Source organism: Streptacidiphilus sp. MAP12-20, assembly GCF_041262525.1.
Classification (GTDB): domain Bacteria; phylum Actinomycetota; class Actinomycetes; order Streptomycetales; family Streptomycetaceae; genus Streptacidiphilus.
Genome location: NZ_JBGCCK010000022.1, coordinates 1 through 115,343 on the forward strand (window position 1 = coordinate 1; position 115,343 = coordinate 115,343).

Genomic DNA, 115,343 nt, shown 5'->3' on the forward strand with positions numbered 1-115,343 from the left:
ACATCGAGGCGTCCATAGAACAATTGTGACACCCAAACAGCCCCACGCCAAGCCCAAACCATCACCCACAAGAGTGAAAAACCCCAGCTCAGACCGCAGTTGATGCGCAGGCATCGATCACATCAACCACCCGCCCCCTGCTCCGCCGCCGCTCCAAAGCCGCCGACAACACGGCCAGCCCCAGCGCCGAACCGGCCATCACGGCACCCACCACGTTCGGTGCCGTGTACCCGAAGCCGGCCGAGATAGCGAGGCCACCGAGCCACGCCGACAGCGCGTTGCCGAGATTGAAGGCGCCAATGTTCACCGCGGACGCCGGCGTGGGAGCCAGGTCACGGCGCCCTCGCTGTAGCCGGCAACGTGCGTCATCATCGGTGCGACATACGTGACGGCGGCGAAGACCCCTCCGAAGCCCAGCACCGTCATAGCCATCGCCAGGAGCACTTGGCCGCTCCGGAACGCGGCGAGCTCGTGACGGAGGCGTAAGCCTGCCGGTCGCGGGAGTTCCGGCACGAGCCGCGCGATACGGACTAAGCCGACCACCCCAGCACCGCCACCCCAGCCGCGACGCATCAGGACGTGGCAGCCAGCGACCCGGCCTCCCACGCGAAGCCGTCCGGGTCGGTGAAAGGCCCGGCAGTGCCGCCGATCCCGAGCCGGTGCGAGCCGGTGCCCTCGGGGGAGACGCCCGCGTCCTTGGCGAGAGCGCGGTGCCTGTAGAGCGCCAGCTTCACAGGACCGGACCCGGCAGCGAACTCGACATAGACGCGGCCGAAGCTCTTCGCAACGGCGAGGCCTTGGCCGACGTAGAACCGCTTGCTGGCGGCCACGTCCGCGACTCCCAGGAGAAGCACCATGTCGTCGATCTTCCGGGTGGCCGGGCCGGAGTCCTTCTTCGCTGAGGTCGCGACCTTCCAGATCGCGCCGTCCGGGGCTTGCACGACACCGCCGTAGCCCCAAAGCGACTTCCCGGCGGGCTTCAGCGGCGTGGCGCCGGCGTCGACAGCTGCGTCGATGAGGGCGTTGACGTCGGCCGGCTGGGACACCGTGAGCGCCAGCGTGAACCCACGAAAGCCGGTCGTGGGTTCCTCCGAGGCCCGCAGGCGTAGCCGCGCGTCCAAGCCGAAGGCGGCGGTGTAGAAGCGGTCGGCGGCCGTGGGGTCGGCGACGTCGAGGGTGACGAATTCAATGGATGCCATGGTCATCACGCTAGGCGGGGCACGAGACCGACGCTTCTCGAATCCTGATCGATCCGCCGTCCGCACGCGCCTCGCGCGCAACAGAGCCGGCCCGGTGGGACGCATTCGCTCCCCACCGAACCGGCTCACGCCGTCGCCACTCGAACGCCCCCGAGCTGTCGCCCCTCAGCCCTTGACGCAGACCACCTGCTTCAGCTGCGCCACGACCTCGACCAGGTCGGTCTGCTGGGCCATGACCTTCTCGATCGGCTTGTACGCGCCCGGGATCTCGTCCACGACGCCGGAGTCCTTACGGCACTCGACACCCCGTGTCTGCTCCTCCAGGTCCCGGACGCCGAAGCGCTTCTTCGCCGCCGTGCGCGACATCTTCCGTCCTGCACCGTGCGAGGCCGAGTTGAACGCCGCGTCGTTGCCCAGGCCCCGCACGATGTACGAACCGGTGCCCATCGAACCCGGGATGATCCCGAAGTCCCCCGAGCCGGCGCGGATCGCGCCCTTACGGGTGACCAGCAGCTCCTCGCCGTCGTAGGTCTCCTCCGCCACATAGTTGTGGTGGCAACTGATCACGTCGTCGAAGGTGACCTTCGCCTTGGCGAATTCGCGCCGGACGACGTCCTGGAACAGCGCCATCATCACCGCGCGGTTCCGCTTCGCGTACTCCTGCGCCCAGAACAGGTCGGACCGGTAGGCCTCCATCTGCGGGGTCGCCGAGATGAAGACTGCCAGGTCGCGGTCGACCAGGCCCTGGTTGTGCGGGAGGGAGCGGGCGACGCCCATGTGGTGCTCGGCGAGCTCCTTGCCGATGTTGCGCGAGCCGGAATGCAGCATCAGCCATACCGACCCGGACTTGTCCAGGCAGACCTCGACGAAGTGGTTGCCCGAGCCGAGCGAGCCCATCTGCTGCAGGGCGCGCTCGCGGCGCGCCCTGACCGCCGGCGTCAGCCCGTCGAAGCGGGACCAGAAGTCGTCCCAGCCGCTCGTGGCGAAGCCGTGGATGCGGCTCGGATCGACCGGGTCGCTGTGCATGCCCCGGCCCACCGGAATGACCTGTTCGATCCGCGAGCGCAGTCGGCCCAGGTTGTCCGGCAGGTCGCGGGCGGTCAGCGAGGTCTTGACCGCGCTCATGCCGCAGCCGATGTCGACTCCGACCGCCGCCGGGCAGACGGCCCCCTTCATGGCGATCACGGAGCCGACCGTCGCGCCCTTGCCCAGGTGGACGTCGGGCATCACGGCCAGGCCGTGGATCCACGGGAGTGAGGAGATGTTGCGCAGCTGCTGCAGCGCCTGGCCCTCGACCGTGGCCGGGTCGGTCCACATGCGGATGGGCACGTTGATGCCCGGAATCTCGGTGTACGACATGGAAATGTTCTCCTGGAATCAGGCTACAAGCATGGAAGCGGCAGGTCACGGGCCGGAACAGCGCAGGCGCACGGCGCAGGATCGCGCGGGCGCGGGCCGTCAGGCCTGAAAGCCGCAGGCGGTGGAGGGGCGTCGCCGCAGGGAGGCGACAGCGCTGATGAAGCGCCTGCTTCGCAACTCGACCCGCATGGGACTGCCTCCTCTCCACCACCTCGGGGACCGGCCTGTCACGCCCGGTCGCTGTGCCTATGTAGCCATGCCGGGCACCGCCCCCGCAACGGAAATATCGGGATCACGCAGCGGGCCCCGTCGGAAAAGGGCGAGGCCCCCGCTCGCGAACCGCGCGAGCGGGGGCCTCCAGGAGAACTACTGACGGTGCTTCAGTGCACGATCACCGGGACCGCGTTGGCGTCGGCGTCCGAGCCGGCACCGCCCGTGGCCAGGTCGGAACCGGGACGGCCCGCGTTGACCAGGACGAACACGAGCGCCGAGGCGACGAGCATGATGCCCACGGCCCACCAGATCGCGACGTCGTAGCCGTGCACCGCCGCGAGCGCGTTCGGCGTGCCCTTCGGCAGGCTGTGCGCGGTCAGCCAGCCGGCCGTCGCACTCGCCGCGATCGTGTTGAGCAGCGCGGTACCGATCGAACCGCCGACCTGCTGCGAGGTGTTGATCATCGCCGAGGCCACACCCGCGTCCTGCGGCTGGACGCCGTAGGTCGACAGGCTCATGGCCGGCATGAACGAGGTGCCCATGCCCAGCCCGAGCAGGAACTCGGCCGGCAGGATCAGCGTCCAGTAGTTGCTGTCGACGTGCATCTGAGTGAGCATCAGCATGCCCAGGGACGCGACGAGCAGGCCGGGGCCCATCAGCCAGCGCGCCGGTACGCGGGTCATCAGCCGGGTGCCGATCTGGGTCGAGCCGGTGATCATGCCGACGACCATGGGCAGGAAGGCGACACCGGTCATGACCGGGGAGTACTGCTTGATCCCCTGCAGGTAGTAGGTCATGAACAGGAAGAGGCCGAACATGCCGATGATGGCCAGGCCGAGACCGAGGTAGGCGCCGCCGCGGTTGCGGTCGAGGACCACTCGGAGCGGCAGCAGCGGGGCGCTGACGCGCGACTCGACGAAGACGAACAGCGCCAGCAGCACCGCCGAGGCGACGAACAGGCCGATGGTGACGCTGGAGCCCCACCCGGACTCCTCCGCCTTGGTGAAGCCGTAGACCAGGGCGACCAGGCCGGACGTGGCCAGCAGCACGCCGGGGATGTCGAGGCGGTTGCGGTTGCGCTCGCTCTCGCGCTCGTGGACGAAGACCAGCGAACCGGCCACCGCCACCACCGCGAAGATGATGTTGACGTAGAGAGCCCAGCGCCAGTTGGCGTACTGGGTCAGCGCGCCGCCCAGCAGCAGACCGACCGCACCGCCGGCGCCGGCGATGGCGCCGAAGATGCCGAAGGCCGTCGCGCGCTCCTTGGCCTCGGTGAAGGTGACCGCGAGCAGCGACAGGGCCGCGGGGGCCAGCAGCGCGCCGAAGACGCCCTGGAGGGCGCGAGCGCCGAGCAGCATCCCGGAGTTGACCGCGGCGCCGCCGAGCGCGGAGGCGAGCGCGAAGCCGATCAGACCGACGATGAAGGTCTTGCGGCGCCCCCACAGGTCCGAAATTCGACCGCCGAACAGGAGCAGCCCACCGAAGGCCAGGCTGTAAGCGGTGATCACCCACTGGCGGTTGGCGTCCGAGATGTGCAGGTCGTGCTGCGCGTGCGGCAGCGCGATGTTCACGACGGTCGCGTCGAGAACCACCATCAGCTGGGCTATCGCGATGAAGATGAGCGCCTTCCAGCGCTGCGGGTCGGGCTGTGACTCCTGAAGCTGAGCCCTTTGAGGCTGAGCCTTCTGAAGATCGGGCGTGTCCGAAACGGATTCAGGCATGACGGTATCCCCGTACGTGTGCGGCAGGACGTGCGAACTCTGACGGTGTGGCGAAAAGCTATGGGAGCTAAGAGAATTGATGCGCGAAACCATTCGGTGTGGGTTTCAGCGGCGCGTCGGCGTCATTGCCGGGTCTCGCGTCGCGATGCCGCGAGGATGCATTCGCGGCGGACGTCCTCCAGCGTCGGCGGACCGCCCGGCAGCGGCGTGCGGGCGGGTGCCCGCAGACCGTCGAGCAGCAGTTGCAGGTGCCGGTGGACGAAGGGCTGAAGGCTGTCGTAGCCGGCGCCCGGGAAGGGGCGGACGAGCTGGGCGACTGCCATCATGATGTCGTCGCTGCCCACGTCGGTGCGCAGGCTGCCGGCGGCCTTCGCGCCGTCGATCATGGATTGGACGACGGCATCCAGTCGTTCACGGGTCGCGAAGATCTCGGGCTCGTCCAGATCCGCCCACTCCGAAAGCATCGGGCACAACGCGCCGATCTTCCAGTTGACGGAGTCCCGCACGAGCCGACTCAGAGCCTCGAACGGATCCGCCTCCTCCGCGAGTGCCTGCGTGGCCACGCCAATGGCGCGTTCCATGACCGCGAGCACCACGCCGCGCACCAGCGCGCGGCGGTCCGGGAAGTGACGGTAGACGGTGGCGTTGCCGACACCGGCACGGCGGGCGATCTCGTCGAGCGGCACGTCCGCGCCGTGCTCGATGAAGGCGTCCTGGGCCGCGTCGAGGATGCGGGCCCGGTTGCGCGCCGCGTCGGCCCGCTGACGGAGGCCCGCGACGGTGGACTTGTCGTTGACGGTTGCCTGGATCACGAGCACTCCTTTCGGGTCGAGCTTCTGCTTCCAGTGCAAAACGGGGATGCGATCCCCGCTTTCGATTCAATCAAGCAAACGGGGAGAGAGTCCCCAGAAATGCCCGAAGTCGATGTGACCTACGTCACACTTTCCTCGGCAGCGGGCTGTCCTCCGCGGCCCCCGCTCTTTTACTCCGGCGCATGCGGCTGGCCGCTGCGCCTCCGGCAGAGACCGGCACGTCCGACGAAACCCGGGCGAAGGCGCAGCCGAAGCAGCGGGGCGGCGCCCTCGCCTCAGGGGGATACGCGTGGCATACCCCGCTGCCGCGAGTGCTGCTGCCGACGGCGGCCGCGTCCGGGATGGTCTGCTCGCTCGGCCGCGCCCTGCGGACGCTCGCCGAGCGGGCCCGGCACCTCGAGGGCGGTGGCTACGGGGCGCTGATGACGGCCTTCGGGGTCGGCGGGCTTCCCGGCGCGCTGCTCGCAGCGGGGGCGTCCGTGGTGCTCACGGCCTTGGCTCCGGCGGCCGTGCTCGCCTTCGTCGCGATGGCGCCGACCGGCCTGGCCTCGATCTGGTTCATCGCCTGGGCTGTGGTCCATGGCGTTGCCCGGCTCGGTGCCGCTCACCGGCTTCCGGTGGCGGCCGTGCTTGAGCACGTCGCCGCGTGGGCGGGCCTCTCCCTCTCCGGCGTCTGCCTTGCGCCGACTGCGCTGCTGAGCTGGCGAGTGCTGCAGGACACCAGCGCGGGCGCCTGCGTTCGCGCCTGCGCCCGCGCCCGCGAATGCCGAGGCAATCACGGACGCGGACACCGGCTCGAACACCGAAGCCCCAGCCACCACGCCGTCGGCCGAAGCCGCGGCGAGGTGACGCTCGCTCACCCCTCGGTCAGGACGACACCACGGTGACGTCGCCGAGCCCCAGGTCCTTCAGAGGACCGGCGATTGACGCCGCGTCACCGACAAGGACGGCGAGCAGCCGCTCCGGCGGGAACGCGGCCACCACGGCGGCGGTCGCCTCGGCCGTCGTCGTCTCGGCGAGCCGGCGGTAGACGTCTGCCTGGTAGTTGTCCGGCAGTTCCTGCTCGACCTGGTCCGCCAGCGTCGCGCACACCGCCGAGGCGGTCTCGTAGCGCAGCGGAGCCACCCCGACGAGGTTCTGCACGGCGATGTCGCGCTCCTCGTCGGTGAGGCCCTCGGCGGCGAGGGTGCGCAGGATCTGCCAGGTGTCGGCGAGCGCCGGGGCGGTGGACTCGGTGTCCACCGAGCCGGAGATCGCCAGCAGCGCACGGCCCTGACCGTCCGCACCGGAGCGCAGCGGCTGGGCGAAGGCCCGCACGCCGTAGGTGTAGCCCTTCTCCTCGCGCAGCACCCGGTCGAGCCGGGAGGTCAGCGTGCCGCCCAGGCAGTAGGTGCCGAGGATCTGCGCGGCCCAGCTGTCGTCGTGGCGGTCCGGACCGATCCGGCCGATCAGCAGCTGCGTCTGCACCGAGCCGGGCCGGTCGACGACGATCACCCGGCCGGTGTCGTCGCCGCGCACCGGAGCCGCGGTGACGTGCTCGCCCGACGTGCCCGTCCACTGGCCCACGGTGGCGGCGAGAACCGCGTCGAGGTCCTTGCCCGAGCTCCCGACGGCCGAGAAGTCGCCGACCACCACGAGCGTCGCGGTCGCCGGACGGACATGCGCTGCGTAGAACGAAGAAACGGCCTCCCGATCGATCGCACTGACCGTTTCGGCGGTGCCCGATCGCGGACGCGAAAGCCGGTCGCTCGCCTCGAAGAGCTCGCCGTAGAAGGCGATGGCCGCACGTCGGGCCGGGTTGGCCTGCTCGTGCACGATCTCGTCGAGCCGGTTCGCGACCAGTCGCTCGATCTCGTGCCCGGGGAAGGCCGGGATCCTGACCGCGTCCGCGAGCAGCGAGAGGCCGCGCTCCAGACGCGAGGCGGGGACCTCCAGCGAGACCCGCAGCACGGTGTGGTCCGCGTGTGCGTCCAGCGTCGCGCCCGCCCGCTCCAGTTCGGCGGCGAACTCCTCCGCCGTCAGCGACTCGGTGCCCTCGGAGAGGGCGCGCGCGAGGATGCTCGAGACGCCCTCCTGGGCGAGCGGCTCCGCCGCCAGCGGTACGTCCAGGATCAGTTCGGCGGCGACCAGCGCCTGACCGGGGCGGTCGCAGCGCAGCACGGTCAGCCCGTTGGGCAGGGTGCTCCGGGTGGGTGCGGGGAAGTTCCACGGCGTCGGCTGCCCGGCCTCGGGGCGCGGGTGGAAGGTCATGGTGGAGGCGATGGTCATGCCTGCACCTCCTCGTCTTCAGCAGCGGCGTCGACCGTGGCTTCACCAGCGGCGGACTCGTCTTCGGCGCCCTCGTCCCCGGCGCCCTCAGCGGCTCCGGCCACGACGGGCTCGTACGTCAGCACCGCGCGGTTGTCCGGCGTCAGGAACTTCTGCGCGACGGCCTGGACCTCCGCGGCGGTCACGTCCAGCACCCGCGGCAGTGCCTCGTTGAGCAGCTTCGGGTCGCCGAACAGGACGGCGTAGCGGCACAGTTCGTCCGCTCGGCCACCCACCGTGTCCAGCCGGTCCAGCCACTCCCGCTCGATCTGCGCCTGCGCGCGCTCGAGCTCCCCCGTCGTCGGCCCCTCGGCCGCGAAGCGGGCCAGCTCGTCATCGATCGCGGCCTCGACCGCCTCGGCCGTCGCCTCGCCGGAGGTCTTCGCGTCGAGCCAGCCGAGCGAGGGCGCGCCGGACAGTCGCAGCAGGCCGAAGCCGGCCGTGACGGCGAGCCGGTCGTGGCGGACCAGGCGGTTGTAGAGGCGGCTGGACTCGCCCGAGCCGAGCACGGTCAGCGCGAGATCGGCGGCGTCCGCGTCGCGGGTGCCGTCCTGCGGCAGCAGGTAGGCCTGCATGACGGCGCGCGAGGGAACCTCGGCGACGACGTGCTCACGCAGCGGCTCACCGCTGCGGGCCACGACGCTGCCGTCGCGCGGCGGGCGCTTGCCGTCATGGGCGGGGATGGAGCCGAAGTACTTCTCCACCCAGGCCAGCGTCTGCTCGGGGTCGATGTCGCCGACCACCGAGAGGACCGCGTTGTTGGGCGCGTAGTAGGTGCGGAAGAAGTCCTGCGCGTCGCCCAGCGTGGCCGCGTCCAGATCGGCCATCGAGCCGATCGGGGTGTGGTGGTAGGGGTGGCCGTCGGGGAAGGCCATCGCGATGAGCCGCTCGAAGGCCGTGCCGTACGGGACGTTGTCGTACCGCTGGCGGCGCTCGTTCTTCACCACCGCGCGCTGATTGTCGAGGCTGTCCTGGTCGAGCGCGGCGAGCAGGCTGCCCATCCGGTCGGCCTCCAGCCAGAGCGCGAGCTCCACCTGGTGGGCGGGCATGGTCTCGAAGTAGTTGGTGCGCTCGAAGCTGGTGGTCCCGTTGAGCGAGCCGCCCGCGCCCTGGACCAGCTCGAAGTGGCCGTTGCCGGGCACCTGCGCCGAGCCCTGGAACATCAGGTGCTCGAAGAGGTGCGCCAAGCCGGTGCGGCCCGCAACCTCGTGGCGGGAACCGACGTCGTACCAGAGGCAGACGGCGGCGACCGGCGTCAGGTGATCCTCGGAGAGCACCACCCGCAGGCCGTTGGCCAGGGTGTGCTCGCTGATGGTGAAGCCTTGGGCCATCCGCGCGTTCCTTCCGGTCTGCTGCTTGTGATCGCTGTGAAGCGTCGCAGTGAATCGTCGCAGTGAATCTCGGGAAAAGCCCATTGTGCTGCACCCGGGAGGACGCGGTGGCCGGGTTTGTCAGCAGCCTGGTCCAGAATGGTCCCGACCGTGCCAGCCCATGACGCCTCCCCGGAGCTCTCCGAGGGGTGCGCATGCCGTCCAAGGGAGCGCCGCCGCGATGGCCCGCCGCAGTTCGCAGACCCCTCCGCCCGAGGAGTTCGAGGAGCGCATCCTCGACATCGACGTGGTGGACGAGATGCAGGGCTCCTTTCTGGAGTACGCCTACTCGGTCATCTACTCCCGGGCGCTTCCCGACGCCAGGGACGGGCTCAAGCCCGTGCACCGCCGAGTCCTCTACCAGGCCAACGAGATGGGCCTGCGTCCCGAGCGCAGCCACGTCAAGAGCGCCCGCGTCGTCGGCGAGGTGATGGGCCGGCTGCACCCGCACGGTGACACGGCCATCTACGACACGATGGTGCGCATGGCCCAGCCGTTCTCGATGCGGCTGCCGCTGATCGACGGCCACGGCAACTTCGGCTCGCTCGGCAACGACGACCCGCCCGCCGCCATGCGGTACACCGAGGCCCGGCTGACCGCCGGCGCGATGGCGATGGTCGAGTCGATCGACGAGGACACGGTCGACTTCTCGCCGAACTACGACGGCAGCGAGCAGGAACCGCAGGTACTGCCCGCGGCCTTCCCGAACCTGCTGGTCAACGGCACCACCGGGATCGCGGTCGGCATGGCGACGAACATGCCGCCGCACAACCTGGCCGAGGTGGTCGCCGCAGCGCGCCATCTGATCAGGCATCCGAACGCCGACCTGGACGCGCTGATGCGCTTCATTCCGGGTCCGGACCTGCCGACCGGCGGCCTCGTGGTCGGCCTCGGCGGGATCAGGGACGCGTACGAGACGGGCCGCGGCACGTTCAAGATCCGCGCCAAGGTCACCGTCGAGGACGTCACGCCGCGCCGCAAGGGCCTGGTCGTCACCGAGCTGCCGTTCACGGTCGGCCCGGAGAAGGTCATCTCCAAGATCAAGGACCTGGTCGGCGCCAAGAAGATCCAGGGCATCGCCGACGTCAAGGACCTGACGGACCGTGCGCACGGCCTGCGCCTGGTCATCGAGGTCAAGAACGGCTTCGTTCCCGAGGCTCTGCTGGAGCAGCTCTACAAGCTGACGCCGATGGAGGAGACCTTCGGCATCAACAACGTCGCCCTGGTCGACGGCCAGCCGCTGACGCTGGGGCTGAAGGAACTGCTGGAGGTCTACGTCGACCACCGCTTCGAGGTGGTGCGCCGACGCAGCGACTTCCGCCGCCGCAAGCGGCAGGACCGGCTGCACCTGGTCGAGGGTCTGCTGATCGCGCTGATCGACATCGACGAGGTCATCGCGATCATTCGATCGAGCGACAACGCCGCGCAGGCCAAGGAGCGACTGATCGAGCGCTTCTCGCTCTCCGAGACGCAGACCGCGTACATCCTGGACACCCCGCTGCGCCGGCTCACCCGCTTCGACCGGGTCGAGCTGGAGGCCGAGCAGGACAAGCTGCACGCCGAGATCGCCGAGCTGACCGAGATCCTGGAGTCGGACACCGTCCTGCGCAAGGTCGTCTCCGACGAACTCGCCGCCGTGTCCAAGAAGTTCGGCACCGAGCGGCGCACGGTGCTGCTGGAGGCGGGCGCGGTCGCCGCCGTCGCCGTCCCGCTCGAGGTCGCGGACGACCCGTGCCGGGTCATGCTCTCCTCGACGGGCCTGCTGGCCCGCACGGCGGACCTCGGCCCGGACTCCGGCTCCGACGCGGCGGCCGGGGCGGACACCGCCGGTCCCGACGACGGGGGCAAGCGGGCCCGCCACGACGTGATCGTCTCGGCGGTGCCGGCCACCGCGCGCGGCCACATCGGCGTGGTGACGAGCATCGGCCGGGTGCTGCGACTCCCGGTGATCGACCTGCCGCAGCTGCCGCCGAGCGCCCACGCACCCGCGTTGGCGGGCGGGGCGAAGATCGCCGAGTTCCTCAAGCTCGACGCGGGCGAGACCGCGCTGGCGCTGACCACACTCGACGAGTCCTCGCCCGGCCTCGCGATCGGCACCGAGCAGGGCGTGGTCAAGCGGGTCGTCCCCGACTGGCCGGAGAACAAGGAAGAGTTCGAGGTGATCGCGCTCAAGGACGGCGACAAGGTCGTCGGCGCGATCGAACTGCGCACCGGCGAGGAGGACTTGGTCTTCATCACCGACGACGCCCAACTGCTGCGCTACCCGGCGGGCCAGGTCCGCCCGCAGGGCCGCCCGGCGGCGGGCATGGCGGGCGTGAAGCTCGTCGACGGGGCTCGCGTGATCTCGTTCACGGCCGTCGATCCGGCGCAGGACGCGCTGGTGGTCACGGTCGCGGGCGCGACCGACGCCCTGGACGGGCTGGGCCAGGGGACGGCCAAGGCCACGCCGTTCGAGCAGTACCCGCGCAAGGGGCGCGCCACGGGCGGCGTGCGCTGCCAGCGCTTCCTCAAGGGTGAGGACCGCCTGGTCTTCGCCTGGGCCGGCCCGACGCCCGCCCGCGCGGCGACGTCCAACGGCTCCCCGGCGGAGCTGCCGGGCCGCGACCCACGTCGTGACGGGTCCGGGGTCCCGCTGGCCACGGAGATCGCGGCGGTGGCCGGGCCGGCATAGGCGCGGGGGCTGGGCGGAGAGCGCTGAAGGCTGAGCGCTGAGCGCGGCCGGTCCGGACGCTCGCAGAGGACGCCGCAGGGCGCGGGGGAAACCCCGCGCCCTGCGGCGTCCTCGCGTGCGCGCTGCACGCTGCGCGGCGCTCGCTAGGCGGAGCCGTCAGCCGGCCAGCGGGTTCGGCAGCGGCGTGTAGGTGGAGTCGCCGCCGTCCGCGTCGAGCCAGCGCAGGAGCAGGTTGGTCTTCGCCGGAATGTGCGGGACCGAGATCACGTCACGGTAGTCGGCCAGGATCTGACGTGCCGCCGGCCACAGCTCCGGCATCAGCTCGGCGTGGCGCGCACCGATCGCCCCGGCGATCTCCAGCAGGTTGTTGACCACCAGGCAGTACAGCAGCCGGTCCCGGCCCTTCTCGGCGCTGACGCCCGGGGTCGGCAGGTCCGGACCGAAGCGCGCCAACAGCGCCGCGTGCCGGTCCGTCGTCAGCTTCACTCCCTCGTGGTCGCGGAAGATTACCTGTCCGGGCCGGCCCTGCTCGTCGACGGCGACCAGGACGTTCTGCAGATGACACTCCAGCACCACGCCGTGGTCGCGCAGCGCGTCCAGCGCGGGCGGGGCGAGGAGTTCGACGTACCGGCACCACCAGGTGAAGGCCTGGTCCGCGGTGAGTGCGTCCAGCGGATTGCCGGCGAAGCCCTCGCTCACACCGGCGGCGAGCAGGGGCGTGAGACCGGGCCGCACGCGCCCGGCGAAGCCCTCGCGCTGGAGCACCGCGTACGCCTCCCAGCTCTCCTGGCCGTGGCCGGCGAGCGTGCGGTAACCCTGGTCGGCGAAGACGAGGGAGGCGATCGGGAGCGACTCGAGCACCTCGTCGACCGGTTGGAGCCAGCGCAGGTCGCGGAGCCAGAGTCGGCGGATGTCGTTGGTGATCCGGACGTCCAGGCTGAACTTGAGCGCGAGGTCCGCGTCCGGGAGGTAGACGGTGCGCAGCGAGGAGGTCGCCCAGGCCTGCTCCTCCGTCTCCCCGAGGATCATGATCCGGCCGTCCGCGAGGGCCGCCGCCAGATCGCGCGCCGGGCCCGCGCTCCGGCCGGGGTTCGCGTTCGGGTTCATGCTCCCGCTCACGCCGGGGTTCGCGTTCGGGTTCACGCCGAGCAGCGCGAGCTGCCACGGGTGCGCCGGCAGGACCCGGTAGCCGGGGGGTGCGGCGTTGCCCCAGAGCGCATCGATCGCGCCGGTCGAGCCCTCGCCGCCGAGCAGGTCCTCCCGGACGCCGAGCAGCGTGAGCGGATAGTGCGCGCCGGCCTCGGCCGCGTACGGCAGCCAACTGTCGGGCACGCCCCCACCGCGCGTCTTGGCTGCCGGGTGGTAGCGGTGTCCGGCCAGCAGCGCCTGCTCGGAGCGGAGGTAGAGGTCGTCGACCGGCTTCTCGTCCCGCGCGGCGGCCGCCTGCCTCGCGGCGAGCAGGGCGGCGACGACGTCCCTGCTGTCCCGGATCTCCGCACCGAGGGTGGGGTTGTCGACGCCGGTGCGCGCGCGGGCCTCCTCCTCGGCCAGGGCGACCAGGGTGTCGAAGCCGTCGGCGCCCTCGATCACGGTGCCGTCGAGGGCCAGCGGCGGCTGCGGCCAGCGCCCAGGGGCGACGGTGAGGGTGCGGCCGGTGCCGACGAGCCGGTAGCCGGGCGCGTCGCCGTGGCGGGGCTCGGTCAGCTCCCTGACCAGGCAGTTGAGCAGCGCGGTCGCCGCCGTGGCCTCCTCCGGCCGCCAGCCGGACCAGCCCGACCCGAGCTCGACGGCCCGCACCTCGGCTGCCGGGTTTGCCCTCTCGTCCATGCCTGCCTCCGCACCGCGCACTGCCCGGGGACGGTTTGTCCCCGTGAATCCGACAGACGATGATCTGTCCAGACGCATCCTCTCCCAATCCGGGGTACCTCACCTTCATGCGCGCCACGGACCCGACACTCCCGCCATCCGCCCGACCCGCCGAGCTCGCCTTCGCAGCCGAACTGCACCGCGTGCGCCCCGCGCTGGACGCCGCCTTCGCCGCCGAGCTGCCGGGGGCGCGCGCCGCCGTGCTGGCGCGACTGTGGCGGGCGCTGCTGCTGGAACCGCTGCCGCTCGACCCGGCGGATCGCGCGCGGCTCACCGGGCCTGAGCGCCGCGCCTACGACATCGACGCGGCCCCGCCCGGCTACACGGTCAGCCTGGGCGCCACCGGGTTCACTCATCCCGCCGCACTGCTGGAGGCGCTGCGGCTGCCGGGCTCGGCCGCGCTGCTCGCGGAGATCGAGCACAGCGTCGTCTCGCTCGCTCTGTCGCGGGCGGGGGCGCAGGCAGTGGGTTCGGCGGCCCCGTTGGACACCCTGGAGGACGCCGAGCGCTCGGTCGTCGACGGCCATCCGTACCACCCCTGCTGCCGCAGCCGCCCCGGCTTCTCCGTCGCCGACCAGCTCGCCTTCGCACCCGAGCACGGCGCGGACGTCGAACTGGAACTGGTGCCCGTGCCACGGGAGCGGGCGCTGCTGGTGGGCGACTGGCCGGAACATCTGTGGGCATCCGGCGCGTGCCGCGGGCGCAGCGCGGATACCGTCCTGCTGCCGGTGCACCCGTGGCAGGCCCGCGAGGTGCTACCCGCGCTCGGGCTCGCGCCGGGCGGGGAGCGGCTGACGGCCGCGCCGCTGATGTCCGTGCGCACGCTCGCCCCACGTGGCGGCGGCCTCCACCTGAAGACCTCACTGTCGCTCCGGATGACCTCCGCCGTTCGGGACATCTCCGGCGCCTCGGTCCGCAACGCGATGGCCGTCTCCGGGCTGCTGGAAGGCGTCGTCGCGCGGCTGGACGGCAGCCTGACGGTGACCAGGAACCTCGCGGCAGGCGCCGCCCTGGTCGGCGGCGAGCCCAGCCCGGACCTCGCGGTGATCGTGCGAGAGTCCCCCGGCGCGCGTCTGGCCGTCGGCGAGCGCGTGGTTCCGCTGGCGGCGCTGGCCGCGCACCCGGTCAAGACCGCGGACCCGGCGGTCTGGCTCGCCGACTTCGCCCGGCTGGCCTGGCCCCCGCTGCTGCGTTTGCTGGACTGGGGTGTCGCATTGGAGGCGCACGGTCAGAACCTGCTGGTAGTCATGGACGAGGCCGACCGGCCCGTCCGCCTCGTCTACCGGGACCTGGCGGACATCCGGGTGAGTCCACGGCGGCTGGCACGCGCCGGAATCGCGCATCCGCCGATCGGCGGGCATGTCGTAGACGACGATCCCCTCGTGCTGCGACGCAAACTGTTCGGTTCGCTCGTCGGGAGCAGCTTCGGCGGGCTGGTCTCGGGCTTCGGCGGCGGCGACCGCGCGGAGGAGGCCCGGCTGTGGGGCGCGGTGGCCGCCGAGGCGCGGCGCGCGGCGCGCGTGCTGCTGCGCGACCAGGGCGACAGGCGGGCGCTGCTGTCGGAGCCGCTCCCGGCGAAGGCGCTCACGCTGATGCGCCTCGACGGTCTCGCGGACCGCCCGCGCGGCGACCAGTGGACGGCGGTGGACAACCCGCTCGCCCACTCGCTCGCCCACTCGCTCGCCACACCCGATAGTCACAGTTGAGGCTGGTAAGGCTAACCTTGCCTCCGTGAGCATCTGTACGACCGTGTCACGGGAGTTGACGGAGCCCCTGGCGGGCACCGCGCCCCGGGCTGCCGCCTGGTTGTTGATCGAGCAGGCCGGCCCCTGGGGGCCGCGGGCGCTCACGGAGAGCCACTTCGACCCCGAACTCGGTCGCGCGCTGCAGCGGCAGGTCCGCGGCACTGGCGTGGAGATCGCCCTCATCCGGCGCCCCGGCAAGCACGCCGACCGCCCGCCGACGGGCGAGCGCAGCGTCTACCTCGCTCACACCGCGCCGTCAGCGGCTGCCGGCGGCGGCTGGGTGCGCGAGGCGCAGCTGGCCGACCCGAGCGACCTGCTCGACCTGGACTTCGCGGCGATAGGCGCCGGCACGCAACCGGGATTCGGCACGCCGTACAGCGGCGACCCGCTGGCGCTGGTCTGCACGAACGGTCGCCGTGACCGTTGCTGCGCGCTGCTCGGCCGTCCGCTCGCCGCCGACCTGGCCGCGGCGGGCCACGCCCAGGTGTGGGAGGTCACCCACCTCGGCGGTCACCGCTTCTCCCCCACGATGTTGGTGCTGCCCTACGGCTACGCCTACGGCCGCCTCTCGGCCCACACCGCCAAGGAGGTGCTGGAGGCCACCCGGGCCGGGCTGATCATGCCGGAGTGGTGCCGCGGCCGGACCTTCTGGGACCGCCCGGGGCAGGCCGCCGAACTGGCGGTCCGCCGGAGCTACGCGGTCGAGGGCGTCGACGAACTGGTGATCGAGCAGGTCGCCGACACCACTCGGCATCCCGAGGACCAGCCGGACGGCTGGACGGTTCGGGTCGCCCACCTCGACGGCCGCGCCTGGCAGGCGCGGGTACGCCGCACGGCCGCGGACCCCGCGCGCCCGGAAAGCTGCCTCAAGGCCCCGACCCACCCCGACCGCTTCGACGTGATCACCCTGGAACCGCTGCACGGGGCGCTGGCCACCCGCGGCAACCTGCGGGCGTAGCCCGGACCCGGCGCCCAGGCCGGGCGGACGTCGCGGGCGGACGGCTCGGCTGGGCGACCAGCGGCGCGAGCCCGCCAGAAGCCCAAGCCGGGCAGACGGCTCAGCCCGGGCAGAGGCCCAGACCGGACGAATGCCTCGGCCCAGGCAGAAGCCCAGGCAAGGCGGCCCGCCCGGGCGAGCAGGCGGCGCGAGCCCCTCGGAAGCCCCAGCCGGGCAGACGGATCGCCCCAGACAGAGGCCCGGGCCGGCAAGCGGCCCAGGCCCGTCGGGAGCTCAGACGGGACGCAAGTCAAAGCTGGAGCGCTCTGCCCAGGTCGGATCGGATCCGGTCGGGTCGGGTCACGCGCCTGCCGGTCAGATCAGGCCGTCGACCGGTAACGGTGTTCCGGGCGGCCGGTCGTGCCGTAGCGCAGCTCCAGCCGGGCCAGGCCCTCGCGGACCAGGTAGGAGAGATAGCGCTGCGCCGTCGCCCGGGACACCCCCGTCAGCTCGGCGACCTCCGTCGCAGAAAGATCCCGCTTCGCGGTCCTGACCGCGTCCCGCACCAGCGCCAGCGTCGGCGCCGAGTGGCCCTTGGCCGGTACGGACGGCAGCGGCGCCGACCGACCCGCGCTGAACAGGGCGTCGACATCGGCCTGGTCGGTCTCCCCGCCGTGGCCGAGGGCCTCCATGCGTTCCCGTAGGTCCGCGTACGCGCCGAGCCGCTGTTCGAGCCCGGCGAAGCCGAACGGCTTGACCAGGTAGCCGACCGCGCCGAGCTGCATGGCTTCGCGTACCGAACTGACGTCACGGGCAGCCGTGATCATGATCGCGTCCGGACGGAACGCGGTCGGGGCGTCAGCCGCGCCGAAGACATCCGGTGCACCAATGGTGTCCGCCGCGCCGGACGCGTGCGCGCCGGTGGCGAGCTGGCGCAGCACGTCGAGCCCCGTGCCGTCGGGCAGGTAGACGTCCAGCAGCAGCAGGTCGGGGCGGAGCGCCCGGACTCCTTCGAGAGCCGCCGCGACCGTCGCCACCTGTCCGACGACCTCGAAGCCGGGCACCTTGGCGACGTAGGCGGCGTGAATGCCGCTCACCCGGAAGTCGTCGTCCACGACCAGGGTTCTGATCACCAGCGCGTCCCTCCTCCGTCGAGTACCAGTACCGGCGGCGCCGCGGTGAAGACCGCGCCGAGCGGGGCCGGGTCGGAGTCCGGCAGCGGGAGCCGGACCGTGAACACCGCGCCGGGGCCGCTGCCGACCACGATGTCGCCGCCGTGCCGGGTGACCAGGCGGTGCACCATGGCCAGGCCGAGCCCGCGCCGCGCCGTGCCGCGATCGGGCCTGGTGGAGTACCCGTCCTCGAAAATGTGCGCCAGGGCCTCGTCCGGCACCCCAGGACCAGTGTCCGTCACCCTGACCGTGATCGACTCGGCGGACTCCACGATCAGCAGCGTGACCTGTGCCGCCCGGCTCCCGGAGGCCGCGTCCACCGCATTGTCGAGCAGGTTGCCGACGACCGTGAGGAGTCGGCGCAAATGGCCCGGTTCGGTGCCGAGCTTGGAGGACGGGTCCAGGGTGAGCTGCACGCCGCGTTCGGCCGCGACCGTGCACTTCGCCACGATCAGGCCGACCATCAGCGAGTTCCCGATCCGCTCGCGAACCTCCTCGGCGCGCGATCGGTCCGCCGAGGCCAGCTCGACCGCGTAGTCCAGCGCCTCCTGCTGCTCGCCGAGCTCCAGCAGGCCGGCGAGGGTGTGCATGCGGTTGGCGAACTCGTGCTGCTGGGCGCGGAGCGCGTCGGTCAGGCCGCGCACCGAGTCGAGCTCGCGCAGCATGCCCACGATCTCGGTGCGGTCCCTGACGGTCACCACCGCGCCGAGCGCCCGCCCGTGCAGAACGACCGGCATCCGGTTGACCGCGAGGCAGTGGCTGTCGGTGAGGACGTGGATCTCGTCCGGCCCGAGCTCGCCCGCCAGAGCGCGGCGCAGCCGGCCCTCGGGAAGCAGGTCCTCCAGGCGCGAGCCCAGCGCCGTGCCGAGGCCGAGCAGGCGCCTGGCCTCGTCGTTGACGACGCTGACCTTCCCTCCCGGGTCGAAGGCCAGCACGCCCTCGCGAATGCCGTGCAGCATGGCCTCGCGGTCCTGCAGCAGCCCGGCGATCTCCTCCAGCTCCAGGCCGAAGGTGGTGCGCTTGAGCCGGCGGGCCAGCACGTACGAGGCGAGCACGCCCACGCCGAGGGCGGCGCCGATGTACAGAGCGAAGACGCGGAGCTCGCCGAGCAGCTGCCGCAGGACTTGGCTCTCGTTGATGCCGACGGAGACCTCGCCGATGATGTTCCCGACGGAGTCCTTGAGCGGGATCCGGGCGTTCGCGGAGCGCCCGGTGGCACCGTTGTCGATACCGACGTGCGTCAGGCCGTCGAGTGCGACGACGTCTTCTTCGATCGCGGCGCCGATCAGCTGCGGCTGCGGGTGCGAGTGGCGGACCTTGTTCCGGTCGATGACCACGACGTAGGTGGCGTTCCCCGCATTCATGATCCGCGTTGCCACGGTCTGCACGATGCTGTTGGGCCCCATCCCTGGGTCGCCGGCCTGCATGGCGGCGACGATCTGCGGATCCGTGGCCGCGATCTCGGCGATGGAGCGGGCCCGCTCCTCGTTGACCTTGTCGTACTCGTCACGTTGCGCGAACGCGAGCAGCACGAAGCCGATCACGCTCGTCACCGCGAGGATCAGCAGCTGACTGGCAAGGATCCGAGTGGAGAGCTTGCGGCGCGAGAACAAATCGGCCTCCACCGGGTGCACTGGGGCGAAAGCCCCGTTGCCACGCCCGCGTCTCGGCGATTGTGCCTGGTGAGACCGGCTTTGCCTACCCCTGTCACCGTGCGCAGAACGAGCAGAACTCTGAGTAATGCGGGAAAAGCCGAAGGGACTCACTCTTCCGCCACGCGAGGGCTAGGCTGGAAACGAGCCCCCGGGCGCGCCTCCCCCGTCGCGCCCGGGGGTTCTCGCGTCGCTACACGGCGCCCGCTCCGGTGAGGGAGCGGACCTCCAGCTCGGCGTAGGCGTCGGGCTCCGCGCGCTCGCGCGAGGTGACGGTCCCGAGCCAGCCGCAGAGGAAGCCGCAGGGCACGGAGACCAGTCCCGGGTTCTGCAGCGGGAACCAGTCGAAGTGTGCGTCGGGGAAGACCGCGGCCGCGTTCCCTGAAACGACGGGCGAGAAGATCACCAGCACCAGCGCCGGAATCAGTCCGCCCCAGATCGCCCAGGTGGCGCCACGCGTGGTGAACCGGCGCCAGAAGAGGTTGAACAGCAGCGCCGGCAGATTGGCCGAGGCCGCCACGGCGAAGGCGATGCCGACGAGCAGCGCGACGTTCAGCTTCTGCGCGTACAGGCTGAGCACGATCGCGATCGCGCCGATCACCACGGCCGCGATTCGGGCGACGACGACCTCCTGATGTTCGGTCGGCGGCTCCTCGTCGGGGTGGCGGAAGGCGCGCGCCCACAGGTCGTGGGCGAAGGAGGTCGAGGAGGCCATGGTCAGTCCGGCCACGACAGCCAGGATGGTGGCGAAGGCGACGGCGGAGGTCAGCGCGAAGAGAATCGTTCCGCCGAGCGAGTCGGCCAGCTGCGGCACGGCGGTGTTACCTGCGGCGTTCGCGGCGCGGAGCGCGGGCGCGCCGATGACGGCGGCGGCACCGAGGCCGAGCACGATCGTCATCAGGTAGAAGCAGCCCACCAGCCCGATCGCCCACATCGCGGAGCGCCGCGCCGCGCGCGCCGTGGGGACGGTGTAGAAGCGGGCCAGGATGTGCGGCAGACCGCCGGTGCCGAGCACCAGCGCGAGGCCGAGGCTGACGAAGTCCAGCTGGTCGGTGAGCGTATGACCGAAACGCAGACCGGGGACATAGTAGGCGTCCCCCTGACCGCTCCCCCTCGCGGCGGCGCGCATGAGGGAGCCGAGGTCGCCGTGGAAGCGCAGCAGCACCAGCACGGTCAGCAGCGCCGTACCCCCGAGCAGCAGCACACACTTGACGATCTGGATCCAGGTGGTGGCCTTCATCCCGCCGATCGTCACGTAGATCACCATCAGCACTCCGACGCCCACGATCGACCATGCTCGGGCAGCGGACGAGTGCAGGTGGAGCAGGAGCGAGACCAGGGTGCCCGCCCCGACCATCTGCCCGAGCAGGTAGAAGAGTGACACGACGATAGAGGAGACGCCCGCCGCGGCACGGACCGGGCGCTGGCGCATCCGCAGGGAGAGCACGTCGGCGAGCGTGTAGCGGCCGCAGTTGCGGACGAGCTCGGCCACCAGCATCAGCACGACCAGCCAGGCCACAAGGAAGCCGATGGTGTAGAGCAGGCCGTCGTAGCCGTAGAGCGCGATCAAGCCGGTGACACCCAGGAAGGAAGCGGCGGACATGTAGTCGCCGCTGATGGCGAAACCGTTCTGCAGGGGACTGAACCCACGCCCGCCGGCGTAGAAGTCCTCGGCGGCGTGACCGCGCCGTCCCGCCCAGAAGGTGATGCCGAGCGTCACCAGGACGACGAGCACGAAGAGGCCTGCGGCCATGGTCAATCCCCCCTCGGGAAGCATGCGCTGAGGCCCGGCATGAGCGACGGCGGGAGCCCCGGTGTGGGCGATGGCGGCATCACCGGAGTCGGTCCTGGGTCTCCCAGCGCAGGCCGAGCGCGGCACGGTCGCGATGGTCGCGGGCATGACGGGCGTAGAGCCAGGTGAGCAGGAAGGTGCTGGCGAACTGGAGCAGGCCCAGCAGCCAGGCGGTGTTGAAAGGGCCGGCGATCGGACGCGCCATCAGCTGCGGTGCGGCAACCGCCAGGACGACGTAGAGCAGATACCAGAGCAGGAACGCGGCGGTGGCCGGGAAGACGAAACGGCGGTACCTGGTGCGGATCTCCCGGAACTCGGGGCTGTCGTGGACGGCGCGGTAGATCTCGGCCGGATCGGGAGCGGAATCAGTCGGACCGGCGGGCACATCCGAAACGGGATCGGCAACTGGACGGGGCGCAGCCATGGGTTCGGGCACAGCCCCGAACTCAGCCTCTGCGACCTCTTGCCGCTGCTTCTGCCGGCCCTGCTTCTCGCGGGCGGCGGGGGGCGCAGACCACCAGTCGAAGGATTCCGTGGCTGCTGTCTGCTCTTGATCGGTCAGTTCTTGTGGACTCACGCCACAAGAATGAGGAGCGCGGCGGAGCGGCGTGGTCCGGTGTACGGACGTTCACTCCATTAGGTGATGGAGGCCGTGTTTGTACGCGTAGCCGACGGCTTGAGCCCGGTCCCTCACGCCCGTCTTCGCAAAGAGATTGTTGATGTGCGTCTTCACGGTGGCCATGCTGACGAAGAGTCGGGCGGCGATCTCGGCGTTGGAGAGCCCTGCGGCGATCAGGCCCAGCACCTCGGCCTCGCGCCCGGTCAGCCCGTCGGGCAGCGACGCGAGCGCAGCCGATGGCGCCGTCGACGGCGCGGCGGCGGCGGACTGCCCGGTGACTGAGGCGTCCGGATCCGTCACGGAGAGGCGTTCCAGCAGACGCGCCTGCACCTGCGGGGAGAGCCCGGCCGCGCCGGAGCGCACATCCTTGATCGCGCGGGCGATCTCCTCGCTTCCGGCGTCCTTCGTCAGGTAGCCGCGCGCGCCTGCCTGCAGGGCCGGGAAGAGGGAGTCGTCATCGGCGTAGGTGGTGAGGACGATCACCGCCGTGCCCGGGTGTTCCGTGCGGATCCGGCGGGTGGCCTCCACCCCGTCGCAGCGCGGCATCCGCAGATCCATCAGCACGACCTCAGGGCTGTGCTGTGCGACGAGGGCAACCGCCTCCTCGCCGTCGGCCGCCGCGGCCACGACCTCGATTCCGGGCAGCAGACCCAGCAACATGACGATGCCCTCGCGCACCACCTGCTGGTCGTCCGCGACCACGACCCTGACCGGCTGGCTCTCCATCTGACTCATCGTAATCGGCCCGTCGGCCGGACGCGGGTCAACAAGGGACGCGCAGCAGAACCCGGAAGCCGCCCTGCGTCGAACCGTCCTTCGTCGGACCGTCCTTCGTCGAACCGGGCTGCATTGGACCGGCCTCCAGCGATCCGCCGAGCAGTTCGGCCCGTTCCCGCATGCCGAGCAGACCCAAGCCGCTCCCGGAGTCGGCGAGCTCCGCCGCCAGCTCTCCCACGCTCGCTCCGCCCTGGTTCACGACCTCCAACTCCACCGTATCGGCGAGGTACGACAACCGGACCGTGCAGCGGGCGCCTGGCGCGTGCTTGCGGACGTTGGTCAGCGCCTCCTGGGCCGTGCGCCGGACGGCGACCCCTGCCTCGGCCGTCAGCGGACGCGGCGTCCCGACCACCTCCAGCCGCACCGACTGCTCCTCCGTGAGCTTTGCCAGGAACTCCCCCACCGGCACAAGCTCGCCCCGCAGCGCGGAGAGCGCGGCACGCGTCTCGGCCAGGCCGTCCTTGGCCATTCCCCGCGCGGCAACGATCCGCTCGCGTACCGCGTCGCGCTCGGCGCCGGCGTCGAGCATCAGCCGGGCCGCCTCCAGATGCACGAGCTGCGCGGAGAGGCTGTGCGCCAGCACGTCGTGAATCTCGCGAGCGATCCTGGCCCGTTCGGCGAGGGCGGCGGACTCCGCCTCGGCGGTGCGCAGCGCGCGCTCCTGGACGAGCGCCCGTTGGGTCTGCGCCCGCGCCTCCCAGTCGAGTCGGGTGACGTAGCCGAGGATGCCGAGGCCGAGCACGGTCACCAGATTCTGCCAGTGGCTGATGCTGGACGGGCTGACGAGCAGAAAGACCGTCGCGCTGATGATGGTGACCGGTGCCGCGACCACCAGCGGCAGTCGCTGGACCGATCTGATCGCGATGCAGCACATGAGCACCAGCCCGACCACCGGCGCGTGGTTCAGCGAGGCGAGGACTGCCTGGCCGTAGACGAGGGCCAGCCAGGCGAGGCTGCGCGGCAGGTCCATCCGGGGTCCGGAGCGCACGAAGGCCCAGAAGCAGAGCAGTCCAAGCGCCGTGATCAGCAGGACGACCGCGATCTGGGCGGCCGTCAGGTGCTGTCCGGCGAAGGTGTACCAGAGGGCGGCGCCGAAACCGCCCACCCGGGTCACGTTGCCGACCCAGCGGCGGCCGGGGACGAGGCCCTCCCGGGAGAGTGCCTCCTGGGAGGGCCAGTCGGTCCAGCTTTCCACGTCGGGGTATCCGTCTCTGCTGCTGCTCGCTCGGGGTGTGTCTGGTTCTCGGGGTTCTTCCAGCTCTCGGAATCTGCCCAGCTCTCGTGATTCTGCCCGGCGCTCGGGTTCTGCCCGGCGCTCGGGTTCTGCCCGGCGCTCGGCTCACAGCGCGCGGGCAGGGCTACCGTACGCCGGACCGAACTCGCGGGCCCTCCACGTCACCACCGCGCCGCGGACCAGCAGCAGGGCGGCGAGCGAGAGCAGCAGGCCGGCCTGGCCCTGCGCGACACCGAGCGCTGCCGCGGCAGCGTAGAGGGCGATCCGGACGATCACCATGCCGATCCAGGCGAAGAAGCTGGCCCTGGTTCCCTTGGACCAGATCGTGCCGTCCGCGTCCTGCCAGATTCGGGTGGTGAAGCCCCAGGCCGCGCCGAGACCGATCTCCAGCACGACCCCGACGATCAGGAAGACCGCCGAGAGGGCCTGGTGCTTGGTGTCGAGGATGTGCGGGTCGCGCAGCGCCATGAACGCGAGCACGGCCGGGATCACCAGCAGCCGACGCGGGTTGTTGCCGAACTGCCGGGCTCCGAACTGGCGGACCAGCACGTAGGCAACCACCGCGATGATCACTACTGCGTTCGCAACGGCGGGCATCTGAATCTTCTCCTGCTTCGGCTTCTCCGACTGTCCGCGGGGGTTCCCGCCGACACCACCGAAACTACGGATCCGCTGCCCGCCGGGCCTCGGAGCAGGGATGGAGAAGGGGGTGGAGAGGCGGTCGTCCCCACCTCTCCACCCCCGGGTGGACGAACTCCGCTACGCGTCGATGCGCGAGCGGTCGAGCAGCGCGGCGGAGTCCACGATGAACTCCTTGCGCGGCGCGACGTCGTTGCCCATGAGCAGGTCGAAGGTCCGCTCGGCCGCCTCCAGGTTGCCCAGGTTGATCCGGCGGACGATCCGGTGGCGCGGGTCCATCGTGGTCTCGGCCAGCTGGTCGGCGTCCATCTCGCCCAGACCCTTGTAGCGCTGGATCGGCTCCTTCCAGCGCTGCCCCTTGCGCTGGAGTTCGAGCAGCGTGTTGCGCAGCTCGTTGTCGGAGTAGGTGTAGACGTACTTGTCCTGGCCCTTGCGCGGGTTGGTCAGCTCGATCCGGTGCAGCGGCGGCACGGCCGCGAAGACTCGGCCGGCCTCGACCATGGGCCGCATGTAGCGCTGAAAGAGCGTCAGCAGCAGCGTGCGGATGTGGGAGCCGTCGACGTCGGCGTCCGCCATCATGATCACGCGGCCATAGCGGGCCTGGTCGATGTCGAAGGTGCGTCCCGAGCCGGCCCCTATGACCTGGATGATCGCGGCGCACTCGGCGTTCTTCAGCATGTCCGAGACGGACGCCTTCTGGACGTTCAGGATCTTGCCGCGAATCGGCAGCAGCGCCTGGAACTCCGAGTTGCGTGCGACCTTGGCCGTACCGAGGGCCGAGTCTCCCTCGACGATGAACAGCTCGCTGCGCTCCACGTCGTCGCTGCGGCAGTCGGCGAGCTTGGCGGGGAGGGACGAGGTCTCCAGCGCGGTCTTCCGGCGCTGCGCGTCCTTGTGCTGGCGGGCCGCCACGCGGGTGCGGGCGGCGGAGACGATCTTGTCCATCACCGTGCGGGCCTGCGCCTTGGCGTCCCGCTTGGAGGAGGTCAGGAACTCCTTGAGCTCCTTGGCCACGACGGCGGCCACGATCCGCTGGGCCGCGGAGGTGCCGAGCACCTCCTTGGTCTGGCCCTCGAACTGCGGCTCGGCCAGCCGGACGGTGATCACGGCGGTCAGACCTTCGAGCGCGTCGTCCTTGGTGATGTCGTCCTCGGCGACGCGCAGCAGCTTCGCGCTGCGCAGCGCCTCGTTGACCGTCTTGGTGAGCGACTTCTCGAAGCCGCTGACGTGGGTGCCGCCCTTGGGCGTGGCGATGATGTTGACGAAGGAGCGCGCCGTGGTGTCGTAGCCGGTGCCCCAGCGCAGCGCGATGTCGACGCCGAGCTCACGGACGACCTCGGTCGGGGTCATGTGGCCGAGCTCGTCCAGAACCGGGACGGTCTCCTTGAAGGTGCCCTGGCCGGTGAGGCGCAGGATGTCACAGACCGGCTTGTCCGGGGCCAGGAACTCGCAGAACTCGGCGATACCGCCGTCGAAGCGGAAGACCTGCTCGTCGACGGGAGCGCCGTCGACGGCGCGGTCGTCGCGGACGACGATCGTCAGGCCGGGCACCAGGAAGGCGGTCTGCCGGGCGCGGTTGTGCAGGTTCTCCAGCGAGAGCTTGGCGTCCTTGAGGAAGATCTGGCGGTCGGCCCAGTAGCGGACCCGGGTGCCGGTCTTGCCGCGCGGCGCCTTCTTCGTCTTGGTCATGCCGTTCGCGGGAGCGAAGTCGGCATCGGGTCCTTCGCCCTTGAACAGGCCGGGCGTGCCGCGCCGGAAGCTCATCGCGTGGGTGTGGCCGCTGCGGTCGACCTCGACGTCGAGGCGGGCGGAAAGGGCGTTGACCACGGAGGCGCCGACGCCGTGCAGGCCGCCGGAGGCGGCGTAGGAGCCGCCGCCGAACTTTCCGCCGGCGTGCAGCTTGGTCATGACGACCTCGACACCGGAGAGGCCGGTCTTGGGCTCGACGTCGACCGGGATGCCACGGCCGTTGTCGCGGACCTCGACCGAGCCGTCAGCGTGCAGCAGCACGTCGATGTGGTCGCAGAAGCCGGCGAGGGCCTCGTCGACGGCGTTGTCGATGATCTCCCAGAGGCAGTGCATCAGGCCCCGGCTGTCGGTGGAGCCGATGTACATGCCCGGGCGCTTGCGCACCGCTTCCAAGCCCTCAAGGACGAGGAGGTGCCGCGCGGTGTAGTTGGACCCGTCCTTCGGGGCGCTGGCGGGCACGGTCGGTTCGGCGGTCACGCGCGTGATGCTCCTCTGCTTCTCTTGCTTCTCTTCGTGCTTCTTTGCTTTTTCGACTTCTGCTTGCTGCGAACAAGAGCCCCTTCCCTGGCTTCCAGCCGGGGGGCCAAGGCACCATGGCAGGAATGCTGCCGGGATGCAGGCTACCGGTGCGTGGGCTGGGGCTATTGCTTCAACCAGGTTGTGGCTTATGCTACGCGCACCTCGCACGGACGTTCGATAACACGTTCGAGTGAAGCAAAGGTCACCTACGGCGGCAGGCATGAACCGTTCGCGCTCCGGGCACGTCCTCCACTACGACACCGCACCACTGAACACCGCACCGAAGACAGCATCGACACCAAGACCGCCGTCTCCATCCCGCCGAAGCCCCGGAACCACCGCTCAAAAACAAAACCTGAGCGGGAACGAAAACAGCCTGGTTGGATGTTGACCCTGGTAAGACAGCTCGTCGAGCTAGAGAAGAGGCGACGTGACTACTAACGTTCTCACCCCCGCAGCCGCGCTGACCGCGGCCGACCGTTGCGACCGCTGCGGTGCCCAGGCGTACCTCCGCGTCGTGCTCGCGTCCGGTGGAGAGCTGCTCTTCTGCGCTCACCACGGCCGCAAGTTCGAGCCTGAGCTCAAGAAGATCGCCGCCGAGATACAGGACGAGAGCGGTCGCCTCACGGCCACCACCTCGGCTCCGGCCGAGTCGGACGAGCGCTGAGCGCTGAGCCCTTGGGCGACGCCAGTGCGCTGGTGAACACGACGAGCTGAACAGAGCTGTCAGAGGCAGTGGGCGGTGGACCAACAGGTCCGCCGCCCACTGCTGTGTCATCTGTCCGCCGTGTCGTCTATCTCACACGGAGCTCAGAGCTGGCTCCGCACCGCGTCGGCCATCGCCGCGAGGCGGGTGTAGACGCCCGGGTGGCCGGGCTCGGCGCAGCCGGTCCCCCACGAGACGATGCCGACGAGCTCGCCGCCCACCACCAGCGGACCACCGCTGTCCCCCTGACACGCATCACGTCCGCCCAGGGTCTGCCGACCAGCGCAGACCATCGCGCGCGGGTCGAAGGTTCCGTCCGGGCCCGCGTGGTAGTCGGCCGCGCAGGTGGAGTCGGCGATCACCGGCAGTTGGACCTGGTGCAGCGTGGCCGGATAGGACCCGTTGCCGTGCAGGTCCCCCCAGCCGAGCACGGTGGCGTTGGTTCCGGCGGCGTACGGCGCGGTCGCGCCCTGTGCCACCATCGGCAGCACCCTGTCCGGATCCTGCGGCGCCGCGAGCGTGAGGACCGCCACGTCCCACATGTTGGTGGACATGTCGTAGTCCGGGTCGACCCAGGTCGAGACGACGGGGACCTCCTGGCCCGCCGCACCGGTGAGGTCCGTACGGCCGACGACCACCTTGAGATCGGGGCGGTCCACGCGCTGAAGCGTGGACTCGTCGTAGAGGCAGTGCGCGGCGGTCACGACCTTGGTCGGACTGATCAGAGTGCCACCGCAGAACTGGCCGGAGCGGGCGCCCCCGTAGACGGCACGGCTGGCGACGGCGACCATCCACGGATCGTCCGCCGTACTCGCCCGCACGCCCCCCACGATCGCTGACGCGGGCGTCGCGGGCGCGGCCAGGGCCGTGGGCAGTGCCGCAAGCAGGACGAGCAGCGCACGCCTACGCCTGGGTGACCTCGAACGTGCTCCCACCGTGATCCTTCCGCCGCGCACACTCCTGTCGCGCCACAGCGTAGGGATCCGGATACGCAACGTGCCCACCCGCCACGCGAGGTGGCAGATGGGCACATGTGCGCGAGGGGTGACGCCCCGGCCTGAGCCGGGGCGTCGGACCGGTCAGTCCAGGTAGTCGCGGAGCACCTGAGAACGCGACGGGTGCCGCAGCTTCGACATGGTCTTGGACTCGATCTGACGGATGCGCTCACGGGTGACCCCGTAGACCTTGCCGATCTCGTCCAGCGTCTTCGGCTGACCGTCAGTCAGACCGAAGCGCATGGAGACCACGCCGGCCTCGCGCTCGCTCAGGGTGTCCAGCACCGAGTGGAGCTGCTCCTGGAGCAGAGTGAAGGAGACCGCGTCGGCGGGAACAACCGCCTCGGAGTCCTCGATCAGGTCACCGAACTCGCTGTCGCCGTCCTCACCGAGGGGGGTGTGCAGCGAGATGGGCTCGCGCCCGTACTTCTGGACCTCGACGACCTTCTCGGGCGTCATGTCCAGCTCCTTGGCCAGCTCCTCCGGGGTGGGCTCACGGCCCAGGTCCTGGAGCATCTGACGCTGGACGCGGGCCAGCTTGTTGATGACCTCGACCATGTGCACCGGGATGCGGATGGTGCGGGCCTGGTCCGCCATGGCGCGGGTGATCGCCTGACGGATCCACCAGGTGGCGTAGGTCGAGAACTTGTAGCCCTTGGTGTAGTCGAACTTCTCGACCGCACGGATCAGGCCGAGGTTGCCCTCCTGGATCAGGTCCAGGAAGAGCATGCCGCGACCGGTGTAGCGCTTGGCCAGCGAGACCACGAGGCGGAGGTTGGCCTCCAGCAGGTGGTTCTTGGCGCGGCGGCCGTCCTCGGCGATGATCTCCAGCTCGCGCTGCAGGCGGGGGGCCAGCTTGTCCTCGGCCGCCAGCTTGTCCTCGGCGAAGAGGCCGGCCTCGATCCGCTTGGCGAGTTCGACCTCCTGCTCCGCGTTGAGCAGCGGGACCTTACCGATCTGCTTGAGGTAGTCCTTGACCGGGTCGGCCGTGGCGCCGGCCACCGCGACCTGCTGCGCGGGAGCGTCGTCCTCGTCCTCGTCGGAGAGGACGAAGCCCTCCGACTCCTCCTCGCCCTCGGCGGGCTCGCCCTCGGCGGGGGCGGCGGCAGCCGTCTCCTCGAGCTGCTCGTCGTCGCCGGTCGCCTCCTCGCCCTCTCCCTTGCCGGGAGCGGCCTTGGCGGCGGTCTTCTTCGCAGCGGTCTTCTTGGCAGGAGCCGCCTTCTTCGCGACGACCTTCTTGGCCGCCGTCTTCTTCGCAGCCTCCGTGCCGACGGCCTCGTCGGCCTCGATCGCGGTAGCCGCGACGACGGGCTCGGAGACCGACATGGACACCGGGGCCGCAACGGCGGCACGCGGAACAGCGGTACGGGTCGTGCTCGCGGCAGCCGCAGGGCGCGGAGCGACGGACTTGGTCGCCGTCGTCTTCGTGACAGTGCTCTTCGCCGCGACGCTCTTCCGTGGGCGCTTGGGGGCGGACGACTCCGCCGCGCTCACCATCAGCGTCACACCCTCCTCATCGAGGACCTGGTTGAGGCTGCGCATGACGTTCTTCCACTTGGTGACCGGGATCTGGTCCACCTCGAAGGCATGCCGCACGTCATCGCCGGCGATCTGCCCCTGTGCCTTACCCCGCTCAATGAGCGCCATCAGAGCGGCGGACTCGGAGATCTCAGGTGGGAGGGAACGGGATGTGCTGGCCGACACGAACAACCTCTCGGACGTGAGTGGACAGAAGGCCGGCCGCGGGGGCGGCCCTCTGGAAACTGCAAAGCTGTGGAACTGGCGGATCGGATCGGATCAGTCACCGCCCTCGTACACATCGCTCGGCGCGGCAAAGTGTTACGCCCCACTTACGTGGTGCAGGTCACAATGCCCGGCTGGTTGCCGTTGTGGAGGTGTACCCCGTTCAACGATGCCAGATGGGCCGTCATTCCGAGTGTCGCCTGAATCGCTCAGCGGCTGCACCGTTCAGACGGGGCGCAGACCGGTGCAGACCGGTGCAGACCGGTTCCGAGGACGGACAGGCAGCAGAGACAGGGAAGGCCGCCACCCTCGGGATCACGATGGGTGGCGGCCGGGCGGAGGTCCTGCGGGGCGTTCAGTGCTCGCGGGGGCCGGGGACGAGCGGGTCGACCTCCGGGTGGACGGTGAGCAGCGCACGCATCGCGGACTCGGCCGCCGTGCCGTCCCCGGTCGCGAGCGCGTCCACCAACCGGACGTGCAGCCCGACCGAGGGCTCGGACGGACGATCGCAGGCGGTGATCGGCCCGCCGGAGACGTGCAGCGCCGAACCGACGATCCCGGCGAGGTGCTCCAGCATCTTGTTGCCGGCCATCTCCATCAGCACCGCGTGGAACTCGACGTCCGCGCGGCCGTAGGTGAGGGCGTCGCCCTGCGCCGCGGCGTGGCCCATGATCTCGGTCATGTCATGCAGGCGCTGCTGGACCTCGTCCCGCCCGTGGCCTGCGGCGAGGCGGGCGGCGAGCGGCTCGATCGCCCAGCGCAGCTCGAACAGCTCGCGGCGCTGGTCCTCGCGCTGCGGGCCGAAGGCGCGCCACTCGATGATGTCCGGGTCGAGCAGGTTCCAGTCGGAGACCGGGCGGACCCTGGTCCCGACGTTCGGGCGGGCACTGACCAGACCCTTGGCCTCCAGCACGCGCAGCGACTCGCGCACGACTGTGCGGGAGACCTCGAAACGCTGCCCGATCTCCTCGGGGACGAGCGGACGGTCGGCGCCGAGGTCGCCGGAGACGATCATCTGGCCGAGCTGCTGGACCAACTGTCCGTGCAGACCGCGGCCGCGACTGCCGGCGGCGCGGCGGCCGGGCCGGCCGAGGTCGGGGTCGGTCTCCCAGTGCAGCGCGGGGCCGGACCCGGTATGAGGGGCGCCGTGGGACGCGGCGTGGGGAGCGGCGACGGAGAAGCGGTCCAGCTGAGTGGACGTCATCTGGGCGGGGGGCATCGTGGGGTGCGCAACGGTACTCACGTCTCCTTTGTCGGCGATGCGACGCGTGCGCTTGAGGAATTTCGTGAAAAGCACACGAAAGGGTGATCGCCCATCACTACACAATTGACGCCATATCGGCAGTTATTGCCCAGCGCCGCTGATTCTCGCTCCGACCGTCAGAGCGCACTGCGACGCGGGAGCAATAGCAGGTACGCGAGCAGCAGGACCGCCACCGGCGCCGCGACCGCGGCCGCCAGCCCCGCTTCGGACACGGCCGTCCCGCTGCGGAGGCCGGAGAGAGCCCCGTAGAGCCAGGCATGGCTCCCGTCGACCGGGAAGAGCTCGTGCCAGCGAAGCGCGCGCAGCCCGCCCGATTCCAGGGCGCTGCGATCGAGCAGGGCCCCAGCCACCGGCTCGGCGAGGATCGGCACAGTGATCAGCACCAGCACACCGGCGGCCGCGCTGCGTAGCAGCGCCGCGCCGAGCAGCCCGATCCAGCTCCCCGCGACCACCAGCGCGAGATAGCCCCCGAGCGCGACGGGCAGCTGTCCGTGCCGCGCGGCCGCCTCGAGTGGGGCGGCCGCGGACCGGTCCCCGAAGTGCAGCAGCAGGGCGTCGACTGCGAGGGTGGCGGCGCCCAGCAGGGCCGCGAAGAGCCCGACGACGACCAGCTTGGCCAGTAGCAGCCCGAGCCTGCGACGGAGCGGTCGCAGCAGCGCCCGGGGCGCCGGGTACCGGAACTCGTGTCCCGCGGAGAGCGCACCGATCACACCGGCCCCGAGGGCCGCCACCGGCAGCGGCAGGAGCGGGAGACCTGCCGTGAGGACCTGGACAGGGTCGACCGGTGCCCCGACGGCAGCGAAGGCGGGCTGGCGCAGCGTCAGCTCAGCCACAGCGGCGCTCGCCGGGATCACCAGGGCGGGAACCAGCCAGGTGGAGCGCACGCCGGTGAGACGCCGCCGCTCATAGGTCAGTGCGTGCACGGGGTCGCTCACTCTCGTCTCGGCGCTTCTCGTCAGCTGCCCGGCCGGTCGTTCTTGCAGCCTGTTCTGGCCGGCAGCTCTGATCAACGGTCTTCCGTCAGCTGGTCTTCTCGGCCGATTCGTCGCGGAACAGCGGTCCGCTGACCTGGGTGTCACGACGAAGGGACCCGACCGATGCCGACGGCGCCTTGGGCCCGGCAGGTACGGCCGGCCCGCCCGACACGACCATCTGGGTCGTGACGGTCTCGCCGGCGCCCAGCGTGATCGTGGCTCGGACGAGCGGTGGATCGCCCGGCCCGGCGGCGGACGCAGCGTTCGATCCGGCGGTCGATCCGGCGGTCGATCCAGCCGTCGGTTCGGCGGAGATCCCGACGGGAGCCGGCACGGACGGCTGGGCCGGAAGGGGAGCGTGTTCGACCACGTGGTCGGCGAGTTCGTGGAGCAGGATGCCGTGGCGGAACGCCAACTCGCCGATCTCGGTCCGGGCCATGCCCTCGACGGAGATGACGTTGCCGCCCTCGCGGCGGACCGTGGCGCCTGCCTCCGCCAGCACGTCGCCGAGCCTGGCCACCTGGGGCCCGCGCACGGAGACCTCGTCGCGCAGCCGGGTGCGTCGGAACTCCTCGACGGACTGGTCGGCGACCAGCCGGCCGAGCTCCAACGTGACCACCCGGTCGGCGAGCACGGCCGCCTCCTGCGGGCTGCGGAGAGTGACCAGAACCGCCCCGCCGCCGGCAGCGAAGGCGCGCAGGAAGGCGTGGAACCACTCCACGTTCTTGGGCGAGAGTCCTTCGGTGGGCTCGTCGAGGACCAGGGTGCAAGGATCACCGAGGAGTGCCTGGGCAAGCTGCAAGCGCCTGGTCATCCCGGGCGAGTAGGTACGCAACCGGTGTTCGGCAGCCGGGCCGAGGCGGGTCTGCTCGAGCAGTTGGTCCGCACGACGGGCCGAGACCCCGGCCGCGGCAGCCATCATCCGCAGATGCGCGCGGGCCCGGCGGCCCGGATGTCCGGCGGGCCGCTCGGCCTCGCCGAGGACTACGCCCACTTCGCGCTCCGGGCGCGACAGCCGCCGGTACGGACGGCCGTGGAACAGAGCCGCGCCCTGGCCGGGCTCGATGCCGAGGGCCAGCCGCAACGCGGTGCTGCGCCCGGATCCCTCGGGGCCGAGCAGCGCGGTGACCTGACCGGGCCGGGCGTCGAAGGAGAGGTCCAGCAGCGCCGTCTCGCTGCTCCGCCGGTAACTCTTGGTCAGCCCGATGGCCTGGAACGGCTGGTAGGACTCCTGGGGCCGCCGGGCCGGGGCCTCGGTGCGATCCTCGGCCTGGTTCTGAGTCGGCCTCTGGACTTGGACGGCCTGGGTCTGGACAGTCTGAGCCACGGTCGGGCACCTCCGCGCTGGTCACCCCCAACGCCAGCACGATAGACCGACATGGTTACTTTGCGTGGGATTGACCGGTACGGCGCGTAGGAGTCGGCGCCGAGCCCGGCCGGGATCAAGCCTCCGGGCGCAGCATCGGCGGGTTGAGTACGGTGGCTCCCCCGGCACGGAAGAGCTGGGCCGGCCGGCCGCCCTGGCGGGTGGTGGTGCCGCCCGCCGGCACCAGGAACCCCGGCGTACCGGTCACCTTGCGGTGGAAGTTGCGGGGATCCAGCTGGACCCCCCAGACCGATTCGTAGACCCGGCGAAGCTCGCCGACGGTGAACTCCTCCGGGCAGAAGGCCGTGGCCAGCGCGGAGTACTCGATCTTCGATCGGGCCCGCTCCACGCCTTCCCCCAAGATCGCGCTGTGGTCGAAGGCGAGCAGCAGGCCGTCGTCGCCCTTGCCGCGGCCGAGCAGTTCCTCGACCGGGGCCCACCGGGCGCTGCGCACGTCGCCGCCGGGGCGCGGAGTGGGCAGGTCGGGCGCCAAGGCCAGATAAGCCACGCTGACCACCCGGAGCCGCGGGTCGCGCTGCGGGTCTCCGTAGGTGGCGAGCTGCTCCAGGTGGGCGCCGACGCCGGGGCCCTGGCCGGGAGCGCCGTGTGTGCGCAGCCCGGTCTCCTCGGCGAGCTCTCGGGCCGCCGCCTCCACCAGCCCCTCGTCGGGGCGCACGAAGCCGCCGGGCAGTGCCCAGAAGCCCTGGAAGGGAGGCTCCCCACGGCGCACCATCAGCGCGCACAGGGCATGGTCGCGCACGGTCAGGACCACCAGGTCAACGGTGACCGCGAAAGGGGGAAAGGCCGACGGATCGTAACGCGACATGCGCGCATCATAGTCGTCTCTATGACGATAAACAGTGGCGCATCAGTCGGCCGATCGGCCCAGACAGCGGGGAAGCGGGCCACGCCTGCGGCGTCGGGCCCCCCGTTGCCGGGCCGTGCGCTCGGCCCGCAGCGTGGCGCAGAGTGAGTCCGGCACCGCTCCGCAGTTGATGGCCTCGTAGAGCAGGCCGGCGAAGGTATAGCCGGGATCGACGGCCAGGGCGCGGCCGAGGGCGACCCTGGCGGTGACCGTGTCGCCCGTCACCCAGGCGGTCCAGCCGAGCAGGGACAGCGGGGCGGCGGCGTGTTCGGCGAACGGCCCGACACAGCGTCGGGCGAGGTAGCGCCAGAGTCGGGCGGCGTGCGCGACGTCGGGAGGGTCGAGCCATTCGGCGGCGCGGTCGCGGGCCAGGCGGTCCTGCAGGCCGAGGACGATCCGGGCGGCGTCGTGGTCGTCGAGTTCGTCGTCGTGGCGGCCGAAGCGGGAGACGGCCGCGTCGACGAGGGCGGCAGTGGCCTCGCGCAGGCGTTCCCGGCCGCCGTCGCGGCCGAGCTCGGCGGCGACGGCGGGCATCTCCCGCTCGAAGGCGTGGAGCAGCGGGACGGCCGACTCCGAGGGCAGGGGCTCCAGCTCCCGGTGGAGCTCGCGAAGGCTGCCGCGGACGTGGATACCGGCGAAGGCCGCCGCCGCGGCCACCGGCGAGGTGCTGCCGGGCGCCCGGACGAGCGCCCCCTCCGCGGGGCAGCAGTCCGGATCCGAGCAGCTGTAGGAGTACCAGCGGCCGTCCGAGAGGCACAGCGACTCATGGACGGGCACGCCCGCGGCGACGAACCGCTCGGCCAGCAGCAACGCGAGCGGGCGCAGCCGGTCGGCCACTGCCCGAGGGCTGCCGCCGGGCTCCGGATCCTGACAGAAGTACAGGATGACCGCGTCCGGGGACCGGTCCCGCTGCTCGGACAGGGCGAGCAGGAAGCTGACCACCTCCTCAGCCGCGGCGGGCCAGGCCGCCGACGCGGGGATGTCGACCCGGACCGACCCGCCCTGGCGGCGGCGCGGGCCCTGCAGGCCCAGCGCGACCACGCTGTCGCTCGGATAGAAGCCGAGCAGGTAGGGCAGCGCTTCGGCCATGTCTGCCGGGGTCTTCATCCGGACGACCGGGCGCTCGAAGGGGGAGAACGTCGGGGAGGACGGTGTGGTGCTGTGCTCGTTCATGGGGCGAGAGTGCCGCCGCGCGTCAAGCCGCGCGAACACGAAGTGCCGTTCCTGTGGACAACCCCGCCGTGTGGAAAACTCGCTCACCCGATCGAGTGAGCAGGCGTCCGAAGAATCGTTTCTCCACAGGCTCGGCGAGGCGGGTTGGCGCTTTGTCGGTGCGGCCGACTATCAATGACGACATGGACGAGACCCAGATCCCGGACCGCGCCGCCGTGCGCGAGCAGGCCGACGCCGTGCTTCGGCTCCTCGCCGGCGGCGACGCCCGCCTGCGAGAGGACCAGTGGCTCGCCATCGAGGCGCTGGTGGTCGACAAGCGACGGGCGCTGGTCGTGCAGCGCACGGGCTGGGGCAAGTCCGCCGTCTACTTCGTCGCCACCGCCCTGCTGCGGGCCTCCGGCGCGGGGCCGACGGTGATCGTGTCGCCGCTGCTCGCCCTCATGCGCAACCAGGTCGAGTCCGCCGCCCGCGCGGGCATCGCCGCACGCACCATCAACTCCTCCAACACCGAGGAGTGGGAGTCGATCCAGGCGGAGGTCGCCGCCGGTCGGGTCGATGTCCTGCTGGTCAGCCCGGAGCGGCTGAACAACCCGGATTTCCGGGACGAGGTGCTGCCCCGCCTGGCCGCGGCCACGGGCCTGCTGGTCGTCGACGAGGCCCACTGCATCTCCGACTGGGGCCATGACTTCCGCCCCGACTACCGCCGCCTGCGCACGATGCTGGCGGAGCTCCCGGCGGGAGTCCCGGTGCTCGCCACGACGGCCACCGCCAACGCCCGCGTCACCGCCGACGTCGCCGAGCAGCTCGGCACCCACGCAGTGGTCGGCCCGGGCAACGGGGCAGACACCGGTCGGGGCCAAGCACTCGTGCTCCGCGGCCCCCTCGACCGGGAGAGCCTGACTCTGGGCGTGCTCCAGCTGGGCGATCCCGCCCACCGCTTGGCCTGGCTCGCGGACCGGCTGGACGAGCTCCCCGGGTCCGGCATCATCTACACACTCACGGTCGCGGCGGCCGACGAGGTCGCTTCCTTCCTTCGGCTGTGCGGCCACGCCGTCGCCTCATACTCCGGACGCACAGAGGACGCCGAGCGACAGGCGGCCGAGGCCGATCTGCTCGCCAACCGGGTCAAGGCCCTGGTCGCCACGTCCGCCCTGGGCATGGGCTTCGACAAGCCCGACCTCGGCTTCGTGGTCCACCTCGGTTCGCCCAACTCCCCCATCGCCTACTACCAGCAGGTGGGCCGGGCCGGGCGCGGGATCAAGCACGCCGAGGTGCTGCTGCTCCCCGGTGCGGAGGACGCCGCGATCTGGCGCTACTTCGCCTCCCTCGCCTTCCCCGGCGAGGAACAGGTCCGTGCCACGCTCGGGGCGCTCGCGGGGCACACCACGCCTGACGGTGTCGCCCTGCCGCTCTCCACCCCCGCCCTGGAGGCCCGGGTCGACCTGCGGCGCAACCGCCTGGAGACGATGCTCAAGGTCCTCGACGTCGACGGTGCGGTGCGTCGGGTCCGAGGCGGCTGGGTGGCCACCGGGCAGCCCTGGGCCTATGAGGCCGACCGCTACGCCCGGGTCGCGGAGGCCAGGGCCGGCGAGCAGCAGGCCATGCTCGACTACGCCGCCGCCGGCTCCTGCCGGATGGAGTTCCTCCGGCGGCAGTTGGACGACGTCGAGGCGACGCGCTGCGGCCGCTGCGACAACTGCACCGGCACCCGCCTCCCGATCGAGGTCTCGGCGGAGACACTGGCCGCGGCGCGGGCCGCACTCGGTCGGCCCGGCGTCGAGGTCGAACCCCGGCGGATGTGGCCGACGGGTATGCAGGCCGTCGGCGTCGAGCTCAAGGGGCGCATCCCGGCAGGCGAGCAGGCAGCCACCGGCCGGGCCCTGGGCCGGCTCTCCGACATCGGCTGGGGCACGCGGCTGCGCCCCCTGCTCGCCCCCGACGCCCCAGACGCGCAGGTCCCGCCCCAGGTGCTGGACGCCGTCGTCACTCTGCTGGCCGATTGGTCGCGAGGGCCCTCCTCCTGGGAGCAGCGCCCCGTCGCCGTCGTCTCGATCGCTTCCCGGACCAGGCCCGAACTGGTCGGCAGTCTGGCCGAGGGCATCGCCAGGATCGGTCGGCTGCCGCTCCTCGGTCAGGTCGACTACGTCCCGGGGGCGGATCGTGTGCGTGGCGGGCGGGGCAACAGCGCCCAGCGGCTCAGGCAGCTCCACGGCACGCTGACGGTTCCCGGGGAGCTCGCCGCCGCCCTCGCGGAGCTCGGCGGCGGCCCGGTCCTGCTGGTGGACGACTATGCCGACAGCGGCTGGACGCTCGCGGTCGCCGCGAGGCTGCTGCGTCGGGCGGGTGCGTCCGGGGTGCTGCCCCTCGTTCTGGCCCAGTCCGCCTGAGGTCGACTCAAGGCGTCGTCCGGCTCTGCTGGGCCGGTCGGCGCAGTCGCCCGGCCGAACGGACCAGCACGAACAGCCCGCTGGGGGGACTTATCTGTCGGAATGCCAGAAGCGGGGACACTTCCGGCGGGATCACCGTTGCCGCAAGGTGCGCGGGACGTGAGAATTGGCAGGTATCCCGGCCGGACGACGTCCGTGGCTGGTGTGCGAGGTGCCCGCGCGCGGGCACGGGGAAGGAGGATCTTGAGCATCAGCCATCCCGCCGAGCTGCCCCCGGGCTCGTACTCCTCGGCAGTCCCGCGTTCGCTCGACCCGGCCGACTGGGTCGCTGCCGGGCTCCCGGCCATGCCCGACCCCCGGTCCGTGGTCGACGAGCTCCACCGGATCCACCTGCCGCAGCCCGGGGCCACCGTGCTGGGTGTGCTCACGGCCGAGGGGCGGGTCGTCGCCGGTGCCTCGTTCGCGGTGCCGGATCGGATCAGCGACGGATGGCACCTGCGGAACATCCTTCTGGCCCATCTGCGCCACACCGTTCCGCACGGCCTCCGGCGCCGTTCGCCGCTGCACAGCTCGGTGCTGCTCCAGTGCCGTCACGAGCCGGCCGGATGGACGGACCAGGACGGTGCGTGGATGTGGGCCTTGCGTGACGCCTCCGTTCTGCACGGACTGCGGTGTGGCGCCTACATCACCATGACCGACGGCGGCTGGCTGGTGCTCGGGGGCAGTCGGCGTGGGCGCAGCCCGCACGCGGGCTCCTGGGCCCAGCGGATCGTCACCACCGTCAGCGAACTACCCAGCCGGGAGACCCTCTCGGTGCCGACTCCCACGGTCGAGGCGATCCGCCCTCGGGCGGCACTTCTGCCCGCCGAGGCGGTCCCCCGCGCGGCGGTCCACTGACGGGCGGAAGTCCACCGAAGGGCCATCCAGAGCCAAGCCGACAACCACCGGCGCACTGCCTGCACGGATCCAACCAACCGCACAGCAGGCAGTCGTCGAAGCCGCCCTAACCCTGCCGAGGTCCTGGCAGCGGAGTGTCGCCGCAGACGATCAGCAAGGATGTGGCGCGCCCCAGGGCCGCGGCGAGAGCGTCCTGGACGGCACCCGTACCGCCGCCGTTCACGGCCAGCACGACGACCTCGCGGCGCACCGGGCGGCACTCGCCGACGGTCGCGTAGAAGACGTCGTCGGCGGCGTCCAGCTGAGCCCAGTAGCGCTCGGCGCCGAACGACTGCTCGTGCAGCTGCCACGGGTGGGCGGCGTCGGTGGTGAGCACCAGGATCTGGCCCGGCGCACGCCCGGCGTCCAGCAGCAGGTCGACGGCCTCGTCGGCGCGCTCGAGCGCGGCCTCGGGGGCGACTGCGAGCAACTGGAGCTCGGGAAGCGTCGGCTCAGCCGCGGTTCGGCGCGGCGCTGGGCCGGGCTTCGGTACGCGGGCCGGCCCGGCGGGAGGGCCGGGTACAGGGCGCCGCGCCGGGGGTCCCGGCCGGGGCACGGGACGCGGGGCGGCTGCCACGCTAGAGGGTGATGACACTGAATTCGCGGCGGTGCGGGCTGCCGGGTCCGTCTCGTCGGTGGATGGAACGCCCTGGCCCGAGTCGGTCTTGTGGATCTCCAGCTCCTCGGCACGATTTCTGGCGGCGCACCGGACGGCGTCGCACAGCGCAGCAGAGCTTACTCGGTGCCTGTGAGCAGCCGATAGGGGGCTCGTCCGATGACGTGCCCGAAGGTCGAACGGTCATCCACGGCTCGCCCCGAAGCCGCCCCGTCGTTGCCGTACGGTCACCTGCCGACCCCATTCAGGCGGCGCTGCCGGGCGATTGAGGAGGCATCAGTTCGCGGACCGTCAGAAGCCGAGAGCGAGCTGCTCCCCCGGGTCCGCCGACGTCTCGCGGTAGGTCCGCAGGTGCCGCCACTCCGGCAGCTCGTCCAGATAGGCCCACGAGAGCCGGTGCTGCTCCGTCGGGCCGAGCCGCTCCAGTGCGGCGCGGTGCACGGGCGACGGATAGCCGGCGTTGTCGACAAAACCGAAGTCCGGGTACGCCTCGCCCAGGTCCGCCATCATCGCGTCCCGACGGACCTTGGCGAGCACCGAGGCGGCCGCGACGGCGATGCAGGACTGGTCGCCCTTGATCACGGTGCGGACCCGCCACGGGCCGCCGAGGTAGTTGTGCTTGCCGTCCAGGATCACGGCGTCGGGCTGCTCGGGCAGTGCCTCGAGAGCACGGACCGCGGCCAGCCGGAGCGCGGCCGTCATACCCAGCTCGTCGCACTCACGCGGCGAGGCGTGGCCGAGGGCGTGGGCGTGGACCCAGTCCGCCAGCACGGGTTCCAACTCCTCGCGCCGACGCTGGGTGAGCAGCTTCGAATCGGTGAGGCCCGCGGGCGCCTTGCGCAGACCGGTGATCGCGGCGCAGACCGTGACCGGCCCCGCCCAGGCGCCACGCCCGACCTCGTCCACGCCTGCGACCAACGTCGCACCGGCCCGTCGCAGCGAGCGTTCGACGGAGTGGGAGGGCGGTTCAACGGCCATGCCTCCAGCCTAGGGCCTGCGCGGGAGCCGGAATCCCGCGCCTTGGATCCGCCGTGGATCCGCCGTCGGTCCGAGGCTGATGCACTGGTGCGGGAGCCGCCGGGGCGCGTCCACGGCGCGGCCCCGGCGCGGCCCCGGGCGCTCAAGCTCTGAGTACCGGCAGCAGCACCTCGTCGACCAGGGCGACTGCCTCCTGCTCGGTGAAACGACCCTGCCCGGTCTTGGCGCGGTACATCATCATCGCCGGCACCAGGTCCAGCACCATCGGCGTTGCCGCCTCCGCGCGGACCTCTCCGCGCGCCGCGGCCGTGCCCACCACGTCGAGCAGCAGAAGGTGGGCGGGCTCGAGAATGCGCTGGTGCACCAGCCCGATGAAGGCCGCCGCCCGCTCGTGGTCCAGCTCGCTGATCACCGCACGGGCCGCGCAGCCCGGCCGTGAGGTCATCGCTGTGCGCAGCCGCTCGAGGACCGCCAACAGGTCCTCCCGCAGACTGCCTGTGTCCGGCGGCTCACCAGCCGGGGGCAGGCTGGTCCGCAGTACGTCGAGGACCAGCTCCTCCTTGGAACCCCAGCGTCGGTAGAGGCTGGCCTTCCCGGTCTGGGCTGCCGTCGCGACCGCCTCCATGCTGAGCCGGGCATAGCCGGAGGCGACCAGCTGCTCCAGGGTCGCGTCGAAGATCGCTTGCTCCAGCGCCCGTCCACGGCGCCGAACCACCACTCGGTGCACTGTCCTGTGCATACCGTCACCATTCCCGGAAGCGTCTGCCCTGCGACCGCCGGTGGAGGCTTGTGTGCCCGTTTGTCCGGGTCTACCGTCGAGACTAGTGAACGCTGCCGTTCACTCCAAGTCCCAGCCACTCCGGCGATCCACCCCCAGGGGGAGCCGTGGCAACTTCGAAGACCCTCACCCGCAGCGCTCCGGCGCAGGCCAAGCGCGGCCAGCATCCGGGGATCTCCCTGGCGGTCATCGCCACTACGCAGCTGATGGTCGTACTGGACATCACCATCGTCAACATCGCCCTACCGCACATCTCCACGGCCTTGAGGTTCACCCCCACCAGCCTGTCCTGGGTGCTGAACGCCTACACCCTGACCTTCGGCGGCCTACTGCTGCTCGGCGGGCGGATCGGCGACATCCTGGGTCGACGCCCGACCTTGATGACCGGCGTGCTGATCTTCAGCCTGGCCTCCTTGCTCGGCGGTCTGGCCACGGCCTCCTGGATGTTGCTCGCCTCTCGGGCGCTGCAGGGCATCGGAGGCGCCATCGCCTCACCGACGGCCTTCGCGCTGATCGCGACGAACTTCAAGGAGGGCCCCGAACGCAACCGCGCCTTCGGCGTCTACGCAGCCGTGGCCGGCGCGGGCGGCGCCATCGGGCTGCTGCTCGGCGGCATGCTGACCTCCTGGCTCTCCTGGCGCTGGGTGTTCTTCGTCAACGTGCCCATCGGCCTGGCGCTGGCCGCGCTGGCCCCGCTCTACATCAATGACTCCGAACGCCATCCGGGTCGCTTCGACCTGCCCGGCGCGCTGAGCGCGACCCTGGGCATGGTCAGCCTGGTCTACGGCTTCATCCGGGCAGCCGACAAGGGCTGGAGCGACACGTGGACCCTGGTCTCCTTCGCGGTGGCCGTGGTCCTGCTGGTGTCCTTCCTGATGATCGAGTCGCGGACCCCGCAGCCGATCACGCCGCTGCGGCTGTTCCGGGACCGGAACCGTTGGGGCGGCTACGTGATGATGCTCTGCCTGGCCGCAGCCATGTTCGGGATCTTCTTCTTCATGACGCAATTCATCCAGAACATTCTCGGCTTCAGTCCTATCCGGGCCGGTCTGGGATTCCTGCCGATGAGCGCCTCCATCATCGTGGCCGCGCAGATCGCCGCGCGCCTGCAGACCAAGTTCGGGGCGCGGCCGTTCATGGTCCTGGGCACGGTACTGGTCACGCTCGGCGCGTTCTGGATCACCCAACTGGACGTCCACAGCACCTACGCCGGCGGCGTGCTCGGGCCGACCATGACCTTCGGCTACGGGATGGGCTGCATCTTCGTGCCGGTCATGCTGACGTCGGTCTCCGGCGTCGCACCGCAGGAGGCGGGCGCGGCCACGGGCCTGCTCAACACCACCCAACAGGTCGGCGGCTCGCTCGGCCTGGCGATCCTGGTGACCGTCTTCGCCACCGCCCAGCGCAACCAGCTCAAAGCGGGGGCCGGACACGCCAATCCCAACCAGGCCTTCGTCCACGGCATGACCTCCGCCTTCGAAGTGGCGATCGCTTTCACCCTGCTGGCCTTCCTGATGGCCGTGTTCGTGGTGCGACCACAGGCGCGGGGGCACGCGCCGATGACACCCCAGGACAAAACCGTTCACAATCGCTAAAGGGTTGGCCATAGAAGCTCGTGCTGGTGCTTCATCGGTGACGTCGTTCAGGCTGAGGACATGGACAACGCGCTCCCCTTCGGTCGGATCCTGGCCGCGATGATCACTCCCTTCCGCTCGGACGGCAGCCTCGACCCGGACGGCGCACAGCGACTCGCCGCCCACCTGGTCGACCAGGGCTGCGACGGCGTGGTGCTCAGCGGCACCACCGGTGAGTCGCCGACGACCACGGACACCGAGAAGGAGGCGCTGCTGCGCACCGTCGTGGAGGCGGTCGGCGGTCGTGCCACCGTCGTCGCCGGCGTCGGCACCAGCGACACCGCGCATTCGGCGGCCCTCGCCCGGACGGCGGAGCGTGCGGGAGCGGACGGGATTCTGGTAGTGACCCCGTACTACAGCAAGCCCCAGCAGGAGGGTGTGCGTCGGCATCTGCGCGCTGTCGCGGACGCCGTCTCCCTCCCCGTCATGCTCTACGACATCCCCGGCCGCACCGGCACCCGGCTCGCGCCCGAGACCCTACGGGCCCTGGCCGAGCACCCGCGCATCGTCGCCGTGAAGGACGTCAGCTACGACCTGGCCGGGGCCGCCCGCACCATCGCCGACACTGGACTGCACTACTACTGCGGCGCGGACGAGATCAACCTCCCGCTCGCCGCGATCGGCGCGGTCGGCGTCGTCAGCACCGTCGCCAACGTGGCGCCGCACCAGACACGGGCCGTGCTGGACGCCTACGCGAGCGGTAGGAACGCGGAGGCCGCGCGTCTGCACCAGCGACTGCTGCCGCTGGTACAGACGATGATGGACGAGGTCCCCGGGACGGTCACCGCGAAGGCCCTGCTGCGCGACGCCGGCCTGCCCGCCGGGCCGGTCCGGCTGCCGCTCGTGGAAGCGGACGGGCCGCTGCTGGAGCGACTGCTCAAGGCACGTCAGGAGGCGTGCGGCTCGCCGTAGTCGGCGAGGCAGGGGGCGGTCTTGGTGGCGGTGAACTCCACCACGTCGTAGCGGGCGACGCCGCCCTTGGAGAAGGGGTCGTCCGCGAGGAGCGCGTCCAGTGCGGCCCGGTCGAGGCCGCCCGCCAGGACGATCCCGCCGGTGCGCGGCACCTTGGCGCCCGAGGCAAGCAGCACGCCTGCCGCGTACTGCGTGTCGAGCCAGGCGCGGTGTTCCCCGATCAGGGCGTCCACCTGCTCGATGGGGGCGGTGTAGGAGAGGGTGACGACGAACACGGAGGCTCCTTGCCTGCTGCTGATCAGGTCCAGCGGTCGAACGGACGATCAAGCGTATAGCGGCCGTCCGGACCGAGCAGCAGAGTCCTGGTCTCCCCGTTGTCCGGATTGGAGAGCGACTCGAACTCGTCCACGCTCCAGTGGAACCAGCGCATGCAGAACAGCCGCATCGTCAGCCCGTGGCAGACCAGCAGCACGTTGGGCGGGTAGTCGGGCCGTAGGAAGTTGCGGTGCAGCGTCTCGAAGAACGCCCCGGCCCGGTCGTAGACGTCGGCGCCGGACTCGCCCTGGGTGAACCGGTAGTAGAAGTGCCCGTAGCCGTCCCGCAGCTTGCGCTGTTGCCGGATGTCCTCGACGTCCTGGAGATTGCCCCAGTCCTGCTCCCGCAGCCGGGGCTCCTCCATCACGCGTATCCGGGCGGGCTCCAGCCCGAGCAGGCTCAGGGTCTGCCAGGTCCGGGTGTACGGGGAGACGTAGACCTGGATCCGCTCCACGCCGAAGAGCGCGCGCAGTTCGGCACCGGCCGCCCGCGCCTGCTCGCGCCCTCGGGAGGTCAGCGTCAGGGCGTGGTCGGGAATGCGCTCGTAGATCGACTCATCGACATTCCCCTCCGACTCACCGTGCCGGATCAGGACAATTCGCCTCGGACGCGCCATAACGGCCACAGTAGCCCAGCGCGACGGCTGCGGCCCGGGGTCTCACCGCAGGTCTCAGCGCGGGGCGCTGTACCACCGCCACCCGCTGACCCGCTCCCGCCCCGGCAGCTCGCCGCGTCCGGTGGCCCAGAGCAGGGCCTGCCACGGATCGGAGTCCGTCGGAGCCTCGGGGAAGAGCCGGTACAGCACCCGCACGCAGAGCGCGCCGGGCGGCGTCCAGGACAGACCGAGCCCCCGGGCGACGTCGTCGAGGTGCACGAGCGTCTCGGCCAGTCCCATCGCGGCCGAACCCTCGGCGTCGGCGGTCCCGAATCCATGGAAGGCGCGCGCCTCGGGAGCGGCGGTCCTGACCATCGCCACCAGCAGCGCGCCACAGGATTCCAGCACCTGCAGCAGCCCCTCCACGCCTGAGTCCCGCTGGGCGAAGATCGTGCACGACGGCTTGCCCTCCGCCGAGCGGCTGAGCACGAAGGGCACAAAGTTCGCCGCCGGCGGCGTCTGCGGCCCGAGCTGGGCGGCGTAGGCGAAGAGGTCGTCCGCGAGGTGCTCGACCGTCTCCCAGCAGTCCCAGCTGAGCGGACCGGCCAGGCGGCTCCAGTCGGCGGCGAGGGCTGCGGGCTGCCTCAGCAGCTCCGCCGCGAGGCGGACCCCGAGCGCGAGGTCGTCGGCGGTGACTGGCCCGGGAACGAGATGATGATCATCAGACATGGGCGAAGCGTACGTCGTCGCCATGGGCCAAGTCTGCGTCGCCCAGTGCGCGCCTCCCGGTGGGCGGCTGTGCAACGCAACGGCGTCCATCCGTCCGCGAACGCCGCGAGGGCGCCGACCGGAGTCGGCGCCCTCACAGGTCGAACGATCAGCGCTCAGCGCTGGTGGCTCAGCTGCAGCCGCTGGTCGAGCCGCAGCCCTCGCAGAGGTAGCAGCTGCCGGCACGGCGCATCTTGGTGCCGCAGGAGAAGCAGAGCGGGGCGTCGGAGTTGATGCCCTGCTGGATCTCCAGCAGCTCCGTCGAGTTGTGCGGAGCGACGGCGGCCGGAGCGACGGCGGCCGGAGCGACGGCGGCCGGGGTGGTCTGGATGACGACCGGGGCCGGAGCGGCGGTGGCGCGGGGCGCGGACTGGGCCAGGCCCTCGACGTCCACGTCCTCCTCGTCGGTCGGCTCGTAGGAGCCGGTCTCCAGGTGGCGCTGACGCTCCTCGACGGAGTGGATGCCGAGCGCCGAGCGGGTCTCGAAGGGCAGGAAGTCCAGGGCCAGGCGGCGGAAGATGTAGTCGACGATCGACTGCGCCATCCGCACGTCCGGGTCGTCGGTCAGACCGGCCGGCTCGAAGCGCATGTTCGTGAACTTCGAGACGTAGGTCTCCAGCGGCACGCCGTACTGCATGCCGACCGAGACGGCGATGGAGAAGGCGTCCATCATGCCCGCCAGGGTCGAGCCCTGCTTGGACATCTTCAGGAAGACCTCACCCAGACCGTCGTCCGGGTAGGAGTTGGCGGTCATGTAGCCCTCGGCGCCGCCCACCGTGAACGAGGTGGTGATGCCGGGACGCCCCTTGGGCAGACGCTTCCGGACCGGGCGGTACTCGACGACCTTCTCGGTCGCGGAGACCGGGGCGGCGGCAGCCGGGGCAACGGCCTCCGGCTTCGGCTCCTTCGTCTTCGCCGAGAGCGGCTGGCCGACCTTGCAGTTGTCGCGGTAGATGGCCAGCGCCTTCACGCCGAGCTTCCAGGCCTCGAAGTAGATCTCCTCGACCTCTTCGACCGTCGCGCTCTCCGGCATGTTGACCGTCTTGGAAATGGCACCCGAGATCCAGGGCTGGATCGCGGACATCATCCGGACGTGACCCATCGCGGAGATGGAGCGCTCGCCCATCGCACAGTCGAACACCTCGTAGTGCTCGGGCTTGAGACCCGGGGCGTCCACGACGTTGCCGTGCTCGGCGATGTAGGCGACGACCGCCTCGACCTGCTCCTCCTGGTAGCCCAGGCGACGCAGCGCACGCGGCACCGTGCCGTTGACGATCTGCATCGAGCCGCCGCCGACGAGCTTCTTGAACTTGACGAGCGCCAGGTCGGGCTCGACACCGGTGGTGTCGCAGTCCATCATCAGGCCGATGGTGCCGGTCGGGGCCAGCACGGAGGCCTGCGCGTTGCGGAAGCCGTTCTTGGCGCCCAGACGGACGACGTCCTGCCAGGCCTCGGTGGCGGCGGCCCAGACCGGGGTGTCCAGGTCGTCGATGCGCGTCGCGACGTCGTTGGCGTCGGCGTGCTGACGCATGACGCGCTGGTGCGGCTCGGCGTTGCGGGCGTAACCGTCGTACGGGCCGACGATGGCGGCGAGTTCGGCGGAGCGCTTGTACGCCGTACCGGTCATGAGCGAGGTGATGGCACCGGCCAGCGCGCGCCCGCCCGTGGAGTCGTAGGCGTGGCCGGTGGCCATCAGCAGGGCGCCGAGGTTGGCGTAGCCGATGCCGAGCTGGCGGAAGGCGCGGGTGGTCTCGCCGATCTTCTGCGTCGGGAAGTCCGCGAAGCAGATGGAGATGTCCATCGCGGTGATGACCAGCTCGACGACCTTGGCGAAGTTCACGGCGTCGAAGGAGTCGTCGTCGCGCAGGAACTTCATCAGGTTCAGCGAAGCCAGGTTGCAGCTGGAGTTGTCCAGGTGCATGTACTCCGAGCAGGGGTTGGACGCGTTGATGCGGCCGGACTCGGGGCTGGTGTGCCAGTGGTTGATCGTCGAGTCGTACTGGATGCCCGGGTCGGCGCAGGCCCACGCGGCCTCGGCCATCTTCCGGAACAGGCCCTTGGCGTCGACGGTCTCGATGACCTCGCCGGTCATCCGGGCGCGCAGACCGAACTGCTCGCCCTTCTCGACGGCCTCCATGAACTCGTCCGAGACGCGCACCGAGTTGTTGGCGTTCTGGTACTGGACGGACGTGATGTCGTCGCCGCCCAGGTCCATGTCGAAGCCCGCGTCACGCAGCGCGCGGATCTTCTCCTCCTCCTTCACCTTGGTCTCGATGAAGGCCTCGACGTCCGGGTGGTCCACGTCGAGCACGACCATCTTGGCCGCGCGGCGGGTCGCACCGCCGGACTTGATCGTTCCTGCCGAGGCGTCCGCGCCACGCATGAAGGAGACCGGTCCCGAGGCGTTGCCGCCGGAGGAGAGCAGCTCCTTGGAGGAGCGGATCCGGGAGAGGTTCAGGCCGGCGCCGGAGCCGCCCTTGAAGATCATGCCCTCTTCCTTGTACCAGTCGAGGATCGACTCCATGGAGTCGTCGACGGCCAGGATGAAGCAGGCGCTGACCTGCTGGGGCTGGGAGGTGCCGACGTTGAACCAGACCGGCGAGTTGAACGAGAAGACCTGGTGGAGGAGGGCGTAGGTCAGCTCGTGGTCGAAGACCTCGGCGTCGGCGGGCGAGGCGAAGTAGCCGTGCTTCTCGCCGGCGGCGCGGTAGGTCGAAACCACGCGGTCGATGATCTGCTTCAGGCTCCACTCGCGCTGCGGGGTGCCGACCGCGCCGCGGAAGTACTTGCTGGTGACGATGTTGACCGCGTTGACCGACCAGAAGTCGGGGAACTCGACGCCGCGCTGCTCGAAGTTGATCGAGCCGTCACGCCAGTTCGTCATGACGACGTCACGACGCTCCCAGGCCACCTCGTCGTAGGGATGGACGCCCGGGGTGGTGTAGATGCGCTCGATACGCAGTCCCGCGCCCGCCTTGGCGCCGGCCGCTGCGGTCTTGCCGCCCTTGGCCGCGCCGTTCTTGCCGGTACGGGAGCCGCTGGTCGTATCTGTCATTGCCGCCTCCTCCTGGGCAAACGCCCTGAGCGCCCCGCGTCTTCCCGGGGTCGCCTGCTGGTTCGTGTGATGCTGCTGTGCTGCGCGCGCACGGCTCCGAAGTGCCGAGGGTTATCGGAGCACGGGCGCGGGGGGCCGGTCGTCGCGGAGCTCCGCGATCGCGGCCTCGAAGTCCTCGAGTGAGTCGTAAGCCCGGTAGACCGAGGCGAATCGCAGGTAGGCCACCAGGTCCAGGTCCTTGAGCGGGCCCAGTATGGCCAGACCGACATCGTGGGTGGACAGCTCGGCCGCTCCCGTGGAGCGGACGGCCTCCTCGACCCGCTGGCCCAGCAGCGCGAGGGCGTCCTCCGTGACGGGTCGGCCCTGACAGGCCTTCCGCACTCCGGTGATCACCTTGTCGCGGCTGAAGGGCTCGGTGACCCCGCTGCGCTTCACCACCATCAAGGCGGCGGTCTCCACCGTCGTGAAGCGGCGGTTGCAGTCGGGGCACTGGCGCCTGCGGCGGATCGAGCTGCCGTCGTCGGTCGTGCGCGAGTCGACGACTCGGCTGTCCGCGTGGCGGCAGAAGGGGCAGTGCACGTCCCGCTCCCCTCCTGATTCAGGTCTCTGCTCGGTCCGGAGCAGCCGTCAGTCTAGGCGATCCCGCGGACGGCGAAGACCACCGGGACCACAACTTGTGGGCTGCGGGGACCAATGTAACCACTAGATCTGGTGCGGCGCGCACCATTCAAGCACCGCGTGTCGTGTCCCTCGGATCACGCTTCGCGATCGGCGCAGGTCAGTCGGGAGGAGCCACGGGGAAGCCTCACCCGCTTGGCCGCAGGAGGCCGGCGAGCCCCTGCGCAGGGGTAGCCGCGAGTCGTTTCGCCCGCGCCCCGCGATGATCCGTGAGAGGATTCGACTCGAACAAGCGATCGCACGGCGGGGTGGAAATACACCCGAAACCTTGATCAGTTCAGGGTTTCCGGCAATAATTCACTCGAACGTGTGTTTGGCGCAACCTTTCGATAGGACCTACCGTTGGCCTATTCAAGGGAGAACGTCCGTAGGTTGAGAGGGGCCGCCGTGACCATCGCCGATAGCAGCACCGTCCCGGTGCAGGAACGCTCCCAGTTCGCCAGTCAGGAAGAAACGCGAAACCGAACCTCCGGCCTCGTTCCGGACCAGGCTAGCGGGCCTTCCGCCACGCACTCCTCGGGACACTCCTTGGATATTCAAGAAAGCCCCGCGCGCTCGCTCCCAGGACGCCCGCCGGGCATCCGCACGGACGAGGCCGGGCTCACCGAACGGCAGCGCCGCGTCATCGAGGTCATCCGCGATTCCGTCCAGCGCCGCGGCTACCCGCCCAGCATGCGGGAGATCGGCCAGGCCGTCGGCCTGTCCAGCACCTCCTCGGTCGCCCACCAGCTGATGGCCCTGGAGCGCAAGGGCTTTCTCCGTCGCGACCCGCACCGTCCGCGCGCGTACGAGGTGCGCGGTATGGAGGTCGCCCGCCCGGTCCCCGACGCCAACGGCGGCCGCCCCGCCACGTCCTACGTTCCGCTCGTCGGTCGGATCGCCGCCGGTGGACCGATCCTCGCCGAGCAGTCGGTGGAGGACGTCTTCCCACTGCCGCGCCAACTCGTGGGCGACGGCGAACTGTTCGTCCTCAAGGTCAGCGGTGACTCGATGATCGAGGCCGCGATCATGGACGGCGACTGGGTCACCGTGCGCCGTCAGCCCGTCGCCGAGAACGGCGACATCGTCGCCGCGATGATCGACGGCGAGGCCACGGTCAAGCGCCTCAAGCGCGAGGACGGACATATCTGGCTCATGCCGCACAATTCGGCCTACGAGCCGATTCCGGGCGACAGCGCCACGATTCTCGGCAAGGTCGTCGCGGTACTGCGCCGTCTCTAGTCGGCAGCCTTGGACGGGGCGCGCGAGGCATTGCCTCGCGCGCCCCGATCGCTTTCAGCGCTTGCGCACCGGCACCGCGGCCGCGTTGATCGCCGCGAGCGATCGGCGCACCTGATTGCGGTCTGTCGTGTACCAGAAGTCGGGCATGGAAGAGCGGAAGAATCCGCCGTAACGCGCCGTGGCCAGACGCGAGTCGAGCACCGCGACGACCCCGCGGTCCTCCGCGGAACGGATCAGCCGGCCGGCGCCCTGGGCCATCAGCAGGGCGGCGTGCGTGGCCGCCACGGCCATGAAGCCGTTGCCGCCGTGCTCCTCCACCGCCTTCTGCCGAGCGCTCATCAGCGGGTCGTCGGGCCGGGGAAACGGAATCCTGTCCATCACCACCAGCTGACAGGCCGACCCGGGGACGTCCACGCCCTGCCAGAGCGAGAGCGTGCCGAAGAGGCAGCTCTCCGCATCCGCTGAGAAGTTCTTGATCAACTCGCCCAGGGTGTCCTCGCCCTGGAGCAGGATCTCCCCCGGCACCTTCTCCCGCAACGCCTCCGCCGCGTGCTGCGCCGCACGCATGGAGGAGAAGAGGCCCAGCGTCCGGCCGCCCGCGGCCTGGATCAGCTCGGCCAGCTCGGCCAGCATCTCCGGACGGTCCGGGTCGCGTCCCGGCGGGGGCAGGTGGCGCGCTACGTAGAGGATGCCCTGCTTCGGGTAGTCGAAGGGAGAGCCGACGTCCAGGCCGCGCCAGACCGGCGCGGGCGCCGCGCCGTCCAGGGCCTCCCCCACGTCGTCGCGGCCGGTCGAGGAGAGACCGAGCGAGGCGGCGACGCCGGTGAAGTCCCCGCCGAGCTTGAGCGTGGCCGAGGTGAGCACCACCGAGCGCTCGGTGTAGAGGCTCTCCCGCAGCAGGCCGGAGACGCTGAGCGGGGCGACCCGCAGCGAGGCGGGCGCGGCCAGGAAGCGGTCATTGCGGTCGATCCAGACGACGTCGTAGACGGACCCCTCCAGCAGCCGGTCCGTCGTGTCGTGGATTGTCTCGAGAGAGGCCATCGCCTGCTTGCGGACGGCGTCCTCGTCCGTCAGTCCCTTGTCGCGGACCTCGCCGAGCGAGGTGATGACCTCGCGGGAGGCCTCGCGGATCGCAGCGACGGCGTAGTGGACATTCTCCGGCAGCTCCTCGACACGGCCGGCGTCGGCGAGCTCCATCAAGCCGTGGAAGTTCTCGGCGGCGGCCTGGAGCTTGTCCACGGCCTTCTCGTTGGCGAGTTTGGCGGCGCGCTTGACCGCCCGGTTCACCCCCGTGGTCGTCAGCTCCGCGGTGGCGATGCCGGTGACCCGGGCGACGAGCTCGTGCGCCTCGTCGACGATGAGCAGGCCGTGCTCGGGCAGCACCGGCGCGCCTTCGAGCGAGTCGATCGCCAACAGGGCGTGGTTCGTCACGACGACGTCCGCCAGCTTGGCGCGCTCACGCGCTGCCTCGGCGAAGCACTCGCCGCCGTAGGGGCACTTGGTGGACCCCAGGCACTCCCGCGAGCTGACCGAGAGCTGCGCCCAGGCCTTGTCGGAAACGCCGGGTGACAGATCGTCGCGGTCGCCCGTCTCGGTCTCGTCGGCCCAGTCGCGCAGCCGCATGATGTCCTTGCCCAGCTTGCTGCTGGGACCGCCGAGCGCCTCGGCCGGATCGAAGAGGCCGTCCTCCTCGTCGCTCGGCGCGCCCTCGTGGACGCGGTGCAGACAGAGGTAGTTGGACCGCCCCTTGAGCATGGCGAACAGCGGCCGTCGGCGCAGCAGCGGATGCAGGGCATCGACTGTGCGCGGCAGATCGCGCTCGACGAGCTGACGTTGGAGCGCGAGCGTCGCCGTGGCGACGACGACCCTGTCCCCGTGCGCGAGAGCGGGGACCAGGTAGGCGAGCGACTTTCCGGTGCCCGTGCCGGCCTGGACGAGGAGCTGTTCGTTGTTGTCGACCGCTCCGGCGACCGCCTCGGCCATGGCGATCTGCCCCGGCCGTTCGACGCCGCCCACCGCCGTCACCGCGGCGTGCAGCAGCTCGCGGATGCGCGATGGGTCTGCCTCGCCGCTCGGCGCTGCCGGCTCGGAGGGGGTGCTGGATTCGGCCGCGGCGGGCTCAAGGATGTCGTCACTCATGGCACCTCCACCCTAGAGGGCGCCACCGACAATTCTGGGCCCTGCGGTCACGGCCAGCGAAGGATCCACCAGCACGGGTTCCTCTTCCCTTGCCGCGCGAAGCCGCTCGGGATCGACAACGGCGACGGCGAGGCCGGGGTCTGCCTCCCCGGCGTCGGCCAGTTGCTCGCCGAGCGGGCCCCAGATCGCGCTGTGGCCGCCGCCGACGTAGGGGCCGCTCGGACCGCTGTGGTTGGCCAGCAGCATGTAGCAGGTGTTGTCCATGGCGCGGGCAGGGAACAGGAAGGTGTTGGACTTGGCGACGAACCCCTGACCGAACATGGCGCCGTTCAGGTAGGCGTGGCAGCCGTCGACGGCGGCAGCCCGTGCGTGCTCGGGAAAGGAGGAGTCCCAGCAGATGCTGAGCCCGAACCGCCAGCCGTCGAGGGTCAGCGTGCAGCCTCCGCCGCCGGGGGCGAACCCGTGGGCGCGCTCGTTGGGCGTCACGTGCTGCTTGTCATAGGTGGCTGCTAGCTTGCCGTCACGGTCGAAGGCGAGCGCGGAGATGTGCAGTCGGCCCTCGGCGAGCGTGGGTGCGCCCACGACGAGGGCGGTGCGACGGTCGGCGCAGGCCGCGCGCAGGGGGTCAAGGCGCGGGTCCTCGGCGCTCGTGGTGTGGTGCGCCGGATCGGCGACGATGCCGGGGAGCTCGTAGCCGCTCAGAAAGAGCTCCGGCAGGACGAGCAGGGCGGCGCCGCGATCAGCGGCGCGGCGGACGAGGTCGGCGGCGGTGGCCGCGTTGGCGACGAGGTCCAGGGGCACGCAGGCGGCTTGGCCGGCGGCGAGGGTGAGAGGCGCGGTCGGCGTCCGCTGGAGATCATCCATGGACGTGGAGCGTAGCGTCCCGGGTGGTGCGTTGTCAGGGGTGAACCAGCCCTGCGGGTCTTTCATCGCGGCCGTCGTGACGGGTCCGCGAGCGGGGCAGGTCCGGGCGGGCAGGTCCGGATCGCAGGGCTTCAGGCGAGGGGCACGGAGATCGCGGGAAGCGCGGCCGGCTCGTCTCGTCGGCCGGGCTCCAGATCCGTCGCGCTGCGTGGGCGGCCGAAAGTCGTCCACGCCGTGGTCTCGGGCAGGCGGTGCACGGTGCGGCCGAGGACGTCGGCACTCACGGCGTTGAGGATCACGGCCGCCCTGTGGGCGCCAAGGCCGAGGTCGGGCGTCCCGACGCCGTGGGTGTGCAGTTCCGCGTTCTGCACGTAGAGCCCGGCCGTGACATCGGGGCGCAGGCCGACCCGGTAGTCCAGGCCGACGCGGTAGCGGCCCTGCTCGTCCCAGTCGATCAGATCGTGGACCGGATCGAGCAGCGCGGGGCGGCGCGGCGCGTATCCGGTGGCGAGGACCGCGACGTCGGTGCGGAGCGCGTACTGGGCGCCGGTCGGGGTGTGGGCGCAGTGGAGCTCGAGGCCGCCGCAGGGTCCGCGCCTGGCGGTGCGCACCTCGGTGCCCGGCACGATCTCCACCTCGGCGTCGCCGCCGGCCGTGGTCCGCTCGTAGAGCGCGTCGTGGATGGCGGCGAGCGTCTCCGCGCTGGCTGCCTTGTAGAGCTGCCACTGGCTCGGCACGAGGGCGTCGCGGACCCGCTCGGGCAGGGCGTGGAAGAAGCGGGTGTAGTCCGGGGTGAAATGCTCAAGGCCCAGCTTGGAGTACTCCATCGGCGCGAGGGCCGCGCTGCGGGTGATCCAGCGGAGGCGCTGGCCGGGGTTCGCGCCGCGGCGGAGGAGCAGGTCGAGGAAGACCTCGGCGCCCGACTGGCCCGAGCCGACGACCGTGATGTCAGTGGCGGCCGCTACGGTGCGAGGAGAGCGGGGAGAGGTGAGGTACTCCTCGGAGTGCAGCACAGGGCCGCCGTCGCCGAGCAGCCCGGCGAACGCGGCGGGGACGACGGGCTCGGTGCCGACGCCGAGCACCACATGGCGAGCCAGACAGGGCTCCTGGCCCGGGACCTCGACTTCGAAGAGCTGGCGGTCACCGTTCCAGCGGACGGCCTTGACCGGGCTGTCGAAGCGACAGTTGGGCAGCCGCTCTGCAGCCCAGCGGCAGTAGTCCTCGTACTCGCGCCGGGAGAGATGCCACTGCTCGGCGAAGTAGAACGGGAAGAGACGCTGCCGCTCACGCAGGTAGGCCAGGAACGACCACGGACTGGTCGGGTCGACCAGCGAGACCAGGTCGGCCAGGAACGGCACCTGCATCCGCGCGCCCTCGATCATCAGACCGGGGTGCCAGCTGAACTCCGGCTTGGCGTCGAGGAAGACCGTGCGCAGGGCGGGCACGCCGTCGGCGAGTGCGGCGAGGGACAGGTTGAACGGACCCAGGCCCACCCCGACGAGGTCGTAGGGCAGGCCGTCAAGGCGTGGGTCGGCCTCGAGGGCCGAGAGGCGTGAAAGTTCCACGGACAGGTGCTTTCCGGGTTCGGGGGTGGTAACAGGGGCGGGTCAAGGGGGAGGCAATGGACCGAGAGGGGCGAGATGGGGTGCGCCGCGGGCTCAGCCGCGTTCGTAGACCATCAGCGCCGCGTGTTTCTCCGGCAGCAGGAGCTCCGAGTCGTAGCGGAACCCCGCCCGGAGAAAGGCACGCACGGACGGCAGGTTCCGCACGTCCGGCTCGGCGACGACGCGCCGGGCGGACTGTCGCTCGCGCAGCACCCGCTGGGCCAGCGCGCCGATGAGCGTGCCGCCGATGCCGCGGCCGCGCCGCTCGGCGGGGCCGATGAGCAGGTGCAGACCGGTGTCGTGCGGGCGGGCGGGGTAGTGCCGGGCGAGCGGATCGAGATCGGCGCGGTAGAGCTCCCAGTAGCTCATCGGTGTTCCGTCGAGCAGCCCGAGGCACGGGACGCTGCGACCGTCCCCGTCGAGCTGGGTGCGCACGTGGTGCTCCGTCAGCTCGGCGGGTCCGCAGAGCTCCCAGAAGGCGGAGACGACGGGATCGTTCATCCAGGAGACGAGCAGCGCGAGGTCACGGGCGAGCCGGACCGGTTGCAGCCGGAAGTCGCCGTGCCGGGTGTGCATGACGCCCCATCGTCCGACGCCGTCGAGCAGGTCGTCCCGTCGGGAGCGGTGAGCCACCGGGGGACGGCCGTGCTGCGGGCCGCCTGGTTGTGGGCCGCCGGGCGGGGGGTGGGCCGTGCCGAGGTGCCCAGCGTGCGGGTGTGGGGTGCTGCGAGGCTGCGCGGGCACCCCGGGGGGCGCGGTTGGGGCGGGTGGGGCGGCGGGTGCTGCAGGCGACCAACGCGGGTGGTGCTGGTCGTTCACGCGCTCGCTCCGGCCAGGGCCTGGGGGCTAACGGCCGACGCCGCCGACTCGGTGGGCTGCGCAAGCGGGTTCGCGAAGGCGACATAGACGGACTGGGTCTCGACGGGGCCTACGAGTTCGTCCATGCCGTGCAGGCGGGTCAACAGGTTCGCCTTGCAGCGCAGCTCCTCGGTGCCGAGCAGTCGGTCAGGGAGCGTGGATCCGGTCGAGGCCGCCGAGCCCGCGAGAAACCGGCGCAGGGCGGCCAGCAGCAGCGGCTCGTCTGCCAGTCCCTGCGAGCCGAACGCTCCGACCAGACCCAGAAGATGATTGATGCCCAGGTAGTAGGCGAAGCGCTCGTCGGCCACGGCGTCCGGCACGAAGGTGTCGCTGTCCCGCCCGATTCCCGGTAGTCGCGCCTCCAGTGCGGCTGCGGCCGAGTCGCGGAAGTAGTAACCCTGGTTGTCGCGGTAGCGTCCGCCGACGGGCCAGCCGTCCTGGTCGAGCACGACCAGGCTGTTCTGCTGGTGTGCCTCCAGGGCGACACCTGCGTGCCCGTCGAGCCAGAGGATGGGCAGGACAACGGCGTCGAGGTACCGCAGGAACCACTCGGTCGCGACCGTCTGCGCCGGCCGTCCGGTACGGGCGGCGAGGCGGTGCAGCACCTCCGCGAGATGGGATCGGTGTCCGCCGGACCAGGGGCGTTCGGCGACGAGCCCGGCGAGGCAGTGCGCCTGCTCGCCCGCGCCGAAGGGGTTCTGTCGGAAGACGACGTCGAAGCCGCTCGCGGCGGACGGGTCCTCGGCCGTGCCTGGAAGGTCGACCCCGATCCAGGCTGGGTCGCGGACGATGTCGAAGCCTGGGTGGGCAGCGCGCCACTGCGCCCCGAGGCCGGACTCGAGCAGCCGATGGACCTCCGCGCCGCGCAGCAGTTCCTTGCGGAGGTTCTCCCTGCGGGAGTTGGTGATGCGCAGGCCCAGCGAGAGCTTGAGCATCCAGGGAGTCCCCGGCCGGTAGAGGGTGCGCACGGACGAGGTCGGGTGCCAAAGGCCCCCGGCCGGGCCGAGATCGCGGACCCGGCCCTCGTCGAGGAGCGCCCGTACGACCGGCCGGTTGGACAGCTCCCGCGCCTGCCAAGGGTGCACCGGCAGCAGCACCATGCCCTCCGGGGCCGGCGGTCCGTCCTCCCCCCGCAGCTCGGCGGTCGTCGCCGCCATCCCTGCCAGGCCGAGCTCGGCTCCGCCCGCCCAGGTGGGCGCTGCTCCCTCGGCGGCGACGACGAGTTCGCGGTCCACGGCGAACCAGTGGAGCCGCAGCGCGCCGCGTAGTTCCGGCGCGTAGGCGGCGGCCTCGGCGTCCCCGAGACCCTCGCGGCTCTTGGGAGTGGGATGGAGCGGATGGCCCAGGATCAGCGCCTGCTCGGAGCGGAGGAACGGGGTGACGGCCGGGCCCGGCTCGGCGGCGGCGCGCCGGTGCGCGACGAACTGCGCGGTCCGTCGGACGGAGTCGGCGACCCGCCCGGCGAGATCCGCTACGTGCGCAGGCGACGGCGGCGGGGCGGGCGGCAGCGAGGCACCGGCGGTGCTGTCCGCCGCCTCCGCCGCCTTCACCGACTCCACCGCCGAGCGCGCGAGGAGTGAGGCGAGGGTCACCGCGTCGACGGGCCGCACCGCCGCTTCGGCATGCAGACCGGGCGCAGTCAGTTGCGCGGCGCCGAAACGGTGCCAGCCGGACGCCGACCGATAGCGAACCGGCGCGCGGAGCAGGAGTCCGTCCCCCAGGACGATGTGCAGCACGCCGCCACGCGCGGGCACGACGGCCCCGGTCTCGCGGACCCAGCAGCGCAACAGGTTCTCGGTGGCGGCGGCATCCGCGGCGGCCGCCGGATCCGGTTGCAGTAGCGGATCCGTGTCGTCTCCGACGACCGCGACGGCGGCGGCGGACGGTGTCGCAGGGTGCTGCTGCGGGGGGACGGTGCTCACGCGGGCTTCTCCTGGATCTTGCTGGGCTGGTCGTCGCTGGGCCGGTCACCACGGCGGGCCTTCGGCCGGTCGCCATTCGTCCGGCCGTCTTTCGTCCGGTCATCCTTCGACCGGTCCCCCGACTGCCCCACCGACGGACTGCCCTCGCTGGCGCGCCCGTCCGGGGGAGATCCGGATCGCTCGCGTTCGACGGCGGCGCCCGCCGCGACGACGAGGGCGAGCAGCCGATCGAGGTCCGCCTCGGTGGTGTGGGGATTGAGCAGGGTGAGTTTGAGCCGCACGCCGCCGGGGCCGACGCCGCCGGCGGGGCCGGGCAGCTCGGTGCGGCCGACGACGGCGGCGCCCTCGGCCAGGAGGCGTCGCCGCAACTCGGCGTTGACGGCGTCGACCTCCTCGGCGGCCGCCTGGTCATGCGGCAGGTAGCGGAAGAGCACCGTGGTGAGAATCGGCTCCGCGACCAACTCCAGGCGCGGCTCGGCGGCGACGGCACGCGCCGCATGCTGCGCGAGGGCGTGGCAGCGGTCGACCAGCGCGCCGAGGCCGGAACGCCCCAGCGTCCGCAGCGTGACCGCGACCTTGAACGCGTCGGGCCGCCGGGTCGTGCGCAGGGATCGGCCGAGGAGCGAGGTGTACCCGGCCTCCTCGTCGTCCGCCGGATTGAGGTAGGCCACCCGCTGCTCCAGCGGGGTCAGCATCGCGGCCTCCCTGGCGAGCAGGACGCCGGCGGCGACGGGCTGCCACCCCAGCTTGTGCAGGTCCAGGCCGACGGTATCCGCAAGCCCGAGACCGTCGAGGAGCGGTGCGAGCGTGCGCGAGAAGAGGGCTCCACCGCCGTAGGCGGCATCGACGTGCAGCCGCACGCCGTGGCGCGCGGTCACGGCGGCAACGGACCGGAGCGGATCGATCGCGCCGAGATCCGTCGTCCCCGCGGTCGCCACGACGCAGCAGAGGACGTGCCCGGCGGTGCGGGCGTCAGCGAGGGTCCAGTCGAGCAGGCGCGGGTCGAGCGCGCCGTCGTCGGTGGTGTCGATCGGGACGACGGCCTGCGCGCCCAGGCCGAGCACACTCGCGGCTCGGGCGAGGGAGAAGTGCGCAGCCCTGGAGCAATGGATCCGCAGCCGCCCGGCCGCCTCCGGTGGCAGCGCCCCACCTGTCAGGGTGCCGAACTCCTTGGCCAGCACGGCGTCACGGGCGAGAAGGAGGGCCATCAGGTTCGATTCGGTACCGCCCGTGGTGAAGACGCCGGTGGCGTCGTCGGGCTCTGCGAAGCCGACGAGCCCGGCGAGCAGGCGGAGCACGGCCGTCTCGATCTCCGTGCCGCTGGGGGCCTGGTCCCAGGAGTCCAGGGAGGGATTGAGCGCGGCAACGGCGAGGTCCGCCGCGGCGGCCACGGCGAGCGGCGGGACGTGCAGGTGCGCAGCGCAGGCGGGGTCGGCCGGGTCGGCGGCGCCTGCGGCGAGCGCCCGCGTCAGCTCGAGGAGCGCCTCCGGCTCCCCCACCTCCGGCAGCAGCGCGCCGGGCGTGAGCAGTGCACGCAACGCGTCCGCGACTCCGCGAGGTCCGCCGGCCGGCAGCGGTCCACCCCGCGCGACCGCGCCTTCGCGCAGAGCGTTGAGCGCTTCCGCGACGAAGGCGGCGAGCGCGTCCGAACCGCCGACGCCTCCGGCCAGCGCCACCGAGGAAATCGCTGAGGCGGCGCGCTGTGGGGTGACGAACTGCGCGGTATCGCTTTGCGCGTCGGCGCGCTGCCGGTCGGTGCCCTGCGCGGTAGCAGTCTGCGGGTCGCTGCCCTGCGCGGTGGCGCTCCGCGGGTCGCTGCCCTGCACGGTAGCGCTCCGCGGGTCGCTGCCCTGCGCGGTAGCACTCTGCGGGTCGCTGCCCTGCGGGGTGGCGCTCCGCGGGTCGCTGCCCTGCGCGGTAGCAGTCTGCGGGTCGGTGCCCTGCGGGGTGGCGCTCCGCGGGTCGCTGCCCTGCGGGGTAGCGCTCTGCGCGTCAGCGCGCTGCCGGTCGGCGCCCTGCTCCGGGCCGTTCTGCGCGTTGGTGCCCCGCTGGTCGGTGCCCTGCGGGTCACTGCGCTGCCGGTCGGCACTCTGCGCACTGCCGCCCTGCGCGTCGGCGCGCTGGCGGGTGGTTCCGGATGACTGTGTGGGCGCGCTTCGCGCGGGCCCGCTGCCTGCCGGGTCCGTTGGCCGGTCGGCTGGAGGCCGCGTGGCTGGCGGAGTGCTGTCCGGCGTCGCAGCAGGGGGTGCCGGGTCGGGCGGGGGGAGATTCACGCCACCCCTCCCGCTCGGGCGGCCGGGAACCAGGCGCCGCGCGCCGCGGGGATCGTCGGGGCTGCCGGGTCCGGCGTGGCCGAGAGGCGGGCCGGGGCCGAGGTGGTGGAGGGAGCCGTCGCCCGGGGGCCGCCCAGCATCCGGGTGGCGGCGGCGATCGACTCGGCGAGGCGTTCCAACACCGCCTCCGCCTGCTCGTCCGTCATGGTCAGCGGCGGCAGCAGCCGCACCACCGAGCTGTACCGGCCGCCGAGTTCGACGATCAGCCCACGCCGGAGCGCCTCCGCCCGGACGGCCTGGGCGAGCTCCGGCGCGGCGGGGTAGGCGCCGAGGTCGTCCGGCGCGGCCTCCCGGTCGACCAGCTCGATGCCGAGCATCAGCCCTCGCCCGCGCACGTCCCCGATGACGGGCAACTCCCGTTGCAGTCCACGGAGCCGGGCCAGCATTCTGGTGCCGAGCTCGGCCGCGCGGGCGTCGAGACCCTGCTCGCGGACGTAGCGGAGAGTCGCCGCCCCTGCGGCCATGGCGAGTTGGTTGCCGCGGAACGTGCCCGCGTGCGCGCCGGGCGCCCAGACGTCGAGCTCGGCGCGGTAGACGATGGCGGCGAGCGGCAGACTGCCGCCGATCGCCTTGGAGACGACCATCACGTCCGGCTCCACGCCGGAGTGCTGGACCGCCCAGAAGGCGCCCGTGCGGCCGACGCCCGTCTGCACCTCGTCGACGATCAGCGGAATGCCATGACGCAACGTCAGCTCCCGTTGCTCGCGCAGCCACTCGTCCGGCGCGGGAATGACCCCACCCTCGCCCTGGACCACCTCGACGAGCATCCCCGCCGGGCGGTCGATCCCGCCCTTCGGATCCTCCAGCAGCGAGCTCGTCCACCGCGTCCCCAGCCGCGCGCCCGCCGTGCCGCCGATCCCGAACGGGCAGCGGTACGCGTACGGATACGGCAGCCGCGTGACCTGGCCGCCGACGCCGCCTGCCCCGCCGATGCCGAGCCCAGCGCGGACCGAGGTGTCTCCCGTCGCCGCGAGCGAGCCTGCGGTCTGTCCGTGGTAACCGCCGGTGAAGGCGAGCAGGCCGTCGCGGCCTGTCGCCAGCCGCACCAGTTTGAGTGCGGCCTCGACCGCGTCCGTCCCGGCCGGACCGCAGAACTGGATCCGCGCGTCCCGGGCCATGGACGGCGGCAGGGTCTCGAACAGGGCGGTGGTGAACTCGTCCTTGACGGGCGTGGCCAGGTCGAGCACGTGCAGCGGTGCCTCGGCGTCGAGGACGGCGCGGATCGCCTCCAGTACCACGGGGTGGTTGTGGCCCAGCGCCAGCGTGCCCGCACCTGCGAGACAGTCGAGGTAGCGGCGACCGTCCGCACCCTCGACCGTCATCCCTCTCGCCCGGACCGGAACGATCGGGAGCGAGCGGGCGTACGTCCGGGCGGCGGACTCGCGGGCCGCCTGACGGCCGAGGATCGCCTCCGCGCCGCCGCGGAGCGCGGCGTCGGGGTGAGTGGGCAACGCCGTGGTGGACATGGCCTGAGTACCTCCTGGCGGTCGGGACGCCGACCGCGCGGGCGTGGCCCTCACCGGGCGGCCAACCACCCGAACGAGCAGACCCGCTTGCGGTGGCACGCACCCCCTTCGGGTGACGTCCCGTTGGCCTAACGACCAAGCCCGCCAGGAGAAACGGCCCTGCACAATCCCCCCACAACACCCAGCTGCAACATCAAGGGGCGCGGGGCTCTGCTCGATGAACTGCGTGCGCGAGCAACCACCCTGTGCGGATGGCCCTGCTCGCTGAGCGACTCACCACTCACCGTGGCTTGTCGCGCACGCAGTTCATCAAGCAGAGCCCCGCGCCCCTTGGCTGTGCAACTACCTCAGCGCTGTACGGCCACCGCGAACGCCTCCAGCTCCGCTGCAAGCTCCGCGCCGACGCGGGCGTGGAGGACGGTGCCGTCGCCGTTGTGCTCCTCGCCCAGCACCTCGCCGTCCCGGTGGACCTTGGCCACCAGATCGCCGCGGGTGTACGGGACCAGCGCCGTGACCTCGATGGACGGCCGCGGCAGCTCGGACTCGACGAGCGCCAGGAGCTCCTCGATGCCCTGCCCGGTGCGCGCCGAGACCACGATCGCGTGCGGCTCACGGCGCAGCAGGCGCGCCAGCACCAGCGGGTCGGCCGCGTCCGCCTTGTTGATCACCACGATCTCCGGCACGTTCTGCGCGCCGACCTCGACGATCACCTCGCGCACGGCGGCCAGCTGGGCCTCCGGCTCGGGGTGCGCGCCGTCGACGACGTGCAGGATCAGGTCGGCGTCGCCGACCTCCTCCATGGTCGAGCGGAAGGCCTCGACCAGGTGGTGCGGCAGGTGGCGGACAAAACCGACGGTGTCCGCCAGGGTGTAGACCCGGCCGCCCGGCGTCTCCGCGCGGCGGACCGTCGGGTCCAGCGTGGCGAACAGGGAGTTCTCCACCAGTACGCCGGCTCCGGTGAGCCGGTTGAGCAGGGAGGACTTGCCGGCGTTGGTGTAACCGGCGATCGCGACCGAGGGGACCTGGTTGCGACGGCGCTCCTGGCGCTTGGTGTCGCGGCCCTTCTTCATGTCCGCGATCTCCCGGCGCAGCTTCGCCATCTTCTCGCGGATCCGACGCCGATCCGTCTCGATCTTGGTCTCACCGGGACCACGGGTGGCCATACCGCCGCCCGAGGAGCCGGAGCCACCGCCACCCATCTGCCGGGAGAGCGACTGACCCCAACCGCGCAGGCGCGGCAGCATGTACTGCATCTGCGCCAGCGAGACCTGCGCCTTGCCCTCTCGGGACTTGGCGTGCTGGGCGAAGATGTCGAGGATCAGCGCGGTCCGGTCGACCACCTTGACCTTGACGACGTCCTCGAGGTGGATCAGCTGGCCGGGGGTGAGCTCACCGTCGCAGACCACCGTGTCCGCGCCGGTCGACAGCACGATCTCGCGCAGCTCGGCGGCCTTGCCGGAACCGATGTACGTGGCGGGATCTGGCTTGTCGCGGCGCTGGATCACGCCGTCCAGCACCTCGGAGCCTGCCGTCTCGGCGAGCGCGGCGAGCTCGGCGAGGGAGTTCTCCGCCTCCTCGGCCGTGCCGTCCGTCCAGACGCCGACGAGGACGACGCGCTCCAGGCGGAGCTGTCGGTACTCGACCTCGGTGACGTCCTCCAGCTCGGTGGAGAGCCCGGAGACGCGGCGCAGGGCCGCACGGTCGGAACGGTCGTACTGGTCGCCGTCGTAGTCGTTGCTGTAGAGGCGCCCGGGAATCCCGTCGATTCCCGCGAGGTCCTCGTCCATCAGAGCCTCTGCGCGCAGATCGGCCGGGCGGCGGGCGCCGCGGCCGGACTTCGCGTCGGCATCGCGGGTTTCGAACGTGGAGGTCATCGTGTCCTTAGAAAGTCGGTTCTTGGAGCATCGCTCCGGGCGCTACTCCCTCGACAGCTCTCGCTCGGAGCGCTGAGAGGGATCACCCATGGAGCTCAACGCGGCAGGCGTGCCGCGCATTCCCCTCGATGGTCGCACGCCCTCACCGCCGGGGTCATCAGCATTTCCCCTGCCCCCGGGCGCGGCCCGGTACACGTCCCCGGCCCGGTAGACGTCATAGACGCCCGGCACCCGCAGCATGACCCGCATCAGCTCCGGCAGCGCCTCCGGATCGGCGAGCTCGACGGTGTAGGTGTGCCGGACCCGCAGCTCCTGGGGCGGCTCGACCTCGGCGGAGATGATGTCGACGCCCACGCCGGACATCGCTGCGGTCAGGTCGGCCAGCAGACGCGGGCGGCCGAGCGCGTCGGCCTGGACGGTGACCCGGTAGCCGGTCTGGGTCTCGCTCTCCAGCCAGCGCACCTCCACCGGAGCCCGGCCGCCGTCGCGCATCGCGGCGCCGGTCGGACAGTCGGCGCGGTGGACGGCGAGCGCGCCGCCACGGATGGCGAAGCAGAGCAGGTCGTCCGGTGGGACGGGGGTGCAGCAGCGGGCCAGCCGGACTGGCGCTTCGGGCATGGAAGGCGCGGTCACCACCGCGCGCCCGGCGTCCACGAGGCCGGCCCCGAGCAGTTGGTGGCCGCGTGGCGGGCCGACGAGCGGGCCGGTGGGGAGCAGGGACCCCTGCTCCTGGCCCGGGTGCTGCACCAGCCAGCGCTCGATGGCGATCCGCGCGCCCGGCGTGCGGGCGTGGGCGAGCCACTCGGGCGCCGGGCCCGCGGTCTCCTCGCCGGGAGGCTCCGTGAGCAGATCGACCACGTCGCCGTCGCGCAGCGGCGTCGAGAGCGCGGTGAGTCGGCCGTTGATCCGTGCGCCGATACATCGGTGGCCGCGTTCCTCGCCGACGGCGTAGGCGGCGTCGACGCCGGTGGCACCGACGGGCAGCTGCAGGCGCTCGCCGACCGTGGCCTCACGGGCGTCCTCGACCAGCACGGTGATCTCGCCGTCGCCCGCCAGATCAGCGGTGAGCTGGGACCAGAAGGTGTCCGGATCGGGGGTGTCGCGCTGCCAGTCGAGCAGCCGGGAGAGCCAGCCGGGGCGGGCCGGGTCGGTGTGGTCGAGCGGGTCGCGGCCGTCGGCATCGTCGAGGCCGGCCCCGAGGGCGGTGGCGCCGGGCGCCCCGAGGGCGACGACGCCGAACTCGGCGACCTGGTGCATCCTGGCCGTGCGGACCAGCACCTCGACCACCTCGCCCTGCTCGGTCGTCACCGAGGTGTGCAGCGACTGGTAGAGGTTGAACTTGGGGGCGGCGATGAAGTCCTTGAACTCCCCTGCCAACGGTGTCCAGCAGGTGTGCAGTTCGCCGAGCACGGCGTAGCAGTCGGCGTTCTCCTCGACCACGACCAGGAGTCGGGCGAAGTCCGTCGGGCCGAACTCGGCGCGGCGCAGCCGGGTGCGCTGGAGCGAGACGCAGTGCCGGGGGCGCACGCTGACCTCGGCGGTGACCCGCGCCTCGCGCAGTTGCCTGCGCAGCTGTGCGGCGAAGGCCTCCAGCGGGTCCTCCCGAGGCTCGGCCGATGCGATGGCCTGCGCGGCCTGCGCGGCCTGCGTGACCCGCCCGGACGGAGACGAAGACGGAGGCTCGAAGGGCTCGGAGGTCAGAGAGGACTCTGCGGGCTGCTCGGACCGGGAGGACCGGGAGGACCCGGAGGGCTGAGGGGACTGACAGGACTGAGGGGACGGGACCGGCTCGGAGCCCGCAACCGGAGCGGGGCCCACGGTGGACACGACGCCACCGGACAGAGCGGCGCCGGACAACCCGGCGGCCTGTCGGCGGAGCAGCGCGGTGACGGCGGCGTACTCCTCCGGATGGAGGGTGGCGAAGACGATGTCCTCGAGCTCCGTCTTCACCACCTGGATGCCGAGGCGCTCGGCCAGCGGGATCAACACGTCGCGGGTGACCTTCGCGATCCGCACCTGGCTGGCCGGCTTCATGTGCCGGATCGTGCGCATGTTGTGCAGTCGGTCGGCGAGCTTGATCACCATGACCCGGACGTCCTGCCCGGTCGCGACCAGCATCTTGCGGAAGGTCTCCGCCTCAGCGGCGGCGCCGAAGTCGACCTTCTCCAACTTCGTGACACCGTCGACGAGATAGGCCACCTCGTCGCCGAAGCCCTCGCGTACCTGATCCAGCGTCATGGCCGTGTCCTCGACCGTGTCGTGGAGCAGGGACGCCACCAGAGTCGTGGTCTCCGCGCCGAGTTGCGCCAGGATCATGGTGACCGCGAGCGGATGTGTGATGTAGGGCTCGCCGCTCTTGCGGGTCTGGCCGCGATGCGAGGCCTCGGCGACCTGGTAGGCGCGTTCGAGCAGAGCCAGATCGAGCTCCGCACGCGGATGGTGGAGGCGGTGGGCCCGGACCACGGGCTCCAGGGCGTCCGCGAGCTGCGGGCGCCCGCCGCCCGCGAGCAGCGCCGCTATCCCGGCGCGGCCCAACCCCGTCTTGCCCAGGGCGCTTCGGCCCAACGCGGCGCGCCCCAGGGCGCCCTTGCGGAGCCCCGGCAGCGAGCGGGCCGCAGAGACGGTTCTGCGCCCCTCGACGGGGACGCCCGGGACACCTGGGACGCCCGGTACGGCGTGGAGATCACCGGCATTCATGCGCACCTCCGGCAGTGATCACCGGAGCAGGCGGCAGCTCCGATGGTCCATGCTAGCGAGTGCAACACAGACGGCGACGCCGCGTGTTCCCAACGTCACCTTGATCACCCATTCGGGGGATTTGAACCGGTCGACATCGGGCAAGAATTACAGATTTGGGTCTGCACACCGCTTCAGGCCCGCACACCCCGGGCGAGCCAGTCCGCGTCGAATTCGCCCTCGGCCAGGATCACGGCCGGACCGGTCATCTCGATCTCGCCGTCCGGTCGCTCGGTGATCACAAGGCGTCCGCCGAGGACGTCGACGGTGTAGGTCACCGGCTCACCGGTGACAGCCGGGTCCAGGCCGTCGCGGCGCGCGGTGGCGACCATGACCGCGCAGGCGCCGGTACCGCAGGAGCGGGTCTCGCCGGAGCCGCGCTCGTGGACGCGGAGCGCGACGTGGCGCGGGCCGCGGTCGACGACGAACTCGACGTTGACGCCCTCTGGATACGCGGCGGCGGGAGTGACCTCGGGCGCGGTGAACAGGTTGCCGGCTTCGCCGAGGTCGCCGACGAAGGCGACGGCGTGCGGGTTGCCCATGTTCACGTTCCGGGCCGGCCAGCGACGCGAGCCGACCGTCACCTCGATCCCGGGCTCCTCGCCACCGGACTCTCGATCGGGACCGGGCAGCAGCGCGCTGCCCATCTCCACGGTGACGTCCCCATCCAACGGGACGCGCACGCGCTTCAAGCCGCCACGGGTGGCGACGGCGAACTCGCCCGGCTCGGCGAGCCCGGCCAGCACCAGGTAGCGAGCGAAGACCCGCACCCCGTTGCCGCACATCTCGGCGATGCTGCCGTCGGAGTTGCGGTAGTCCATGAACCACTCGGCGGCCTGCGCCTGCGCGAGGCCCTCCGGATGCGCGGCGGACCGGACCACGCGCAGCAGCCCGTCACCGCCGACACCGGCCCTCCGGTCGCAGACCAACGCCACCTGGGGAGCTTCCAGCTCCAGCAGACCGTCCGGGTCGGGGACGATGACGAAGTCGTTCTCGGTCCCGTGACCCTTGAGGAAGCGGATGCCCTTCACCATGTCGTTCACGTGATCCATGGTACGGGGCGGGCCTGATGGGCCGAAGATCAGTCCGCGGACGTGCTCATCCGTGCTCAGCCGTGGTCAGACGCGGTGGGCCGTGGGTGAGCCGTGGTCAGCCGTGAAGGTGGGCGACGCGCCAGACGCCGAGGGCGAGGAGGACGACGGCGGTGGCCGTGTACGCGAGCAGCGGACGCCAGCCGGCACGGCGGCCGGAGCCCTGGCGGGGCAGGCCCGGCCAGGCGTAACCGGCGCGACGGGCGGCCATCGCGCCCCAGCCGGCCGAGGCCGCGGTCAGCAGGAGACCGAGCATGCCGACGAGGCTGCCGCCGGAGCCGCCGGTACCGCCCGCGCCGCCCTCGAAGGCGAGCGGGAAGGCGAACATCAGCGAACCGAGGATGGCGAGGCCGACGATCGGGATGAGCTGCCAGACGCGTAGCCGACCCTCGGGGCGCAGCTCGCGTCCGTGCAGCGCGCCCTCGTCCTGGGCGGGCAGCGACGGAAGGGGCGTCAGTTCCCGTGCGGGCAGCTCGCGTGCGGGCACTGCGGCCGGCTCCTCGGGCTCGAAGGGGTCATCCGGGAGTCGGTGCGTGTCGGGGCCGGTATCCATGGACACGCGGCCTCCCTGCGCTAGAAGTTCCAAAAAGCGGCCTGGACGCCGGGGAGTTAACGCTCCACCGGACCACCGATGCTCTCGATGCTCGATGATGGCACGCCAGGGCCTTGGGGCGGCGTCCGCGAGGGTCTTCGCGGTGATCCGTGGCCATGACGTGATCAGGTCGTAACCGGCGGTCCTTCCGTGGGCAACACGCGTGCGAACGGCATCCGACCAGCTGCGGTCACGCGTGCGAAGGAAGCGGAACGGCGCGCTCAGAGCAGCGCGAGTGCCCGGTCCACGAGCGCGGTCGGCGACTCGGACAGGTCCCTGTCGAGCCAGTGCACGCGCGGGTCGCGACGGAACCAGGACTCCTGCCGGCGGGCGAAACGGCGCGTGGCGCGCACCGTCTCGGCGCGCGCCTCGGTCTCGTCGTACACGCCGTCCAGCTGGGCGAGGGCCTGCTGGTAGCCGAGCGCGCGGGCCGCCGTACGCCCTTCGCGCAGGCCCTGCGCCGCCAGCGCGTCGACTTCGTCGAGCAGCCCGGCCTCCCACATCCGGTCGACCCGGAGCGCGATCCGCTCGTCCAGTTCCGGGCGCGGCAGCCGCACGCCGATCTGAACGGCGTCGTAGACGGACTCGTGGCCCGGCAGGTTGGCGGTGAAAGGCAGCCCGGTGATCTCGACGACCTCCAGCGCGCGGACGATCCGCCGACCGTTGCTGGGCAGGATCGCCTGCGCCGCCTCCGGATCGACGGCGGCCAGGCGCGCGTGCAGCGCGCCCGATCCCTCCGCCTCCAGCTCCGCTTCCAGCCGGGCGCGGACCTCGGGGTCGGTGCCGGGGAAGTCCAGTTCGTCGATCGCGGCGCGGACATACAGCCCCGAGCCGCCGACCAGCACCGGCGTGCGCCCCTGCGCTACGAGCGCGTCGATTGCCTCGCGCGCCAGTCGCTGGTACTCGGCGACGCTCGCGGCCTCGGTGACGTCCCAGATGTCCAGGAGATGGTGTGGCACGCCCTCACGTTCGGCGAGTGTCAGCTTGGCGGTTCCGATGTCCATACCCCGGTAGAGCTGCATGGAGTCGGTGTTCACCACCTCGCCGCCGAGGTGCTGGGCGATGGCGACTCCGAGATCGGACTTGCCGACGGCGGTGGCGCCGACGACGGCGATGACGCGGGGCCCGGCGGGGCGCGGCGCGGAGGGACTGGTCACCCCTCTAGTCTGGCAAATCCGTCCATCGGAAATACCATATGGGTACAGATGGGCAATATACCCGATTTCAGGGCTCGCGAGCCTGAAGCAAGGAATGGAGCCGTCATGGGCCTCACTGACTCCCTCAAGGGCGCGCTGGGCCAGGCCAAGGAGAAGGCCACCGAGTACGCCGGCAGCCACAAGTCACAGATCGGTGCGGGCCTGGACAAGGTCGGCGACCTGGCCGACAAGGCCACGAAGGGGAAGTACAGCGACCAGATCCACAGCGGCCGGGACAAGGCCAAGGGAGCCGTCGACAAGATCGGCGGCCCGAAGGACGTCATCCCCGGCGAGGCCACCGAGCAGACGGCTGAGAAGCCGACCGAGGGCGGTCAGGACCAGGACGCGACGAAGTAGCCGACGCCGTACGGGGCGTCGTCGTAGAGCAGCCGGGCGGATCCGACCGGCTGCTCGGTCGTGCCCGTGGCCCCTGCGAGGACCTGCCAGGGCGCGCGCCCGGAGGCCATCAGCTCGAAGGCCAGCTCGGCGTCGAGCGGCGGCAGCTCGCCCTTGGCCAGCCCGGCGGCGACGGCCGCGTCGAAGGGCTCGGCCCGCTCGTCCAGGTAGCCGGGCGCCTTGAGCGTGCGGCGCGCGCTCCCGTCGCCGAGGACCAGCAGGCCCACCCGCTCGGCGGAACCGGCCAGCTCGAGTCCGTTCTCGCGGCAGAGCTCCCACTCCAGGTAATCGGCGACCGCCAGCCCGCGGGTCTCGCCCTGCCAGCCGGCGCGCTCGAGCAGCCACGCGCCCACCGCCAGCGAGGCGGGCAGGGTCTCCCCCGCGTCACCGGCGCCCAGGGAAACGGCCAGCTCCACGCCGAAGCCCTGGAACCCGCCGACCCCGCCCCGGTCGTAGAGCTTGTGCTCGGGGCCCGGTCCGACCACCCAGATCAGCTCCGGCGCTGCCGCGAGCAGCGTGGTCAGCGCCTCGTCACAGGCGGCCCGCAGGCCGTCCAGCTCCGGCGCGGCCCCAGCGGCGACCTCCGGCACGAGAAGCGGCGGGCAGGGGCAGACGGCAGCGGCAACCAGCATGCTCCCGACCCTACCCGGCGGCGCGATCGAATGATCGGATCACCGCCTTGCACTATCCGGGGGCGCGGGGCTCTGCCGGCGCGCGCCGGTCAGCAGCAGCCCTTGGCCTCGGCCTGCGGCAGCGGGGCGGGCGCGCCGATCGTCGGAAGGCCGAGCATGACGCCGGCCGGCTTGGCCGCGTCCTCCGCGGGTGCGGCCTGGCGCTTCTCCCAGGCGTCCCCGGCGCGCGTGCGGCGCACCGCCAGGGTCGGGCCCTCGGCGAGCAGGTGGTGCGGCGCGGCGTAGGTGATCTCGACGGACACCACATCGCCGGGGCGAACCGGCTGGCTCGGTCGCGTGAAGTGCACCAGCCGGTTGTCCGGCGCACGGCCGGAGAGGCGGGCCGTGGCCTCGTCCTTGCGGCCTTCGCCCTCGGCGACCAGGATCTCCAGCGTGCGGCCGACCTGCTTCTTGTTCTCCTCCCAGGAGATCTCCTCCTGGAGCGCGACCAGCCGCTCGTAGCGGGCCTGGACGACCTCCTTGGGGATCTGGTTCTCCATCTCGGCCGCAGGCGTCCCGGGGCGCTTGGAGTACTGGAAGGTGAAGGCCTGCGCGAAGCGGGCCTCGCGGACGACGTGCAGGGTCTGCTCGAAGTCCTCCTCGGTCTCGCCGGGGAAGCCCACGATGATGTCGGTGGAGATCGCCGCGTCCGGCATCGCCGCGCGGACGCGCTCGATGATGCCGAGGTAGCGCTCCTGCCGGTAGGAGCGGCGCATGGCGCGCAGCACCGTGTCCGAGCCGGACTGCAGCGGCATGTGCAGCTGGTGCATCACGTTCGGCGTCTCGGCCATGGCGGCGATGACGTCGTCGGTGAAGTCCTTCGGGTGCGGAGAAGTGAAGCGGACCCGCTCCAGGCCCTCGATCTCGCCGCAGGCGCGGAGCAGCTTGCCGAAGGCGAGGCGGTCGCCGATGTCGGAGCCGTAGGCGTTCACGTTCTGCCCGAGCAGGGTGACCTCGACGACGCCTTCGCTCACCAGCGCCTGCACCTCGGCGAGGATGTCGCCGCTGCGGCGGTCCTTCTCCTTGCCGCGCAGCGCGGGCACGATGCAGAAGGTGCAGGTGTTGTTGCAGCCGACGGAGACGGACACCCACGCGGCGTAGGCGGACTCGCGCCGCGTCGGCAGGGTGGAGGGGAAGACCTCCAGCGACTCCAGGATCTCGACCTGGGCCTCCTCCTGCACTCGCGCGCGCTCCAGCAGCGCCGGGAGGTGGCCGATGTTGTGGGTGCCGAAGACGACGTCGACCCAGGGGGCCTTCTTGACGATGGTCGCCCGGTCCTTCTGCGCGAGGCAGCCGCCGACGGCGATCTGCATACCGGGCTGCTGCGCCTTCACCGAGGCGAGTCGGCCGAGGTTGCCGTAGAGCTTGTTGTCCGCGTTCTCACGCACGGCACAGGTGTTGAACACGACGACGTCGGCGCTGCCGCCCTCGGCGGCCTTGACGTAACCGGCGTCCTCCAGCAGACCGGAGAGGCGCTCGGAGTCGTGGACGTTCATCTGACATCCGTAGGTGCGGATGTCGTACGTCTTGGAAGTGTCTGCGGTACCCACGCCCCCAAGGGTACGGGCAGCCGCCACCGGCTCCGCCCGCCTGGATCGGGACCTCGGCGCTGCTGGGCGCCCGGCCCTCTCCTCGTTGTCCACGGCTCAGACAGACCCTTCCCGGCAGCGCTCGTGGCTGGCAGGATCCGGGCATGTCTCCCACCCTGCCCCGACGGCTGAGCGTTCTGAGTCGTCCTGGTCGGCTGCGCCTGGCACTGGCGCTGCTGACGGTGCTGGCGGTGGGCATCGCCGGCTGGTTCGGGGCGAGCCGGGGGCCGGAGTATCCGACCGGGACCTTCCGGATGGCCACGGGCTCCTCGTCGGGCGTGTACGCGCTCTACGGGAAGCTGCTCAGGGCCGCCGTCGACAAGGGGCTCCCTGGGGTCTCGCTCCGACTGGACCAGACCGTCGGCGGGCCGGACAACCTGGCCCGGGTCGCCGACGGGCGCGACGACTTCGGCATCGCGACCGCCGACGCCGTCGCCCACTTCGCCGGCCCGGGCAAAGAACATCTGCGCGCGCTCGGTGAGCTGTACGACGACTACGTGCAGCTGGTCGTGCCGACCGACTCCCTGGTGCAGAGCGTCGGCGATCTCAAGGGCCTCAAGGTCGGCACCGGGCAGCACGGCAGCGGCGTCGAGCTGATCACCCAGCGGGTGCTGGCCGTCTCGGGACTGACGGCCGGACGCGACCTGACTGCTGTTCCGCTCGGCATCGCCGACGCGCCCAAGGCGCTCGAGACGCACCGGATCGACGCCTTCTTCTGGTCCGGCGGCCTGCCCACCAGTGGAGTCACCGAGCTGATGGGCCGGGCCCACGTGCGCCTGGTGCCGCTGGGCGGGCTGGCCACGAAGATGGACCAGCTGGCCCAGCGGCTGGACCAGGGAGCCAGGGACACGCAGATCTACCGGACCTCCACGGTGCCGAGTTCGGCGTATCCGGGCAGCGACCCCGACGCCCCGGTCTCGACGCTGGCTGTAGCGAATCTGCTGGTCACCCGCGCCGACGTGCCCACCTCCCTGGTCGAGCAGATGACTGCGGTCGTGATGAGCAGCCGCGACGCGATCGGGCAGCAGGTGCACTCGGCGCAGCTGGTGGACGTCCGGTCCGCGATCTACACCGACCCGCTGCCGCTGGCCGAGGGCGCGCGGCGCTACTACGTCTCGGTCAAGCCGTAGCGTTCGGGCAGCTCGCGTTCCGGGGGGTCGCGGCCGGACGGCTCGCGGCCGAGCCGCATCGGGTCAGAGCTCGCCGGCCAGCGCTTCGCGCAGCGGCTCCGGCAGCGAGGTGACCGACGCCTCCAGCAGCAGGGTCGCCTCGCGGCGCATGGCCCGCGCGAGCTCTGCGTCGACGGCGGCCTGAGCAAGCGGGCGGAGCCTGCGGACCGCCTCGGCGGCGCGGGCCGCGTCGTCGTCGCTGAGCGGGGTGGGGCCGACGTAGCGGGCGAAGACCTGCACCGCGCTGAACTCGACGAAGCGCCGCGCGAGGTGACCGATGTCGTGGCGCAGCTCCTCCAGGTGGTCGATGACGGCGGCGAGCGGCACGCCCAGCTCGTGGAGGCGCGCCGCGACGTCGAGCAGCGCCGGGCTGGGCACGCGGTACCTGACCGCCCCTCCCCCGACCACCTCGCCGTTGGCCGCCTCGCCGCCTGCGACCGTCTCGAGCTCCAGCACCCCGAGCCGGAGCGCCGCCTCGATCGCCGCAGGGTCCTCGACGCCGCCGAAGAGCGCGAGCAGTTCGGCGTGGCCGAGGTGGCCCGGCTTCTCGTCCGACCAGGGCGCGGTCACCTCCGCGACCAGGCCCAGCACGCCGCCCAGGCCGCGGCCGTTCTCCCAGGCGTCCAGCAGCTCCTTGATCCCGGCAAGCGTGTGGCCACGGTCGAGCAGGCCGGCGATCAGGCGGAGCCGTTCCAGGTGCGTGTCGTCGTAGACGTTCGCGCGCCCGCGTCGGTCGGCTCGGGGCAGCAGACCGCGGTCCTGGTACGCCCGGACGTTGCGGACAGTCGTGCCCGCTGCCTGGGCCAGGTCGTCGATCAGGTACTCCGGGCGCGGGCGCGGCACCGTGCTCATGGGGAACGCCTCCACTCTTGCCGCCTTCTTGCCGCCTTGCCGGGCGCGGCCGACGCGCCGTCAGTACGGCTTCTGCGGTGGGCCGCCACGTCAGCGCGCGGGGGAACGGGCCGCGCCCCCGGCGTGGCCCACGGACGGGATGCTACCGACGCGTACGGCGTCGACGAATTCGGCGATCCAGCCGGCCAGCAGCTCGGGCCGGGTGAGCGGCAGCCAGTGCCCCGCCTCGACGCTTCGTCGGCGCAGGACCGGAGCCCATGTGTCGAGGTCCTGATAGAGCCGGGGCGACAGGTACGGGTCGCGTTCGGGAACGACGAGTTGGACGGGCACCCGCGCGAACCGGTCCGGGCGCGGATGACGGGCACGTTCGCGGGTGTTGGCGCGGTAGAGCCAGAGGCCGTTGGCGGCGTCCTGCGGGAGCGTGGATGCGGGATGGCCGGGCACGCGGGTGCCCTCCAGCGCGCGCCAGACCGCTCCCCAGCTCCGGCCCAGCGGGCCGCGCCACAGTGCTTCCGGCAGGCGCGGCAGCTGGAAGGCGGTGATGTACCAGGACCGGAGGCCTTGAGCGAGCAGCGCCCAGAGATTCGCGGGGGTGGGCCGCCGCAGCCGGGCCCTGACCCAGAGCGCGGCGTGGTCCAGGCAGGGTCCTGAGACGCTGGTGAAGGAGGCGAGTCCGCCTTGCAGCCGGGGCGAGGTCGCGAACTCCCAGCCCTGGACCGAACCCCAGTCGTGGCCGACCAGGTGCACGGGACCGTAGGGCGCGAGCGCGTCGAGGACGGTGAGGAAGTCCTCCTCCAGCCGGTCGAGCCGGTATCCCGCACGGCCGGGCGGCGGCGCGGAGGAGCGTCCCGCGCCACGGGTGTCGTAGGCGACGACGTGATACGTCGGCGCGAGCGCGGCCATCACCTGCGTCCAGACCCCACGGCTGTCGGGGTAGCCGTGCAGGAAGCAGATGGTGGGCCGGGTCGGATCCCCCGCTTCGACGACGGCCAGCTCCACACCGTCGTCGGTGACGACACGGTGCTCCCGAGCGCCGATGATCATGGCCCTCCCCCAGGCGGTCGCGACAGGACGCCGACCTTCACACGGACGTTGACGCTGACAGCGGCCAATGTGTCAGTGGACGATGGCTCGGTCAATCCTTTGCACGCGTTCCGCACCCCACCAGCGGCGTCATCACGAACATCATCACTGTCAGTCGAGTACGCCGCTCCGCTGAGGCGATGGCTGCGTTTCTGCCACGTCCGCGGCCGGGAGGGTCAGGGTGACCGTCAGGCCGACCGGGTCGCGGGGGTCGAAGCCGAGGGAGCCGCCGTTGGCGGTCAGGAGCGCGCGGGCGATGGAGAGGCCGAGGCCGGAGCCGTCGACGTTCTGGTGGCGCGGGCTGCGCCAGAAGCGGTCGCCGACGCGGGCCAGCTCCTCCTCGTCCAGTCCCGGGCCGCCGTCGCTGACCCGGATCGCCACCTCCTCGCCGACCCGGAGCGCCTCCACCAGCACCGCGCCGCCCGCCGGGGTGAACTTGAGCGCGTTGTCCAGCACCGCGTCCAGCGCGCTGCCCAGACCGACCGGCTCGGCCAGGGCGGTCAGCGCGGTCGGCGTGGTCATCGCGATCATCGCGGCCGGTGACGCGTCCGGTGGCGTCCACTCCAGTCGCACGCCGCGCTCCTGCGCCAGTGCGCCCCAGCCGGCGACGCGGTCGGCGACGAGCCCGCCGACGTCGACCGCCGACGCCGCAGATCCGGCGTTCTCCGCGCGCGCCAAGCCGAGCAGGTCGTCCAGGACCTGGGCCAGCCGGCGGCCCTCGACCCGCACGCCCGCCAGCTCCTCGTCATGGCCGTCGGGCAACTCCATGCCCAGCACCTCGACCCGCAGCATCAGCGCGGAGAGAGGGTTGCGCAGCTGGTGCGAGGCGTCCGCGACGAACGCGCGCTGCTGGTCGAGCACCTGCTCGACGTTTTCGGCCATCTCGTTGAACGCGTGGGCCAGCCGTCGCAGTTCGGGCGGGCCACCGGCCGGCGCCACCCGGGAGGCGAGACGCCCGGTGGCGATGTCGTGGGTCACCTTGTCCAGATCGTGCACCGGGCGCAGCACCCAGCGGGTCAGCGCCATGGCCGCGCCGATCGCGAAGAGCACGGCCAGCGCCTCCCCGCCGATCAGCCAGAGCCAGCCGCTCAGCACGTGCGCCCGCATGGCGTCCGTGGGCGACTCGATCACGACGACCGCGACCACGTCACCGTCCCAGACCACCGGCGAAGCGATCACCAGCCTCGCGTTCCCGTCGTCCCAGGGCCAGACCTGCGCGGGGTCGTGGCTGCGACGGCCGTCCAGCGCCTCGCGGAAGGGCTCCGCCGACGGCCCGGTCGCCGCGCTGGTCCAGTCGCTCGGGTAGGCGTGCAGGGCCCGCCCGTTGAGGTCGAAGACCCCGGCCGACGTGCCGTAGACGTCGTGGTAGCGGCGCAGCTCGGCGTCCAGGGTGAGCTGCTGCTCGACCGCGGCGGACGTGTCGGGCTGCCCAATCGGGTTCTGCGCGAGCGCCGCGAACCGCGCGGCGTCGTCGATCCGGTCGACGACGACGCGTTGCTGCTCGCGCTGGGCCTCGCTGGTGGCCAGCGGGACGCCGAGCGCGGCCAGCACACAGGCGAGCAGGACGAGCAGGATGCCGAGCAGGCGGGTACGCATCGAACGCCGTCCGGCCTCTACTCGCCGACCAGATGCGGCGGGACCGCCAGCTTGTAGCCGATGCCACGGACGGTCTCGATCAGTCCGGGCAGGCCGAGCTTGCGCCGCAGCGAGGCCACATGGACCTCGAGCGAGCGCGCGGTGCCGTCCCAACTGCTACGCCAGACCTCGCTGATGATCTGCTCGCGCCGGAAGACCACGCCGGGGCTCTGCGCCAGCAGGGCCAGCAGCTCGTACTCCTTGCGGGTCAACGCGACGTCCTCGCCGTGGACTGTGGCGCGCCGCGAGGCCTGGTCGAGGTCGAGGCCGAAGGCGCGGCTGAGCAGCGCGGGACTGTCCTCGCGACGCGGCTGCGGCACAGCCGGTGCGGGCCGGGCGGCGGCGTCGCGGCGGGCGACGGCGTGGATCCTGGCGAGCAGTTCGCCCATGTCGTAGGGCTTGACGATGTAGTCGTCGGCACCGATGTTCAGGCCGTGGATCCGGTCCCTGACCTCGGCCCGCGCCGTGACCATGATGACCGGGATGCCGCAGCGTCGGCGGATCTGGTCGCAGACCTCGAAGCCATCACGGTCGGGCAGGCCGAGGTCCAGCAGCACCACCCGGAACGCCGGGCGGCCGTCGGGGACGAGCGCGTCCAGTGCCTCGTTGCCGGAGCGGGCATGCCGCACCTCGAATCCGTGCTTGCCGAGCACGGTCATCAGCGCGGCGGCGACGTGCTCGTCGTCCTCGACGAGGAGCAGGCGCATCGGGTCACTCCTCAGGGTTGACGTGGGTGCTCTCGCAGGAATCCACTCCCAGACGACGGCCCCAGGTCAAGTGGGAGCGACCGGCTCGGGGAGACCGTTACCGAGCTGCGATGATCGTCCGTCGGCGAACCGGCGCTCGTAATCCTCAAATCCCCCTCAGAAGTGCGGTGCCGGCTTCGCTCTCCACGTAGAGTCGATTCGCCGAGGTCCGTACCCGGACCGTCCGCCCGGACGGGCGGCACCCGGCGAGCAGGACCAGACCACCGGCACCATCAGCACCGCACCGGGCGAGCCGCGCCGGACGAGCAACACTCAGGGAGTCGATCCAGCATGGCGTCCGCCCCACCGCAGCAGCCGGAGCTGCTGCGCCTACGGGGCGTGAGCAAGCGCCACGGGCTCGTGCAGACGCTGCACGAGGTGGATCTCGAACTCTCACGGGGCGAGGTCGTCACCCTGCTCGGCCCGCCGGGCGCCGGCAAGACCACGCTCTGCCGGGCGATACACGGCGCGGAGCGCATCGACTCCGGGGTGATCCTGCTGGACGGCGCACCTTTGCCCGCGCGCGGGCGCGCACGCCGGGCGGCCCGGGCGGACGTCGGCCTGGTGCCGCACCCCGACGCGCCGGAGCACGGAAAGGGCGGTGGCCAGGGCGGGGCGATCGGGTTGAGCGGGCTGAGCGGACCGCTAGGGCTCGCCGCTCCGATGGGCCGGACCGTGCTCGGCGAGCTGACCCGCTCCCAGGTCCAGGCCCGCGGCATCGCACCCGAGGACGCGGAAGAACGCGCGCTCGGCCAGTTGCGCCGGGTGGGCGCGACGGCGGAGGCGAGCCTGCGCGCGGCGCAGCTCAGCCCGACGGGCCGGGCCCGGGTGTCGCTGGCCGCCGCGCTGGTACTGGACCCGAAGCTGCTGCTGGTGGACGAACCCGCCCAGGAGCTGCGCGTACTCACCCGCGAGCTGACCGGGCAGCTCGTCGCCGAGGGCCTCGCCCTGCTGATCGTCTCCCAGGAACCCGGCTTCGCCCACGCCACTGCGGACCGGGTGCTCTTCATGTCCGGGGGACGGATCGTGGAGTCCGCGCCGCCCCAGCAGTTCTTCACCGCGCCGCGCACCTCCCGAGCGCGCGACTTCGTCACCCGCCTGCTCCGACGCTGACGCCGAGCCCGGCCCGGCGCGGAGCACGGACACCTCCGCCACGTGACTCGGCCGGCGCGCAAACAGGAGGGTCGCCCCGTACGGGCGCACCCCGCCCAGCCCGACGCGGAGCACGCACACCTCCGCCAGGTGGCTCCGCCCACGCACCAACGGAAAGATCGGCCCGAGCAGAGGCGCATCCCCGCCCAGCCGGACCCGGAGCGCGCACACCTTCGCCGCGCCGCTCGGCCCACGCACCGATGGGAAGATCGGCCTGAGCACGGGCGCATCCCGACCCAGCCCAGGCTCGGCCCGACGCAGAGCGCACCACCTCCGCCAGGTGGCTCCGCCCACGCGCGGGCGCGGCCCGCGCTGACCTGCGGGGAATCGAACAGGTCGTGCAGGCGTGTGATGTGAACCGGCGTACGCCCGACGCTGCTTGACGCCGCACCAGCCGATCTGTTGCATTGCCTTCTATGACTGGCCCCGCTCCTTCCGGCTCCGACCCCGTGATCATTGCCGGCGCCGGTCCCGTCGGCCTCGCGCTGGCACTCGCGCTGGCCCGGCACCAGGTGCCGAGCCTCGTCGTGGACGAGGGCAGCGGCGTCTGTCCGGAGGGGTCCCGGTCGACGGTGCTGCGGGCCGACACCGTCGGCTTCCTCCGCCGGATCGGCTACGAGCGGGTCGCCGCGGACGGCCGTGGCTGGACCGCCTGGCGGACCCTGCGCCGTCACCGCGAACTGCTGAGCCTGGAGCTGGAACAGGACGACGTGCTGCACCTGGCGCAGCATCGGCTGCTGCGCGGGCTGCGCGACGCGGTCTCGGCGACGTCGCTGGTGGAACTGCTGCCCGAGTCCGCCGTCACGGAGGTCGAGCAGGAGCCGGGCGAGGACGCGGTACGGGTGCGGACCGAGCAGACCTGGCTGCGCGGCAGCTATCTGGTCGGCTGCGACGGCCCGCGTTCGACCGTCCGCAAGCGCCTCGCGCTGCGCTTCCCCGGCCGGGCCGCCGCCGACCACTACGCACTGGCGACCATCCGCGCCGACCTGCCCTTTCCCGGCGAGGCGCGGCTGCATCGCGACCCGCCCCGCGCGCCGGGTGGGCCTGGCGCGCGCGAGGTGATCGCGCGGCCGCTGCCCGACGGCGTCTGGCGGCTGGACTGGCGGCTGCCGCCGCGCGCACCCGCGCTCACCCCCGACCAACTGGTCGACCAGCTCCGCTCCACGCTCGCCGCCTGGAACGACGGCGCGGTGCCCGGCTACCAGCTGATCTCGAACGCCGACTACGTCGTGCAGCAGCGGTTGGCCACCCGTTTCCAGGTCGGCCGGGTCTTCCTCGCGGGCGACGCGGCGCACCTGCTCGGCTCGCTGGGCATGCAGAACATCGACGAGGGCCTGCGCGACGCGGACAACCTGGCCTGGAAGCTCGGCCTCGTCTGGCACGGCTGCGCCCCGGAAAGACTGCTGACGACCTATCAGCAGGAGCGGCGGAGTGCGGTGATCGCCCGCCTGCGCGCAGTCGACCAGGCGATGCCGCTGCTCCAGCCCAGCACCCCGCTGCTGGAGGTGCGCCGCAGCCTGCTCTCGGGCTCACTGCGCCGCAACGCAGAGCTGCTCTCCGACGGCACGCTCGGCACCGGCCGGCTCGGCGGCGCCCCCGCCTATCCCGGACGCGCGCGCCCGGCACTGACGCCCGCGCTCACGCCGACCAGCCCCGGCGTGCTGGTCCCGGACTTCCCCGTGGTCACCACCGACGGCGGCGTCGACCGGCTGCGCGCCCGCCTGGGCCGCGGCTTTCTGGTCGTGCTGGTCGCGCCCGGCACCGGCGTCTGGGCGAGCGAGCACTGGCTCGGCGCTGGCCTGATGCCGCAGCTGACCGAGGCCACCGAGGCGCTGCCGCTCCCCGCCGAACTGCTGGTCACCGAGGACTACCCCGGCGCCGCCGCGCACACGGTGCTGCTGATCCGTCCGGACGGCCACCTGGTCGCGGCGCTGCAGGGCTGCCGCCCGGAGGATCTCTACGACCTTGCCGACCGGGCGCGCAGCGCCTCCGCCGACCTGCCCGCCCCGCGCACGAGCGGAGCGGACGGCTCGCGCGAGCGACTGACAGCTGGTCAGTCTTGACGATCAAGTGAGCGCATGCTCTACTCCCCGCATGGGGATCAACAGCATGCGGTCCGTCCGCAGCACACGCCTGGACGTCGTCCGGTGCCCCCGCCTGTTCTGTAGCCCGGGCTGACCCGAGGGCCTGCGGCAGAACCCAGGCTCTGACGTCCGGCTGGAGAAGAACCGTTCTCGCCGTCGTCGCGGGCAGCCCTTCGCACGGGCATTTCGCCATTTCACCCGGCAGTTCGCGCTGCACTTCATGCTGTCGCGCCCACTGACTGCACGTTGACGTCTCTCGCGTGCCAGAATTTGGGCTTGACGGCGTCTCGTCAATTCATCGACGACTCCGAGGACGTTACCGTGCCCGAATCCTCCGTGCTGAACGCACCCGTCGCCCCGTCACCCTCCCCCGCTTCTTCCCCCGCTTCTTCCGACCCGCCCGAGCTCGCGGACCTGCTCGCCTTCGCGCGCGCGGCAGCCGCCGATCCGCAGGTGCTGGCGCAGCTCGCGCTGCATCCCAGCGAGCGCACCTGGGTGCGGCTGGACGGCCCCGGCGGCAGTGAGGCCTGGGTCATCGGCTGGCCGCCGGGCTCCGAGACCGGCTGGCACGACCACGGCGGCTCCAGCGGCGCGTTCGTGACCTCGCGCGGCGAACTGAGCGAGCTGTCACTGGTCGTCCCGCTGCCGACGGCCGGCTGGCGCAGCCTCGAGCTGGAGGAGGGCGTGGACCGGCATCGCCTGCTCCCCGCCGGGCGGGGGCGCGCCTTCGGGCCGCACCACGTGCACCAGGTCATCAATCCCTCGAAGGTGCTGCACGCCGTGTCCGTCCACTGCTACTACCCGCCGCTGCCGCAGCTGCGCCGCTACGCCCGCGCAGGCGACGTGCTCCGCGTGGCCCAGGTCGAGGTGCCGGAGCAGTGGTGACGACGAGGAGCCAGGGCATCGACGCACTGCTGGAGCAGGAGCGCGCGCAGTTGGACCGGCTGACTCCGGCTCAGGCCGCGCAGGCGGCGACCGAGCAGGACGCGCTGCTGGTCGACATCCGCTACGCGGCGCTGCGCGAGCGGGACGGGCTGATCCCGGGGGCGCTCGTGGTGGAGCGCAACGAGCTCGAATGGCGGATGGATCCGCTGAGCGCCCACCGCGCCCCGGAGACGACGGACCACGACCGCCTCGTCGTCGTCATCTGCAACGAGGGCTACGCCTCCTCCCTGGCCGCGCGCTCGTTGCACGGGCTCGGCCTGCACCGCGCGACGGACCTGGTCGGCGGCTTCCAGGCCTGGGCGGCGGCCGGCCTTCCGGTGGCCGGCCTTCCGGTGACCGGCGGCGGCGAGTCCGGAGGCCGACAGGCGTGAGCCGGGGCCGGTCGGCGAGGTGTTCCGCTGCTACGCCCTGGCGCGCCCCCGGGCCCTTGAGCCCTTGAGCCCTTGAGCCCACGCCATGTCGTCAACTGCCGGCGTGTGGGCGCCTCGCGCGTCAGCGCGCGAAGGTGGTGGCGCGGCTCTCGCGGATGACCGTGATGCGGATCTGCCCCGGGTAGGTGAGCTCGTTCTCGACCTCGCGGGCCACATCCTTCGCGATGACCTGGGCCTGGAGGTCGTCCACCGCCTCCGGCAGGACCATGACGCGGACCTCGCGTCCAGCCTGCATCGCATAGACCTTGTAGACGCCCTCGTGCCGGCGGGCGATCTGCTCGAGCTTCTCCAGCCGCCGCGCATGCAGTTCCACCGACTCGCGGCGGGCCCCCGGCCGACCGCCGGAGCAGGCGTCGGCGGCCTGGGTGAGGACCGCCTCGACCGTCTGCGGCTCGATCTCGTTGTGATGCGCGGCCACCGCGTGGACCACGTCCTCCGACTCGCCGTAGCGGCGCACCAGTTCGGCGCCGATCTGGGCGTGGCTGCCATCGACCTCGTGGGTGACGGCCTTGCCTATGTCGTGCAGCAGCGTGCTGCGCCTGACCAGGACCGGGTCCACCCGCAGCTCCGCCGCGAGCATCCCGGCGATGTGTGCGGACTCGACGAGGTGGCCGAGCACGTTCTGGCCGTAGGAGGTCCGGTAGCGCAGGCGTCCGAGCAGGCGCAGCAGTTCGGGATGGAGCTCGTCGAGGCCGACCTCCGCGACGGCGTCCTCCGCGGCACTCTGGCAGAGGCGCTCGACCTGGATCAGGCTGCGCTCGTAGGCGTCCTCGATGCGCTGCGGGTGGATCCGGCCGTCCGCGACGAGCTCCTCGAGGGTGAGCCGGGCGACCTCACGCCGGACCGGGTCGAAGCAGGAGAGCAGCACGGACTCCGGCGTCTCGTCGATGACCAGGTTGACGCCGGTGACCGCCTCGAAGGAGCGGATGTTGCGGCCCTCGCGGCCGATGATCCGGCCCTTCATGTCCTCGCTGGGCAGCCGCAGCGAGGTGATGACCGAATCGGCGGTCTGCCGCGCGGCGACCCGCTGGATCGCGGAGGCCACGATCTCCTGGGCGCGGCTCTCCCCCTCGGTGCGGGCGCGGCGCTCGATCTCACGGACCGTCAGCACGGCTTCACGCTTGGCCTGCTGCTCCATGCTTCGGACGAGCTCAGCGCGGGCTTCGGCGGCGCTCAGTCCGGCGGCACGCTCCAGGGCTTCGCGGCGTTCGGCGCGCAGCGTCTCCGCGCGGGCGGCGAGCTCGGCCTGGACCTGGGCGGCCTCTGCCTCGCGCTCGCGCAGCCGGAGCTGCTCCGCGTCGAGCCGGGCCTCGCGCTCGGCGGTCCGTTGCTCCCTGCGATCCAGCTCCGCGGCTCGTTCCCGGGCGCCGCGCAGGAGTTGGCGGACAGCGAGACCGGCCACACCCAGCACCAGGAAGGCGAGTACGACGGAGAGCCAGGGAACCAGCGCGCTCGTCGTGGTGCCAGCTGCCAGCATGGTCGGCCCTCCCCGTCCCGGTCGCAGGATCACGCTGCGATCACGGTGCGATCTCGGTACGAGGCGAGCAGAGATCCCTCATCCCTCATGGTGAGGCTAGGTGCAGGTTACGAAACGGTCAAGATAGCGACCGATCCTGACCGTTCGGCAACCACGCCCCCACGTCGGGCTGCGACTCAGCGGGCCTCGGTCGGCCGCGGCAGCACGGCACCGACGTTGGGCCGGGTGCTCCAGCACCAGCTGCGCCTCCGCCGCCGCCAGTGGGGAACACCGCGTGGACCCGCCCGCGGAGCGAACCCGCTGCGGCCGTCCCCGGCTCGCGCGGTGGTCGCCGAAGCGGCAGCTGGGAGCCCGCTCAGCCGAAGTCGGCGTCCTAGAAGCTGCCGTCCTCGAAATCGTCGTCCTCGAAGCCGGCGTCGTCGGGCTCGTCCGCCGCCTCTGCGTCGAGCGCCGCGCGAACCACGCGGAGCGCGAGGCCCTCGGGGTAGCCGCGTCTGGCGAGCATGCCGGCCAGGCGGCGGATCCTGACCTGCCGGTCGAGATTCTGCGTCGAACGGAGCTTGCGCTCCACCAGGCGGTGGGCCGCGGCCTCCTCGTCGCCGGGATCCACCTCGGCGACGGCCTGTGCGACCAGCTCGCTGTCGACGCCCTTCGCACGCAGCTCGCCCGCGAGCGCGCGCCGCGCAAGACCCCGGTTGCGCTGACGCTGCTCGACCCAGCTGCGGGCGTACGCGGCGTCGTCGATGAGCCCAACCTCCTCGAGGCGGTCGAGCACGCCCTCCGCCACCTCGTCCGGGATCTCCTTGCGGCGCAGGGCGTCCGCCAGCTGGCGCCGGGTGCGCGCGGAGCCGGTGAGCAGCCGCAGGCAGATGTCACGGGCCCGGGAGGCGGGATCGCTCGGCTCCTCGGCAGCCGCTCCGCGCGCAGGCGCAGGCGATCCGACCGAGGCAGAGCGCCTGGCGCTGCGCCTCGCCGCAGGAGCAGCGGAAGGCGCGAAATCAACCTCGGGCTCAGGGGCGGCGGCAGTGGCGGAGACGGACTCCGTCCACGTGCCGCCGGCCCCGTTCGAGCTCCAGTCGCGGGGACCCCACCCGCTCTCGCTCGTCATCGGGCTCAGGCCTTGGCCTCCACCGGGACCGGAGCCGGCTCGGCGGCCTTGGCAGGCTCAGCAGCCTTGGCCGGCTCGGCCGCCTTGGCCTTCGAACCGCGCGCCGCCGGCGTCTTGGCCGCGGGGGCGGCCGGAGCGGCCTCGCCCACGGCGGGAGCGGCGCCCTCAGGAGTGTCCAGCTTGGGGCCGACGCCCAGCTTCTCCTTGATCTTCTTCTCGATCTCGTCCGCGAGATCCGGGTTGTCCCGGAGGAAGTTGCGGGCGTTCTCCTTGCCCTGGCCCAGCTGGTCGCCCTCGTAGGTGTACCAGGCGCCGGACTTGCGGATGAAGCCGTGCTCGACGCCCATGTCGATCAGGCCGCCCTCGCGGCTGATGCCCTGGCCGTAGATGATGTCGAACTCGGCCTGCTTGAACGGCGAGGCGACCTTGTTCTTGACGACCTTGACGCGGGTGCGGTTGCCGACCGCCTCCGTGCCGTCCTTCAGCGTCTCGATCCGGCGGATGTCGAGGCGGACCGAGGAGTAGAACTTCAGCGCGCGGCCACCCGTCGTCGTCTCCGGGGAGCCGAACATGACGCCGACCTTCTCACGCAGCTGGTTGATGAAGATCGCGGTGCACTTGGTCTGGCTCAGCGCACCGGTGATCTTGCGCAGGGCCTGGCTCATCAGACGCGCCTGCAGACCGACGTGGGAGTCGCCCATCTCGCCCTCGATCTCGGCGCGCGGCACCAGGGCCGCGACCGAGTCGACCACGATCAGATCGACCGCGCCGGAGCGGATCAGCATGTCCATGATCTCCAGCGCCTGCTCGCCGGTGTCCGGCTGCGAGACGAGGAGGGAGTCGGTGTCAACGCCGAGCTTCTTGGCGTAGTCGGGATCGAGCGCGTGCTCGGCGTCGATGAAGGCGACGACGCCGCCGAGCTTCTGCGCGCTGGCCACCGCATGCAGGGTGAGCGTGGTCTTACCGCTGGACTCGGGGCCGTAGACCTCGACCACGCGGCCACGCGGCAGCCCGCCGACGCCGAGAGCGATGTCAAGGGCGATCGAGCCGGTCGGGATCACCTCGATCGGCGCGCGCGCCTCGTCGCCGAGGCGCATCACGGAGCCCTTGCCGAATTGTCGCTCGATCTGCGCGAGGGCTGTTTCGAGTGCCCGCTCGCGGTCGTTCGCTGCCATGGGTGCCACCTTGGGGGTCTGTGTCTGTGCTGAGCGCTTCATCACCGAAGACGCTAGCGCGCACCACTGACAAACGGCCCTCGTTGAGCACAAGCCTGTGGATAACGTGCCGGAATCAAGTATAGGGAACGCGCGTTCGATTCTCGCGCATTCCGTGATTCCGCTCAGCCGGAGCACCCGGGCACGGAGGTGGGACTCCCGGCACAGTTGGTCGGATGGTTGCCGGTCACGGAGGCGCCCACGAGCGCTACCGTGCCCCCGTTGTTGAAGATGCCACCAGGGGCGACGGCGGCGCTGTTGCCGCTGACAGTGCCGCCCGTCAGGGTCAGGGTGCCGCCGTTGGCGATGCCGCCGGCCACGGAGGTGGTTGCGGTGTTGCCGCTGACGGTGCTGGCCAGCAGCGTCATGGTGCCGTGGTTGCTGATGCCGGCACTGACCGCGGCCGCGTTGCCCTTGACCAGCGCGGATTGCAGCGTCGCGGGGGCGGTGCCGGCGTTGAGGATGCCGCCGCCCGCACTGGCGGCGGTGTTGCCGCTGACGTCGCCGGCCAGCATCGTCAGTCTGCCGTTCGCTCCGATGAAGACGCCGCCACCGCTGTCGCCGGTGTTGCTTCCGACAGAGCTGGACTGCAGGGTCAGGGCGCTGCCGCTGAAGATACCGCCGCCGGAACCGGCGGCCGTGTTGTGCTGGACGCTGCTCGACCGCAGCGTCAGAGTGCCGCCTTTGAAGGAGGCGATTCCGCCGCCCACGCCGCCTGCGGTGTTGCCCGTCACCGTGCTCGACTGGAGCGTCACCGAACCCGCATTGATGCTCTGGATGCCGCCGCCGTCGCCAGGGGTGTTCCCGCCTCTGATTGTGGCGCCGTTGAGGGTGAGCTTGCCGCCGTCGACCCCGATGATGAAGAACTGCGGAGTGCCGGCCGCCGAGGAGCGCTCGATGGTGTCACCCGGAGCATTGACGGTGATGGCGGCCGTGACGGCCGGCAGCCCGGCGTCCGAGGAGTTGAACGGGCGGGTGAGCGTGTAGGTGCAGCCCGGGGCCAGGTTCAGGGTGCCTCCGCCCGAACTGTCGGCGGCACTGATCGCGGCGATCAGCGCGCTCACGCTGCAAGGAACGAACGTGGCAGCGCGGGCGGCGGTCGCCGGCAGCGCCGCCAGGCCCAGACCGAGGACGACGCCCGCCGCGAGGCGCCGGGGAGTCTGCAGATTCCGCATGGTGCTCCTAGGGAACTCACGGGCCGCCTGCGAGCCGAGCGGGATCAGAGCCCGTCAATTTCGGATATCACAGTCATATGAGCAGATCGCTCACTGTCCCCGCGCGGCTACACGTCCAGATGGACGATGCGCTCAGCCGGCGCGTCAGCCGGTGCGCTCAGCCCATGCGCTCAGCCGCCGTCCTCGGCGGTGCGGCCCCGCCGGGGCCCGGCCCCCCGTTGCTACTCCTGCTACTGCCGGGACGTGGGCACGCCCATCGACGCGCAGACCACGCGCCACACGTCCTTGGCCTCCCACCCGGCGTCCAGGGCCTGGTTGACGGTGCGGCCACCGAGCTCGCTCATCACATGGTCGGCAGCGAAGCTCTCCGCGTAGGCCGCACCGAAGTGGGCGTTCATCCTCTTCCAGAACTCGGTCAGACGCATGCGCCAATTATGACTCCGGGCGCGACCCACCCTCGGCGGCTGCTCACCCCGGCTCGGGAGGGCGCAGCTCACGGAGCGTCAGGGCGGTCAGGGCGAGCGCGTAGCCGCGCGGCGAGGTGACGTCGACGCCGATCAGCTCGCTGGCCCTGGCCAGCCGGTTGTCCACGGTGTTCGGATGCAGACCCAGCTCCCGCGCGGTGCCCCGGCGGTCCTGCTGGCGGGCCAGGTAGGCGCGGAGGGTGGCCAGCAGTTCAGGGCGTTCGGCGAGCGGGTCGAGCAGCGCGGCGAGCGCCCCGCTGCTCAGGTCAGGTCCCGCACGGCCGCCGTCACGAGGACCGCGACCAGGACGACCACGAGGAACGGCGCGCGGCGCCAGGCGGCGATCCCCGCGGCGGCGAGGCCCGCCGCACGGGCATCGACGGTGAGGCCGTGCGGAGCCTGGCCGAAGGTCTGCAGCGCCGTCAGCGCGGCCAGCAGCGCGATCGGCGCGAGCGCGGCGAAGCGCCGGACGACCGGGCGGTCCAGCAGGCCCGCAGGGACCGAGAGACCGAGCAGCTTGAAGGCGTAGCAGCCCACCGCCGTCCCCAGGATGGCCAGCCAGGTCGTGCTCATCGTGCGTGCTCCTCTGCCTTCTCGTTGTTCTCGTTCTTCTTCGTGCGCGTGCGCGTGCGCGCCGAGCGGGCGAAGGCCACCGCCGGGACGGCTGCCAGTGCGACGAGCACCGGCATGCCCGCAGGCAGGAAGGTCACCGCCACCAGCGCCAGCAGCGCCCCGAGCAGGGCGACCGCCCGCTCCTCGCCGCCCTCGCGCAGCCGCGGAGCCAGCAGGGCCAGGAAGACCGCCGGGCCGGCGACGTCCAGTCCGTAGCGCGAGGTGTCACCCAGCGCGTCGGCGCCGATCGCCCCCGCGAAGGTGGTCGCGTTCCAGACCGCGTAGAGGCAGACGCCCGTCACCGTGAAGCCGAGCCGCGCCGAGCGGCGGTCGGGCTGGACGAGCGCCACGGCGGCGGTCTCGTCGATCACCGCCTGCGCCGCGAACGGCCGTACCCAACGTGGCAGTTGCAGTCGCTCCCCGAGCCGCATGCCGTAGAAGCTGTTCCGCACGCCGAGAAAGAGCGCGCCCGCCACCGCGGCGAACGGTGCGGCACCTGCCGCCAACGAGCCGACCAGCGCGAACTGCGAGGCCCCGGTGAAGACGAGCAGGCTCAGTGCGCAGATCTGCCACACCGTGAGGTGCGCGGCCGCGCCGGTGACCCCGAACGCGACGCCGGAGACGCCGACCGCGAGACCCACCGCGAGCGAGTCCCGCACCACGGCCCGGTCGGGCCGGCCGGGCCGGCCGGAGGCAGCAGCGACAGCGGCGCTGCGCGTTTCTTCGATGTCTTCGACGTCTTCTCGGCCGTGCTGCAGAGCGGTCATACGCTCATCCTGCGGGTGATCGACCGATCGTTTCTTGTACGTTCTTGCGCACCCGACGGTACGCACCGGGCGGCACGCCCATGATGCGCCTGAAGTGCCGGGTCAGGTGGGCCTGGTCGACGAAGCCCACGGCCACCGCCACGTCCGCCGGTGAGGCGCCGGTGTCCAGCATCGCGCGTGCCGTCCGCACGCGTTGCTGGGTGAGCCAGGCGTGCGGCGGCAGTCCGTACGTCTCCCGGAAGGCGCGGAGCAGCGGAAACGGGCGCGCGCCGACCGCGTCGGCCAGCTCCTCCAGCGTGGGCGGCTCCTCCAGCCGCGCCACCAGCAGGTCGCGCGCGGCCGTCGCGGCGCCGAGCACGCCGCCGGCGGCGGAGCGGATCAGGCGCTGCGAGGAGTGCTGCCGCACCGCCCGCGCGAGCGCGAGCCGCAGGAAGGTGCTGGCCGCCAGCACCTGGTTCTGTTCGGCGGCCCGGTGGGTCTGCTGCACCAGCCGGGTCAGCTCGTCGTCGTGGACGACGGCCGTGCCGAAGCCCGGCGAGCCCGGTGCCGCGCCCAACTCGGCGGCGACGGAGGCGAGCTGAGCCGAACTCGGATAGAGCACCTGGTAGCTCCAGCCGTCCGGCACCCCGGCGTGCCCGGTGTGCACGCGGTCCGGTTCGACGAGCGCGACGCTGCCTGCGGGGGCGACCTCCAGGCCGCCCCGGTAGTGGAAGGCCTCGACCCCGGCGGTGATGGAGGCGAGGACGTACCCGTCGTGCGTGTGCTTGCCGAAGGAGTGGCGGACGTAGTGGGCCCGCAGCAGATCGACGCCGGGCAGGGCCGGATGCTGCCAGTAGTGGGCACTCTCTTCGTTCATGCTCTTCCACTCACGACGCGGCCTCCCTGCCTGCCAGTCTGGCACGCAGGAAGGCCGCCGCCGAGGCGTCGTCCACGATGCGGGAGCGGTCGGCGACCGGGCGGTGGGGCACCTCCTCGGATGCTCCACCGGTTCACCCGCCTGACCCGCCGCACCGGCTCAGGCCTCCGCGAGCGCGCTCTCGTGCAGGTCCTTACGGCTGAGCGTCAGGAAGGCGATCAGCGCGCCGAGACCGGCCACGCCGCCGCAGATCAGCAGCACGTCGCCGAGGCCGTGCACGAACGCCGAGCGGGCCGCCTCCGCCACGGTCTGCCGCATGGCCGCCGGAACGGTTCGCGCCAACTGGTCCCCGGCCCCTGCCGCGACGGCCTGCCTGGCGGTCTCGCTCGCGCCGGGCACGGACGAGGCGAAGGCGTCGCCGACCCGGTGCTGGAAGAGCGCGCCGAAGCCCGCGATCCCGATGGCGATGCCGACCTGCTGGAAGGTCTCACCCATCCCCGCCGCCATCCCGGCGCGGGCGGGCTCGGCGACCCCGATGGAGATGGAGGCGCGCGGCGGGTTGAACATGCCCATCCCGGCTCCGGTCACGATCAGGCTCGGCAGCATCGCCGTCCAGCCGCTGTGCACGTCGACCAGCCGGACGAGCACCAGCCCGACCGCGATCAGTGTGAGCGACACCCCGACCAGGACCCGGGGCGGCACCGCGACGGTCAGGCTGCCGGTCACCGCGGCGGCCACGAAGAGCATCAGCGTCAGCGGCAGGAAGCGCAGGCCGGCCTCCCAGGGCGAGGAGCCGATCACGTTCTGCATGTAGGAGACCTCAAGGAAGATCGCGGACATGCCCGCGGCGTTGCCGAGGAACGTCGCCACCGAGATCCCGTTGAAGGTGCGGATCCGGAAGAGCGAGAGATCGAGCATGGCCGCCGCGCCCGCCCGCCGCTCGACCAGGACGAAGATCGCGAGCAGCACCACCCCGCCGGCGAAGAGGGAGAGGATCAGCGGGCTGGTCCAGCCCTCCGCCTCGCCCCGCAGGAAGCCGAGCACGAGCATGGAGAGCGCGACCGAGAAGAGCGTCAGGCCGACCCAGTCCACCCGGTGGGCGCCCGGCTCCCGGGACTCACGCATCCGGAGGACTCCGAGGACCATCGCGGCCACCCCGATCGGGACGTTGATCAGGAAGATCCACCGCCAGCCGACGCCGCTGGTCAGTCCTCCGCCGATCAGCGGACCGAAGGCGATCGCGAGACCCGAGACGCCGCCGAAGACGCCGAAGGCCTTCGCCCGGTCCTTGCCCCGGAACTCCTGGCCGATCAGCGCCGGCCCGACGGCGAAGAGCACGGCCCCGCCGACGCCCTGAAGCCCACGGGCGACGTTGAGCGCGACGATGTCGGGCGCCGCCCCGCAGGCCAGCGAAGCGGCGGTGAAGAGGCCGAATCCGGCGATGAAGACCCGCTTGCGGCCGAGCCGGTCGGCGAGCGAGCCACCGGTCAGCAGGAAGGCGGCGAGCGTCAGCGCGTAGGCGTCGAGGACCCACTGCAGGCCGGAGAAGTCGGCGTGCAGCGCGTTGCGCAGGTCCGGGAGTGCGACGTTCACGACGGTGAGGTCGAGCATCAGCATGAAGGTCGCGATCGAGACGATCGCGAGCGTCCAGCCGCGCCCTGGTGTTCGGGCGGCGGCACCGGGCGGTGGTGAGCCGGGCTGCGTTGAACCGGGAGCAGCGGACGCCTCGGCTGGTGTGTGGATGGAAGCGGACATGGGTGTCCCCCTGAGCAGAAGGGCATGACAGGACCAGGAAGAGAACGCGAGCATTTGCTCGCATATCCCGCTTCTGAGATTACGAGTGATTGCTCGCATTCGTCAACGCGCCCTACCATCGGCAGGGTGAGCGCCGAGACCACCACCCCCGCCCAGCCCGCAGAAGCTGCAGCCGCCGAGCCCGACGCCGAGCGGCCCAGGCGTCGTCAGGCGCGCGGTGAGCGCCGGATCGCCCAGCTGCTCCAGGCCGCGGGCGAGGTCTTCGTCGAGTCCGGATACTCGGCCACCACGACCAATGCCATCGCCGCCCGGGCCGGCGTCTCCCCCGGCTCGCTCTACCAGTACTTTCCGAACAAGGACGCGATCGCTGCCGCTCTGGCCGGCGCCTACGCCGATCAACTGGACGAGCTGCTGGCCCCGTTCGCGGTGGTGGATCCGGTGCTCACCCCGCTGGACGCGGCCCTGACCGGCGCGCTCGGCCCGATCGTCGCGTTCCACCGGGACAACCCGGCCTGCCTGGTGCTCTTCGTCGGCGGCGACACCCCCGCGCACGTCGTCGACCTGCAGGCTCCACTCGTCGCGCGGACCCACGCCAGGATCGCGGCGCTGCTGGCCATCTACGCGCCGCAGCTCCCCGACTCGGAGTTGCGACTGGCCGCGACGGTGACCCTGGCCGCCTACAAGGGAGTGCTTCCGCTTCTTGTCGCGGCCGAGGAGGCGCAGGTCCCTGCGCTGACCGCGGAGCTGTGCGCGCTCCTGCTCGGCTACTTCGAACAGCTGACCAAGCGCGGCACCCGGTAAGTCGCCCCCCGGCTGCTCAGCGCACGTCGACCAGCCCGTAGCCGTAGTACGCGCCGCCGGGGCAGTCCTTGCCACCGGGCTTGTGCGACGGGCAACCGAGCGGCAGCGCCTGCTGTTCCAGCAGGCGCGCGAGGGCCGCACCCCGGACGCCCGGGTGCCGCGCGGCCTCGACCGCCGCGACACCGCTGACGTGCGCCGCCGCCATGGAGGTCCCGGCCAGGGCCGCGTAGCGGCCACCGGGCCAGTCGGAGACGACGGCTTGGGCCATCCCACCGTCCGGGTCACCGCCCGGGGCCGCGAGGGCGACCTGCCCGCTGCCCCAGTTGGAGTACGCGGCCAGACTGCCGTCCTGCACCAAAGCGCTCACGTCCAGCACGCCCGGCAGGCCGCCGGGCAGGCGGATGCACTCCTTGCCCAGGTGGCGCACCGCGGCGGTGCCGCCGTCGGTGCGGTCGTTCGGACTCCGGTCGTCGACGCGCGGGCCGCCCAGGTCCTGGGCGTCGTTCCCGGCGGAGGCGACGACCAGCACGCCCTTGCCCTGCGCGTACCGGACGGCGCGGCCGACGGCGGCGATGACGGCCGCCTGGTCGGCGTTCTCGGGGCAGTTGTACTTCCACGGGTCCGCGAAGTAGCTGTCGTTGATCACCTGGGCGCCGTGGTCGGCCGCCCAGAGGAAGCCGCAGACGATGTTCTCGCCGTAGTACTGCCCGGCGTCGCCCAGCAGCCGCACAGCCGCTATCCGCGCACCGGGCGCGACGCCGACGACGCCCTGGCCGGGCCGGTTCGCCGCGATGATCCCGCTGACGTGCGTGCCGTGCCCGCTCTCGCCGAGCCCGGCGTCCGGGCGCCAGGCACCGGCCCTGGTGTCCGGCGAGCCGGTCGCGCAGGAGACGGAGCGGCTCGGATCGACGGCGCTGCGCAGGTCCGGGTGGGTGTCGTCGACGCCGGAGTCGAGCACAGCGACGACGACATTGCTGAGCGCCGCGGCGTCGGCGTCGGAGAGGCGGGTGCTCTCGCCCACCATGGTCTGGTTCCACTGGGTCCGGCCGTGCGGGTCGGCGGCCATCGGGATGTCGTCCGCACGGGCCCCGGTGGTCGCGTCCGCGACGGCCGAGCGCTCGGCGGCGGCCGCCTGGACCATGAGCCCGGCGCTGACGCCCCTCGGGTCCGGCACCGGCGCGGTCCGGCTCGCGCCGGCCGCGGCGATGCCGTTGTGTTCACGCACCCGGATGCCGAAGTCGGTGGCGGAGGCGAAGGCGAGGACCACGCCGATCTGGGGGTACTCCTGCCCGACGACCCCCTCCTCGGCGCGGATCGCGTCGTCGGCGGCGGCGATCCCGCCGGCGTCGGGCCGCGTGGCGACGACGAGGTAGGCGAGGTAGAGGCGACCGGTGCCGCCGACGTAGGGGACGGCGCCGCCGAGCAGCAGCGTCACCAACGCGAGCACGACGGCGCAGCGCGCCGTCGCGGATCGCAGGCCCTTCGCGACACGCGCCACCAGGCCTCCACGGTTCGGGGCGCGGAAGCTGCGCCCTGGGCAGGGATATTCATACGATATGGATCACTTTGTCCCCTCGCCTGTTCAGCTGCGCCGACCGGGGACACGCAGCGCTTCCCTTCGCTCCCGCCTGTAGTTGCACCTCCGGAGGCGCGGATCTCTGCCGATGCACGGCTCCGCCGCATGAGCGCGTCAGGTCACAACGGGGCGCTGGTTGCACCTCCAGGGGCGCGGGGCTCTGCTTGATTCACTGCGTGCGCGACAAGCCACTGACACGCGGAAGGTCCTCAACGTTCAGGGCCATCCGCACAGGGGGGTTACTCGCGCAGTTCCTCGCGCCCCCGGAGGTGCAACCAGAGGTGGCGGCAAAAGCGGAGCCGTCTGCGGTTTGTCAGTGCCGCACGGCACGATGGGCGCATGGCACGCGCGAAACCCGAAACCGCCCTCGCAGGCTTCTCCGCGCCCACCCGCGCGTGGTTCGAGGGCGCGTTTCCCGCGCCCACCTCCGCGCAGGAGGGCGCGTGGCGGGCCATCGACGCGGGAAGCGACGTGCTGGTGGTCGCGCCGACGGGCTCGGGCAAGACCCTGGCCGCGTTCCTCTCCGCGCTGGACGGGCTCGCGTCCACGCCGCCGCCCGCCGAGGCCAAGCGCCGTTGCCGCGTGCTCTACGTCTCGCCGCTGAAGGCGCTCGCCGTCGACGTGCAGCGCAATCTCCGCGCGCCGCTCGCGGGCCTGCGGCAGGCGTCGGTCCGGCTCGGGCTGCCGGAGCCGGAGATCGAGGTCGCGATCCGCTCCGGCGACACCCCGCCGGCCGAGCGGCGCCGTTTCGCGACGCATCCGCCGGACATCCTGATCACCACCCCCGAGTCGCTCTTCCTGCTGCTCACCTCCGCCGCGCGCGACGCACTCAGGGGCGTGGAGACGGTCATCCTCGACGAGGTCCACGCCGTCGCAGGCACCAAGCGCGGCGCGCACCTCGCGCTGACCCTCGAGCGGCTCGACGAGCTGCTGCCCGCCCCCGCTCGCCGCATCGGGCTCTCCGCCACCGTCCGACCGGTCGAGGAGGTCGCCCGCTTCCTGAGCCCCAGCCGGCAGGTGACGATCGTCCAGCCGCCGTCAGAGAAGCAGTTCGACCTCTCCGTCATCGTCCCCGTCGAGGATCTGGGCGAGCTCTCAGGTGGGCGCGGCACGAAGGAGGACGAACCGGAGCGGGCCGCGTCCATCTGGCCGCACGTCGAGGAGAGGATCACCGATCTCGTCCAGGCGCACCGCTCGACGATCGTCTTCGCCAACTCCCGCCGTCTCGCCGAGCGTCTCTGCAACCGCCTCAACGAGATCGCCCTCGAACGCGCCACCGGCGAGGCCCTGCCCGCCGACCACGCCCCGGCCGTGACGATGGCTCAGGCCGGGGCCGCCAAGGGCGCGCCCCCCGTGCTGGCCCGCGCGCACCACGGCTCGGTCTCCAAGGAGCAGCGCGCCGACGTCGAGGAGCAGCTGAAGTCCGGTCGCCTGCCCGCCGTCGTCGCGACGTCCAGCCTGGAGCTCGGCATCGACATGGGCGCGGTCGACCTGGTGGTGCAGGTCGAGTCGCCGCCCTCGGTCGCCTCTGGGCTGCAGCGGGTCGGCCGGGCCGGGCATCAGGTCGGCGCGGTGTCGACCGGCGTCGTCTTCCCCAAGTACCGGGGGGATCTGGTCCAGTCCGCCGTCGTCACCGAGCGGATGCGGGCCGGCGCGATCGAGGCGCTGCGGGTGCCGCGCAATCCGCTCGACGTCCTGGCCCAGCAGATCGTCGCGATCACGGCGATGGACAGCTGGGACGTCGAGGAGTTGCTGACCCTGGTCCGCCGCGCCGCGCCCTTCGCGTCGCTGCCGCACTCGGCCTACGAGGGCGTGCTGGACATGCTGGCCGGGCGGTATCCGTCCGACGCCTTCGCCGAGCTGCGTCCGCGCATCGTCTGGGACCGCGTCACCGGCACGGTCTCGGCCCGCCCCGGCGCGCAGCGGCTCGCGGTGACCTCCGGCGGCACGATCCCCGACCGCGGGCTCTTCGGCGTCTTCCTGGCCGGGGCCGACCCGAAGAAGGGCGGCGGCCGCGTCGGTGAGCTGGACGAGGAGATGGTCTACGAGTCGCGGGTCGGTGACGTCTTCACCCTCGGCACCAGCTCCTGGCGGATCGAGGACATCACCCACGACAAGGTGCTCGTCTCCCCCGCCCCCGGCGTCCCCGGCAAGCTGCCGTTCTGGCACGGCGACGCGCTCGGCCGCCCCCTGGAGCTCGGCCGCGCCGTCGGCGGCTTCCTCCGCGAGGTCGCCGCACTGCCCGCCGACAAGGCGACGACGCGGCTGGCCGCCGCCGGGCTGGACGCGTGGGCCGCGAGCAATCTGCTCAACTATCTCGCCGAGCAGCGCCAGGCGACCGGCCACCTTCCGGATGATCGAACGATCGTGGTCGAGCGTTTCCGTGACGAACTGGGCGACTGGCGGATCGCCGTGCACTCGCCCTTCGGCGCCCAGGTGCACGCGCCGTGGGCGCTCGCGCTGGGCGCACGCCTGGCCGAGCGCCACGGCATGGACGCCCAGGTCATGCACGCCGACGACGGCATCGTGCTGCGGCTGCCCGACGTCGACCTGCTCGACTTCCCCGACCCGGACCGGCCGGCGGCCTCGGCAGGCGCGGACGAGGCGCCGGTCGGCGCGGACGCCGTCGTCTTCGACGCCACGACGGTCGAGCAGACCGTCACCGACCAGGTCGGCGGGTCCGCGCTCTTCGCCGCGCGCTTCCGCGAGTGCGCCGCCCGAGCGCTGCTACTGCCGAGGCGCAGTCCCGGCCGCCGCACGCCACTCTGGCAGCAGCGCCAGCGGGCCGCGCAACTGCTGTCGGTGGCGGCCGAGTTCGGTTCGTTCCCGATCGTGCTGGAGGCCGTTCGCGAGTGCCTCCAGGACGTCTTCGACGTCCCCGGCCTGGTCGAGCTGATGCAGGACATCGAGACGCGCAAGGTCCGCATCGTCGAGGTGACCACGCCCGAGCCCTCCCCCTTCGCCCGCTCGCTGCTCTTCGGCTACGTCGCCCAGTTCCTCTACGAGGGCGACTCCCCGCTCGCCGAGCGCCGCGCCTCCGCGCTCGCGCTCGACTCGCGCCTGCTGGCGGAACTGCTCGGCCAGGCGGAGCTGCGCGAACTGCTGGACGAGGGCGTGCTCGCCGAGCTGGAGGCCGAGCTCCAGCGGCTCACCCCCGAGCGCCGGATCAGGGACCTCGAGGGCGTCGCCGACGCCCTGCGGCTGCTCGGCCCGCTCTCCGACGCCGAGCTCGCCGAACGCGGCGCGGAGCCCGGCTGGGCGCGCGAGCTCCAGGCCCAGCGGCGGGTCATCGACGTGCGGATCGCGGGCGAGCAGCGCTGGGCCGCGATCGAGGACGCAGGCCGACTGCGCGACGCGCTCGGCACGCCCCTCCCGGTGGGAGTGCCGGAGGCGTTCACGGAGCCGGTCAAGGACCCCCTCGCCGATCTGCTCGCCCGCCACGCGCGCACGCATGGCCCGTTCACCGTCGCCGACGCCGCCACGCGGCTCGGACTTGGCCCGGCCGTCGTGCTCGGCACCCTGCAGAGGCTCGCGGCGGGCGGCCGCGTCGTCCAGGGCGAGTTCCGGCCCGGCGGCTCCGGCACGGAATGGTGCGACGCCGAGGTGCTGCGGCGGCTGCGGCGGCGCTCGCTGGCGGCACTCCGGCATGAGGTCGAGCCGGTCCCGCCGCGAGCGCTGGCGACGTTCCTGCCGCAGTGGCAGCACCTCGGCGGCGGGAACCGCCTACGAGGCGTGGACGGCCTGCTCCGCGCTGTCGAACAGCTCCAGGGCGCGCCGGTGCCGGCCTCCGCGTTGGAGCGGCTGGTGCTTCCGGGCCGCGTCGCCGACTACAGCCCGGCCCTGCTCGACGAGCTGACCGCCTCGGGCGAGCTGCTCTGGGCGGGCGTCGGCGCACTGCCGGGCAAGGACGGCTGGATCGCCCTCCACCCGGCGGACGCCGCCCCGCTGCTGCTGCCGGAGCCACTGGAGCTGGAGCTCACCCCCCTGCACTACGCGGTACTGGCAGCGCTGGCCCCCGGCTACGGGCTCTTCTTCCGCCAGCTGGCCGACCAGGTCACCCAGCAGCTGCCGGGTACGGTCACGCCTCCCGCCGAGCTGGCGACGGCCTTGTGGGACCTGACCTGGTCCGGCCGGGTCACCAACGACACCCTGGCACCGTTGCGCGCACTGCTCGGCTCCGGCCGCACGCCGGGCTCGACGGCCCACCGCGCCCCCCGCGCGACGCCACGCGCCCGCTACGGCGGCTCCCGCCCGCTCCCCCGCGCCGCTTCACTCCCCACGACGGCGGGCCGCTGGTCGCTGCTGCCCACCCCGCTCCAGGATCCGACCCAGCGGGCACACGCGCTGGCGCAGACGCTGCTGGACCGACACGGGGTGGTGACCAGGGGTGCGGTCCAGGCCGAGCGGGCGCCGGGCGGCTTCGCCGGCGTGTACCGAGTGCTGTCGGCCTTCGAGGACACCGGGCGCACGCGTCGCGGCTACGTGGTGGACGGGCTGGGCGCGGCGCAGTTCGCCTCCGACGGCGCGATCGACCGCCTGCGCGCGGTGAGCGCGGCGCTGGAGCGCCGCGCCGAGGCGGGCGTGGCGGAGGCCCCCGACGCGGTCGTCCTGGCCGCCGCCGACCCGGCGAACGCGTACGGCGCGGCGCTGCCGTGGCCTGAACCCCCCGGCGGCGCGGCCTCCTCCCACAAACCCGGCCGCAAGGCGGGCGCGCTCGTCGCGCTCGTCGACGGCGAGCTCGTCGCCTACGTGGAACGCGGCGGCAAGACGCTGTTGTCGTGGGCGGCGGATCACCAACGCCTGGGCCACGCGGCGACGGCGCTGGCTCGTGCCGTCCACGAGGGAGCCTTGAGGGATTTGATGATCGAACGCATCAACGGCGAACCCGCGCTGACCTCCGCGCTCAGCCCCGTCCTGGAATCCGCGGGTTTCCTGCCAACCCCGAGGGGCCTCCGCCTTCGCAGCTGAGGGTGCGTTGCACCTCCAGGGGCGCGAGGAACTGCGCGACAAGCCACTGACACGCGGATGGTCCTCAACGTTCAGGGCCATCCGCACAGGGGGGTTACTCGCGCAGTTCCCCGCGCCCCTGGAGGTGCAACTTCCCTCGTCGTGAACTGTGCTTCATCGCGTGCACCGGCAACAGGCTGAGGTTCCAGCCGCCCGCGAACATCAGGCCCAGGCCGGCGTCGGTGTGGTCCGTCAGCAACAGCGCCCACGCGCCCGCGCTCAGCAGCGCGCAGACGACCCACGTCAGCGGACTTCGCCGGGGTATCGACACCACGAACCCTCCCGAACTGGGACGACAAGGTCATCGTATCCACGCGCAGCGCAAACGGCCCCTCCCCGCAGCCAACCAGTGACTCGGGGAGGGGCCGTCCAGCTCGGTTCAGCTCAGCGGCTACGCCGCGACGACATCCATCGCGCTTGCCTTCGGTACGAGCGACGGCACGCGCTCGGCCGGAGGCACGGAGACCGGCTCCAGCAGCGAGGGGCGTACCGCCTCGCCCGCGGCCAGCTCCGCGAGCGAGAGCTCGTCGCTCACCTCGCGCATGACCTCGGACATACGCACGTCAAGGGCGTCACAGATCGCGGAGAGCAGCTCGGACGAGGCCTCCTTCTGTCCACGCTCGACCTCGGAGAGGTATCCGAGCGAGACCCGCGCGGCAGCCGACACCTCGCGCAGGGTGCGGCCCTGGCGCTGGCGCTGCCGACGCAGCACGTCACCCAACAGACGACGGAGCAGGATCATCGGGTGCTCCCTCCTAGGACCGCGGCTTGAGACCTCACAGCCCCACCGTACCGCCTGCCCCGCATCACGTGCGGGGAGCCTGGTCGTGTTCACTCTGGGCTGCATCCATGGCCCCTCCCCTGTTGTTCGCGGTATGGCCCGCGAATCTTTCCGGCCCGTCCCTTGTGTTCTTCCCGGTAGGAGCACCTTTCCTAACCCACCGGTTTGCCCTCCAGCGCCTGTGCGAGCAGTTCCACAGCGGCCGAAACAGCCTTGCGTCGGATTGTGACACGATCCCCTGACAAGTGGAGCGAAGAGACTGATTCTCCACCCGCACTCGAAACCGCCACGAAAACCGTGCCGACCGGGTGCCCGTCCTGCGAGTCAGGACCCGCTACACCCGTGGTCGCGAGACCGAAGTCCGCTCCCATCAGCGTCCGGACACCGGTTGCCATCTGGGCCGCGACATCCCGGTCCACCGCGCCGCGCGCGGCCAGCAGGCCGGCGTCGACGCCGAGGACGGAGCCCTTGAGCTCGGTGGCGTAGGCCGTCACCGAGCCCCGGAACGCCTTCGACGCTCCTGGGACGGCCACAAACTCTGCCGCCAGCAGACCGCCCGTCAGCGACTCGGCGACCGCCAGTGTCGCGCCCGCACGCACCAGCGCCGCGAGAACCTCGTCGGCGCCGCTCACGTCACTGCCCCGTGCTCGCGCGCCCGGCCAGGCCGGCTCGGCGCAGCACGAGCGCCTGGCGGATGTAGTCGAGGCCGCTGCCCACGGTGAGCAGGACAGCGACGCCCATCAGCCACCAGCGCGCGGAGGCCAGGGGTCCGGTCAGCACCAACACGTACATGCCGACCGCGATTCCCTGGGTCAGCGTCTTGAGCTTGCCGCCCCGGCTGGCGGGGATCACACCGAAGCGGATCACCCAGAAGCGCATCAGCGTGATGCCGATCTCGCGGACCAGGATCACGACCGTCACCCACCAGGCCAGATCGCCCAGCGCGGAGAGGCCGATCAGCGCGGTCCCCATGATCGCCTTGTCGGCGATCGGGTCGGCGATCTTGCCGAAGTCGGTGACCAGACCCATCCGGCGGGCGAGCTCGCCGTCGAAGAGGTCGGTGATCATCGCAACGGCGAACGCCGCCCAGGCGTAGGCGCGCCATTTCGGATCGTGTCCGCCATCAGCGAACAAGAGCGCCGCGAAGAGCGGAACGATCAACAGACGCAGCATCGTCAGCGCGTTCGGGACGTTCCACAGGCTCGACCCCGTCGCCCCGCCGCCTGCGGGCGTGGCGATCGGAGCGCCCGTTCTCGCCGCTCCGCCCCCCGGCGTCTGTGTCACGCGCACACCTCGGCATACAGGTCGACGCCCTCGCTCGCGGTGACCTTGGCCTCGACCAGGTCCCCGACCGACAGCCCGTCCGTCGCGCCGAGCAGGATGGTGATGCCGTCCGTCTCGGGCGCCTGGTGCGCGGCGCGCCCGATGACACCGTCCTCGCCGTCCTCCCCGCCGAGCGCCTCGACCAGCACGGTCACGCTGCTGCCGATCCGCTCCTCCGCGCGCTGCGCGGTGAGCTCCTCGGCCAGCCTGCTGATCTTGGCGAGCCGCTCGGCGACGACGTCCTCGGGCAGCTTGCCGTCGTAGTCGGCGGCCTCGGTGCCCTCCTCGTCGGAGTAGCCGAAGACGCCGATGGCGTCGAGGCGGGCGTGGGTGAGGAAGCGTTCCAGCTCGGCCAGGTCGGCCTCGGTCTCGCCGGGGAAGCCGACGATGAAGTTCGAGCGCGCGCCGGCCTCGGGGGCCTTGGCGCGGATCTGGTCCAGCAGCGCGAGGAAGCGGTCGGTGTCACCGAAACGGCGCATCCGGCGCAGCACGTTCGGCGCGGAGTGCTGGAAGGACAGGTCGAAGTAGGGCACGACCTTGTCGGTCCCGGTCAGCGCGTCGATCAGACCGGGACGCATCTCGGCGGGCTGCAGGTAGCTCACCCGCACCCGCTCGACACCCGGCACCTCGGCGAGCTCCGGCAGCAGAGTCTCCAGCAGCCGGATGTCCCCGAGGTCCTTGCCGTAGGAGGTGTTGTTCTCGCTGACCAGCATGACCTCGCGGACGCCCTGCTCGGCGAGCCAGCGGGTCTCGTTCAGCACGTCGGACGGCCGCCGCGAGAGGAAGGACCCACGGAAGGCCGGGATCGCGCAGAAGCTGCAGCGCCGGTCGCAGCCGGACGCGAGCTTGACCGAAGCAACGGGGCTGTCGTCCAGCCGCCGGCGCAGGGTCCTCGGCCCGGACGCGGGGGCGACGCCCTCCGGGAGGTCCGCGACCTCGGTGACGCCCTGGCCGTGCCCGGGGGTCGCGACGGCCTCGGCGGCGGCCTGCCGCTCGACGGGGGTCAGCGGAAGCAGCTTCCGGCGGTCGCGCGGGACGTGCGACTCGTGCTTGCCGCCGGAGAGGATGTTCTGCAGCCGCTCGGTGATGTCGGCGTAGTCGTCGAAGCCGAGCACGGCGTCGGCCTCGGGCAGCGCCTCGGCGAGCTCCTTGCCGTAGCGCTCGGCCATGCAGCCGACGGCGACGACGGCCTGAGTGCGGCCGTGACCCTTGAGGTCGTTGGCCTCAAGCAGGGCGTCGACAGAGTCCTTCTTGGCGGCCTCGACGAAGCCGCAGGTATTGACGACGGCGACGTCCGCGTCGGCGGCGTCGGCGACGAGCTCCCAGCCGTCGGCTTCCAGCCGCCCGGCGAGTTCCTCGGAATCGACCTCGTTGCGGGCGCATCCAAGGGTGACAAGGGCGACTGTGCGGCGTTCGGGCATGTCGCCAAGGTTACCGAGGTTTTGCACAAGCCCGAGCATTGGGCAAGCGGATCACCATCAGGGGCGCGGGGAACTGCGCGAGAAACCACCCGGTGCGGATGGCCCTGCGCGATCGGGGCTCTACGTCCGAGGGTGGCTTGTCGCGCAGTTCCCCGCGCCCCTGAGGTGCAACCGACCCTCCGTCGTAACCTGTCGCGCCCACGCGCCGAAGGCGCAAATTGCCCGAAGGTCAGCCCGCGACAGGGTCGCCCGGGGTGTAGGTGACGTTGACCACCTGGCCGTCCGCTCCGACCGAGCCGAGGTCCTTGCCGTTGGCCCAGACGTGCACCGCCCCCGCGTTCCCGAGGACCAGCTTCAGCTGCTTCGCGTCCGTGAAGGTCTGCGTCTGTCCCTGGGCCAGGTCTCCCTGGAACAGCACACGCCCCGCGCCGTCCTTCACCAGAAGCCAGCTGTCCGCGTTCTGCGCGGCCAGCTTCACCGTGACCTTGCCCGCCGGCGCCGCCGCGATCGCGCTCGGCTTGACCGGGGCCGCCGCCGGGGCGCTCGGGTGGAGGACCGGGCCGATCGACGGCGAAGCCGTCACGCTCGGGACCACCGCGGACGCGGTCGGCGCCTTCGGGCCGCCGCTCGCCAGGTTGAAGCCGATCACTGCGACGACCACGACGATCGCGGCGACCATCGCCGCCGTCCAGTTCGGCCGGCGGCGCTCCGTGGAGATCCTGCGGTCGCCCGCCGTCTCGAAGAGCGGGACCTTCGCCAGCTGCGGGCTGCCGCCGTGGGCCGCGTCGTAGCGCCGCACCAGTTCGTCGCCGTCGACCCCGACGGCCTTCGCGATGGCGCGGACGTGACCGCGGGCGTAGAAGTCTCCGCCGCAGCGGGAGAAGTCGTCCTCCTCGATGCCCTGCACGATCGGCACGCGGACGCGTGTCTGCGCGCTGACCTCCTCGACGCTCAGCTCCGCAGCGATGCGCGCGGAACCGAGCACCTGCCCGATCGAGGGCTCGTGCCGGGTGGGCTCGGGCGATTCGGGAGAGGTCGTGCCGGTCGTCACAAGGGGCGCCTTTCCAACGTGGGCGGCCAGGCTTCTGCACGGGGGTGGCGACCCCCGGAGAACGCCGTCGAAGCACCAGTCTAGGGGGCGGGTCCGGACCTCGCTCAACCGGGATTCGGCCGAATGTGAAGCTCTGCGTCCGGATCGTTACCGAGACGGTCGGCCCCTGGATCCGCCCTGTGAGGGGAGGGAGATGACGGAGTGTCGGAAGTGGGGACGCGAAGGTGCTCCGATCGGTTCCCCGCCGTCCCCGTCAACGACAAGGAGACCAGACCGGATACGCGTTCGCGCGCTCATTCCCCCCGGAGGGTGAGCAGCACGCCGTCCAGCTCGTCCGGCTGGATCAGCACGTCACGGGCCTTGGAGCCCTCGCTCGGGCCGACGATCCCGCGCGACTCCATCAGGTCCATCAGTCGGCCCGCCTTGGCGAAACCGACCCGCAGCTTGCGCTGGAGCATCGAGGTCGACCCGAACTGGCTGTTGACGACCAGTTCGGCGGCCTGGACCAGCAGGTCCATGTCGTCGCCGATCTCCTCGTCGATCTCCTTCTTCGGCCCCGAGCCCACCGTCACGTCGTTCCGGTACTCCGCCTGCAGCTGCGCCTTGCAGTGCTCGACGACGGCGGCGACCTCCTCCTCCGTCACGAACGCGCCCTGCATGCGCACCGGCTTGCCCGAGCCCATCGGCAGGAAGAGCGCGTCGCCCTTGCCGATCAGCTTCTCCGCGCCGGGCTGGTCGAGGATGACCCGGCTGTCGGCGAGCGAGGAGGTGGCGAAGGCGAGCCGGGACGGCACGTTCGCCTTGATCAGGCCGGTGACCACGTCGACCGAGGGCCGCTGGGTGGCGAGCACCAGGTGAATGCCGGCCGCGCGGGCCAGCTGGGTGATGCGGACGATCGAGTCCTCGACGTCGCGCGGGGCGACCATCATCAGGTCGGCGAGCTCGTCGACGATCACCAGCAGGTAGGGGTAGGGCGTCAGCACGCGCTCGCTGCCGAGTGGCGGCTGGAGTTTGCCTGAGCGCACCGCGCGGTTGAAGTCGTCCACGTGGCGGAAGCCGAAGGCGGCCAGGTCGTCGTAGCGCAGGTCCATCTCGCGGACAACCCACTGCAGCGCCTCGGCGGCCTTCTTCGGGTTGGTGATGATCGGCGTGATCAGGTGCGGCACGCCCTCGTACGCGGTCAGCTCGACGCGCTTGGGGTCGACCAGGACCAGCCGCACGTCGTCCGGGGTGGCCCGCATCAGCACCGAGGTGATCAGGCAGTTGATGCAGGAGGACTTGCCCGCGCCGGTGGCGCCGGCGACGAGGATGTGCGGCATCTTGGTGAGGTTCGCCATCACCGTCTGGCCCTCGACGTCCTTGCCCATGCCGACGAGCATCGGGTGCAGGTCGCCGGTGGCCGCGCCGGAGCGGAGCAGGTCGCCGAGGTTGACCATCTCCCTGTCGGTGTTCGGGATCTCGATGCCGACGGCGGACTTGCCCGGGATGGGGCTGATGATCCGGACGTCCGGGCTGGCGACTGCGTAGGCGATGTTCTTGGCCAGCGCGGTGATCCGCTCGACCTTGACCGCCGGGCCCAGCTCGACCTCGTAGCGGGTGACCGTCGGCCCTCGGGTGAAGCCGGTGACAGCGGCGTCGACCTTGAACTCCGCGAAGACGCCCATGAGCGAGGCGACGATGTCGTCGTTGGCCTTGCTGCGCGCCTTGCCCGGACCGCCGCGTGTCAGCACGTCGGGCGAGGGCAGCCGGTAGGTCCCCCCTCCCCCAGCCTCCGGCCGGGGGTGCCCCCCTGGGAGCCGCAGCTGCTCGGAGCGGAGCGGCGGGATGCCGCCCGTCGCGGCGTCAGCGCCCTCGGCGGCGGCGTCCTCCCTGCGTGCGCCGGGCAGCGGCACGTCGGGCGCCTGCTCCGGCATCGGCGGGATGTCGGCCTTCTCGAACTCGACGGGCGGCGGCACGTCGCTCGGCGGCGTGCGGTCCTTGACCCGGCCGAGCACGTCCGCGAGCGCGGGCGAGGGCAGCACGCCGTGCTGCACCGCGCCGTCGAGCTCGGCGGCCGCGGCTGCGGCAACGCCGATGGTGTCGAAGGGATCCGGCTGGTCCTGGTCCGCGCCCGCCCCGATCCGGCGGCGCGGACGCCGACGGCGGGGCGCGGCGGCGCCCTCGCGCTCCAGCTGATTGCGCTTCTCCAGCAGCACCGCGCGCTCCTCCGGCGTGCCGGGCTCGCCCTCGAAGTCGTGGATCGACGCGCCGCCGTCCGCACCGCCGTCCGCACCGAAGCCCAGGCCGTCCAGGCCCGCGTCCTGGTCGAACTGGTCCTGGTCGCCGGGCTGCGGGAGCGGTTCGATGAGGGAGAGGCGCTCGCCGAGCAGCCGGAGCCGCTGCGGGATCTGGTTGACCGGCGTCGCGGTGACCACCAGCAGGCCGAAGAAGGAGACCAGCACCAGGAACGGCACGGCCAGCGCCGGCCCGGCCGCGGACATCAGCCAGCGCGAGGCGGCCAGACCGATCAGCCCGCCGGATTCGCGGATCCTGGTCGCACCCGCCTGGAAACCGGGCGCGCCGCAGCTGATGTGGATCAAGCCGAGCACGCCGGTGGTCAACGCGCCCAGACCGATGACGATCCGTCCGTTGGCCTCGGGACGCTCCGGATGCCGCATCAGCCGCACCGCGATGCCGAAGAGCAGCAGCGGCACGACGACGGTCAGCTGACCGAACGCGCCCTTGACCCCGTCGGTCACCAGGATCCCGAGCCAGCCCTGCGGATCCGACCAGGAGCCGGCCGCGACGAGCAGCGCCAGCCCGATCAGCAGCAGCGCCAGGCCGTCCTTGCGATGCGCCGGGTGGAGGCCCTTCGCGCCGTTGCCGAAGCCGCGGGCGACCGCGCCGACGCCGTGCGCCATACCGAGCCAGCCGCCGCGCACGGCGCGGTAGGCGATCGGCTTGGGAGGGGCGGGCTTCGGCGCGGCGGCGGGGGCGGCCGCCTTCTTGGCCGGAGCCGCCTTCTTCGAGGGTGTGGCTTTTTTGGCGGGCGCCTTCTTCGCGGCGGCCTTGGCAGGCGTGGCCTTCTTCGCCGTCCCCGCGCCTCGGGTCTGCGAACCGCTTCCGGACGTGCGTGTGGCCATGGCGTTCAGATTACTAGGGGGAACAGAAGCGCAACACGTGCCGCACGCCGTTGCTCCGAACGTGTCGTGCCGCATACGGCCACCTGCGCCGCGTCAAGCGCGACACGCTGTCAGCTGTCGGGAATTCCGGTGCGATTGCCGACGCCGGGCGTCAGACGGGGCCCAGTGCGTCCAGGGCGCGGCGCAGCCCGGCCAGGCGGCGTTCCAGGTGTGTGGCGGTGGCGACGGTGGCGGGCTCCGCGGTGTCGCCGAGCTGCTTGGTCAGCGCCTCGGCCTGCTCCTCGACGGCGGCCAGCCGGGCCGAGAACTCGGCCAGCAGGGTCGCGCCGGGCGTCTGCCCGGCCTCCAACTGCAGACGCAGCAGTGCGGCCTGCTCCTTGAGCTGGCAGTTCTTCATGTAGAGCTCGACGAAGACGGAGACCTTCGCGCGCAGCACCCACGGGTCGAAGGGTTTGGAGATGTAGTCCACCGCGCCGGCCGCGTAGCCGCGGAAGGTGTGGTGCGGACCGTGGTTGATCGCGGTCAGGAAGATGATCGGGATGTCCCGCGTCCGCTCGCGGCGCTTGATGTGGGCGGCGGTCTCGAAGCCGTCCATGCCCGGCATCTGCACGTCCAGCAGGATGACCGCGAAGTCGTCGTTCAGCAGCGCCTTCAGCGCCTCCTCGCCCGACCCGGCCCGGACCAGCGTCTGGTCCAGGGCGGAGAGGATCGCCTCCAGAGCGAGGAGGTTCTCCGCGCGGTCGTCGACCAGGAGGATCTTGGCCTTCTGCACCATGGCCTGCCCTCCTCGTGCCGCCCCCACTGCGGGCGCGACGGCCCCAGCCGCTCCCCGGTACGTGTCGGACCCGTTCGCCGCTCGTGTGTCCACAACTGTCCTGCCGACGGTCATGCTAGCCGCACCTCACTGCCCGCCACCCGGTGACCCAGCCAGTACCGGTAGCAACGCCGAGTGACCTTATCCGGTTCCTGTGTCCCAGAGCCACCACCCTTACGAGTGGGGACAACTCGATCCGGCCGGATCCGACGACGCGGGTTCCGGTCAGATGCCCCGAAGTCGCCCGCCGCCAACCCTGCTGCGCGCGCTGCGGGACGCATATGCCGCTGACCCGTGCGCGCCTGGACGATCGGCTCCCACGGTCCCGTCTGCACGGGCGTCAGGACCTTTCCCTCTCCGCTCCCTTGGGCTCCGCTCCGTTCCCTCACCGCTCCCGCGCCCGAAGCCAGTGCTCCATCACGCCGAGCAGATGATCGGTGTCGACCGGCTTGGTCACATGGTCGGAAGCGCCGGCCGCGAGGCTCTTCTCGCGGTCGCCCTTCATCGCCTTGGCGGTCAGCGCGATGATCGGCAGTCCGGCGAACTGGGGCATGCTGCGGATCGCCTCGGTCGTCGCATAGCCGTCCATCTCCGGCATCATGATGTCCATCAGGACCAGCGCCACGTCCTCGTGCTGCTCCAGCACCTCGATGCCCTCGCGGCCGTTCTCCGCGTACAGGACGCCGAGCCCGAACGTCTCCAGGACGCTGGTCAGCGCGAAGACGTTGCGGATGTCGTCGTCGACGATGAGCACCTTCTCGCCGCTGAAGCGTCCGGAGAACGGCGCGAACAGCTCCTCGTGCGCACCCTCCCGTTCCGCCGCGCCGTCGGACGCCTCCTGCTGACGCGGCGTCAGCGCGGGGCCGGGCTCCAGTTCCCGCGCGGGCGTGGGGACCGCGGGGAGGGAGCGCGGCAGGGTCGGCGCGGCGGCGGCGCGGCGGCGTTCGTGCGCGGCCTCGATCACCTCCTGCGCCCACCGCGCCGCCGGATTCGCCGGCTGCGCGGAATTGGCCGAATGTGCCGACTGGACCGAGTGCGCCGACTGCCCCGGGGCGGTCCCCACGGCCTCCGGCTCGGGCTCCTCGCGCAGCGGGAGGTAGAGCGTGAAGGTGCTGCCGCGGTCCATCTCGCTCTCGGCGTTGATCTCGCCGCCGAGCAGCCGGGCGATCTCCCTGCTGATGGAGAGGCCGAGTCCGGTGCCGCCGTACTTGCGGCTGGTCGTGCCGTCCGCCTGCTTGAACGCCTCGAAGATCTCGCGGAGCTTGTTCTGCGGGATGCCGATGCCGGTGTCGGTGACCGAGAAGGCGATCAGCGGTTCCTCAGGATCGCTGATCGCGCCGGACTCCAGCAGCTGCTCGCGGATCGCCTGCGGCACCCGGTGCTGACCGCCGTTACCGCCCGCGGGCTGGATCAGCAGCTCGACGGCGCCGGAGTCGGTGAACTTCACCGCGTTGGAGAGCAGGTTGCGCAGCACCTGCTGGAGCCGCTGCTCGTCGGTGTGCAGGGTGACCGGCAGCTCCGGCGAGACCCGGACCGCGAAGTCCAGGCCCTTGTCGGCGGTCAGCGGGCGGAAGGTGGCCTCGACGTAGTCGACCAGCTGCACCAGCGCGATCCTGGCCGGGCGGACGTCCATCTTGCCCGCCTCGACCTTGGACAGGTCCAGGATGTCGTTGATCAGCTGGAGCAGGTCGGAGCCGGCCCCGTGGATGGTCTCGGAGAACTCGACCTGCTTGGGGCTGAGGTTTCCCTCCGCGTTGTCGGAGAGCAGCTTGGCCAGGATCAGCAGCGAGTTGAGCGGGGTGCGCAGCTCGTGGGACATGTTGGCCAGGAACTCCGACTTGTAGCGGGAGGAGAGCGCGAGCTGTTCCGCGCGCTCCTCCAGCACCTGTCGCGCCTCCTCGATCTCGGAGTTCTTGATCTCGATGTCGCGGTTCTGCGCGGCCAGCAGCTCGGCCTTCTCCTCCAACTCGGCGTTGGAACGCTGCAACTCCTCCTGCCGGGCCTCCAACTCGGCCGAGCGCATCGACAGTTCGGCGGTCAGGCGCTGGGACTCCAGCAGCAGGCCCTCGGTCTTGGTGTTCACCGCGATCGTATTGACGGTCACGCCGATCATTTCGGCGATCTGATCGAGGAAGTCCATGCTGATCTTCGTAAAGGCGTTGAACGACGCCAACTCGATCACGCCGAGCAGTCGGCCTTCGAAGAGCACCGGCATCACGATCACATTGACCGGCGCGGCCTCGCCCAGCCCGGAGGCGATCTTCAGATACCCGGGCGGCGCGTCCTTGAGCAGGATCGGCTTCTTCTCCACCGCCGCCTGCCCGACCAGGCCCTCACCCGGATGGAAGCTGGTCGGCATGGCCCGGCGCTGGTAGCCGTAGGAGCCGATCAGCCGCAGCACCATGTCGTGGCGGACCACGTCGTCGCCGGAGTCCGGCAGCAGCTCGGCGTTGCGGAGCGCCGGCATGGCCAGGAAGAACGCGCCGTGCTGGGCCGAGACGACCGGCGTCAGCTCGCTCATGATGAGCGCCGCGACCGCCTCCAGGTCCCGGCGGCCCTGCATCAGACCGGAGATCCGGGCCAGGTTGGTCTTGAGCCAGTCCTGCTCCTGGTTGGTCCTGGTGGTCTCACGCAGGTTGGCGATCATCTGGTTGATGTTGTCCTTGAGCTCGTCGAGCTCCCCGGACGCGTCCACGTCGATACGCAGGCTCAGGTCGCCCCTGGTCACCGCGGTGGCCACCTGGGCGATCGCGCGCACCTGACGGGTGAGGTTGCCCGCCAGCTCGTTGACGGACTCGGTCAGGTCCTGCCAGGTCCCGGCCACGCCGGGCACGCGGGCCTGGCCGCCGAGGCGTCCGTCGGTGCCGACCTCGCGGGCGACGCGGGTGACCTCGTCAGCGAAGGCAGAGAGCTGGTCGACCATCGTGTTGATGGTGGTCTTCAGCTCCAGGATCTCGCCCCGCGCGTCGACGTCGATCTTGCGGGTCAGATCGCCCTTGGCGACGGCCGTGGTGACCTGGGCGATGTTCCGCACCTGGCCGCTCAGGTTGTCGGCCATCAGGTTCACGTTGTCGGTCAGGTCCTTCCAGATCCCGGCGACGCCGGGGACGCGGGCCTGGCCGCCGAGGATGCCCTCGGTGCCCACCTCGCGCGCCACACGCGTCACTTCGTCCGCGAAGCCGGAGAGCTGGTCGACCATCGTGTTGAGGGTGTCCGCGAGCGCCGCGACCTCGCCCTGCGCCTCGATGGTGATCTTCTTCGACAGGTCGCCGCCGGCGACCGCCGTGGCGACCTGGGCGATGTTGCGCACCTGGAAGGTGAGGTTGGACGCCATGAAGTTGACGTTCTCGGCCAGGTCGCGCCAGATCCCCTCGACGCCCTTGACCCTCGCCTGCCCGCCCAGAATGCCCTCGGTGCCCACCTGACGGGCCACCCTGGTCACCTCGTCGGCGAAGACCGACAGCTGATCGACCATGGTGTTGACGGTGGTGACCAGCTCCAGGATCTCGCCGCGCGCGTCGACGGTGATCTTCTTGGACAGGTCGCCGCGCGCCACCCCCGTGGTGACCTCGGCGATGTTGCGGACCTGGTTGGTCAGGTTGTTGGCCATCAGGTTGACCGAGCTGGTCAGGTCCTTCCAGGTGCCGGAGACCCCCGGTACCTGCGCCTGCCCGCCGAGCCGCCCCTCGGTGCCCACGTCCGTGGCCACCCGGGTCACCTCGTCCGCGAACGCGGAGAGCTGGCCGACCATCGTGTTGAGCGTCGTCTTCAGCTGCAGGATCTCGCCGCGCGCGTCGACCGTGATCCGCTGCGTCAGGTCGCCCTTCGCGACGGCGGTCGCCACCGTCGCGATGTTGCGCACCTGGTCGGTGAGGTTCGAGGCCATGAAGTTGACGTTGTCGGTCAGCCCGCGCCACACCCCGGCCGCGCCGGGCACGGTGGCCTGACCGCCGAGCCTGCCCTCGGTGCCCACCTCCCGCGCCACACGCGTCACTTCGTCGGCGAAGGCGGAGAGCTGGTCGACCATCGTGTTGATGGTGTTCTTCAGCTCCATGATCTCGCCGCGCGCGTCGACCTCGATGGTCTGCGACAGGTCGCCGCGGGCCACCGCCGTCGTCACCTGGGCGATGCTGCGCACCTGGTCGGTGAGGTTCGCCGCCATCTGGTTGACGTTGTCGGTGAGGTCCTTCCAGGTCCCGGCGACGCCCGGCACGGTGGCCTGACCGCCGAGCCGACCCTCGGTGCCCACCTCGCGCGCCACACGCGTCACTTCGGCCGCGAAGCCGGAGAGCTGGTCGACCATGGTGTTGACGGTGTTCTTCAACTCCAGCATCTCGCCAGCCACCTGTGCGGTGACCTTGCGCGAGAGGTCGCCCTTCGCGACGGCGGTGGTGACCAGCGCGATGTCGCGCACCTGCGCGGTCAGCCGACTGGCCATCATGTTGACCGAGTCCGTCAGGTCCTTCCAGGTACCGGACATGCCGCGGACCCTGGCCTGGCCGCCGAGCTTGCCCTCGGTGCCGACCTCGACGGCGAGCCTGGTCACCTCGTCCGTGAACTCGGACAGGGACTCGACCAGCCCGTTGACGGTCCGCCCGATCTTCAGGAACTCGCCGCGCAGCGGGTGCGAGCCGCCGTCGGGGCCGAGCGCGCGCAGCTCCATCCGCTGCTGCAGATCGCCCTCGGCGATCGACCCGAGGACCCGGCCCACCTCGGCCATCGGCCGGGCCAGATCGTCGATCAGCGCGTTGCAGTTGTCGATGGCCGCGCCCCAGGCTCCCTCGCCCGCGCCGATCTCCAGCCGCTCGCCCAGCCTGCCCTCGCGCCCGACCGTGCGGCGCACCCGCGCCAACTCGCCGGTCAGGTGCTGGTTGCGTTCCGCGACCTCGTTGAAGACCGCGGCGATCTCCGCCATCACCGAATCCCCGGGTACGGTCAGCCTCCTGCGGAAGTTTCCGTCGCGCATAGCGGTCAGCGCGGACAGCAGCTTGCGCAGATCCGCCGCGTCCGCGCCCCGGTTCCGACGGCCCCGGCTCTCCTGGGTACCGCCCCGGTTCGCCATGACCGCCGTCGCCCTGCTCGAATCCACCGGCGTGCCTCCAGAGTTGCGTTGATTGCCCCGCGGTCGCCCGGCGCGGTCGCGCGCGCGTGGGACGCATCCCACAATCTAACGACCCGGAGGGGTTCTGCGAGGGTGCCGACGGGTATCGAGGGGTATCGGCTCGGCTGGGGCGCTTCTGATCGAACGCCCGAGCGGGGCCGCGATCTGTCAGGTTCAGATCGAGTCACCGAACGTACCGGCTTCGCTCCCGAAGTGGAATCCGGGTCAGTAACCTGGCGGCGACAACCGACGTTGGGCCAGTGCCGCACAGCAGTCGTGACAGCCGTCGTCCGCCGCCCGGTAACGTGTGTGCCCGGTAGCCCGACAGCCGGTAGCCCGGCAGAAGGAGGAGGCGCCTCGTGGGTGACGCCACCGCGCGGGCTGCCGCCACGTTCGAACCGGTCGGCCGTTCCGTCGCCGCCGCGCGCGCCTTCGTCAGGGACACGCTGCAGGGCTGGGGCTTCGCCGAGGTCGTCGACGACGCGGTGGTGCTGGCCAGCGAACTGGTCACCAACGCCGTCGTGCACGCGGGCACCGCCGCGCACGTGCAGTGCCTGCGCCGTGCGGACTCGGTCAGGGTCGAGGTCGCCGACCGGTACCCGCGCCGCTCGCTGCCGATCTACCCCGGCCACGAGGACGGCCCGGCCGGCACCGCCGAGTTGGAGCGCGAGGGCGGCCGCGGTCTGCTCTTGTGCGCGGCGCTCGCGTCCCGCTGGGGCGTCGACTACACGGCCACCGACAAGCGGGTGTGGTTCTCGCTCGAACTCCCGGCCCGCGCCGCAGGCACCCGTTTCGCCGGCCCGGTCACCCCCGACAGCCTGCTGCCCGAGGCAGAGGCGGCCGTCCACGTCGCCGTGCTGCAGATCGACGCCGAGGGTCTGGTGTCGGTGTGGAACCAGGACGCGGAGCTGCTCTTCCAGCACCCGGCCGTCAAGGCCGTCGGCCGCCCGTTCGCCGAATTCGCCGCCTGGCCGCAGACGCCGGGCACCGGCCTCGGCTTCAGCGAGGCACTGCGCCTCTCCCGCTGGGAGGGCAGCTACGCGATCCGCCGCGCGGACGGCCGACTGCTCGCCGTCTACGCCGCCCACCTGCGGGTCAGGGACGCGCACGGCAGCCCCTCAACGGTCTGCCTGCTGGTGCGCGAGCAGGAGCGCGCCGTGCTTCAGTCCCCGCTGCGCGTGCACCCGGCCGCGTCCGAGGGTGCGGGAGCGCGCTCGGACGGCGCGGGCGTGGACGCCTTCCTGGGCTCGCTGATGGGCGGTCAGGCTCCGGACGACCTCGACGGGCTGCTGCAACGCACCGTCGAACGGGCCCGCGACATGCTCGACGGCGACGCCGCCTATCTGCTCCTCGCCACCGACGACGAGACCGAGTTGGAGGTCCGCGCCAGTTGCGGCCTGCCCTCGGGGCGGCAGCGCTTCGCGCGGGTCCCTGTCGTCGAATCGGGTTCCGGACGTTACGGCTCGGCGCGGCTGCCCGCCGTCCACGACGACCTGGCCGACTCCCCCGGCGCGGTGCCGCTGCTCAGCGGCACCGGCCTGCGCTCCGTGGTGACGGTGCCGCTCAAGGTCGAGGGCCGGCTGACCGGTTCACTCGGCGTGGCCGCGCAGACCCCCGGCCAGTACACCAACGACGACGCACTGCGGCTGCAGTTCGCCGCCGACCGGATCGCACTCGCGGTCGAGAGCGCCCGGCTCACCGAGCTGGAACGGCTGCGCCGCGGCTCGCTCTCCTTCCTGGTCGAGGCATCCGACCTGCTGGCCGGCACCCTGGAACGGGACCAGACCCTGGCGCTGATGGCGCAGATGACGGTGCCGACCCTGGCTTCCTGGTGCGCCGTCTACACCACCTACACCGGCATCGACCCCTCCGTCCCCGAGCTCGCCTATGTGCTGCACGAGGACGAGGAGCAGATCGACGGTCTGCGCGCCCTTCTGGAGAGCATCGCGCCCCCGGAACCCCTCAACGCGCCCAGCGCGCGGGACTGGCTCGCGCCCGGCGACGCGGCGCAGGACGCCGCCCTGCGCGCCTCCCTGCGCAGCCTCACCCCCGGCGAGAGCGCTGACGAAGGCAACGCGGCCCAGCGGACCGCCGCCGCGACGGCCGCGACCGTCGGCGGCGAAGCGGTCGTCCTGCCGCTGGTCGCCCGCAACCGCGTGATCGGGATGCTCACGCTCGGCAAGGCGGCCGACGAGAAGTTCCGCCGCGAGATCCTCGAACTCGCCGAGGACCTGTCGCGGCGGGCGGCGCTGGCACTGGACAACGCCCGTCTGTACTCGGAGCGCACCGCCATCAGCCGCGCGCTGCAGCGCAGCCTCCTTCCGCCCGCCGTGCCGCGGGTCCCTGGCGTCGAGGTCGAGGTCATCTACCGCGCGGCGGGCGAGGGCAACGAGGTCGGCGGCGACTTCTACGACATCTTCCCGATCCGCGAGGGCACCTACGGCTTCGCCATCGGCGACGTCTGCGGCACCGGCCCCGAGGCGGCCTCCGTCACCGGACTCGCCCGCCATTCGCTGCGGCTGCTGGCCCGCGAGGGGCTCTCCGCACCGGAGGTGCTGCAGCGCCTGAACGCGGCCATCCTCGACGAGGGCGACCGGGGCCGGTTCCTCACCCTGCTCTACGGCGAGATGACGCCGCGACCGGACGGCTCGGTCGCCCTCAGCTCGGTCTGCGCCGGCCACCCCCTGCCGCTGCGGCTGCGCCCGGACGGCACGGTCACCGCCGCCGCCTCGCCGCAGGCCCTGCTCGGCGTCATGGACGACCTGGAGCTCACAGCCGAATCTCTGGTCCTCGAACCGGGCGACGTCCTGCTCTGCGTCACCGACGGCGTCACCGAACGCCGCGAGGGCACCCGCATGCTCGGCGACGACGGCCTCGCCGAGGTCCTCTCCGCCTGCACCGGCCTCACCGCCGGCGCGGTCGCCACCCGCGTCCTGCGCGCGGTCGAACGCTTCGCCGCCGACCCGGCCTCGGACGACATGGCGATCCTGGCCCTCCGGATCCTGGGCGCCCCGGCCCAGCAGTGAGCCGCGCCGTCCGCACCGCCGTGAGCTGCACCGCCCCGAAGATCACCGCGATCATCAGCGCCACAAAGCACACCGGTTCCGAGGGGAGGCGTCGCCTCCGCTTCACCCACCAGGTTCCAAACCTTCACAGAGCACAGCCATCGACTTGTCCG

87 protein-coding genes and 1 pseudogene are annotated in these 115,343 nt (G+C 71.8%); 19 read left to right on the top strand and 69 right to left on the bottom strand.

The window, feature by feature from the left end:
• Positions 1–88: 88 nt before the first annotated feature.
• The 5 genes and pseudogenes from ABIA32_RS26000 to ABIA32_RS26020 all read right to left on the bottom strand — a co-directional run.
• Positions 89–546, bottom strand: a pseudogene (locus ABIA32_RS26000) (hypothetical protein); the annotation flags it as partial.
• A 26-nt stretch (positions 547–572) separates the two neighbouring features.
• Positions 573–1,199 carry a glyoxalase gene (locus ABIA32_RS26005; RefSeq protein ID WP_370100179.1) on the bottom strand — a complete coding sequence of 209 codons (627 nt, stop codon included), beginning with the start codon at positions 1,197–1,199 and terminating at the stop codon, positions 573–575.
• Between the two features lie 165 nt (positions 1,200–1,364).
• Positions 1,365–2,558 (bottom strand): RtcB family protein, encoded by a 1,194-nt coding sequence (locus tag ABIA32_RS26010; protein ID WP_370100182.1) that lies wholly within the window; start codon positions 2,556–2,558, stop codon positions 1,365–1,367.
• Positions 2,559–2,938: 380 nt separating this feature from the next.
• Positions 2,939–4,492, bottom strand: coding sequence for an MFS transporter (locus ABIA32_RS26015; RefSeq protein WP_370100185.1), 1,554 nt, complete (start codon positions 4,490–4,492; stop codon positions 2,939–2,941).
• Positions 4,493–4,614: 122 nt separating this feature from the next.
• Positions 4,615–5,301: a TetR/AcrR family transcriptional regulator gene (locus tag ABIA32_RS26020; RefSeq protein ID WP_370100415.1), complete on the bottom strand. Its 687-nt coding sequence runs from the start codon at positions 5,299–5,301 to the stop codon at positions 4,615–4,617.
• 185 nt (positions 5,302–5,486) lie between these two features.
• Between ABIA32_RS26020 and ABIA32_RS26025 the strand changes: the two genes are divergently transcribed.
• Complete coding sequence (locus ABIA32_RS26025; protein WP_370100188.1) at positions 5,487–6,191, top strand: hypothetical protein; 705 nt, start codon at positions 5,487–5,489, stop codon at positions 6,189–6,191.
• Here the strand turns inward: ABIA32_RS26025 and ABIA32_RS26030 are convergent.
• Both ABIA32_RS26030 and ABIA32_RS26035 read right to left on the bottom strand, forming a co-directional pair.
• Positions 6,172–7,572: a M16 family metallopeptidase gene (locus ABIA32_RS26030; protein WP_370100190.1), complete on the bottom strand. Its 1,401-nt coding sequence runs from the start codon at positions 7,570–7,572 to the stop codon at positions 6,172–6,174. The genes ABIA32_RS26025 and ABIA32_RS26030 overlap by 20 nt on opposite strands.
• Complete coding sequence (locus tag ABIA32_RS26035; protein WP_370100193.1) at positions 7,569–8,942, bottom strand: M16 family metallopeptidase; 1,374 nt, start codon at positions 8,940–8,942, stop codon at positions 7,569–7,571. Before ABIA32_RS26035 ends, ABIA32_RS26030 begins: the two co-directional genes overlap by 4 nt.
• Positions 8,943–9,162: 220 nt before the next feature.
• Here ABIA32_RS26035 and ABIA32_RS26040 point away from each other — a divergent pair, with 220 nt between their 5' ends.
• Positions 9,163–11,652 (top strand): DNA topoisomerase (ATP-hydrolyzing) subunit A, encoded by a 2,490-nt coding sequence (locus ABIA32_RS26040; RefSeq protein ID WP_370100196.1) that lies wholly within the window; start codon positions 9,163–9,165, stop codon positions 11,650–11,652.
• 156 nt (positions 11,653–11,808) lie between these two features.
• On the opposite strand, the gene ABIA32_RS26045 is transcribed toward ABIA32_RS26040, so the two are convergent.
• Complete coding sequence (locus ABIA32_RS26045) at positions 11,809–13,479, bottom strand: IucA/IucC family protein (RefSeq protein WP_370100198.1); 1,671 nt, start codon at positions 13,477–13,479, stop codon at positions 11,809–11,811.
• 107 nt (positions 13,480–13,586) lie between these two features.
• On the opposite strand from ABIA32_RS26045, the gene ABIA32_RS26050 reads away from it, so the two are divergent.
• Both ABIA32_RS26050 and ABIA32_RS26055 read left to right on the top strand, forming a co-directional pair.
• Positions 13,587–15,224 carry an IucA/IucC family protein gene (locus tag ABIA32_RS26050; protein ID WP_370100201.1) on the top strand — a complete coding sequence of 546 codons (1,638 nt, stop codon included), beginning with the start codon at positions 13,587–13,589 and terminating at the stop codon, positions 15,222–15,224.
• Between the two features lie 25 nt (positions 15,225–15,249).
• Positions 15,250–16,221, top strand: a complete 972-nt coding sequence (locus ABIA32_RS26055; protein ID WP_370100204.1) for a sucrase ferredoxin — start codon at positions 15,250–15,252, stop codon at positions 16,219–16,221.
• Positions 16,222–16,580: 359 nt separating this feature from the next.
• Here ABIA32_RS26055 and ABIA32_RS26060 read toward each other — a convergent pair whose 3' ends face one another.
• The 8 genes from ABIA32_RS26060 to ABIA32_RS26095 all read right to left on the bottom strand — a co-directional run bounded on the left by ABIA32_RS26060 (position 16,581) and on the right by ABIA32_RS26095 (position 26,311).
• Positions 16,581–17,333 carry a response regulator gene (locus ABIA32_RS26060; protein WP_370100206.1) on the bottom strand — a complete coding sequence of 251 codons (753 nt, stop codon included), beginning with the start codon at positions 17,331–17,333 and terminating at the stop codon, positions 16,581–16,583.
• Positions 17,330–18,997: an ATP-binding protein gene (locus ABIA32_RS26065; RefSeq protein WP_370100209.1), complete on the bottom strand. Its 1,668-nt coding sequence runs from the start codon at positions 18,995–18,997 to the stop codon at positions 17,330–17,332. The genes ABIA32_RS26060 and ABIA32_RS26065 overlap by 4 nt, the downstream gene beginning before the upstream one ends.
• A gap of 220 nt (positions 18,998–19,217) precedes the next feature.
• A complete protein-coding gene (locus ABIA32_RS26070) occupies positions 19,218–20,801 on the bottom strand; it encodes a cation acetate symporter (protein WP_370100211.1) in 1,584 nt (527 codons plus the stop codon).
• 55 nt (positions 20,802–20,856) lie between these two features.
• On the bottom strand, positions 20,857–21,201 hold the full coding sequence (locus ABIA32_RS26075) for a DUF485 domain-containing protein (RefSeq protein WP_370100213.1): 345 nt from the start codon (positions 21,199–21,201) through the stop codon (positions 20,857–20,859).
• A gap of 243 nt (positions 21,202–21,444) precedes the next feature.
• Positions 21,445–22,161, bottom strand: coding sequence for a response regulator (locus tag ABIA32_RS26080; RefSeq protein ID WP_370100216.1), 717 nt, complete (start codon positions 22,159–22,161; stop codon positions 21,445–21,447).
• 37 nt (positions 22,162–22,198) lie between these two features.
• Complete coding sequence (locus ABIA32_RS26085) at positions 22,199–23,407, bottom strand: sensor histidine kinase (protein ID WP_370100219.1); 1,209 nt, start codon at positions 23,405–23,407, stop codon at positions 22,199–22,201.
• Positions 23,408–23,551: 144 nt separating this feature from the next.
• Complete coding sequence (locus tag ABIA32_RS26090; protein WP_370100221.1) at positions 23,552–24,043, bottom strand: DUF1453 domain-containing protein; 492 nt, start codon at positions 24,041–24,043, stop codon at positions 23,552–23,554.
• Between the two features lie 162 nt (positions 24,044–24,205).
• Positions 24,206–26,311 carry a type IIA DNA topoisomerase subunit B gene (locus tag ABIA32_RS26095; RefSeq protein ID WP_370100224.1) on the bottom strand — a complete coding sequence of 702 codons (2,106 nt, stop codon included), beginning with the start codon at positions 26,309–26,311 and terminating at the stop codon, positions 24,206–24,208.
• A 472-nt stretch (positions 26,312–26,783) separates the two neighbouring features.
• Here ABIA32_RS26095 and ABIA32_RS26100 point away from each other — a divergent pair, with 472 nt between their 5' ends.
• On the top strand, positions 26,784–27,020 hold the full coding sequence (locus ABIA32_RS26100) for a hypothetical protein (RefSeq protein WP_370100227.1): 237 nt from the start codon (positions 26,784–26,786) through the stop codon (positions 27,018–27,020).
• A gap of 143 nt (positions 27,021–27,163) precedes the next feature.
• Here the strand turns inward: ABIA32_RS26100 and ABIA32_RS26105 are convergent, their stop codons facing one another.
• The 7 genes from ABIA32_RS26105 to ABIA32_RS26135 all read right to left on the bottom strand — a co-directional run bounded on the left by ABIA32_RS26105 (position 27,164) and on the right by ABIA32_RS26135 (position 35,439).
• A complete protein-coding gene (locus tag ABIA32_RS26105; RefSeq protein ID WP_370100230.1) occupies positions 27,164–27,880 on the bottom strand; it encodes a trypsin-like serine protease in 717 nt (238 codons plus the stop codon).
• A 258-nt stretch (positions 27,881–28,138) separates the two neighbouring features.
• Entirely contained in the window at positions 28,139–29,758 is a 1,620-nt protein-coding gene (locus ABIA32_RS26110) for an RNA polymerase sigma factor (protein WP_370100233.1), read from the bottom strand.
• 394 nt (positions 29,759–30,152) lie between these two features.
• Positions 30,153–31,094, bottom strand: a complete 942-nt coding sequence (locus tag ABIA32_RS26115; RefSeq protein WP_370100235.1) for a FadR/GntR family transcriptional regulator — start codon at positions 31,092–31,094, stop codon at positions 30,153–30,155.
• Between the two features lie 83 nt (positions 31,095–31,177).
• Positions 31,178–31,996 carry a hypothetical protein gene (locus ABIA32_RS26120; protein ID WP_370100238.1) on the bottom strand — a complete coding sequence of 273 codons (819 nt, stop codon included), beginning with the start codon at positions 31,994–31,996 and terminating at the stop codon, positions 31,178–31,180.
• Between the two features lie 85 nt (positions 31,997–32,081).
• Positions 32,082–33,362: an ABC transporter ATP-binding protein gene (locus ABIA32_RS26125; RefSeq protein ID WP_370100241.1), complete on the bottom strand. Its 1,281-nt coding sequence runs from the start codon at positions 33,360–33,362 to the stop codon at positions 32,082–32,084.
• A 115-nt stretch (positions 33,363–33,477) separates the two neighbouring features.
• Positions 33,478–34,227: an NUDIX domain-containing protein gene (locus ABIA32_RS26130; protein ID WP_370100244.1), complete on the bottom strand. Its 750-nt coding sequence runs from the start codon at positions 34,225–34,227 to the stop codon at positions 33,478–33,480.
• A 42-nt stretch (positions 34,228–34,269) separates the two neighbouring features.
• Entirely contained in the window at positions 34,270–35,439 is a 1,170-nt protein-coding gene (locus ABIA32_RS26135; RefSeq protein ID WP_370100247.1) for a DUF4192 domain-containing protein, read from the bottom strand.
• A gap of 182 nt (positions 35,440–35,621) precedes the next feature.
• On the opposite strand from ABIA32_RS26135, the gene ABIA32_RS26140 reads away from it, so the two are divergent.
• Together ABIA32_RS26140 and ABIA32_RS26145 are read left to right on the top strand one after the other, a co-directional pair.
• The gene (locus tag ABIA32_RS26140) at positions 35,622–37,826 is read left to right on the top strand and encodes a DEAD/DEAH box helicase (RefSeq protein ID WP_370100250.1); all 2,205 of its coding nucleotides are present in this window, start codon (positions 35,622–35,624) and stop codon (positions 37,824–37,826) included.
• Positions 37,827–38,069: 243 nt separating this feature from the next.
• Positions 38,070–38,723 (top strand): hypothetical protein, encoded by a 654-nt coding sequence (locus ABIA32_RS26145; RefSeq protein WP_370100253.1) that lies wholly within the window; start codon positions 38,070–38,072, stop codon positions 38,721–38,723.
• 106 nt (positions 38,724–38,829) lie between these two features.
• Here the strand turns inward: ABIA32_RS26145 and ABIA32_RS26150 are convergent, their stop codons facing one another.
• The 3 genes from ABIA32_RS26150 to ABIA32_RS26160 all read right to left on the bottom strand — a co-directional run bounded on the left by ABIA32_RS26150 (position 38,830) and on the right by ABIA32_RS26160 (position 41,074).
• A complete protein-coding gene (locus ABIA32_RS26150; protein ID WP_370100256.1) occupies positions 38,830–39,192 on the bottom strand; it encodes a hypothetical protein in 363 nt (120 codons plus the stop codon).
• A 477-nt stretch (positions 39,193–39,669) separates the two neighbouring features.
• On the bottom strand, positions 39,670–40,356 hold the full coding sequence (locus ABIA32_RS26155) for a ribonuclease HII (protein WP_370100259.1): 687 nt from the start codon (positions 40,354–40,356) through the stop codon (positions 39,670–39,672).
• 142 nt (positions 40,357–40,498) lie between these two features.
• Positions 40,499–41,074: a TetR/AcrR family transcriptional regulator gene (locus tag ABIA32_RS26160; protein WP_370100262.1), complete on the bottom strand. Its 576-nt coding sequence runs from the start codon at positions 41,072–41,074 to the stop codon at positions 40,499–40,501.
• 167 nt (positions 41,075–41,241) lie between these two features.
• Between ABIA32_RS26160 and ABIA32_RS26165 the strand changes: the two genes are divergently transcribed.
• Both ABIA32_RS26165 and dapA read left to right on the top strand, forming a co-directional pair.
• Entirely contained in the window at positions 41,242–42,729 is a 1,488-nt protein-coding gene (locus tag ABIA32_RS26165) for an MFS transporter (protein WP_370100264.1), read from the top strand.
• 60 nt (positions 42,730–42,789) lie between these two features.
• A complete protein-coding gene (gene dapA / locus ABIA32_RS26170; RefSeq protein WP_370100267.1) occupies positions 42,790–43,680 on the top strand; it encodes a 4-hydroxy-tetrahydrodipicolinate synthase in 891 nt (296 codons plus the stop codon).
• On the opposite strand, the gene ABIA32_RS26175 is transcribed toward dapA, so the two are convergent.
• The 5 genes from ABIA32_RS26175 to nrdR all read right to left on the bottom strand — a co-directional run bounded on the left by ABIA32_RS26175 (position 43,656) and on the right by nrdR (position 48,992).
• Positions 43,656–43,955: a YciI family protein gene (locus ABIA32_RS26175; protein ID WP_370100270.1), complete on the bottom strand. Its 300-nt coding sequence runs from the start codon at positions 43,953–43,955 to the stop codon at positions 43,656–43,658. The two genes, dapA and ABIA32_RS26175, sit on opposite strands and share 25 nt — an antisense overlap.
• Positions 43,956–43,978: 23 nt before the next feature.
• Positions 43,979–44,611, bottom strand: coding sequence for a phosphoglycerate mutase family protein (locus tag ABIA32_RS26180; protein WP_370100272.1), 633 nt, complete (start codon positions 44,609–44,611; stop codon positions 43,979–43,981).
• 54 nt (positions 44,612–44,665) lie between these two features.
• Positions 44,666–45,319, bottom strand: a complete 654-nt coding sequence (locus ABIA32_RS26185) for a hypothetical protein (protein WP_370100275.1) — start codon at positions 45,317–45,319, stop codon at positions 44,666–44,668.
• A 169-nt stretch (positions 45,320–45,488) separates the two neighbouring features.
• Complete coding sequence (locus ABIA32_RS26190; RefSeq protein WP_370100277.1) at positions 45,489–48,413, bottom strand: vitamin B12-dependent ribonucleotide reductase; 2,925 nt, start codon at positions 48,411–48,413, stop codon at positions 45,489–45,491.
• A 111-nt stretch (positions 48,414–48,524) separates the two neighbouring features.
• Positions 48,525–48,992 (bottom strand): transcriptional regulator NrdR, encoded by a 468-nt coding sequence (gene nrdR, locus ABIA32_RS26195; protein ID WP_370100280.1) that lies wholly within the window; start codon positions 48,990–48,992, stop codon positions 48,525–48,527.
• A 486-nt stretch (positions 48,993–49,478) separates the two neighbouring features.
• On the opposite strand from nrdR, the gene lexA reads away from it, so the two are divergent.
• Positions 49,479–50,312, top strand: a complete 834-nt coding sequence (gene lexA, locus ABIA32_RS26200) for a transcriptional repressor LexA (protein ID WP_370100282.1) — start codon at positions 49,479–49,481, stop codon at positions 50,310–50,312.
• Between the two features lie 54 nt (positions 50,313–50,366).
• Here lexA and ABIA32_RS26205 read toward each other — a convergent pair whose 3' ends face one another.
• The 12 genes from ABIA32_RS26205 to miaA form a co-directional block, all read right to left on the bottom strand.
• The gene (locus tag ABIA32_RS26205; RefSeq protein ID WP_370100285.1) at positions 50,367–52,451 is read right to left on the bottom strand and encodes an ATP-dependent DNA helicase; all 2,085 of its coding nucleotides are present in this window, start codon (positions 52,449–52,451) and stop codon (positions 50,367–50,369) included.
• Between the two features lie 12 nt (positions 52,452–52,463).
• A complete protein-coding gene (locus ABIA32_RS26210; RefSeq protein ID WP_370100288.1) occupies positions 52,464–53,315 on the bottom strand; it encodes a carbon-nitrogen hydrolase family protein in 852 nt (283 codons plus the stop codon).
• Positions 53,316–53,446: 131 nt separating this feature from the next.
• Positions 53,447–54,880: a lysine N(6)-hydroxylase/L-ornithine N(5)-oxygenase family protein gene (locus tag ABIA32_RS26215; protein WP_370100291.1), complete on the bottom strand. Its 1,434-nt coding sequence runs from the start codon at positions 54,878–54,880 to the stop codon at positions 53,447–53,449.
• 93 nt (positions 54,881–54,973) lie between these two features.
• Complete coding sequence (locus ABIA32_RS26220; RefSeq protein WP_370100294.1) at positions 54,974–55,738, bottom strand: GNAT family N-acetyltransferase; 765 nt, start codon at positions 55,736–55,738, stop codon at positions 54,974–54,976.
• Positions 55,735–57,699 (bottom strand): IucA/IucC family siderophore biosynthesis protein, encoded by a 1,965-nt coding sequence (locus ABIA32_RS26225; protein ID WP_370100297.1) that lies wholly within the window; start codon positions 57,697–57,699, stop codon positions 55,735–55,737. Before ABIA32_RS26225 ends, ABIA32_RS26220 begins: the two co-directional genes overlap by 4 nt.
• Entirely contained in the window at positions 57,696–59,972 is a 2,277-nt protein-coding gene (locus ABIA32_RS26230; protein ID WP_370100300.1) for a pyridoxal-dependent decarboxylase, read from the bottom strand. Before ABIA32_RS26230 ends, ABIA32_RS26225 begins: the two co-directional genes overlap by 4 nt.
• Positions 59,969–61,498, bottom strand: coding sequence for a diaminobutyrate--2-oxoglutarate transaminase family protein (locus ABIA32_RS26235; RefSeq protein WP_370100303.1), 1,530 nt, complete (start codon positions 61,496–61,498; stop codon positions 59,969–59,971). Before ABIA32_RS26235 ends, ABIA32_RS26230 begins: the two co-directional genes overlap by 4 nt.
• Positions 61,499–61,845: 347 nt before the next feature.
• Positions 61,846–63,285: a GTPase HflX gene (hflX, locus tag ABIA32_RS26240; RefSeq protein WP_370100418.1), complete on the bottom strand. Its 1,440-nt coding sequence runs from the start codon at positions 63,283–63,285 to the stop codon at positions 61,846–61,848.
• Positions 63,286–63,414: 129 nt separating this feature from the next.
• Positions 63,415–66,069: a bifunctional (p)ppGpp synthetase/guanosine-3',5'-bis(diphosphate) 3'-pyrophosphohydrolase gene (locus tag ABIA32_RS26245; protein ID WP_370100306.1), complete on the bottom strand. Its 2,655-nt coding sequence runs from the start codon at positions 66,067–66,069 to the stop codon at positions 63,415–63,417.
• Between the two features lie 173 nt (positions 66,070–66,242).
• Positions 66,243–67,142 (bottom strand): diaminopimelate epimerase, encoded by a 900-nt coding sequence (dapF, locus tag ABIA32_RS26250; protein ID WP_370100421.1) that lies wholly within the window; start codon positions 67,140–67,142, stop codon positions 66,243–66,245.
• A gap of 115 nt (positions 67,143–67,257) precedes the next feature.
• A complete protein-coding gene (locus ABIA32_RS26255) occupies positions 67,258–67,752 on the bottom strand; it encodes a hypothetical protein (RefSeq protein ID WP_370100424.1) in 495 nt (164 codons plus the stop codon).
• 260 nt (positions 67,753–68,012) lie between these two features.
• Positions 68,013–68,948, bottom strand: a complete 936-nt coding sequence (gene miaA / locus ABIA32_RS26260) for a tRNA (adenosine(37)-N6)-dimethylallyltransferase MiaA (RefSeq protein ID WP_370100308.1) — start codon at positions 68,946–68,948, stop codon at positions 68,013–68,015.
• A gap of 105 nt (positions 68,949–69,053) precedes the next feature.
• On the opposite strand from miaA, the gene ABIA32_RS26265 reads away from it, so the two are divergent.
• Complete coding sequence (locus ABIA32_RS26265; protein ID WP_370100311.1) at positions 69,054–69,344, top strand: antitoxin; 291 nt, start codon at positions 69,054–69,056, stop codon at positions 69,342–69,344.
• On the opposite strand, the gene ABIA32_RS26270 is transcribed toward ABIA32_RS26265, so the two are convergent.
• Positions 69,320–70,015: a class III extradiol dioxygenase subunit B-like domain-containing protein gene (locus ABIA32_RS26270; protein WP_370100314.1), complete on the bottom strand. Its 696-nt coding sequence runs from the start codon at positions 70,013–70,015 to the stop codon at positions 69,320–69,322. The two genes, ABIA32_RS26265 and ABIA32_RS26270, sit on opposite strands and share 25 nt — an antisense overlap.
• 89 nt (positions 70,016–70,104) lie before the next feature.
• Positions 70,105–71,604, bottom strand: coding sequence for a tRNA (N6-isopentenyl adenosine(37)-C2)-methylthiotransferase MiaB (miaB, locus tag ABIA32_RS26275; protein ID WP_370100315.1), 1,500 nt, complete (start codon positions 71,602–71,604; stop codon positions 70,105–70,107).
• A gap of 143 nt (positions 71,605–71,747) precedes the next feature.
• Here miaB and ABIA32_RS26280 point away from each other — a divergent pair, with 143 nt between their 5' ends.
• Positions 71,748–72,773, top strand: coding sequence for a TAXI family TRAP transporter solute-binding subunit (locus ABIA32_RS26280; RefSeq protein ID WP_370100318.1), 1,026 nt, complete (start codon positions 71,748–71,750; stop codon positions 72,771–72,773).
• 63 nt (positions 72,774–72,836) lie between these two features.
• Here the strand turns inward: ABIA32_RS26280 and ABIA32_RS26285 are convergent, their stop codons facing one another.
• The 4 genes from ABIA32_RS26285 to ABIA32_RS26300 all read right to left on the bottom strand — a co-directional run bounded on the left by ABIA32_RS26285 (position 72,837) and on the right by ABIA32_RS26300 (position 77,089).
• Positions 72,837–73,664: a MerR family transcriptional regulator gene (locus ABIA32_RS26285; RefSeq protein ID WP_370100321.1), complete on the bottom strand. Its 828-nt coding sequence runs from the start codon at positions 73,662–73,664 to the stop codon at positions 72,837–72,839.
• 90 nt (positions 73,665–73,754) lie between these two features.
• The gene (locus ABIA32_RS26290; RefSeq protein ID WP_370100323.1) at positions 73,755–74,708 is read right to left on the bottom strand and encodes an alpha/beta fold hydrolase; all 954 of its coding nucleotides are present in this window, start codon (positions 74,706–74,708) and stop codon (positions 73,755–73,757) included.
• A 150-nt stretch (positions 74,709–74,858) separates the two neighbouring features.
• Complete coding sequence (locus ABIA32_RS26295; RefSeq protein WP_370100326.1) at positions 74,859–76,343, bottom strand: ATP-binding protein; 1,485 nt, start codon at positions 76,341–76,343, stop codon at positions 74,859–74,861.
• Positions 76,344–76,360: 17 nt separating this feature from the next.
• Positions 76,361–77,089, bottom strand: a complete 729-nt coding sequence (locus tag ABIA32_RS26300; protein ID WP_370100329.1) for a response regulator transcription factor — start codon at positions 77,087–77,089, stop codon at positions 76,361–76,363.
• Between the two features lie 330 nt (positions 77,090–77,419).
• Here ABIA32_RS26300 and ABIA32_RS26305 point away from each other — a divergent pair, with 330 nt between their 5' ends.
• The 4 genes from ABIA32_RS26305 (at position 77,420) to ABIA32_RS26320 (ending at position 81,680) form a co-directional block, all read left to right on the top strand.
• On the top strand, positions 77,420–78,241 hold the full coding sequence (locus ABIA32_RS26305; RefSeq protein WP_370100333.1) for an ATP-binding cassette domain-containing protein: 822 nt from the start codon (positions 77,420–77,422) through the stop codon (positions 78,239–78,241).
• Positions 78,242–78,696: 455 nt separating this feature from the next.
• Positions 78,697–80,343 carry an FAD-dependent monooxygenase gene (locus tag ABIA32_RS26310; RefSeq protein WP_370100336.1) on the top strand — a complete coding sequence of 549 codons (1,647 nt, stop codon included), beginning with the start codon at positions 78,697–78,699 and terminating at the stop codon, positions 80,341–80,343.
• Between the two features lie 342 nt (positions 80,344–80,685).
• A complete protein-coding gene (locus ABIA32_RS26315) occupies positions 80,686–81,249 on the top strand; it encodes a cysteine dioxygenase (protein ID WP_370100339.1) in 564 nt (187 codons plus the stop codon).
• A complete protein-coding gene (locus ABIA32_RS26320; RefSeq protein WP_370100342.1) occupies positions 81,246–81,680 on the top strand; it encodes a rhodanese-like domain-containing protein in 435 nt (144 codons plus the stop codon). Before ABIA32_RS26315 ends, ABIA32_RS26320 begins: the two co-directional genes overlap by 4 nt.
• 121 nt (positions 81,681–81,801) lie before the next feature.
• Here the strand turns inward: ABIA32_RS26320 and rny are convergent, their stop codons facing one another.
• The 10 genes from rny to ABIA32_RS26370 form a co-directional block, all read right to left on the bottom strand.
• Positions 81,802–83,217 (bottom strand): ribonuclease Y, encoded by a 1,416-nt coding sequence (gene rny / locus ABIA32_RS26325; protein WP_370100345.1) that lies wholly within the window; start codon positions 83,215–83,217, stop codon positions 81,802–81,804.
• A gap of 373 nt (positions 83,218–83,590) precedes the next feature.
• On the bottom strand, positions 83,591–84,325 hold the full coding sequence (locus ABIA32_RS26330; protein ID WP_370100347.1) for a regulatory protein RecX: 735 nt from the start codon (positions 84,323–84,325) through the stop codon (positions 83,591–83,593).
• Positions 84,326–84,330: 5 nt separating this feature from the next.
• Positions 84,331–85,500: a recombinase RecA gene (gene recA, locus ABIA32_RS26335; RefSeq protein ID WP_370100350.1), complete on the bottom strand. Its 1,170-nt coding sequence runs from the start codon at positions 85,498–85,500 to the stop codon at positions 84,331–84,333.
• A gap of 164 nt (positions 85,501–85,664) precedes the next feature.
• Positions 85,665–86,714 carry a right-handed parallel beta-helix repeat-containing protein gene (locus tag ABIA32_RS26340; protein WP_370100353.1) on the bottom strand — a complete coding sequence of 350 codons (1,050 nt, stop codon included), beginning with the start codon at positions 86,712–86,714 and terminating at the stop codon, positions 85,665–85,667.
• 230 nt (positions 86,715–86,944) lie between these two features.
• Positions 86,945–87,139: a DUF3046 domain-containing protein gene (locus ABIA32_RS26345; RefSeq protein ID WP_370100355.1), complete on the bottom strand. Its 195-nt coding sequence runs from the start codon at positions 87,137–87,139 to the stop codon at positions 86,945–86,947.
• A gap of 43 nt (positions 87,140–87,182) precedes the next feature.
• A complete protein-coding gene (locus ABIA32_RS26350) occupies positions 87,183–87,515 on the bottom strand; it encodes a helix-turn-helix domain-containing protein (protein WP_370100426.1) in 333 nt (110 codons plus the stop codon).
• Positions 87,440–87,751, bottom strand: coding sequence for an AzlD domain-containing protein (locus ABIA32_RS26355; RefSeq protein ID WP_370100358.1), 312 nt, complete (start codon positions 87,749–87,751; stop codon positions 87,440–87,442). The genes ABIA32_RS26350 and ABIA32_RS26355 overlap by 76 nt, the downstream gene beginning before the upstream one ends.
• On the bottom strand, positions 87,748–88,557 hold the full coding sequence (locus ABIA32_RS26360) for an AzlC family ABC transporter permease (RefSeq protein WP_370100360.1): 810 nt from the start codon (positions 88,555–88,557) through the stop codon (positions 87,748–87,750). The genes ABIA32_RS26355 and ABIA32_RS26360 overlap by 4 nt, the downstream gene beginning before the upstream one ends.
• 4 nt (positions 88,558–88,561) lie before the next feature.
• Complete coding sequence (locus ABIA32_RS26365) at positions 88,562–89,413, bottom strand: AraC family ligand binding domain-containing protein (RefSeq protein ID WP_370100363.1); 852 nt, start codon at positions 89,411–89,413, stop codon at positions 88,562–88,564.
• 159 nt (positions 89,414–89,572) lie between these two features.
• Positions 89,573–91,168 (bottom strand): MFS transporter, encoded by a 1,596-nt coding sequence (locus tag ABIA32_RS26370; protein WP_370100366.1) that lies wholly within the window; start codon positions 91,166–91,168, stop codon positions 89,573–89,575.
• Positions 91,169–91,294: 126 nt separating this feature from the next.
• On the opposite strand from ABIA32_RS26370, the gene ABIA32_RS26375 reads away from it, so the two are divergent.
• Entirely contained in the window at positions 91,295–91,969 is a 675-nt protein-coding gene (locus ABIA32_RS26375; protein WP_370100369.1) for a TetR/AcrR family transcriptional regulator, read from the top strand.
• Positions 91,970–91,985: 16 nt separating this feature from the next.
• Here ABIA32_RS26375 and ABIA32_RS26380 read toward each other — a convergent pair whose 3' ends face one another.
• A complete protein-coding gene (locus tag ABIA32_RS26380; protein ID WP_370100372.1) occupies positions 91,986–93,467 on the bottom strand; it encodes a S8 family serine peptidase in 1,482 nt (493 codons plus the stop codon).
• Between the two features lie 417 nt (positions 93,468–93,884).
• Here ABIA32_RS26380 and ABIA32_RS26385 point away from each other — a divergent pair, with 417 nt between their 5' ends.
• The gene (locus ABIA32_RS26385) at positions 93,885–98,513 is read left to right on the top strand and encodes an ATP-dependent helicase (protein ID WP_370100374.1); all 4,629 of its coding nucleotides are present in this window, start codon (positions 93,885–93,887) and stop codon (positions 98,511–98,513) included.
• A 94-nt stretch (positions 98,514–98,607) separates the two neighbouring features.
• Here ABIA32_RS26385 and ABIA32_RS26390 read toward each other — a convergent pair whose 3' ends face one another.
• The 9 genes from ABIA32_RS26390 to ABIA32_RS26430 form a co-directional block, all read right to left on the bottom strand.
• Entirely contained in the window at positions 98,608–98,826 is a 219-nt protein-coding gene (locus ABIA32_RS26390) for a hypothetical protein (RefSeq protein WP_370100377.1), read from the bottom strand.
• Positions 98,827–98,943: 117 nt separating this feature from the next.
• A complete protein-coding gene (locus ABIA32_RS26395; RefSeq protein ID WP_370100379.1) occupies positions 98,944–99,294 on the bottom strand; it encodes a helix-turn-helix domain-containing protein in 351 nt (116 codons plus the stop codon).
• Between the two features lie 191 nt (positions 99,295–99,485).
• Positions 99,486–99,965 carry a CinA family protein gene (locus tag ABIA32_RS26400; protein WP_370100381.1) on the bottom strand — a complete coding sequence of 160 codons (480 nt, stop codon included), beginning with the start codon at positions 99,963–99,965 and terminating at the stop codon, positions 99,486–99,488.
• Between the two features lies 1 nt (position 99,966).
• Positions 99,967–100,617 (bottom strand): CDP-diacylglycerol--glycerol-3-phosphate 3-phosphatidyltransferase, encoded by a 651-nt coding sequence (gene pgsA / locus ABIA32_RS26405; protein ID WP_370100384.1) that lies wholly within the window; start codon positions 100,615–100,617, stop codon positions 99,967–99,969.
• Positions 100,614–102,077, bottom strand: a complete 1,464-nt coding sequence (gene rimO, locus ABIA32_RS26410; protein ID WP_370100387.1) for a 30S ribosomal protein S12 methylthiotransferase RimO — start codon at positions 102,075–102,077, stop codon at positions 100,614–100,616. Before rimO ends, pgsA begins: the two co-directional genes overlap by 4 nt.
• Before the next feature lie 229 nt (positions 102,078–102,306).
• Positions 102,307–103,128 (bottom strand): helix-turn-helix domain-containing protein, encoded by an 822-nt coding sequence (locus ABIA32_RS26415; protein ID WP_370100390.1) that lies wholly within the window; start codon positions 103,126–103,128, stop codon positions 102,307–102,309.
• A 293-nt stretch (positions 103,129–103,421) separates the two neighbouring features.
• Positions 103,422–106,250 (bottom strand): DNA translocase FtsK, encoded by a 2,829-nt coding sequence (locus tag ABIA32_RS26420; RefSeq protein ID WP_370100393.1) that lies wholly within the window; start codon positions 106,248–106,250, stop codon positions 103,422–103,424.
• A 151-nt stretch (positions 106,251–106,401) separates the two neighbouring features.
• On the bottom strand, positions 106,402–107,025 hold the full coding sequence (locus ABIA32_RS26425) for a two-component system response regulator (RefSeq protein ID WP_370100395.1): 624 nt from the start codon (positions 107,023–107,025) through the stop codon (positions 106,402–106,404).
• 424 nt (positions 107,026–107,449) lie between these two features.
• Positions 107,450–112,126 carry a HAMP domain-containing protein gene (locus ABIA32_RS26430; protein WP_370100428.1) on the bottom strand — a complete coding sequence of 1,559 codons (4,677 nt, stop codon included), beginning with the start codon at positions 112,124–112,126 and terminating at the stop codon, positions 107,450–107,452.
• 398 nt (positions 112,127–112,524) lie between these two features.
• On the opposite strand from ABIA32_RS26430, the gene ABIA32_RS26435 reads away from it, so the two are divergent.
• Positions 112,525–115,191, top strand: coding sequence for a SpoIIE family protein phosphatase (locus ABIA32_RS26435; protein ID WP_370100398.1), 2,667 nt, complete (start codon positions 112,525–112,527; stop codon positions 115,189–115,191).
• Positions 115,192–115,343: the final 152 nt, after the last annotated feature.

Bases quoted from the DNA above. Each gene is read 5' to 3' on its own strand.
- ABIA32_RS26305 (WP_370100333.1), top strand. From the start codon at position 77,420: ATGGCGTCCGCCCCACCGCAGCAGCCGGAGCTGCTGCGCCTACGGGGC.
- ABIA32_RS26130 (WP_370100244.1), bottom strand. From the start codon at position 34,227: ATGTCGCGTTACGATCCGTCGGCCTTTCCCCCTTTCGCGGTCACCGTT.
- ABIA32_RS26045 (WP_370100198.1), bottom strand. From the start codon at position 13,479: ATGGACGAGAGGGCAAACCCGGCAGCCGAGGTGCGGGCCGTCGAGCTC.
- ABIA32_RS26070 (WP_370100211.1), bottom strand. From the start codon at position 20,801: ATGCTTCCCGAGGGGGGATTGACCATGGCCGCAGGCCTCTTCGTGCTC.
- ABIA32_RS26290 (WP_370100323.1), bottom strand. From the start codon at position 74,708: ATGATCATCGGCGCTCGGGAGCACCGTGTCGTCACCGACGACGGTGTG.
- ABIA32_RS26035 (WP_370100193.1), bottom strand. From the start codon at position 8,942: ATGGCCCAAGGCTTCACCATCAGCGAGCACACCCTGGCCAACGGCCTG.
- ABIA32_RS26330 (WP_370100347.1), bottom strand. From the start codon at position 84,325: ATGACGAGCGAGAGCGGGTGGGGTCCCCGCGACTGGAGCTCGAACGGG.
- ABIA32_RS26210 (WP_370100288.1), bottom strand. From the start codon at position 53,315: ATGGATGATCTCCAGCGGACGCCGACCGCGCCTCTCACCCTCGCCGCC.
- hflX (WP_370100418.1), bottom strand. From the start codon at position 63,285: ATGGACGAGGACCTCGCGGGAATCGACGGGATTCCCGGGCGCCTCTAC.
- ABIA32_RS26205 (WP_370100285.1), bottom strand. From the start codon at position 52,451: ATGAGTGACGACATCCTTGAGCCCGCCGCGGCCGAATCCAGCACCCCC.
- ABIA32_RS26420 (WP_370100393.1), bottom strand. From the start codon at position 106,250: ATGGCCACACGCACGTCCGGAAGCGGTTCGCAGACCCGAGGCGCGGGG.
- ABIA32_RS26180 (WP_370100272.1), bottom strand. From the start codon at position 44,611: ATGGCGCGTCCGAGGCGAATTGTCCTGATCCGGCACGGTGAGTCGGAG.
- ABIA32_RS26370 (WP_370100366.1), bottom strand. From the start codon at position 91,168: ATGTCCGCTTCCATCCACACACCAGCCGAGGCGTCCGCTGCTCCCGGT.
- ABIA32_RS26090 (WP_370100221.1), bottom strand. From the start codon at position 24,043: ATGCCCGCCGTTGCGAACGCAGTAGTGATCATCGCGGTGGTTGCCTAC.
- ABIA32_RS26365 (WP_370100363.1), bottom strand. From the start codon at position 89,413: ATGAACGAAGAGAGTGCCCACTACTGGCAGCATCCGGCCCTGCCCGGC.
- ABIA32_RS26010 (WP_370100182.1), bottom strand. From the start codon at position 2,558: ATGTCGTACACCGAGATTCCGGGCATCAACGTGCCCATCCGCATGTGG.
- ABIA32_RS26265 (WP_370100311.1), top strand. From the start codon at position 69,054: ATGGGCCTCACTGACTCCCTCAAGGGCGCGCTGGGCCAGGCCAAGGAG.
- ABIA32_RS26395 (WP_370100379.1), bottom strand. From the start codon at position 99,294: ATGATCCTGCTCCGTCGTCTGTTGGGTGACGTGCTGCGTCGGCAGCGC.
- ABIA32_RS26005 (WP_370100179.1), bottom strand. From the start codon at position 1,199: ATGGCATCCATTGAATTCGTCACCCTCGACGTCGCCGACCCCACGGCC.
- ABIA32_RS26360 (WP_370100360.1), bottom strand. From the start codon at position 88,557: ATGACCGCTCTGCAGCACGGCCGAGAAGACGTCGAAGACATCGAAGAA.
- ABIA32_RS26430 (WP_370100428.1), bottom strand. From the start codon at position 112,126: ATGGCGAACCGGGGCGGTACCCAGGAGAGCCGGGGCCGTCGGAACCGG.
- ABIA32_RS26385 (WP_370100374.1), top strand. From the start codon at position 93,885: ATGGCACGCGCGAAACCCGAAACCGCCCTCGCAGGCTTCTCCGCGCCC.
- ABIA32_RS26345 (WP_370100355.1), bottom strand. From the start codon at position 87,139: ATGCGTCTGACCGAGTTCTGGAAGAGGATGAACGCCCACTTCGGTGCG.
- ABIA32_RS26235 (WP_370100303.1), bottom strand. From the start codon at position 61,498: ATGTCCACCACGGCGTTGCCCACTCACCCCGACGCCGCGCTCCGCGGC.
- ABIA32_RS26300 (WP_370100329.1), bottom strand. From the start codon at position 77,089: ATGCGCCTGCTCCTCGTCGAGGACGACGAGCACGTCGCCGCCGCGCTG.
- ABIA32_RS26340 (WP_370100353.1), bottom strand. From the start codon at position 86,714: ATGCGGAATCTGCAGACTCCCCGGCGCCTCGCGGCGGGCGTCGTCCTC.
- ABIA32_RS26355 (WP_370100358.1), bottom strand. From the start codon at position 87,751: ATGAGCACGACCTGGCTGGCCATCCTGGGGACGGCGGTGGGCTGCTAC.
- ABIA32_RS26255 (WP_370100424.1), bottom strand. From the start codon at position 67,752: ATGGATACCGGCCCCGACACGCACCGACTCCCGGATGACCCCTTCGAG.
- ABIA32_RS26080 (WP_370100216.1), bottom strand. From the start codon at position 22,161: ATGGAGAGCCAGCCGGTCAGGGTCGTGGTCGCGGACGACCAGCAGGTG.
- ABIA32_RS26040 (WP_370100196.1), top strand. From the start codon at position 9,163: ATGGCCCGCCGCAGTTCGCAGACCCCTCCGCCCGAGGAGTTCGAGGAG.
- ABIA32_RS26295 (WP_370100326.1), bottom strand. From the start codon at position 76,343: ATGCGTACCCGCCTGCTCGGCATCCTGCTCGTCCTGCTCGCCTGTGTG.
- dapF (WP_370100421.1), bottom strand. From the start codon at position 67,142: ATGGTGAAGGGCATCCGCTTCCTCAAGGGTCACGGGACCGAGAACGAC.
- ABIA32_RS26140 (WP_370100250.1), top strand. From the start codon at position 35,622: ATGGACGAGACCCAGATCCCGGACCGCGCCGCCGTGCGCGAGCAGGCC.
- ABIA32_RS26280 (WP_370100318.1), top strand. From the start codon at position 71,748: ATGTCTCCCACCCTGCCCCGACGGCTGAGCGTTCTGAGTCGTCCTGGT.
- ABIA32_RS26425 (WP_370100395.1), bottom strand. From the start codon at position 107,025: ATGGTGCAGAAGGCCAAGATCCTCCTGGTCGACGACCGCGCGGAGAAC.
- ABIA32_RS26285 (WP_370100321.1), bottom strand. From the start codon at position 73,664: ATGAGCACGGTGCCGCGCCCGCGCCCGGAGTACCTGATCGACGACCTG.
- ABIA32_RS26015 (WP_370100185.1), bottom strand. From the start codon at position 4,492: ATGCCTGAATCCGTTTCGGACACGCCCGATCTTCAGAAGGCTCAGCCT.
- ABIA32_RS26245 (WP_370100306.1), bottom strand. From the start codon at position 66,069: ATGAATGCCGGTGATCTCCACGCCGTACCGGGCGTCCCAGGTGTCCCG.
- ABIA32_RS26025 (WP_370100188.1), top strand. From the start codon at position 5,487: ATGCGGCTGGCCGCTGCGCCTCCGGCAGAGACCGGCACGTCCGACGAA.
- dapA (WP_370100267.1), top strand. From the start codon at position 42,790: ATGGACAACGCGCTCCCCTTCGGTCGGATCCTGGCCGCGATGATCACT.
- ABIA32_RS26155 (WP_370100259.1), bottom strand. From the start codon at position 40,356: ATGGCCGTTGAACCGCCCTCCCACTCCGTCGAACGCTCGCTGCGACGG.
- ABIA32_RS26310 (WP_370100336.1), top strand. From the start codon at position 78,697: ATGACTGGCCCCGCTCCTTCCGGCTCCGACCCCGTGATCATTGCCGGC.
- rimO (WP_370100387.1), bottom strand. From the start codon at position 102,077: ATGCCCGAACGCCGCACAGTCGCCCTTGTCACCCTTGGATGCGCCCGC.
- ABIA32_RS26030 (WP_370100190.1), bottom strand. From the start codon at position 7,572: ATGACCATCGCCTCCACCATGACCTTCCACCCGCGCCCCGAGGCCGGG.
- ABIA32_RS26185 (WP_370100275.1), bottom strand. From the start codon at position 45,319: ATGTCTGATGATCATCATCTCGTTCCCGGGCCAGTCACCGCCGACGAC.
- ABIA32_RS26135 (WP_370100247.1), bottom strand. From the start codon at position 35,439: ATGAACGAGCACAGCACCACACCGTCCTCCCCGACGTTCTCCCCCTTC.
- rny (WP_370100345.1), bottom strand. From the start codon at position 83,217: ATGCTGGCAGCTGGCACCACGACGAGCGCGCTGGTTCCCTGGCTCTCC.
- ABIA32_RS26270 (WP_370100314.1), bottom strand. From the start codon at position 70,015: ATGCTGGTTGCCGCTGCCGTCTGCCCCTGCCCGCCGCTTCTCGTGCCG.
- ABIA32_RS26050 (WP_370100201.1), top strand. From the start codon at position 13,587: ATGCGCGCCACGGACCCGACACTCCCGCCATCCGCCCGACCCGCCGAG.
- recA (WP_370100350.1), bottom strand. From the start codon at position 85,500: ATGGCAGCGAACGACCGCGAGCGGGCACTCGAAACAGCCCTCGCGCAG.
- ABIA32_RS26190 (WP_370100277.1), bottom strand. From the start codon at position 48,413: ATGACAGATACGACCAGCGGCTCCCGTACCGGCAAGAACGGCGCGGCC.